104 protein-coding genes, 1 other RNA gene, 1 pseudogene and 1 riboswitch (1 of these 107 cut by a window edge) are annotated in these 113,914 nt (G+C 57.4%); of the genes and pseudogenes, 59 read left to right on the plus strand and 47 right to left on the minus strand.

The window, feature by feature from the left end:
* Positions 1-95: 95 nt before the first annotated feature.
* Positions 96-229, plus strand: a non-coding RNA gene (locus ACK13D_RS09185) — RtT sRNA.
* 571 nt (positions 230-800) lie between these two features.
* On the opposite strand, the gene ACK13D_RS09190 is transcribed toward ACK13D_RS09185, so the two are convergent.
* Complete coding sequence (locus ACK13D_RS09190) at positions 801-2,276, minus strand: AlkA N-terminal domain-containing protein (RefSeq protein WP_418796220.1); 1,476 nt, start codon at positions 2,274-2,276, stop codon at positions 801-803.
* A gap of 158 nt (positions 2,277-2,434) precedes the next feature.
* Here ACK13D_RS09190 and ACK13D_RS09195 point away from each other — a divergent pair, with 158 nt between their 5' ends.
* From ACK13D_RS09195 to pnuC, 3 genes are all read left to right on the plus strand, one after another.
* On the plus strand, positions 2,435-2,977 hold the full coding sequence (locus ACK13D_RS09195) for a methylated-DNA--[protein]-cysteine S-methyltransferase (RefSeq protein WP_010260149.1): 543 nt from the start codon (positions 2,435-2,437) through the stop codon (positions 2,975-2,977).
* Between the two features lie 126 nt (positions 2,978-3,103).
* On the plus strand, positions 3,104-4,165 hold the full coding sequence (nadA, locus tag ACK13D_RS09200) for a quinolinate synthase NadA (RefSeq protein WP_022626034.1): 1,062 nt from the start codon (positions 3,104-3,106) through the stop codon (positions 4,163-4,165).
* Positions 4,166-4,189: 24 nt separating this feature from the next.
* A complete protein-coding gene (pnuC, locus tag ACK13D_RS09205) occupies positions 4,190-4,912 on the plus strand; it encodes a nicotinamide riboside transporter PnuC (protein ID WP_033785474.1) in 723 nt (240 codons plus the stop codon).
* On the opposite strand, the gene zitB is transcribed toward pnuC, so the two are convergent.
* From zitB to ACK13D_RS09225, 4 genes are all read right to left on the minus strand, one after another.
* The gene (zitB, locus tag ACK13D_RS09210) at positions 4,906-5,889 is read right to left on the minus strand and encodes a CDF family zinc transporter ZitB (protein WP_418796224.1); all 984 of its coding nucleotides are present in this window, start codon (positions 5,887-5,889) and stop codon (positions 4,906-4,908) included. The genes pnuC and zitB overlap by 7 nt on opposite strands.
* Positions 5,867-8,911 carry a hybrid sensor histidine kinase/response regulator gene (locus tag ACK13D_RS09215; RefSeq protein ID WP_418796314.1) on the minus strand — a complete coding sequence of 1,015 codons (3,045 nt, stop codon included), beginning with the start codon at positions 8,909-8,911 and terminating at the stop codon, positions 5,867-5,869. The genes zitB and ACK13D_RS09215 overlap by 23 nt, the downstream gene beginning before the upstream one ends.
* Positions 8,912-8,925: 14 nt before the next feature.
* Positions 8,926-9,507, minus strand: coding sequence for a response regulator transcription factor (locus tag ACK13D_RS09220; protein WP_033756983.1), 582 nt, complete (start codon positions 9,505-9,507; stop codon positions 8,926-8,928).
* Between the two features lie 98 nt (positions 9,508-9,605).
* A complete protein-coding gene (locus ACK13D_RS09225) occupies positions 9,606-9,974 on the minus strand; it encodes a YbgS-like family protein (protein WP_022626030.1) in 369 nt (122 codons plus the stop codon).
* A 287-nt stretch (positions 9,975-10,261) separates the two neighbouring features.
* Here ACK13D_RS09225 and aroG point away from each other — a divergent pair, with 287 nt between their 5' ends.
* Positions 10,262-11,314 carry a 3-deoxy-7-phosphoheptulonate synthase AroG gene (aroG, locus tag ACK13D_RS09230; protein WP_033785477.1) on the plus strand — a complete coding sequence of 351 codons (1,053 nt, stop codon included), beginning with the start codon at positions 10,262-10,264 and terminating at the stop codon, positions 11,312-11,314.
* A 203-nt stretch (positions 11,315-11,517) separates the two neighbouring features.
* Here the strand turns inward: aroG and gpmA are convergent, their stop codons facing one another.
* The 6 genes from gpmA to modE form a co-directional block, all read right to left on the minus strand.
* The gene (gene gpmA, locus ACK13D_RS09235; RefSeq protein ID WP_033756988.1) at positions 11,518-12,270 is read right to left on the minus strand and encodes a 2,3-diphosphoglycerate-dependent phosphoglycerate mutase; all 753 of its coding nucleotides are present in this window, start codon (positions 12,268-12,270) and stop codon (positions 11,518-11,520) included.
* A 151-nt stretch (positions 12,271-12,421) separates the two neighbouring features.
* Positions 12,422-13,456 carry a galactose-1-epimerase gene (galM, locus tag ACK13D_RS09240; protein WP_010260170.1) on the minus strand — a complete coding sequence of 345 codons (1,035 nt, stop codon included), beginning with the start codon at positions 13,454-13,456 and terminating at the stop codon, positions 12,422-12,424.
* Positions 13,450-14,598, minus strand: coding sequence for a galactokinase (galK, locus tag ACK13D_RS09245; protein ID WP_010669660.1), 1,149 nt, complete (start codon positions 14,596-14,598; stop codon positions 13,450-13,452). The genes galM and galK overlap by 7 nt, the downstream gene beginning before the upstream one ends.
* Positions 14,595-15,641: a galactose-1-phosphate uridylyltransferase gene (gene galT / locus ACK13D_RS09250; protein WP_010669661.1), complete on the minus strand. Its 1,047-nt coding sequence runs from the start codon at positions 15,639-15,641 to the stop codon at positions 14,595-14,597. Before galT ends, galK begins: the two co-directional genes overlap by 4 nt.
* A gap of 237 nt (positions 15,642-15,878) precedes the next feature.
* Positions 15,879-17,351, minus strand: a complete 1,473-nt coding sequence (gene modF, locus ACK13D_RS09255; protein WP_163851245.1) for a molybdate ABC transporter ATP-binding protein ModF — start codon at positions 17,349-17,351, stop codon at positions 15,879-15,881.
* Positions 17,352-17,420: 69 nt separating this feature from the next.
* The gene (gene modE, locus ACK13D_RS09260; protein WP_346551194.1) at positions 17,421-18,203 is read right to left on the minus strand and encodes a molybdenum-dependent transcriptional regulator; all 783 of its coding nucleotides are present in this window, start codon (positions 18,201-18,203) and stop codon (positions 17,421-17,423) included.
* Positions 18,204-18,339: 136 nt separating this feature from the next.
* On the opposite strand from modE, the gene ACK13D_RS09265 reads away from it, so the two are divergent.
* From ACK13D_RS09265 to modC, 4 genes are all read left to right on the plus strand, one after another.
* The gene (locus tag ACK13D_RS09265) at positions 18,340-18,495 is read left to right on the plus strand and encodes an AcrZ family multidrug efflux pump-associated protein (protein WP_010260183.1); all 156 of its coding nucleotides are present in this window, start codon (positions 18,340-18,342) and stop codon (positions 18,493-18,495) included.
* A gap of 144 nt (positions 18,496-18,639) precedes the next feature.
* Positions 18,640-19,413: a molybdate ABC transporter substrate-binding protein gene (gene modA / locus ACK13D_RS09270; protein WP_031293050.1), complete on the plus strand. Its 774-nt coding sequence runs from the start codon at positions 18,640-18,642 to the stop codon at positions 19,411-19,413.
* A complete protein-coding gene (modB, locus tag ACK13D_RS09275; RefSeq protein WP_010669664.1) occupies positions 19,410-20,099 on the plus strand; it encodes a molybdate ABC transporter permease subunit in 690 nt (229 codons plus the stop codon). The genes modA and modB overlap by 4 nt, the downstream gene beginning before the upstream one ends.
* Positions 20,099-21,157, plus strand: coding sequence for a molybdenum ABC transporter ATP-binding protein ModC (gene modC, locus ACK13D_RS09280; protein WP_346551193.1), 1,059 nt, complete (start codon positions 20,099-20,101; stop codon positions 21,155-21,157). The genes modB and modC overlap by 1 nt, the downstream gene beginning before the upstream one ends.
* Here modC and ACK13D_RS09285 read toward each other — a convergent pair whose 3' ends face one another.
* Positions 21,158-21,976, minus strand: a complete 819-nt coding sequence (locus ACK13D_RS09285) for a pyridoxal phosphatase (protein ID WP_010669666.1) — start codon at positions 21,974-21,976, stop codon at positions 21,158-21,160.
* Positions 21,977-22,131: 155 nt separating this feature from the next.
* Here ACK13D_RS09285 and pgl point away from each other — a divergent pair, with 155 nt between their 5' ends.
* A complete protein-coding gene (gene pgl, locus ACK13D_RS09290; protein WP_010260201.1) occupies positions 22,132-23,133 on the plus strand; it encodes a 6-phosphogluconolactonase in 1,002 nt (333 codons plus the stop codon).
* 45 nt (positions 23,134-23,178) lie between these two features.
* On the opposite strand, the gene ACK13D_RS09295 is transcribed toward pgl, so the two are convergent.
* Positions 23,179-23,655: a kinase inhibitor gene (locus ACK13D_RS09295; RefSeq protein WP_013357177.1), complete on the minus strand. Its 477-nt coding sequence runs from the start codon at positions 23,653-23,655 to the stop codon at positions 23,179-23,181.
* 75 nt (positions 23,656-23,730) lie between these two features.
* Positions 23,731-25,035: an adenosylmethionine--8-amino-7-oxononanoate transaminase gene (gene bioA / locus ACK13D_RS09300; protein ID WP_346551191.1), complete on the minus strand. Its 1,305-nt coding sequence runs from the start codon at positions 25,033-25,035 to the stop codon at positions 23,731-23,733.
* 85 nt (positions 25,036-25,120) lie between these two features.
* Here bioA and bioB point away from each other — a divergent pair, with 85 nt between their 5' ends.
* Genes bioB through bioD form a run of 4 tightly spaced genes read left to right on the plus strand, consistent with a single transcriptional unit; the run spans position 25,121 to position 28,710 of the window.
* Positions 25,121-26,152: a biotin synthase BioB gene (gene bioB, locus ACK13D_RS09305; protein WP_022626019.1), complete on the plus strand. Its 1,032-nt coding sequence runs from the start codon at positions 25,121-25,123 to the stop codon at positions 26,150-26,152.
* Entirely contained in the window at positions 26,152-27,303 is a 1,152-nt protein-coding gene (gene bioF, locus ACK13D_RS09310) for an 8-amino-7-oxononanoate synthase (RefSeq protein ID WP_284672371.1), read from the plus strand. Before bioB ends, bioF begins: the two co-directional genes overlap by 1 nt.
* Positions 27,287-28,042, plus strand: coding sequence for a malonyl-ACP O-methyltransferase BioC (bioC, locus tag ACK13D_RS09315; RefSeq protein WP_418796232.1), 756 nt, complete (start codon positions 27,287-27,289; stop codon positions 28,040-28,042). Before bioF ends, bioC begins: the two co-directional genes overlap by 17 nt.
* Positions 28,039-28,710 (plus strand): dethiobiotin synthase, encoded by a 672-nt coding sequence (gene bioD / locus ACK13D_RS09320; RefSeq protein WP_033785485.1) that lies wholly within the window; start codon positions 28,039-28,041, stop codon positions 28,708-28,710. The genes bioC and bioD overlap by 4 nt, the downstream gene beginning before the upstream one ends.
* A gap of 146 nt (positions 28,711-28,856) precedes the next feature.
* Here the strand turns inward: bioD and ACK13D_RS09325 are convergent, their stop codons facing one another.
* The gene (locus ACK13D_RS09325) at positions 28,857-29,579 is read right to left on the minus strand and encodes an ABC transporter ATP-binding protein (RefSeq protein ID WP_010260222.1); all 723 of its coding nucleotides are present in this window, start codon (positions 29,577-29,579) and stop codon (positions 28,857-28,859) included.
* Positions 29,580-30,472: 893 nt separating this feature from the next.
* Here ACK13D_RS09325 and uvrB point away from each other — a divergent pair.
* A complete protein-coding gene (gene uvrB / locus ACK13D_RS09330; protein ID WP_010260230.1) occupies positions 30,473-32,494 on the plus strand; it encodes an excinuclease ABC subunit UvrB in 2,022 nt (673 codons plus the stop codon).
* Here the strand turns inward: uvrB and ACK13D_RS09335 are convergent.
* A complete protein-coding gene (locus ACK13D_RS09335) occupies positions 32,478-33,401 on the minus strand; it encodes a gluconeogenesis factor YvcK family protein (RefSeq protein WP_010260233.1) in 924 nt (307 codons plus the stop codon). The two genes, uvrB and ACK13D_RS09335, sit on opposite strands and share 17 nt — an antisense overlap.
* Before the next feature lie 204 nt (positions 33,402-33,605).
* Positions 33,606-33,739: riboswitch (molybdenum cofactor riboswitch) on the plus strand.
* On the opposite strand from ACK13D_RS09335, the gene moaA reads away from it, so the two are divergent.
* From moaA to moaE, 5 genes are all read left to right on the plus strand, one after another.
* Positions 33,729-34,715 carry a GTP 3',8-cyclase MoaA gene (gene moaA / locus ACK13D_RS09340; RefSeq protein ID WP_022626014.1) on the plus strand — a complete coding sequence of 329 codons (987 nt, stop codon included), beginning with the start codon at positions 33,729-33,731 and terminating at the stop codon, positions 34,713-34,715. (Overlaps the previous riboswitch by 11 nt.)
* Before the next feature lie 14 nt (positions 34,716-34,729).
* Complete coding sequence (moaB, locus tag ACK13D_RS09345; protein ID WP_045140618.1) at positions 34,730-35,245, plus strand: molybdenum cofactor biosynthesis protein B; 516 nt, start codon at positions 34,730-34,732, stop codon at positions 35,243-35,245.
* Positions 35,246-35,247: 2 nt separating this feature from the next.
* A complete protein-coding gene (gene moaC / locus ACK13D_RS09350; RefSeq protein ID WP_050680592.1) occupies positions 35,248-35,733 on the plus strand; it encodes a cyclic pyranopterin monophosphate synthase MoaC in 486 nt (161 codons plus the stop codon).
* Positions 35,726-35,971: a molybdopterin synthase sulfur carrier subunit gene (gene moaD / locus ACK13D_RS09355; RefSeq protein WP_033766727.1), complete on the plus strand. Its 246-nt coding sequence runs from the start codon at positions 35,726-35,728 to the stop codon at positions 35,969-35,971. The genes moaC and moaD overlap by 8 nt, the downstream gene beginning before the upstream one ends.
* Position 35,972: 1 nt before the next feature.
* The gene (gene moaE, locus ACK13D_RS09360) at positions 35,973-36,425 is read left to right on the plus strand and encodes a molybdopterin synthase catalytic subunit MoaE (RefSeq protein WP_010260246.1); all 453 of its coding nucleotides are present in this window, start codon (positions 35,973-35,975) and stop codon (positions 36,423-36,425) included.
* Positions 36,426-36,530: 105 nt separating this feature from the next.
* Here the strand turns inward: moaE and ACK13D_RS09365 are convergent, their stop codons facing one another.
* A complete protein-coding gene (locus ACK13D_RS09365) occupies positions 36,531-37,316 on the minus strand; it encodes an OBAP family protein (RefSeq protein WP_010260249.1) in 786 nt (261 codons plus the stop codon).
* A 106-nt stretch (positions 37,317-37,422) separates the two neighbouring features.
* On the opposite strand from ACK13D_RS09365, the gene ACK13D_RS09370 reads away from it, so the two are divergent.
* Together ACK13D_RS09370 and ACK13D_RS09375 are read left to right on the plus strand one after the other, a co-directional pair.
* Entirely contained in the window at positions 37,423-38,517 is a 1,095-nt protein-coding gene (locus ACK13D_RS09370) for a DUF1615 domain-containing protein (RefSeq protein WP_010669679.1), read from the plus strand.
* A gap of 246 nt (positions 38,518-38,763) precedes the next feature.
* The gene (locus ACK13D_RS09375; RefSeq protein WP_010260256.1) at positions 38,764-39,471 is read left to right on the plus strand and encodes a Bax inhibitor-1/YccA family protein; all 708 of its coding nucleotides are present in this window, start codon (positions 38,764-38,766) and stop codon (positions 39,469-39,471) included.
* Positions 39,472-39,521: 50 nt separating this feature from the next.
* Here the strand turns inward: ACK13D_RS09375 and ACK13D_RS09380 are convergent, their stop codons facing one another.
* Genes ACK13D_RS09380 through ACK13D_RS09390 form a run of 3 tightly spaced genes read right to left on the minus strand, consistent with a single transcriptional unit; the run spans position 39,522 to position 42,489 of the window.
* Positions 39,522-40,487, minus strand: a complete 966-nt coding sequence (locus tag ACK13D_RS09380; RefSeq protein ID WP_060679786.1) for a lysylphosphatidylglycerol synthase domain-containing protein — start codon at positions 40,485-40,487, stop codon at positions 39,522-39,524.
* Complete coding sequence (gene clsB, locus ACK13D_RS09385) at positions 40,487-41,731, minus strand: cardiolipin synthase ClsB (RefSeq protein ID WP_010260263.1); 1,245 nt, start codon at positions 41,729-41,731, stop codon at positions 40,487-40,489. Before clsB ends, ACK13D_RS09380 begins: the two co-directional genes overlap by 1 nt.
* The gene (locus ACK13D_RS09390) at positions 41,728-42,489 is read right to left on the minus strand and encodes an endonuclease/exonuclease/phosphatase family protein (RefSeq protein ID WP_061901646.1); all 762 of its coding nucleotides are present in this window, start codon (positions 42,487-42,489) and stop codon (positions 41,728-41,730) included. Before ACK13D_RS09390 ends, clsB begins: the two co-directional genes overlap by 4 nt.
* Before the next feature lie 179 nt (positions 42,490-42,668).
* On the opposite strand from ACK13D_RS09390, the gene ACK13D_RS09395 reads away from it, so the two are divergent.
* The 4 genes from ACK13D_RS09395 to ACK13D_RS09410 all read left to right on the plus strand — a co-directional run bounded on the left by ACK13D_RS09395 (position 42,669) and on the right by ACK13D_RS09410 (position 46,869).
* Complete coding sequence (locus ACK13D_RS09395) at positions 42,669-43,061, plus strand: YbhQ family protein (protein WP_031594396.1); 393 nt, start codon at positions 42,669-42,671, stop codon at positions 43,059-43,061.
* A 217-nt stretch (positions 43,062-43,278) separates the two neighbouring features.
* A complete protein-coding gene (rhlE, locus tag ACK13D_RS09400; RefSeq protein WP_022626008.1) occupies positions 43,279-44,658 on the plus strand; it encodes an ATP-dependent RNA helicase RhlE in 1,380 nt (459 codons plus the stop codon).
* A 2-nt stretch (positions 44,659-44,660) separates the two neighbouring features.
* Entirely contained in the window at positions 44,661-45,611 is a 951-nt protein-coding gene (gene dusC / locus ACK13D_RS09405) for a tRNA dihydrouridine(16) synthase DusC (protein WP_033771193.1), read from the plus strand.
* 70 nt (positions 45,612-45,681) lie between these two features.
* The gene (locus ACK13D_RS09410; protein ID WP_010260279.1) at positions 45,682-46,869 is read left to right on the plus strand and encodes an MFS transporter; all 1,188 of its coding nucleotides are present in this window, start codon (positions 45,682-45,684) and stop codon (positions 46,867-46,869) included.
* A 21-nt stretch (positions 46,870-46,890) separates the two neighbouring features.
* On the opposite strand, the gene ACK13D_RS09415 is transcribed toward ACK13D_RS09410, so the two are convergent.
* The 4 genes from ACK13D_RS09415 to ACK13D_RS09430 all read right to left on the minus strand — a co-directional run bounded on the left by ACK13D_RS09415 (position 46,891) and on the right by ACK13D_RS09430 (position 52,643).
* Positions 46,891-48,492 carry an inorganic phosphate transporter gene (locus ACK13D_RS09415; RefSeq protein WP_192072518.1) on the minus strand — a complete coding sequence of 534 codons (1,602 nt, stop codon included), beginning with the start codon at positions 48,490-48,492 and terminating at the stop codon, positions 46,891-46,893.
* Between the two features lie 187 nt (positions 48,493-48,679).
* Positions 48,680-49,801: a L,D-transpeptidase family protein gene (locus tag ACK13D_RS09420; RefSeq protein WP_010260287.1), complete on the minus strand. Its 1,122-nt coding sequence runs from the start codon at positions 49,799-49,801 to the stop codon at positions 48,680-48,682.
* Positions 49,802-50,015: 214 nt separating this feature from the next.
* Complete coding sequence (locus tag ACK13D_RS09425; protein WP_033779539.1) at positions 50,016-51,830, minus strand: glycoside hydrolase family 15 protein; 1,815 nt, start codon at positions 51,828-51,830, stop codon at positions 50,016-50,018.
* A gap of 231 nt (positions 51,831-52,061) precedes the next feature.
* Positions 52,062-52,643, minus strand: coding sequence for a DedA family protein (locus tag ACK13D_RS09430; protein ID WP_033771195.1), 582 nt, complete (start codon positions 52,641-52,643; stop codon positions 52,062-52,064).
* Positions 52,644-52,848: 205 nt separating this feature from the next.
* Between ACK13D_RS09430 and ACK13D_RS09435 the strand changes: the two genes are divergently transcribed.
* The 3 genes from ACK13D_RS09435 (at position 52,849) to ACK13D_RS09445 (ending at position 57,236) form a co-directional block, all read left to right on the plus strand.
* Positions 52,849-53,436 (plus strand): Yip1 family protein, encoded by a 588-nt coding sequence (locus ACK13D_RS09435; protein ID WP_010260296.1) that lies wholly within the window; start codon positions 52,849-52,851, stop codon positions 53,434-53,436.
* Between the two features lie 178 nt (positions 53,437-53,614).
* Positions 53,615-54,562 (plus strand): D-alanyl-D-alanine endopeptidase, encoded by a 948-nt coding sequence (gene pbpG / locus ACK13D_RS09440; protein WP_010669685.1) that lies wholly within the window; start codon positions 53,615-53,617, stop codon positions 54,560-54,562.
* Positions 54,563-54,788: 226 nt separating this feature from the next.
* Positions 54,789-57,236 carry a DUF3772 domain-containing protein gene (locus ACK13D_RS09445; protein WP_050680587.1) on the plus strand — a complete coding sequence of 816 codons (2,448 nt, stop codon included), beginning with the start codon at positions 54,789-54,791 and terminating at the stop codon, positions 57,234-57,236.
* A 454-nt stretch (positions 57,237-57,690) separates the two neighbouring features.
* Here ACK13D_RS09445 and ACK13D_RS09450 read toward each other — a convergent pair whose 3' ends face one another.
* The 3 genes from ACK13D_RS09450 to dld all read right to left on the minus strand — a co-directional run bounded on the left by ACK13D_RS09450 (position 57,691) and on the right by dld (position 63,781).
* A complete protein-coding gene (locus ACK13D_RS09450) occupies positions 57,691-60,342 on the minus strand; it encodes a beta-N-acetylhexosaminidase (RefSeq protein WP_418796236.1) in 2,652 nt (883 codons plus the stop codon).
* A 48-nt stretch (positions 60,343-60,390) separates the two neighbouring features.
* The gene (gene chiP, locus ACK13D_RS09455; RefSeq protein ID WP_192072520.1) at positions 60,391-61,788 is read right to left on the minus strand and encodes a chitoporin ChiP; all 1,398 of its coding nucleotides are present in this window, start codon (positions 61,786-61,788) and stop codon (positions 60,391-60,393) included.
* A 289-nt stretch (positions 61,789-62,077) separates the two neighbouring features.
* Positions 62,078-63,781 carry a D-lactate dehydrogenase gene (dld, locus tag ACK13D_RS09460; RefSeq protein WP_010260312.1) on the minus strand — a complete coding sequence of 568 codons (1,704 nt, stop codon included), beginning with the start codon at positions 63,779-63,781 and terminating at the stop codon, positions 62,078-62,080.
* Positions 63,782-63,936: 155 nt separating this feature from the next.
* Between dld and bglX the strand changes: the two genes are divergently transcribed.
* The 3 genes from bglX to ACK13D_RS09475 all read left to right on the plus strand — a co-directional run bounded on the left by bglX (position 63,937) and on the right by ACK13D_RS09475 (position 68,220).
* Positions 63,937-66,234 carry a beta-glucosidase BglX gene (gene bglX / locus ACK13D_RS09465; protein WP_418796237.1) on the plus strand — a complete coding sequence of 766 codons (2,298 nt, stop codon included), beginning with the start codon at positions 63,937-63,939 and terminating at the stop codon, positions 66,232-66,234.
* Between the two features lie 96 nt (positions 66,235-66,330).
* On the plus strand, positions 66,331-67,203 hold the full coding sequence (locus ACK13D_RS09470) for an oxygenase MpaB family protein (RefSeq protein WP_236351856.1): 873 nt from the start codon (positions 66,331-66,333) through the stop codon (positions 67,201-67,203).
* A gap of 276 nt (positions 67,204-67,479) precedes the next feature.
* Entirely contained in the window at positions 67,480-68,220 is a 741-nt protein-coding gene (locus tag ACK13D_RS09475) for an SDR family oxidoreductase (RefSeq protein WP_031292481.1), read from the plus strand.
* A gap of 133 nt (positions 68,221-68,353) precedes the next feature.
* Here ACK13D_RS09475 and ACK13D_RS09480 read toward each other — a convergent pair whose 3' ends face one another.
* Positions 68,354-68,758, minus strand: a complete 405-nt coding sequence (locus tag ACK13D_RS09480; RefSeq protein WP_010254222.1) for a tautomerase family protein — start codon at positions 68,756-68,758, stop codon at positions 68,354-68,356.
* A gap of 218 nt (positions 68,759-68,976) precedes the next feature.
* Positions 68,977-69,903 carry a hypothetical protein gene (locus ACK13D_RS09485; protein WP_010254226.1) on the minus strand — a complete coding sequence of 309 codons (927 nt, stop codon included), beginning with the start codon at positions 69,901-69,903 and terminating at the stop codon, positions 68,977-68,979.
* A gap of 349 nt (positions 69,904-70,252) precedes the next feature.
* On the opposite strand from ACK13D_RS09485, the gene ACK13D_RS09490 reads away from it, so the two are divergent.
* From ACK13D_RS09490 to idi, 7 genes and pseudogenes are all read left to right on the plus strand, one after another.
* Positions 70,253-70,987: an SDR family oxidoreductase gene (locus tag ACK13D_RS09490; RefSeq protein ID WP_033757286.1), complete on the plus strand. Its 735-nt coding sequence runs from the start codon at positions 70,253-70,255 to the stop codon at positions 70,985-70,987.
* Between the two features lie 119 nt (positions 70,988-71,106).
* The gene (locus tag ACK13D_RS09495) at positions 71,107-71,370 is read left to right on the plus strand and encodes an EexN family lipoprotein (RefSeq protein ID WP_418796240.1); all 264 of its coding nucleotides are present in this window, start codon (positions 71,107-71,109) and stop codon (positions 71,368-71,370) included.
* A 222-nt stretch (positions 71,371-71,592) separates the two neighbouring features.
* Positions 71,593-72,038, plus strand: a pseudogene (locus ACK13D_RS09500) (DUF2778 domain-containing protein).
* Positions 72,039-72,040: 2 nt separating this feature from the next.
* Positions 72,041-72,268, plus strand: a complete 228-nt coding sequence (locus ACK13D_RS09505) for a hypothetical protein (RefSeq protein ID WP_010254235.1) — start codon at positions 72,041-72,043, stop codon at positions 72,266-72,268.
* 330 nt (positions 72,269-72,598) lie between these two features.
* Complete coding sequence (locus ACK13D_RS09510) at positions 72,599-73,708, plus strand: suppressor of fused domain protein (RefSeq protein ID WP_022625997.1); 1,110 nt, start codon at positions 72,599-72,601, stop codon at positions 73,706-73,708.
* A 191-nt stretch (positions 73,709-73,899) separates the two neighbouring features.
* A complete protein-coding gene (locus ACK13D_RS09515) occupies positions 73,900-75,795 on the plus strand; it encodes a methyl-accepting chemotaxis protein (protein ID WP_022625996.1) in 1,896 nt (631 codons plus the stop codon).
* 146 nt (positions 75,796-75,941) lie between these two features.
* Complete coding sequence (idi, locus tag ACK13D_RS09520) at positions 75,942-76,475, plus strand: isopentenyl-diphosphate Delta-isomerase (RefSeq protein ID WP_263056135.1); 534 nt, start codon at positions 75,942-75,944, stop codon at positions 76,473-76,475.
* Positions 76,476-76,807: 332 nt separating this feature from the next.
* On the opposite strand, the gene yidD is transcribed toward idi, so the two are convergent.
* The 5 genes from yidD to ACK13D_RS09545 form a co-directional block, all read right to left on the minus strand.
* Positions 76,808-77,023, minus strand: a complete 216-nt coding sequence (yidD, locus tag ACK13D_RS09525; protein ID WP_198346841.1) for a membrane protein insertion efficiency factor YidD — start codon at positions 77,021-77,023, stop codon at positions 76,808-76,810.
* Complete coding sequence (locus ACK13D_RS09530; RefSeq protein WP_316552111.1) at positions 77,016-77,258, minus strand: DUF4177 domain-containing protein; 243 nt, start codon at positions 77,256-77,258, stop codon at positions 77,016-77,018. Before ACK13D_RS09530 ends, yidD begins: the two co-directional genes overlap by 8 nt.
* 821 nt (positions 77,259-78,079) lie before the next feature.
* Positions 78,080-78,373, minus strand: coding sequence for a NadS family protein (gene nadS, locus ACK13D_RS09535; RefSeq protein WP_010669711.1), 294 nt, complete (start codon positions 78,371-78,373; stop codon positions 78,080-78,082).
* A complete protein-coding gene (locus tag ACK13D_RS09540; protein ID WP_346461013.1) occupies positions 78,373-78,684 on the minus strand; it encodes a type II toxin-antitoxin system RelE/ParE family toxin in 312 nt (103 codons plus the stop codon). Before ACK13D_RS09540 ends, nadS begins: the two co-directional genes overlap by 1 nt.
* Positions 78,685-78,862: 178 nt before the next feature.
* Positions 78,863-80,338, minus strand: coding sequence for an MFS transporter (locus ACK13D_RS09545; protein WP_033785500.1), 1,476 nt, complete (start codon positions 80,336-80,338; stop codon positions 78,863-78,865).
* A 306-nt stretch (positions 80,339-80,644) separates the two neighbouring features.
* Between ACK13D_RS09545 and osmF the strand changes: the two genes are divergently transcribed.
* From osmF to ACK13D_RS09565, 4 genes are read left to right on the plus strand one after another with little or no spacing between them, the layout of a single operon-like run.
* Positions 80,645-81,556, plus strand: a complete 912-nt coding sequence (gene osmF / locus ACK13D_RS09550) for a glycine betaine ABC transporter substrate-binding protein OsmF (RefSeq protein WP_111533547.1) — start codon at positions 80,645-80,647, stop codon at positions 81,554-81,556.
* Positions 81,557-81,559: 3 nt separating this feature from the next.
* Entirely contained in the window at positions 81,560-82,735 is a 1,176-nt protein-coding gene (locus tag ACK13D_RS09555) for an ABC transporter permease (RefSeq protein WP_033771210.1), read from the plus strand.
* The gene (locus tag ACK13D_RS09560; protein WP_418796242.1) at positions 82,728-83,675 is read left to right on the plus strand and encodes an ABC transporter ATP-binding protein; all 948 of its coding nucleotides are present in this window, start codon (positions 82,728-82,730) and stop codon (positions 83,673-83,675) included. Before ACK13D_RS09555 ends, ACK13D_RS09560 begins: the two co-directional genes overlap by 8 nt.
* On the plus strand, positions 83,663-84,394 hold the full coding sequence (locus tag ACK13D_RS09565; RefSeq protein WP_010669716.1) for an ABC transporter permease: 732 nt from the start codon (positions 83,663-83,665) through the stop codon (positions 84,392-84,394). Before ACK13D_RS09560 ends, ACK13D_RS09565 begins: the two co-directional genes overlap by 13 nt.
* A 175-nt stretch (positions 84,395-84,569) precedes the next feature.
* On the opposite strand, the gene ACK13D_RS09570 is transcribed toward ACK13D_RS09565, so the two are convergent.
* Entirely contained in the window at positions 84,570-85,304 is a 735-nt protein-coding gene (locus tag ACK13D_RS09570; RefSeq protein WP_010254274.1) for a MerR family transcriptional regulator, read from the minus strand.
* Between the two features lie 149 nt (positions 85,305-85,453).
* Between ACK13D_RS09570 and ACK13D_RS09575 the strand changes: the two genes are divergently transcribed.
* The 4 genes from ACK13D_RS09575 to ybiB all read left to right on the plus strand — a co-directional run bounded on the left by ACK13D_RS09575 (position 85,454) and on the right by ybiB (position 89,887).
* Complete coding sequence (locus tag ACK13D_RS09575; RefSeq protein ID WP_033771214.1) at positions 85,454-86,017, plus strand: XRE family transcriptional regulator; 564 nt, start codon at positions 85,454-85,456, stop codon at positions 86,015-86,017.
* The gene (locus ACK13D_RS09580; RefSeq protein ID WP_052270844.1) at positions 86,014-86,532 is read left to right on the plus strand and encodes a GNAT family N-acetyltransferase; all 519 of its coding nucleotides are present in this window, start codon (positions 86,014-86,016) and stop codon (positions 86,530-86,532) included. Before ACK13D_RS09575 ends, ACK13D_RS09580 begins: the two co-directional genes overlap by 4 nt.
* A 191-nt stretch (positions 86,533-86,723) precedes the next feature.
* Entirely contained in the window at positions 86,724-88,892 is a 2,169-nt protein-coding gene (gene dinG, locus ACK13D_RS09585; RefSeq protein ID WP_033767358.1) for an ATP-dependent DNA helicase DinG, read from the plus strand.
* A 26-nt stretch (positions 88,893-88,918) separates the two neighbouring features.
* On the plus strand, positions 88,919-89,887 hold the full coding sequence (gene ybiB, locus ACK13D_RS09590) for a DNA-binding protein YbiB (RefSeq protein ID WP_010254284.1): 969 nt from the start codon (positions 88,919-88,921) through the stop codon (positions 89,885-89,887).
* Between the two features lies 1 nt (position 89,888).
* Here the strand turns inward: ybiB and ACK13D_RS09595 are convergent, their stop codons facing one another.
* The 3 genes from ACK13D_RS09595 to hutH all read right to left on the minus strand — a co-directional run bounded on the left by ACK13D_RS09595 (position 89,889) and on the right by hutH (position 94,498).
* The gene (locus ACK13D_RS09595; RefSeq protein ID WP_191921145.1) at positions 89,889-91,046 is read right to left on the minus strand and encodes a M20 aminoacylase family protein; all 1,158 of its coding nucleotides are present in this window, start codon (positions 91,044-91,046) and stop codon (positions 89,889-89,891) included.
* A 200-nt stretch (positions 91,047-91,246) separates the two neighbouring features.
* Positions 91,247-92,932, minus strand: a complete 1,686-nt coding sequence (gene hutU, locus ACK13D_RS09600) for a urocanate hydratase (RefSeq protein WP_033757077.1) — start codon at positions 92,930-92,932, stop codon at positions 91,247-91,249.
* A gap of 15 nt (positions 92,933-92,947) precedes the next feature.
* Positions 92,948-94,498: a histidine ammonia-lyase gene (gene hutH, locus ACK13D_RS09605; RefSeq protein WP_191921146.1), complete on the minus strand. Its 1,551-nt coding sequence runs from the start codon at positions 94,496-94,498 to the stop codon at positions 92,948-92,950.
* 326 nt (positions 94,499-94,824) lie between these two features.
* Here hutH and hutC point away from each other — a divergent pair, with 326 nt between their 5' ends.
* Positions 94,825-95,580, plus strand: coding sequence for a histidine utilization repressor (gene hutC, locus ACK13D_RS09610; protein ID WP_010254300.1), 756 nt, complete (start codon positions 94,825-94,827; stop codon positions 95,578-95,580).
* Here hutC and ACK13D_RS09615 read toward each other — a convergent pair.
* Together ACK13D_RS09615 and ACK13D_RS09620 are read right to left on the minus strand one after the other, a co-directional pair.
* A complete protein-coding gene (locus tag ACK13D_RS09615) occupies positions 95,564-96,106 on the minus strand; it encodes a HutD/Ves family protein (RefSeq protein WP_191913751.1) in 543 nt (180 codons plus the stop codon). The genes hutC and ACK13D_RS09615 overlap by 17 nt on opposite strands.
* Complete coding sequence (locus ACK13D_RS09620; RefSeq protein WP_418796244.1) at positions 96,103-97,458, minus strand: formimidoylglutamate deiminase; 1,356 nt, start codon at positions 97,456-97,458, stop codon at positions 96,103-96,105. Before ACK13D_RS09620 ends, ACK13D_RS09615 begins: the two co-directional genes overlap by 4 nt.
* Before the next feature lie 81 nt (positions 97,459-97,539).
* On the opposite strand from ACK13D_RS09620, the gene hutI reads away from it, so the two are divergent.
* The 7 genes from hutI (at position 97,540) to ACK13D_RS09655 (ending at position 104,493) form a co-directional block, all read left to right on the plus strand.
* Positions 97,540-98,757 carry an imidazolonepropionase gene (gene hutI, locus ACK13D_RS09625; protein WP_031293039.1) on the plus strand — a complete coding sequence of 406 codons (1,218 nt, stop codon included), beginning with the start codon at positions 97,540-97,542 and terminating at the stop codon, positions 98,755-98,757.
* Positions 98,754-99,545: an N-formylglutamate deformylase gene (gene hutG, locus ACK13D_RS09630; protein ID WP_346556292.1), complete on the plus strand. Its 792-nt coding sequence runs from the start codon at positions 98,754-98,756 to the stop codon at positions 99,543-99,545. The genes hutI and hutG overlap by 4 nt, the downstream gene beginning before the upstream one ends.
* A gap of 316 nt (positions 99,546-99,861) precedes the next feature.
* On the plus strand, positions 99,862-100,710 hold the full coding sequence (locus tag ACK13D_RS09635) for a transporter substrate-binding domain-containing protein (RefSeq protein ID WP_256844524.1): 849 nt from the start codon (positions 99,862-99,864) through the stop codon (positions 100,708-100,710).
* A gap of 12 nt (positions 100,711-100,722) precedes the next feature.
* Complete coding sequence (locus tag ACK13D_RS09640) at positions 100,723-101,442, plus strand: ABC transporter permease (protein WP_132498854.1); 720 nt, start codon at positions 100,723-100,725, stop codon at positions 101,440-101,442.
* Positions 101,443-101,450: 8 nt separating this feature from the next.
* Positions 101,451-102,182, plus strand: coding sequence for an ABC transporter permease (locus ACK13D_RS09645; protein WP_010254311.1), 732 nt, complete (start codon positions 101,451-101,453; stop codon positions 102,180-102,182).
* Positions 102,183-102,184: 2 nt separating this feature from the next.
* Entirely contained in the window at positions 102,185-102,979 is a 795-nt protein-coding gene (locus tag ACK13D_RS09650; protein ID WP_022625980.1) for an ABC transporter ATP-binding protein, read from the plus strand.
* On the plus strand, positions 102,976-104,493 hold the full coding sequence (locus tag ACK13D_RS09655) for an HAL/PAL/TAL family ammonia-lyase (RefSeq protein ID WP_418796247.1): 1,518 nt from the start codon (positions 102,976-102,978) through the stop codon (positions 104,491-104,493). The genes ACK13D_RS09650 and ACK13D_RS09655 overlap by 4 nt, the downstream gene beginning before the upstream one ends.
* A 3-nt stretch (positions 104,494-104,496) precedes the next feature.
* On the opposite strand, the gene ACK13D_RS09660 is transcribed toward ACK13D_RS09655, so the two are convergent.
* Positions 104,497-105,129, minus strand: coding sequence for a flavin reductase family protein (locus tag ACK13D_RS09660; RefSeq protein WP_022625978.1), 633 nt, complete (start codon positions 105,127-105,129; stop codon positions 104,497-104,499).
* A 141-nt stretch (positions 105,130-105,270) separates the two neighbouring features.
* Between ACK13D_RS09660 and rlmF the strand changes: the two genes are divergently transcribed.
* Positions 105,271-106,203 (plus strand): 23S rRNA (adenine(1618)-N(6))-methyltransferase RlmF, encoded by a 933-nt coding sequence (gene rlmF / locus ACK13D_RS09665; protein WP_397322365.1) that lies wholly within the window; start codon positions 105,271-105,273, stop codon positions 106,201-106,203.
* Positions 106,204-106,517: 314 nt separating this feature from the next.
* Here the strand turns inward: rlmF and glnQ are convergent, their stop codons facing one another.
* The 5 genes from glnQ to rhtA all read right to left on the minus strand — a co-directional run bounded on the left by glnQ (position 106,518) and on the right by rhtA (position 110,785).
* Positions 106,518-107,240: a glutamine ABC transporter ATP-binding protein GlnQ gene (gene glnQ / locus ACK13D_RS09670; RefSeq protein WP_010254327.1), complete on the minus strand. Its 723-nt coding sequence runs from the start codon at positions 107,238-107,240 to the stop codon at positions 106,518-106,520.
* Positions 107,237-107,896 (minus strand): glutamine ABC transporter permease GlnP, encoded by a 660-nt coding sequence (glnP, locus tag ACK13D_RS09675; RefSeq protein ID WP_022625976.1) that lies wholly within the window; start codon positions 107,894-107,896, stop codon positions 107,237-107,239. Before glnP ends, glnQ begins: the two co-directional genes overlap by 4 nt.
* A 78-nt stretch (positions 107,897-107,974) precedes the next feature.
* Positions 107,975-108,721 (minus strand): glutamine ABC transporter substrate-binding protein GlnH, encoded by a 747-nt coding sequence (gene glnH / locus ACK13D_RS09680; protein WP_010254333.1) that lies wholly within the window; start codon positions 108,719-108,721, stop codon positions 107,975-107,977.
* 319 nt (positions 108,722-109,040) lie between these two features.
* Positions 109,041-109,544, minus strand: a complete 504-nt coding sequence (dps, locus tag ACK13D_RS09685) for a DNA starvation/stationary phase protection protein Dps (protein WP_010254336.1) — start codon at positions 109,542-109,544, stop codon at positions 109,041-109,043.
* Between the two features lie 326 nt (positions 109,545-109,870).
* The gene (gene rhtA, locus ACK13D_RS09690; RefSeq protein ID WP_187505328.1) at positions 109,871-110,785 is read right to left on the minus strand and encodes a threonine/homoserine exporter RhtA; all 915 of its coding nucleotides are present in this window, start codon (positions 110,783-110,785) and stop codon (positions 109,871-109,873) included.
* Positions 110,786-111,153: 368 nt separating this feature from the next.
* Here rhtA and ompX point away from each other — a divergent pair, with 368 nt between their 5' ends.
* Positions 111,154-111,666 (plus strand): outer membrane protein OmpX, encoded by a 513-nt coding sequence (gene ompX / locus ACK13D_RS09695; RefSeq protein ID WP_010254344.1) that lies wholly within the window; start codon positions 111,154-111,156, stop codon positions 111,664-111,666.
* A 240-nt stretch (positions 111,667-111,906) separates the two neighbouring features.
* On the opposite strand, the gene ACK13D_RS09700 is transcribed toward ompX, so the two are convergent.
* Entirely contained in the window at positions 111,907-112,098 is a 192-nt protein-coding gene (locus ACK13D_RS09700) for a hypothetical protein (protein ID WP_418796248.1), read from the minus strand.
* A gap of 253 nt (positions 112,099-112,351) precedes the next feature.
* Here ACK13D_RS09700 and mntR point away from each other — a divergent pair, with 253 nt between their 5' ends.
* The gene (gene mntR, locus ACK13D_RS09705) at positions 112,352-112,810 is read left to right on the plus strand and encodes a manganese-binding transcriptional regulator MntR (protein ID WP_010254350.1); all 459 of its coding nucleotides are present in this window, start codon (positions 112,352-112,354) and stop codon (positions 112,808-112,810) included.
* A gap of 20 nt (positions 112,811-112,830) precedes the next feature.
* On the plus strand, positions 112,831-113,914 hold the 5' portion of the coding sequence (locus ACK13D_RS09710; RefSeq protein WP_022625975.1) for an SLC13 family permease. Its footprint extends 26 nt past the window's final position; only the first 1,084 of its 1,110 coding nucleotides appear in the window; the start codon lies at positions 112,831-112,833; its stop codon lies beyond the right edge, outside the window.

Raw genomic sequence — 113,914 nt, forward strand, 5'->3', positions numbered from 1 at the left:
CAGTTGACTTTTAATCAATTGGTCGCAGGTTCGAATCCTGCACGACCCACCAATTAAGAAAAAAGCGCCCTCAGGGCGCTTTTTTTGTTTCTGCGGCACGGCGTTCCCCGTGCAGGGTGAGAACCTGCAGCAGGTTCGACTGAATCGCCGGGCGATTCAGGCTGATGCGACAGCATCACCCGAAGGGCGAGGCCCCGGATGGGCCGAGGCAATCCTGCACGACCCACCAATTAAGAAAAAAGCGCCCTCAGGGCGCTTTTTTTGTTTCTGCGGTATCTGATTACTTTTTCAAAGCAAAACGTGATTGGTTTTTAAAGTTGTCGATGAAGTTTGCCGCAAGCCGCTTTGAGATTGAGCCTGCGCAGAGAACAGGGTCAGATCGGAAAGACGCTAAAGCCAATCCATGACCTGCTCGACCCGCGCGATTACGCACCTCATCCCTGAGGTGCGCCCGTAGCCGGGCCAACGCGTTGCGTTGTTCAAAAACGCTCCCGGCGTTTTTGTCCCAGGCGCGGGACGCTTTCCTCTTCTGACCCTGTTCCCTGCGCGTTGAGCTTTTTCGTTGCGGCCAAATCCAGTCGGGTGCGAGTTTGTAAGCAGTCTGGAAAAGCCTCTGGCGATGGCTGTCGGCCCGCGCCATTCTCTTCTGACCCTGTTCCCTGCGCGTTGAGCTTTTTCGTTGCGGTCAGATTCAGTCGGGTGCGAGTTTGTAAGCAGTCTGGAAGAGGCTCTGCATTTTTAGTTTCTGCGATACCGACTATGCAGATCAGGGCAGACTATCTGCATCCTTACATCAACCGTCACGGCTTTTTCTTTGCCTTTGCTACTGCCAGGCTCTCCCAGATATGCATCACTGCATAGCTGCGCCAGGGACGCCACGACTGCGATCGCGCCTCCGCTTCTTTCGATGACATGCCGCCCAGGTTATTCCGGATGGCAATATCCTCTTTGGGAAAGGCATCCGGCCAGCGCAAAGCGCGCATCGCGATATAGTGCGCGGTCCAGGGACCAATACCCGGCAGGCTGATCAGTTTTTTGATGACCTCGTCTGGCGCCTGAGCGGCACTGAGACGAAGATCTCCGCTGGCGCAGGCATTTGCAAAGGCGATGATGGCGCGGGAGCGGGCGGCACTGACAATCCCCATCGGCGCGACATCGTCTACCGTCAGTCCGGCGATGCGTTCAGGATGGGCGGTGTAGCGGGTCAGATCGGCGAACGGCGTCTCACAGGGTTCGCCAAAGGCGGCGGCAAAACGGCTGCTGACCGTGGTGGCCGCTTTGACCGTCACCTGCTGGCCGATAATGGCGCGCACGCCCAGCTCAAAGGCGTCGAATGCGCCAGGCACACGCAGACCCGGATGCGAGATCAGGCTGGGTGCCAGCAGTGGGTCCTGCGCCAGACAGGCGGCGATACGCTGCGGCTGTGCGTCGAGATCGAACAGATCACGCAGACGGCGCAGCAGCAGAGGCAGAACCGGCGTCAGCGAGGTTGAGAGCGTCACCTGCAGCGCATTCTTTTGCGGCAGATGCGAAACAGAGACCCAGCCCCGGCAGCGGCCGAGCACCACGGTGCGTCGCCAGCAGCCATCTTCCACCGCCTCGACCTCTTTCATCAGATGCGTCTGCAAGAACCAGAGCATCGCCGCCCAGTCGTAGGGAGGGCGATAGGCCAGCCGCAGCGTCACACGGTCGCCGGGCTGCGCACACTGAGAGCCCGTATCGTCCCTGCGCAGCGCGCCTGGCGTCATGCGGTAACGCGCCTGGAAGACATCATTAAAGCGCCGCAGGCTGCCAAAGCCGCTGGCATAGGCAACGTCAATAATCGGCAGCCGGGTTTCGGTCAGCAGCTGTTTAGCCAGCAGCATGCGCCGCGTCTGCTTCAGTTCCAGCGGCGAGACACCCAGCTCCTGCTGCACGATACGGCGCAGCTGACGCAGGCTGATACCGAATTCAGCGGCAATTGCCTCCAGTCCTTCACGTTCCTCCAGCATGCCTTCCTCGATACGCTGAACCAGCCGCTCTGCCACACGGTGCGGCTGATCAACCGGCGCATTACCGGGTGCCAGTTCGGGCCGACAGCGCAGGCAGGGGCGAAAGCGGGCTTTCTCCGCCGCTTCGGCGCTGCTGAAGAAAAGGCAGTTCTTCTGCATCGGCGCTTTGACCGGGCAGACCGGACGACAATAGATACCGGTTGAGGTCACGCCAACAAAGAAAACGCCGTCAAAGCGGGTATCACGAGAGGTCAGCGCCTGATAGGCAATGTCGGGATCGAGCATGGCAGTTCTCCGGTAAATAAGCGCAGCCTACACCGGTGAATCCCGGCAGACTGGCTGTTTTCGGACAGCACAACAGTTTATCGCCATGACCGAAAACAGCCAGTCAGGCTGATGAAAAGTGCGATAATAGGCGACAGAACCGTGACGGGAGAATCACCATGTACTACTTCAAACCGATAGTCACCCCGGTGGGTGAACTGAAACTGGTCGCAAGCGATAGCGGCCTGGCGGGTATTTTGTGGGAAAACGACGATCCAAAACGCACCCGGTTTTTGCCGCAAACGCGCGATGACGATCATCCCATTCTGATCGAAACTGAGCGTCAGCTCAGCGAATACTTCACCGGTGCTCGTCGCTGCTTTGAGCTGCCGCTCGATTTTGTCGGCACTGAGTTTCAGAAAAAAGTCTGGCAGGCGCTGGTGGCGATCCCGTTTGGTGAGACGCGCAGCTACAGCCAGATTGCGCGGGAGATCGGCCATCCGCTGGCGGTGCGTGCCGTCGGGGCGGCCAATGGGCGTAATCCGCTCTCGATTGTCGCACCGTGCCACCGCGTGATTGGAGCCAACGGCAAGCTGACCGGCTTTGCGGGCGGACTGGATATCAAAGCCTTTCTGCTGGCACTGGAAGCGCCGCAAAAACCGCTGGTACTGGCAGATGAAACGCAGCCCGGCAGGGTCGGCGCTGTGATGCAGACAGAATAAATATCGCACGACACAGCCAGGCTTTTCCGCTATCGTGTTTAGCATATAAAACACGATGGCGGATTAGACGCCATAAGTCGCCGAAACAGGCGATTTTCGTTAATTAGACAAAACGAGAGCTGTGTCATGAGTGTGATGTTCGATCCAGAAAGCGCCGTTTACCCCTTTCCGCCCAAACCCGCCCGTCTGAGTGACGACGAGAAGGCGTTCTACCGTGAGAAAATTAAAGCGCTGCTGAAGGCGCGAAACGCAGTGATGGTGGCGCACTACTACACCGATCCGGAAATTCAGGCGCTGGCAGAAGAGACGGGCGGCTGCGTTTCCGACTCGCTGGAGATGGCACGCTTTGGCAGCAACCATTCGGCGACGACACTGCTGGTGGCGGGCGTGCGCTTTATGGGGGAAACCGCCAAAATCCTCAGCCCGGAGAAAACCGTACTGATGCCGACGCTGCAGGCGGAGTGCTCACTGGATCTCGGCTGCCCGATTGAAGAGTTTAATGCCTTTTGCGACGCCCATCCCGATCGCACTGTGGTGGTCTACGCCAATACCTCGGCGGCGGTAAAAGCGCGGGCCGACTGGGTGGTGACCTCAAGCATTGCGGTCGAGTTGATTGAGCACCTCGACAGTCTGGGCGAAAAAATTATCTGGGCGCCGGATCGCCATCTTGGCCGCTACGTTACCCAAAAATCGGGCGCGGACGTGCTCTGCTGGCAGGGCGCGTGCATTGTGCACGACGAGTTCAAAACCCAGGCGCTGCAGCGTATGAAAGCGCTCTATCCCGACGCGGCAGTGCTGGTGCATCCTGAGTCACCGCAGGCGATTGTCGATCTGGCCGATGCGGTCGGCTCGACCAGCCAGCTGATTCAGGCCGCCAAATCCCTGCCACATCCGCAGATGATTGTGGCGACCGATCGCGGCATCTTCTACAAAATGCAGCAGGCGGTGCCGGATAAAGAGCTGCTTGAAGCGCCGACCGCCGGTGAAGGTGCCACCTGCCGCAGCTGTGCTCACTGTCCCTGGATGGCGATGAACGGCCTTAAAGCCATCGCAGAGGCGCTGGAGTCGGGTGGGGTGGAACATGAGATTCAGGTGGATGAGACGCTGCGTGAGGCGGCGTTACTGCCGCTTAATCGCATGCTATCCTTTGCAGCGGAACTTAAACTCAACGTGAAGGGAAACGCGTAAGCGTTTTCCGGACAGGTGCTCAGCATGGACTTCTTCAGCACACACAATATTCTGGTTCACATTCCTCTGGGTGCCGGAGGCTACGATCTCTCATGGATTGAGGCTATCGGCACGCTGGCGGGCTTACTCTGCATCTGGTTTGCCAGCCTGGAAAAAATCATCAACTATCCCTTTGGCCTGATTAACGTCACGCTGTTTGCGGTGATTTTCTTTCAGATCCAGCTCTACGCCAGCCTGCTGCTGCAGCTCTTCTTTTTTGCCGCCAATATCTACGGCTGGTACGCCTGGAGTCGGCAAACCTCCGATCATCAGGCGGCGCTGAAAATCCGCTGGCTGCCGCTGCCTAAGGCGCTGGCCTGGACGGCGGGCTGTGTGATTGCGATTGCGCTGATGACCCTCTATATCGATCCGGTGTTTGCGCTGTTAACCCGTGCGGCCGTCACGCTGATGAACGGCGTTGGCCTGTCGGTGGCGATGCCCGCGCTGCAGCCGGATGCGTTCCCGTTCTGGGACTCCTGCATGATGGTGTTGTCGATTGCGGCGATGGTGCTGATGACGCGCAAATATGTTGAGAACTGGCTGCTGTGGGTCATCATCAACGTGATTAGCGTGATGATTTTTGCCCGTCAGGGCGTCTATGCGATGTCGCTGGAGTATGTGATTCTGACGCTGATTGCGCTGAACGGCTCGCGCATGTGGATCCGCAGCGCGCGGCAACAGGGTTCCCGCGCGCTGTCGGCTCAGTGAGTGTGCGCTTCGCCTTTAGCGTGAGCATGCTCATGGTCGTGTGAATGGCTGTGATCATGGCCGGTGGCGGCAGCGCCGCTTAAGCCGAGTTCACACTCGGCACCGGCACAGGGCTGATACTCCATCTGCACGGTCGCATGCGCAATCTGATAGTGCTGGCGCAGATAGTCGTGGATACGATGCAGCAGCGCATCGTGATCGTAAGGCGGGATCACCTGCGCATGCAGCGTCAGCATCGGCTTTTCGCCCACCTGCCACAGATGCACATGGTGAACATTGCGCACCTCTGCGATGTTCAGGGTGAGATCACGTATCAGCCGGTTCACATCCAGCGAACGCGGCGCCCCTTCCAGTAACTCCTGCAGACTCTCACGCAGCAGCGCCCAGGCGCTGCGCAGCACCAGCAGTGACACCAGCAACGACAGAATCGGATCGATTGGGGTCCAGCCGGTCAGCATAATAATCACCGCCGCGACAATCGCACCCACCGAGCCAAGCAGGTCGCCCATCACATGCAGCGCCGCGGCCCGCACGTTGAGATTCTTCTCTTCGCTGCCGTGATGCAGCAGCCAGAACGACAGAATATTGGCCAGCAGGCCGCCAATAGCAATCCCCAGCATCAGGCCGCCGGTCACCGGTTGCGGGTCGGCAAAGCGGCGCACCGCCTCCCAGACGATCAGTGCGGTAATGCCCAGCAGCGCAATGGCGTTAATAAATGCGGCCAGCGTGGTCAGACGCAGCAGGCCAAAGGTGTGGCGTGCATTGGGTTTACGGCGCGAGAACTGCACCGCCAGCAGCGCCATCATCAGCGCGGCGGCATCGGTCAGCATATGCCCGGCGTCGGCCAGCAACGCCAGTGAACCCGAGAGCCAGCCGCCAATCACTTCAGCCACCATAAAGACAACGGTCACCCCGAAGGCGGCCGCCAGACGCGTGCGATTACTATCCTGCCCGCTATGAGTGTGGGTATGTGCCATAAGATTCCAGTTTTTTCAGTAACCTGTTTGCTAATAATATCAGTAATTGCCACGTCTCAGACGTGTCCTGATGCTGTTTTGCCTGCTCCGCCAGTTGCTGGCTGAGCTGTGCGCCCTGCTCCAGTCCCACCAGTAACCAGCTTCCTTTCATCCGGTGCGCCGCTTCGGCGAACGGCATCCACTCCTCGCGCTCGCGTGCTTCGCGCATCACGGCCAGATCCTGCGTCACCGTGTTGTGCAGCGTCTGGCTCAGACGGCGGAGGAATTTCTCATTCTGCTGCGCCAGTTGCCACAGATTATCATCCAGCGCCGCCAGCGGATCTTCCTGCCACTCTGCCAGCAGCGCGCTGAGATCGGCTAACTGCACCGGTTTTATCATTACCCGCTCCCGCGCCTCCAGCGGTCGTGACAGCAGCTGGGCATCCGCGGAGCAGAGCACCCGCATCGCCTGACGCTTCCGCTGACGGTCACGCCGCCGCAGTATCCGCAAAAGCAGCGTGCCGTCAGGCCGCGGCATCATCTGGTCGATAAACAGCAGGTCATAAGGCTGCTGCGCATCGGCCTGCAGCAGCGCGCGTCCCTGCTCAAAGATGTCAGCCTGAATCGCAAAACGCGACAGCTGCTGCTGCATCACCAGCAGATTGGTCGGATGGTCATCGACAATCGCCACCCGCAGTTGTGGAAGGTCGGGCAGGGCGGTTTCATCCACGTGGTTTGCTGGTGCGCAGACCGCCAGTGGCAGCGTCACGGTGACCTGGGTGCCGTGACCGGGTTCAGAGGCAAGCCGGATGACGCCGCCCATCCGCTGCACCATTTCCCGGCAGATAAACAGCCCCAGGCCGCTGCCCTGCACCGAAACCGATTTACCGGACGGCGCCTGATACCAGGGATCGAACAGCTTCTGCTGCTCCTCTGGCGGAATGCCGCTGCCGCTGTCGCTCACCGTCAGAATCAGCTGTTGTTGCTGTGCGGCCAGCGTCAGGCGAATCGCGCCGTGGCGGGTAAATTTCAGCGCATTGGTCATCAGGTTGTTGACCACCTGCTGCAGGCGATCGGCATCGATCATCACGGCATCAGGCAGCGGCGTCAGCGCCTCGACGATCAGATGCGGGCCGTCTTCGCGCATTAACGGATGATAAAAGTGCTGCTGCTGATTGAGCCACTGCGCCAGCGCCAGCGGACGGGGCGCCAGGGTAAAACTGTTGCTCTCGATGCGCGCATGATCCTGCAGATCATTCAGCAACGTCAGCAGCGATTGCGCACTGCTGTGCAGCAGCGTCAGGTTCTGGCTGCTGTGCTGCTGCTTCTCCAGCTCCAGCAGTCCGAGGATCGCCTGCATCGGCGTGCGCAGCTCATGGCTGACGGTCGCCAGGAACTGGCTCTTCATCGCATTGGCGTGCTCAGCCTGTTCACGCTGCTGACGCTCCCGGCGCTGTTGCCAGTAGCGGCGCGCCAGCAGCAGCAGCAGTAGCGCAATGGCCGCACCTGCCACCGCCAGCACCATCATCGGCAGCGAACGCATCACCATCACGCTGCCGGGCTGTGGCGGGGTTGACCAGCTGTCGCGCATCTGACTCTGTGTGTCAGCCGGGATCTGCTGCAGCGCGCGATCCAGCAGGGTGCGCAGCACCGGCTGGTCAGCCGTCACGCCCAGCGCGATCGGCCAGGCGATGTCGCTGGCGGCAAAGGCGAGGTGGATGCGCGCATCATCGCGGCTGGCGATACGCCAGCGGGCGGAGAGCACGTTATCGACCAGCGCATCGATCTGCCCTTTTGCCAGCGCGTCATAGAGGCTATTACGATCGGCAAACTGCAGCGGCTGCAGATCCGCAGGCAGCAGACGCAGCGCCAGGTCATCCTGTAACACGCCGACCCGCTTGCCGCGCAGGTCGCGCCAGTGCGCCAGCGTATCGGGCTGGAGGGTGTAGATGCCCCACAGCGCGCGCCACACCGGCAGCGAGGTGCTCTGCATCGCATCGCCGTTCAGCGGCTGCATCAGCTGCAGCATCGCCTGCTGCTGACCGATCAGCGTGTTCGCCTGACGCGGATTGCTGACCCACACCGGTTCAAACTGCAGGCCGGTGCTCTGAGCTATCGCTTTCAGCAAATCCACGCCATAGCCTCTGGCGGTCCCGCTGGCATCGCGATAACTCCAGGGATAGTTGTCCGGTTCGGCGGTGTAAGTAATACGCGGATGATCGGCAATCCAGGCGCGTTCAGTGGGGCTGAGCATCAGGGTCTGCGTATCCTGGTAGCGCGGCAGGGTACTGCTCCAGCGCGCCTGCAGCGTGTTCATCAGTTCTGCTGGCAACTGACGCAGGCTCTGATTAATCCAGCTGATAAGCTCTGGATCGCGGGAGACCGCGCGCAGGTTGAGCTGTCCGGCCTCGATGTGTGAGGCGATCTGATAAATCTGGCCCTGTTGCAGCTGGCTCAGCAGAAATCCGGCGCTGGTCTCATCCGCCACCACATAATCATTCTGCTGATTCAGCAGGGTATAGAGCGCCTGCAGATCACTGCTGTAGCGTCGCCAGCTGTGGCGGGCCGCCAGCGCAGGCGGCAGTTGTGCCAGCGTGCTTTCGCTGATCGCCAGTTGGGCATTCTGGCTGTTAAACATCACGGCACGCTGGTTTTGCTGATTGCGGTAGACCCGAAGCGGGCTGCTGTACCAGTTATCGCTGCTCAGCGCGCCGGCTGGCAGGGGAGAAATCCACATGCCAAGCGCAAAATCGATCTGGCCGCTGTTCAGCGCCTGCATCAGATGCGGCTGATCGCTGTAGAGGTTGAGGCTGAACTGCGCGCCAGTCAGCTGGCGCAGTGCGGAAAGATAGTCAGCATTGATGCCATACAGGTCGTTGCCGATGCGCATCGCCCAGGGGGCGTAGTTCTCTTCCAGCAGGCCAACTCGCAGGATTTTGCCCTGCATGGTTTCCGCGTGTGTCACCGGCAGCATCATCGGCAGATTGATGCTGCTCACCGGACGCACCTCAGCCACAACGGAGCCGCACAGCAACAGCAGCATCAGCAGGAGAGTTCTCACTGCTGCGCCTTCCACAGGTCAGCCAGTTCCACCACCGAACGAGCGCCGGTTTTTTCCAGAATGTTCTTTTTATGGGTGCTGACCGTTTTGTTACTGATGTGCAACTGGGCGGCGATTTGCAGATTGGACAGGCCGCTGGCCAGCAGCGCCAGAATCTGACGCTCTTTCTGGGTCAGCGGGAGTTCCGGCTCATCATCCATCACCGGAAACGCCGTCTGACCGCCCAGCACCGCCAGGATAGCGCTAAGCAGCTGCGCCATGCGCTGGCTCTTCACCACATAACCGGCGGCACCCAGCGCCTGGGCGCGACGCACATAGTGGCGGGTCTGCTGAGCAGAGTAGATCAATACCGGACAGTCGGGCCGATGGATCTTCAGGCGACGCAGGAACTCCAGCCCATCGCTGTCCGGCAGGCCAATATCCAGCACGATGATGTCCAGTGGCTGCTGAAGCAGGGGACGGGCGGCTTTTTCACTGCTGGCAGAGAGGAGCTGAACCGGAATGGGTGACTGGCTCAGAGCGGCTTCAAGTGCCACTTCAACCAGCGGATGATCGTCAATCAGAAGCAAAACGGCCATGAAGGATTTCCTGTAAAATTCACAGGATTAGCATAGCGGAAGAGTGGGACAGAGGGGAGAAAAACCAGGAGAGCGTCAGCTCTCCTGGCTAAACAGAATTACTGGGTGGTGCCGTCGGTTTTGGTATCTACGTCACCGCCGCCCACTTTAGTCTGAACTTTTTTATTGATGTTCGGACATTTACCATCTTTACACTGGGCGTTCTGGTCCATTTCGTTAGCAGACATATTACCATGGCTGGTGGTGCTGCCGGACGTTGCAGGATTGGTATCGTTGCCAGTGTTATTAATTTTGCTGTTATCGACATTATTTGGCGGCAGATTCTCTTTCGCTCCGCCCGCTGCTGCACCTGCACTGGCTGCCTGATTCGATGTACCGTTATTGCTGCTGCTGTCTGCAGCCAGTACCGCACCGCTGCTCAGTGTCATTGCTGCTGTCAAAAAGAGTAAGGCAAACTTTTTCATCATTATGCTCCCGTTAATAAATGAAGGTGCTTTAAGCCCAGAGGTGCAATTTCGGGTAATAAAATCCCTGACGAAATATAATTCGCCGGTTGGCTTAAACAGGGTGATTTAATTTGGTAAGCGGGACGTTCCTCAGTGCTTACCATTAAAAAGTCTAGTCGCTAACCTGATTAATGCAAATATCACCCGCACATTTAACCCGCAGCGGGAATTTACACCCCAGGCGCTTCGGGCTACATTGGGCAGGTTGTGTCCGGCGGGCGCCGGGCCAGAAATAATATGGAATCAGTATGAATTACCAGAACGATGACTTACGCATCAAAGAGATTAAAGAGCTGTTACCTCCGGTTGCGCTGCTCGAAAAATTCCCGGCGACCGATCGTGCTGCACAGACCGTTTCACAGGCCCGTCAGGCGATTCATCAGATCCTGCAGGGCAAGGACGATCGCCTGCTGGTGGTGATCGGCCCCTGCTCGATTCATGACACTGAAGCGGCAAAAGAGTATGCCGACCGCCTGCTGGCGCTGCGTGATGAGCTGAAAGGCGAGCTGGAAGTGGTGATGCGGGTCTATTTTGAAAAGCCGCGCACCACGGTGGGCTGGAAAGGGCTGATCAACGATCCCTACATGGACAACAGCTACCAGCTCAATGACGGTCTGCGTCTGGCGCGTAAACTGCTGCTGGATATTAACGACAGCGGCTTACCGGCGGCGGGCGAGTTTCTGGATATGATTACCCCGCAATATGTGGCTGACCTGATGAGCTGGGGCGCGATTGGCGCGCGCACCACGGAATCCCAGGTACACCGTGAGCTGGCGTCCGGTCTCTCCTGTCCGGTCGGCTTCAAAAACGGCACCGATGGCACCATTAAGGTGGCGATCGATGCCATTAACGCGGCGGGATCGCCGCACTGTTTCCTGTCTGTGACGAAGTATGGTCACTCCGCCATTGTGGAAACCAGCGGCAACGGTGACTGCCATATCATTCTGCGCGGCGGCAAAGAGCCGAACTACAGTGCGCAGCATGTTGCAGAGGTCAAAGAGGGCCTGGCAAAAGCGGGTCTGCCACAGCAGGTGATGATCGATTTCAGCCACGCCAACAGCAGCAAGCAGTTCCAGCGTCAGATGATCGTGGCAGACGATGTCTCACAGCAACTGATTAACGGTGAGCAGGCAATTGTCGGTGTGATGATTGAGAGTCATCTGGTGGAGGGCAACCAGAGCCTGGAGAGCGGCGAGCCGCTGGTCTATGGCAAAAGCGTCACCGACGCCTGTATCGGCTGGGAAGATACCGACAAGGTGCTGCGTCAGCTGGCGGCAGCGGTTAAACAGCGCCGCGGCTGAGTGGGATAACTGACAAGGTCTGACCCGGTTCGTGTTGAGGATTGTGCCTCTGACCGTATTCCCTGCGCTTTGAGCCAATCAGTTGTTGCCTGGCTCATTGATCTCTTTATTCTGACAACGAACACAGTGCGCAGCGTTCGTGCGCGCAGCCCAATAAAAAAAGGCCAGACTTTCGTCTGGCCTTTTTGCATTTCAGCGAGAAATTACTTCGCTTTACCCTGATTCGCAACGGCTGCGGCTTTCGCGGCAATCTCGTCCTGGTCGCCCAGGTAGTAGCGTTTCAGCGGTTTGAAGTTTTCATCGAACTCATAAACCAGCGGTACGCCGGTAGGGATGTTCAGTTCGAGGATTTCATCTTCGCTCAGGTTATCCAGATATTTCACCAGCGCACGCAGTGAGTTGCCGTGTGCGGCAATGATCACTTTCTCACCGCTTTTGATGCGCGGCAGAATGGTTTCGTTCCAGTAAGGGATAACGCGGTCAATAGTCAGCGCCAGGCTTTCGGTGGTTGGCAGCTGCTCTGGGGTCAGTTTCGCGTAACGCGGATCATGGCCCGGGAAGCGCTCATCTGAACGATCCAGCTCTGGCGGAGTAACGGCAAAGCCGCGACGCCACTGCTTAACCTGCTCATCACCATATTTGGCAGCGGTTTCCGCTTTATCCAGACCCTGCAGCGCACCGTAGTGACGCTCGTTCAGACGCCAGGTTTTCTCAACCGGCAGCCAGGCCTGATCCAGCTCATCCAGCACATTCCACAGCGTGTGAATGGCACGCTTCAGTACTGAGGTGTAAGCGAAATCGAAAACAAAGCCCTCTTTTTTCAGCAGCTGACCTGCTGATTTGGCTTCGCCACGACCTTTCTCAGAAAGGTCAACATCATACCAACCGGTAAAGCGGTTTTCGTTGTTCCACTGGCTTTCGCCGTGTCGCACCAGAACCAGCTTAGTTACAGCCATAGCTTAACTCCTTAATACTGTGATGTTTCTGTGAGATTGGAAACCTGCTGCTGCCCGCCTGACACGCGAGCTGATTGCGCCATACCATAACGGAAAAGCGGGCAGCGCGTAAGCCTGTGTGTGACGCACTGCGCGTTTTTCAGCCGGAGGCTCAGCGTGGCGTGAAGCGATAACGCGTCACGGATTCCCAGCGATCTCCCGGCTGCAGCCAGCAATCAGGCTGAGGCCATTCATCATGATTAGGCGAATCCGGTAAAAATTCGCTCTCCAGCGCAATACCCTGAAATGCAGTATAGCTCGCCTGCTCACGGGCACGGGTGCCCGCCAGGTAGTTGCCGGAGTAGAACTGCAACGCCGGTGCCGAAGTGGTCACGCTGAGCTGCAGTCTGCCATCTTCCGACCAGAGTTCTGCCGCAGGCTGAGTGTCGTCGCCTGCGCTGTTGAGCAGAAACGCATGGTCATAGCCCTTCACCGCTCGCTGGTCGTCGTCTGCCAGAAACTCCTGTGCCACGACTTTGGCCTCGCGGAAATCAAAACTGGTTCCGACAACCTCTTTCAGCGGCGCATTCGGGATGCCTTCGCTGTCGACCGGCAGATAATGGTCGGCGTGCAGTTGTAAGCGATGCTGGCGGGCGTCGCCATGATGCGCATCAAGGTTAAAGTAGGCGTGGTTAGTCAGATTGACCGGGCAGGGCTGATCGCAGCGCGCTTCATAGCTAATGCTCAGGCAGTTCTGGTCATCCAGCTGATAGCGCAGATCGGCAATCAGATTGCCGGGATAGCCCTGATCGCCATCAGGCGAATCAATGCGGTAGTGCACCTCGCTGTCAGACTGGCTGACAATCTGCCAGCGGCGCTTATCAAAGCCTTCCGGTCCGCCATGCAGCTGATGTGCGCCCTGGTTCGGCACCAGCTGGCGGTTCAGTTTATTCAGTTTTGCCCCGGCGATGCGGTTAGCGTAGCGGCCGACCGTCGCGCCCAGATAGGCATCCTGATGGAGATAGTCAGAGGGCGTGGCGCAGCCGAGTAGCGCTTCACGCACCGTGCCATCCTGCATCGGCACGCGGGCGGAGAGCCAGGTTGCGCCCCAGTCCATAAAGGTTGCCAGCATGCCGTTGGCATTGCGCAGCACCGTTATGCGCCACGGCTGACCGTCGGGCGCATGGGAGTTGACGTCGTTCAGCATTGGCCGGCTCCTTCAGAGGCTTTGCAGACGTAGAAGGTCTCTTTGATGCCGGTCGCTGCTTCATACTGCTCCGCTACGGCGGCTTTAACCTGATCGACCAGATCCAGTGGCATCAGCGCGACGATACAGCCACCAAAGCCGCCGCCGGTCATACGTACGCCGCCGCGCTCACCGATCTGCGCTTTCACGATCTCTACCAGGGTATCGATCGGTGGCACGGTGATCTCGAAGTCGTCACGCATCGAGGCGTGAGATTCGGCCATCAGCTGGCCCATACGGGTCAGGTCGCCCTGCGTCAGCGCATCGGCTGCTTCCAGGGTGCGGGCGTTCTCGGTCAGAACGTGACGCACGCGTTTTGCCACCTGCGGGTCGAGCTGCGCCTGTGCCGCTTCAAACTCGGCCAGTTCAACGTCACGCAGCGCCTTCTTATTGAAGAAACGCGCGCCCGCTTCACACTGCTCACGACGCGTGTTGTATTCGCTGCCAACCAGGGTACGACGGAAGTTGGAGTTGATGATCACCACCGCGATATCTTCCGGCATCGACACCGGACGCGTGCCCAGCGTGCGGCAGTCGAGCAGCATGGCGTGATCTTTCCGGCCCAGCGCGGAGATCAGCTGGTCCATGATGCCGCAGTTACAGCCGACGAACTGGTTTTCCGCTTCCTGACCATTCACGGCAATGGCGGCGCCATCCAGCGGCAGATTATAGAGCTGTTGCACCACGGTGCCGACCGCCACTTCCAGCGAGGCAGAGGAGCTGAGGCCCGCGCCCTGAGGCACGTTGCCGCTGATCACCATATCGATGCCGCCGAAATCGGCATGACGCTGCTGCAGATGTTTCACCACGCCGCGCACATAGTTGGCCCACATCGGTTCCTGCAGGCTGACGATCTCTTCATCCAGCGAGAATGTGTCCTGCGCATTCTCATAATCCGCCGCGACCACCCGAATCTGGCGATCGTCACGGCGGGCACAGGCAATCACCGTCTGGTAATCGATGGCGCACGGCAGCACGAAGCCGTCGTTATAGTCAGTGTGCTCGCCAATCAGGTTAACGCGGCCCGGTGCCTGAATGGTATGCGTAGCGGCGTAACCGAAGGTGTCAGAGAAAAGCTGCTGCGTGATGGTTTTTAAGCTCATTGTTGTGCCTCACGGAAGTGAACGTCGCTGACAGAACGCAGACGTTCCGCCGCCTGTTCCGCCGTTAAATCGCGTTGGGTTTCGGCCAGCATCTCATAGCCAACCATAAATTTACGCACCGTTGCTGAGCGCAGCAGCGGCGGATAGAAGTGAGCATGCAACTGCCAGTGATCGTTGGCTTCGCCGTTAAACGGCGCGCCGTGCCAGCCCATGGAGTAGGGGAATGAGCACTGGAACAGGTTGTCGTAGCGGCTGGTCAGCAGCTTAAGCGCCAGCGCCAGGTCGGTACGCTGCGCCTCATTGAGGTCGGTAATTCGTTTGACGTGCGCTTTCGGCAGCAGCAGGGTTTCAAACGGCCAGGCGGCCCACCACGGCACCACCGCCAGCCAGTGATCGGTTTCCACCACGGTGCGGCTGCCATCCTGCTGTTCGCGAGCCAGATAATCGACCAGCATCGGCGAGCCATGTTTAGCGAAATAGTCGCGCTGATGATCATCTTCACGCTGCGCTTCATTCGGCAGGAAGCTGTTGGCCCAGATCTGACCATGCGGATGCGGGTTGGAGCAGCCCATCGCCGCGCCTTTGTTCTCAAACACCTGCACCCACGGATAGTGCTGACCCAGATCGGCGGTCTCTGCCTGCCAGGTACGCACCACCTCTTCCAGCGCGTTCAGCGACATCTCCGGCAGGGTTTTGCTGTGATCGGGCGAGAAGCAGATGACCCGACTGGTGCCGCGAGCGCTTTCACAACGCATCAGGATATCGTCGCTCTCAGGCGCGTCTGGCGTGTCGGTCATCAGCGCAGCAAAGTCATTGGTAAAGACGTAGGTGCCCGCATAGTCCGGGTTTTTGTCGCCGGTGATGCGGGTGTTTCCGGCACACAGGAAGCAGTCCGGATCGTGCGCCGGTAACGTATTGACCGCCGGGGTTTCCTGCGCGCCTTGCCACGGACGTTTGGCCCGATGAGGTGAAACTAAAATCCATTGATCAATCAGTGGATTGTAACGGCGATGCGGGTGATCGACCGGGTTGAATTTTTCCATGTTAGATCCTGGTAAGCGTCAAAAGCCAAAGAGGCATCGGTAAAAAGTAGCACATCAGCGCGCCCGAAAGCGTGATCAAGTCTGGATAAATGGTATCGTTTACACAAGCTGAATATTCTTATTTCGTGGCATTGTGTGCGGATATATGGCGTGAAAGGTGATGTGGAATGGTAGCGCTTACACAAGGGTGCTTTAAAACGCCGCAGCAGCGGCGTGGGGTGACGCGTTACAAGAGCCTTAGTGCAGGGTTTCCTGCTGATAGTGATAGCCGCCGTCATGGGCGATAAAGCTCAGGCGATGTGTGATGCAGGCGGGCGCATCTTCCGCGTGATGCGAAACAAACAGCAGCTGAGTCCGTCCCTCGCCAATCAGCACATCGACAAAGCGCCGCACCAGCTGGCGGTTAATCGGGTCGAGCCCCTGTAGTGGCTCATCCAGAATCAGCAGCGTCGGATGCTTAACCAGCGCGCGGGCAATCAGCACCAGCCGCTGCTGTCCCCATGAGAGCGAGTGGAACGGCGCATCGGCCTGTCCGTTATCCATCCCCAGCAGTGCCAGCCACTGCTGCGCCAGCGCTTTTTGCCGGTCAGAAGCCGCCTGATAGAGACCAATAGAGTCGAAGAAGCCCGACAGGATCACCGTGCGCACATTGGTGCTGACGCGGTAATCGAGATGCAGGCTGCTGCTGACATAGCCAATATGCTGCTTGATATCCCAGATGGTTTCACCACTGCCGCGACGGCGGCCAAACAGGGTTAAATCATTGCTGTAGCCCTGAGGATGATCGCCGGTCACCAGGCTGAGCAGGGTCGATTTTCCGGCGCCGTTCGGGCCGGTAATCTGCCAGTGCTCGCCGGCGTTGACCTGCCAGTTCAGCCCCTGAATTACTGGCTTATCGTTATACGAGACGGTGCCGTTGCGCAGGATAACGCGCGGCGCATCATCCGCCAGCGATGGCAGCTGATCCGGCGCATCCGCCTCAGGTAACGCCATTCCCATCAGCTGTTCACTGTGTGCCAGCTGCGCCACCAGCGCTTCCGTTAAAATGGCCTGGCGTGGCCCGCTGTGGGTGAGTGTGCACTCCGCCAGCACGCCAACCTGCTGAATGAAGTCGGGAATATCGTCAAAGCGATTGAGCACCAGCACCAGGGTAAATGTCGATTGCTGCAGGCCGCGCAGCGTGTCGGTCAGGCTGGCGCGCGACGCCACATCCAGCCCGTCAAACGGCTCATCCAGAATCAGCAAATCTGGCTGGTTCATCAATGCCTGACAGAGCAGGGTTTTGCGGGTTTCGCCGGTAGAGAGATATTTGAAGCGGCGTGAAAGCAGCGCTTCGATGCCGAACTGCTGTGCCAGCTGCTCGCAGCGCTCGGGCTGCTGCACCTCCGCCTGAATCACCTCTGCCACGGTCAGCCCGGTATCCTCTTCACCTTCGCTGAGCATATCGGTGTTGTTGCGCTGCCACTCCTGCGCCACCAGGGTTTGTAGCTGCTCCAGCGACAGCCGGACCGGCCGTCTGAAATCGCTGCTGACTGAACCGGCCAGCGGCGGAAGTTCACCAGAGAGTGCGCGCGCCAGTGATGATTTGCCGCTGCCGTTGGCTCCGACAAACGCCCAGCTTTCGCCGCGCTGCAGTTCCACCTGATTCAGACTCAGTATCCGGGTATCGCTAAGACGAAACGTGCCTTGCGAAATGTGCAATGAAGCCATGATCTGTTCCATTTTTTGCATCGTGTCACTGAGTTGTAACCATTGCCCTTAATGAAGTCAAATCAACCGCTAGAGCAGGGTGGCGACGATGGCGTGTTCGGCATTGAAACTGGCGATCACTGCGTCGCCGGGCTGCAGCGTCAGTTGCTGCAGCTGATCGTTGCTCAGGGTCGCGCACAGGGTTTCGCCGCTGGAGAGCTTCATCAGCACTTCACTCATCTGCTCGCCGGGTTCGATGGCACTGACCGTCGCTGCCAGCTGATTGTCATCCTGTGCGGCGTCACGACTGATGCGGATCCACGGCGCCTTGATCAGCACCAGCACCTCTTTACCGGCGGCCAGTTGCAGGCGATCGGCGCTGCGCTGGGTCAGCGCCACATTAAGCTGCGTGACGCCATCGGCCAGTTGAATCAGCAGATGCTGGACCACCTGCTGCGCATCGTTACTGACGACAGTGCCAAACAGCTGGTTACGGGCGCTGGTCTGCAGAGAGAAACGGGCGATGGCCGCCAGCAGACTGTCGAGCGGTAACGTATCCTGCTGCAGCGCATCAAAGGCTTTCTGCTGGATCTGCTCCATCAGCTGGAACAGCTGAATCAGGCGTTCACCGTAGCGGGTCAGCGTTGCACCGCCGCCGCCTTTGCCACCGGTGGCCCGCTCCACCAGCGTTTCATCCGCCATCTGGTTCATCTCATTAATCGCATCCCAGGCACTTTTGTAGCTGATACCGGCCAGCTTCGCCCCCTGACTGATCGACCCGGTCTGCTGTACGCGTTTCAGCAGCTCAATACGTCGCGGATCGGCAAACAGTTTCTGTTGTAAACGGATATGAAGGGACAGTTCGGCTTCCATGACAGCTCCGGCAAAGGGTTAAGGCGAAGGCCGATGATAGCGGCGTTTTGTGACCAAAGTAAAAGCACGAAAAGGGCTGCGCAAAATTTTGCTGACCCGTTACAATCTCTTTTTTGTTAGCAGAGTGAGACTCTCCATGCTGGAATTACTTAAAAGCCTCGCCGTTGCCATACTGATGGTGCCTGTCGTGATGGCGCTGATGCTGGGCATGATTTATGGCCTGGGTGAAGTGTTTAACGTCATCTCTAAAATTGGTCATCGCGAAAAATCCTCAGCCCGTTCGCACAATTAATTGCTGCCACGCCCGCCATCTGCGCGGGCGTGGTCGTTTTTATCTCTCCTGATTTAACCTTTTGTTCCCCCTGCCGATAATTTACTGAACCTCACTGACATTGCGCTATATTATCCGCTACACAACGAATAGCCGGAGAAAATCATGTCATTTAAACACTATCGCTGGGGCGTCGCGGCCCTGATCACCGTTTCGCTGGCCGGGCAGGCTGTGGCCGCCGACAACATCACTGTGTTTGCCGCGGCTTCTCTGACCAACGCGATGCAGGATATTGCCAGCCGTTACAAGCAGGAAAAGGGGGTGACGGTGGTCTCTTCATTTGCCTCCTCTTCAACGCTGGCGCGCCAGATTGAACAGGGTGCTCCTGCCGATCTCTTTATCTCTGCCGATCAGCAGTGGATGGATGATGCGGTGGCGAAAAAAAGTGTGATTACCAGCAGCCGCTATACCCTGCTGGGCAACGATCTGGTATTGATTGCGCCACGCAGTGCCGCCGCGAAAGCGGTGACGCTGGACCCGCAGACTGACTGGAAAACCTTGCTGCACGGTGAGCGTCTGGCAGTCGGCGATCCGGACCACGTTCCTGCGGGCATCTACGCCAAAGAGGCGCTGCAAAAGCTGGGTGCCTGGGAAGGCGTTGCGCCTTCGTTAGCGCCAGCCAATAATGTGCGGGCAGCACTGGCGCTGGTCGAGCGTAATGAAACGCCCTATGGCATTGTCTACGGGTCCGACGCGGTCGCCAGCGACAAAGTGCAGGTCGTCGGGCATTTTCCGGCAACCAGCCATAAACCCGTAGAATATCCGATGGCGATCGTGAACGATCACGACAACGCTGCCGTTAAAGCGTTTTATGATTATCTGAAAGGGCCTCAGGCCGCGGCTATCTTTAAACATTACGGATTCACACCGACGAAATGATACTCAGCGATCCCGAATGGCAGGCGGTACTGCTTAGCCTTAAAGTCTCTGGCATAGCCGTGATTGGCAGTCTGCCGTTTGGCATCCTGATGGCCTGGATTCTGGTGCGCTGCCGTTTTCCTGGTAAAGCGCTGCTCGACAGCCTGATCCACCTGCCGCTGGTGCTGCCGCCGGTGGTGGTGGGTTATCTGCTGCTGATTAGCCTTGGGCGGCGCGGCATCATAGGCGAAAAGCTTTATGACTGGTTTGGCTTCAGCTTTGCTTTCAGCTGGCGCGGTGCCGCACTGGCCTCTGCCGTGATCGCCTTTCCGTTGATGGTGCGCGCCATCCGGCTGGCGCTGGAGGCGGTGGATTGCCGGCTGGAGCAGGCGGCGCGCACGCTGGGCGCCGGACGCTGGCGGGTCTTTTTCACCATTACGCTCCCGCTGACCTTGCCAGGCGTCATCGTTGGCACGGTGCTGGCGTTTGCCCGATCGCTGGGCGAGTTCGGCGCCACCATCACCTTTGTTTCCAATATTCCCGGCGAGACGCGCACGCTGCCGCTGGCGATGTTTACCCTGATAGAGACGCCCGGTGCGGAAGGGGCGGCGGCACGGCTCTGCGTCATCGCGATCGTGCTGGCGCTGGCGTCACTGCTGGCGTCGGAATGGCTGGCACGTGCAGGCCGTAAGCGGATGGGAAACTGATGCTATCACTCAACATTATGCAGCAGCAGGGCGATCACGTGCTGGAGGTCGACCTGCAGATCCCGGCCAAAGGGATCACCGCTATTTTCGGCGTGTCAGGCGCCGGAAAAACCTCCCTGATCAACGCGATCAGCGGGCTGACCCAGCCGCAGAGAGGACAGATCCAGCTGCACAATCGTCTGCTGTTTGATGCGGAGCAGAAGATTGCGCTGCCGCCGGAAAAACGGCGTATCGGTTATGTGTTCCAGGATGCGCGGCTGTTCCCGCACTATCGGGTCCGAGGCAACCTGCAATATGGTATGGCACCTAAGATGAAAGCGCAGTTCGACAGTCTGGTCTCTCTGCTGGGTCTGGAGGCGCTGCTGCCGCGCTTTCCGCTGTCGCTGTCGGGCGGGGAAAAGCAGCGGGTCGCGATTGGCCGTGCGCTGCTGACCGCACCGGATATGCTGCTGCTGGATGAGCCGCTGGCGTCACTGGATCTGCCACGTAAACGTGAACTGATGCCCTATCTGCAAAAGCTGGCGAAGCAGGTTGATATTCCGATGCTCTACGTTTCGCACAGTCTGGAGGAGATCCTGCAGCTGGCTGATAACGTGCTGGTGCTGGATGCGGGCAAGGTCAAAGCTTTTGGTCCGCTGGAGCGGGTCTGGAGCAGCAGCGCGATGCGGCCCTGGCTGCCGGTGAGTGAACTGACCAGCGTGCTGCGGGTGCAGGTGCTGGAACAGCATCCCGACTATCCGATGACCGCGCTGTCGCTGGGCGATCAGCACATCTGGGTCAGCCGGGTGAATCAGCCGGTTAAAACCCCGCTGCGTATTCGCATTGCCTCGGCCGATGTCTCGCTGGCGCTGCAGCCGCCGCACAATACTTCCATCCGCAATATCCTGCCGGCTCAGGTGGTGGAATTGCTGGAGGTCGGGGACCAGGTTGAGGTGAAACTGCGCATCGGCATCAGCGAACTCTGGGCGCGCATCACGCCGTGGGCGCGGGATGAGCTGGGCATCCGGCCGGATCAGTGGCTTTATGCCCAGATCAAAAGCGTCTCGGTGACGCCCTGATTACAACACGTACTGATAGAGGGTATCGGCAATACCGGTTTCAAGGTTGGTGCCGATCACCATTTTCGCCCGCGCTTTGATCGCCTCATCGGCATTACCCATCGCCACGCCCAGTCCGGCCGTTTCCAGCATGCTGAGATCGTTATAGTTATCACCGAACGCGATCACATCGGACATACTCAGCCCCAGTGATTCAACCCACTGCGCCAGTCGTTTGCCTTTGCTGTTGCCGCCTTTGGCGATATCCACCTGATCGTGCCACGACCATTCGCAGGCCAGTCCCAGTTCCGCTTCCACCCTGGTGGCGAACTGCTGCAGTTCCGGGATGTTGTTGTGCGACAGGGCAAACTTCCAGATCGAACCGGCGTCGCGTGCCGCCTGGGCTAAGTCGGGCACCTGGCGGAACAGTGGACGCTGGTGGGCGGGCAGCGATTCAGCCCACTTCAGGGTGCGCATCACGTGGCCGGTCGGGGTCTGATAGAGCATCGCATCATCCACGTAGAGCAACCCGTGAATCTGTTGCTGATTCAGCATCTCAATCACCTGCAACGCCAGCTGCGGGTCGAGGGGATCGGACGCCAGCACCTTTTTCGCCTGGTAATCATACAAATAGGTGCCATTACAGCAGATTGCGGGTGTATCCAGCTGTAACGCCTGATAAAAAGGGTGGATAGCGCAGTGATGGCGTCCGGTCACGATAGCGACATGAACGCCCGCCTGGCGTGCCTGATTTAGCGCTTCGATTGACTGCGGCAGAATCGTTTTGGCTGGGGTCAGCAGCGTGCCGTCGAGGTCGAGGGCAATTACACGGTAGCTCATTAATCCTCTCGTTTTTCCTGGTTTGCAGGGGCTGAAGTCTACACCTCACCACGGCCCGGAGACAAAAAACAGGGCACAAATGATCCCAGCGTAGGGCAATAAAACAGGCTACAGTGATTCACAGATCATGATCAGGCAGCAAAAAAGGAGAATGCATGAAACAAGTTGTCTACACCGCCAGTCCCGAGAGCCAGCAGATCCACGTCTGGCAGATGAATGATGAGGGCGGGCTGACGTTGCTTCAGGTGACCGATGTCGCCGGCCAGGTTCAGCCGATGGTGGTGAGTCCGAACCGCGATTTTCTCTATGTCGGTGTGCGTCCCAATTTCCGCGTGCTGGCGTTTCGCATTGCCGCCGATGGCACGCTGACCGAAGCGGGTCAGGCGCCGTTGCCCGGCAGCCCGACTCACATTTCCACCGATCGCCAGGGCAGGTTCCTGTTCTGCGGCTCCTACAATGATGCCTGCGTCAGCGTCAGCCCGATTGGCGATGACGGCATTCCGCAGGCCCCGCTGCAGGTGATCAGCGGTCTGGATGGTTGTCACTCGGCCAACATCGATAATGACAACAAGACGCTCTACGTGCCGGCTCTGAAGCAGGACCGTATCTGTCTGTTTAAGCTGGGCGAAGATGGTCAGCTGACGCCGCGTAAACAGACGCAGGTCACGACGGTAGAAGGCGCTGGCCCGCGTCATATGCAGTTCCATCCGGGCGGTCAGTACGCTTACTGCGTGAACGAGCTCGACAGCACGGTTGAGGTGTGGGCATTAAATACGGGCGAAGGCGAAGCAGAAAGCGTGCAGACGCTGGATATGATGCCGCCTGACTTCAGCGGTACGCGCTGGGCTGCCGATATTCATCTGACGCCGGATGGCCGTTTCCTCTATGCCTGCGATCGCACCAGCAGCACGCTGGCAGTCTTCAGCGTCAGCGACCTGGGCGATGAGCTGACCCTGGAAGGGTTCCAGCCGACGGAAACGCAGCCGCGCGGATTTAATATCGATCACAGCGGACGCTATCTGGTGGCGGCGGGACAGAAATCTCATCACATCGAAGTTTATGCGATTACCGAACCGAAAGGGCTGTTAAAGCCGCTGGGACGTTATGCGGTGGGGCAGGGCCCGATGTGGGTTGTGATTCATCAGTTACAGGCGTAACCCGCTACGAAAAACGCCTCTCCTGCTCAGGAGAGGCGTGATGAATTACTGATAATTCACGGTCAGCGAGGCGCTCGCCAGTGCGTGGAAATGCACATTAAAGCCGACCATTGCGCCACTGGCGCCTTCATCTACTTCAATCGTCTCCACATCCAGCGCATGCACGGTGAAAATGTAGCGATGGGTTTCGCCCTGTGGCGGCGCCGCGCCACCGTAGCCCGCCTGACCGAAATCGGTACGGGTCTGGATTGCGCCTGCTGGCAGTGATGCTTTGCCGGAACCGGCACCCTGCGGCAGTGACGTCGTGCTGGCCGGAATATTCGCCACCACCCAGTGCCACCAGCCGGAACCGGTCGGGGCATCAGGATCGTAGCAGGTCACCACAAAACTTTTGGTACCCTCTGGTGCCGCTTCCCAGGCAAGATGGGGAGAGATGTTCTCGCCCTGATAACCCATGCCGTTGAAAACATGCTTTTCAGGCATCTTCTCGCCGTCATTAAAATCCTGACTAAAAACGCGCATCACATCTCCTTAATTGTCGATGAATAGCCTGTCATCATAACTAAAAGTGTCGCCAGTGCCAGCGGTCAGCCCGCTTCAGGCGGCAAAATGTTGAGAATGCTCCAGCGCGCCGCCAATCGCCTGCACCAGCCTGCTCAGCGCCTGCGGCGTGATGATGTAGGGTGGCATCAGGTAGATCAGCCGGCCAAAAGGCCGGATCCAGACGCCCTGTTCAACAAAGAACTGCTGCAGCGCCGCCATATTAACCGCCTGATGGGTTTCCACTACGCCAATCGCGCCCAGCACGCGCACATCGGCCACCTGCGGTGAACTGCGCAGCGGCAGCAGCTCAGCCCGTAACTGCTGTTCGATCGCCGCTACCTGGCGCTGCCAGTGACCTTCCGCCAGCATGGTCAGGCTCTCCGCCGCGACCGCACAGGCCAGCGGATTGCCCATAAAGGTCGGGCCATGCATAAAGCAGCCCGCCGCGCTGCGACTGATGGTGTCCGCGACCTCGCGGGTAGTCAGGGTCGCCGCCAGCGTCATCATGCCACCGGTCAGCGCTTTGCCGACGCAGAGAATATCCGGGGTAATGCCCGCATGCTCGCAGGCAAAAAGTTTGCCGGTACGGCCAAAGCCGGTGGCGATCTCATCCGCAATCAACAGCACGCCATAGCGATCACAGGCTTCCCGTACCTGCTGCAGATAGCGCGGATGGTAGAAACGCATGCCGCCCGCACCCTGCACAATCGGCTCCAGAATGACGGCTGCCAGTTGCCGGTGATGCTGTTCTATCAGCCTGGCGAAATCATCGAAATCAGGCTTGTGCCATTTATCATCAAAGCCGCAGGCCGGGGCCGCCGCAAAGTGATGCTCGGGCAGATAGCCGCGCCACAGGCTGTGCATCGAGTTCTCGGGGTCGCACACCGACATCGCTGCAAAGGTATCGCCGTGATAGCCGCGTTTCAGCGTCAGGAACTGCTGACGCGTCTCGCCACGCCCCAGCCAGTACTGCAGCGCCATCTTCATCGACACTTCCACCGCCACCGAGCCTGAATCGGCCAGGAAGACGCACTCCAGCGCCTCAGGCGTCATCGCCACCAGCTGACGGCAGAGCGCCACCGCCGCCGGATGGGTAATGCCGCCAAACATCACGTGCGACATCTGGGTGACCTGCTCTGTGAGTGCCCGGTTCAGGCGCGGATGGTTGTAACCGTGGATCGCCGCCCACCACGAGGACATCCCATCCACCAGCTCACGGCCATCGGCCAGTTGCAGCTGAAAACCCTGTGCGGCGACCACCGGGTAGCAGGGCAGCGGATCCTGCATCGAGGTGTAGGGATGCCAGATATGCTGGCGGTCAAAGCGGGCATCGTCTGAGGAGAAAACGGGGATAGTCATCGGAGTTGTAAACCAAAATAAAAAAATATAGTTTACAAGTATAACCCTGCTTTTCGTCGGGATGACACCCTTTTTGGAGTAAGTAATGGCTCAACGCTGGACAATTGCACAGGCGCAAGCGCTGTTTGATCAACCCTTTCTTGAACTGATGTTTAAAGCGCAGCAGGTGCATCGGCAGCACTTCGATCCGCGCCAGGTGCAGGTCAGTACCCTGCTGTCGATTAAAACCGGTGCCTGTCCGGAAGATTGTAAATACTGCCCGCAGAGCGCGCGCTACAAGACCGGCCTGGAGTCGGAGCGTCTGATGGAAGTGGAAGAGGTACTGACCTCAGCGCGTCAGGCCAAAGCCGCCGGTTCAACCCGTTTCTGCATGGGTGCCGCGTGGAAAAACCCGCACGAGCGCGATATGCCCTATCTGGAGAAGATGGTTGAAGGCGTGAAGGCGATGGGAATGGAAACCTGCATGACGCTGGGCACGCTCAGCGACCACCAGGCGCAGCGACTGGCGGGCGCGGGTCTCGATTTCTACAACCATAACCTCGACACCTCACCGGAATTCTACGGCTCCATCATCACCACCCGCAGCTATCAGGAACGTCTGGATACGCTGGGCAAAGTGCGCGACGCCGGCATCAAAGTCTGTTCGGGTGGCATTGTCGGCCTGGGCGAAACCGTTAACGACCGCGCCGGTCTGCTGGTGCAGTTAGCCAACCTGCCAACGCCGCCGGAGAGTGTACCGATCAATATGCTGGTGAAGGTAAAAGGCACGCCGCTGGCAGATAACGATGACGTGGAACCGTTCGATTTTATCCGCACCATCGCGGTGGCGCGCATCATGATGCCGACCTCGCATGTGCGCCTCTCTGCGGGCCGTGAGCAGATGAGTGAGCAGACCCAGGCGATGTGCTTTATGGCCGGGGCGAACTCGATTTTCTACGGTTGCAAACTGCTGACCACGCCGAATCCGGAAGAGGATAAAGACCGCGTGCTGTTCCGCAAGCTGGGTCTTAACCCGGAGCATACTCACACGCAGCACGGCGATCAGCAGCAGGAGCAGCAACTCAGCGAGCAGCTATTCCATGCCGACACTGAACAGTTCTACAACGCGGCGCTGTAATGGGCTGGCAGCAACGTATCCGTCAGGCGCTGACGCAGCGCCGGGCGGCCGATGGCTGGCGGCAGCGACGGGTGATCGATCAGCAATCGACCCGCACGCTGCGCAGCGGCGGCCGCAGCTATCTCCACTTCTCCAGCAATGATTATCTCGGCTTAACCCAGCATCCGGCGGTGATTGCGGGCTGGCAACAGGGCGCTGCGCGGGCGGGTGCAGGTGCGGGTGCCTCAGGGCATGTCACGGGTTATCACCGTCAGCACGCCGATCTTGAGGCGCAGCTGGCCGACTGGCTCGGCTACGACCGTGCGCTGCTGTTTATCTCTGGCTTTGCGGCCAATCAGGCGGTCATTCATCTGCTGGGCGAGAAAAACGATCGCATCCTGGCCGATAAACTCAGCCACGCCTCGCTGCTCGACGCCGCCAGCCATAGTCCGGCACAGCTGCGACGTTTCCATCACAACGCGCCGGAGAGCCTGGCAGCCCGGCTCGCCTCTCCCTGCGAGGGCGAAACGCTGGTGGTGACGGAAGGTATTTTCAGCATGGATGGCGACAGTGCGCCGCTGGCCGCCCTGGCGCAACAGACGCGACAGGCAGAGGGCTGGCTGCTGGTGGATGATGCACACGGCATTGGCGTGGTGGGTGAGCAGGGGCGCGGCAGCTGCTGGCAGCAGGGCGTTAAACCGGAACTGCTGGTGGTCACCTTTGGCAAAGCCTTTGGCGTCAGCGGTGCCGCGCTGCTGTGCGACGCAGCCACCGCCGACTATTTCCTGCAGTTCAGCCGACATCTGATCTACTCCACCGCGATGCCCGCGGCGCAGGCGAGCGCGCTGCAGGCGTCGCTGCGTGAAGTTCAGCAGGGCGATGCCCTGCGCCAGCAACTGCAACAGAACATCGGGCATTTCCGTCGCGGTGCGGTCTCGCTGCCGTGGCAACTGATGGACTCCGGCAGCGCGATTCAGCCGCTGCTGGTGGGCGAAAATGGTGATGCGATGGCGCTCTCCCAGCGGCTGGCTGAGGCGGGCTGCTGGGTCAGCGCAATCCGGCCACCGACCGTGCCGCCGGGGACGGCCCGGCTGCGCATCACCCTGACCGCGGCTCATCATCCTGAGGATATTGACCGGTTACTGGAGGCGCTGCATGACGCTGCGGGTTAACAAGCAGGCGGTGGCACGCGCCTTTGGCCGGGCGGCCAGCCATTACGATGCCCATGCGGCGCTGCAACGCCTCAGCGGCGATGCACTGCTGGCACAGGCGCCCGCACAGAGCGGTCTGCAGCTGCTGGATGCCGGTTGTGGCACCGGCTGGTACAGCAGGCTGTGGCGCGAACGTGGCAAACAGGTAACGGCTCTGGATCTCTCTCCACAGATGCTGCAACAGGCGCGGGACAATGACGCGGCGCAGCACTATCTGGCCGGTGATATCGACGCGCTGCCGCTGGCGGATAACACGATTGATCTGGTGTGGAGCAACCTGGCGGTGCAGTGGAGCGAGGATCTGCCCGGCGCGCTGAGCCAGTTCCGGCGGGTGCTGAGGCCCGATGGCACGCTGCTATTTTCCACTCTGGGCGACGGGTCTCTGCAGGAGGTTCATGAAGCCTGGTCCCATCTGGATGCGCTGCCTCACGCCAACCGCTTTCTCAGCGAGCCACAGATTGCGGCGGCCTGCCACGCAGAGCACCTGCGCTGTACCTCAGAGGTGGTGACCCTGCATTTCCCCGATGCGCTCAGCGCCATGCGCTCCCTGAAGGGGGTTGGCGCGACCCATCTGCATCAGGGGCGTGACGGGCAGGTATTAACCCGACAACGGCTCAACCAGTTAGAGGCGCACTGGCCGCGCGATCGGCACGGCTATCGCCTGAGTTACCATTTAATCTATGGAGTAAGTGCATCATGAAACGCCTGTTTATCACTGGCACCGACACCGAGGTCGGTAAAACCGTGGCCAGCGGCGGGCTGCTACAGGCGGCAGCCGCAGCGGGCTATCGCTGTGCGGGCTATAAGCCGGTTGCCTCAGGCTGTGAGATGACGCCAGAGGGCATCCGTAACAGCGATGCGCTGGCGCTGCAGCGCTACAGCAGCGTGCCGTTAACCTATCAGCAGGTCAATCCACTGGCGTTTCTTGAGCCGACATCGCCGCACATCGTCAGCGCCGAAGAGGGCAGGCCGATTACCCATCTGGCGCTGTCGGCGGGTCTGGCGGCGCTGCAACCGCTGGCTGACTGGATTCTGGTAGAGGGCGCGGGCGGCTGGTACACCCCATTGTCGGAGACGCACACTTATGCGGACTGGGTGGTCAGCGAAAAGCTGCCCGTGATTCTGGTGGTGGGGATTAAGCTCGGCTGCATCAATCACGCCATGCTCACCGCTGACGCAGTGCGGGCAAGCGGCCTGCCGCTGGTGGGCTGGATCGCCAACACCGTCGAACCTCCGGGTAAACGCTATCAGGAGTATCTCACCAGCCTGAAAAACAGGTTACCTGCGCCCTGTCTGGGCACCATCCCGTTTCTCACCGATGCGGCGCAGCAGGCGTCCTGTGGTCAATACCTGACGCTGCCGGAGTAACCGCGTGGCCTGGCTATTTTATTTGTTGTGCTGAATCCGGGCAGTGCTCTCCATCCTTGCGTGCTGTGTACACGCTCCGGTGGTTCCGCGCGCTCCGTCTTCAGCCTGCCTGCAACACTTACGCCCGGTGGGGCAGGCGCTGAATGTCAGGCCACCGTCAGCCATTTATCGACGGTGTGGTCATCAAGCTGTTCCATGCTGCCCTGCGCCACATTGCGGCCGCGGTGCAGCAGCAGGAAATAGTCCGCCACGCGACGGATCAGCGACAGGCGCTGCTCCAGCAGCAGGATGGTCAGCCCGTAGTCGAGGTTAAGCCGACGAATCAGATTGCCCATCTCCTCTTCCAGCCACGGCGACATCCCGTCGGTCGGCTCATCCAGAATCAGCAGTTTGGGCTGCAGCACCAGCGCGCGCGCCAGGGCCAGCTGTTGCTGCTGATCGATCGGCAGATCGCCGCTGCGCTGCTGGCGCAGAGAGTAGAGCGCCGGGAAGAGGTCGAACACCATTTCGGGAATGGCGCGATGGCGGTCGCGCTGGCTGGCACCCGCCAGCAGGGCAATCAGCAGATTATCTTCCACGCTCATCTGGGTAAAAATATGGCGGCCCTGCGGCACATAGCCAATCCCCATCTGCGCCCGCTGTTCAGCCGGTTGCAGCAGCAGATCTTCCGGCGGCGAGCCATCCTCTTTCCAGGAGATAGAGCCGCTGTTAATCGGCAATCTGCCCATGATGCAGTTCACCAGCGTGGTTTTACCCATGCCAGGTCGGCCCAGAATGCCGGTGCAGGTGCCAGGCGACAGATCCAGGTCCACATCCCACAGAATATGGTTTTGACCGTAAAATTGATTTACCGAACGTAAACTCAGCATCTGACACTCTCCTTCCCGATCGTTAGCCTGATTGCTTCCGCGCTCTGTCGTCTGGCAAACAAGTCATCAGCAACGGCAGCCTCGCCATTGCAGCACAGTGCGCGTTCCGCGCGGTGACGCTACTGACTCCTGCAATTCCCAGGCCAGATCTAAAAACGGCCCTGTTTCCTGCTGCAGCGCCACGTATCAGGGATGAAAGGTGAGAAAAACTTATCAATTCCCCACGGTGACCACGCATCTGCACTTTTGCAGTGCCCTGGAGCGCTGTTTCTGGTGCAGACGTACTGTAACGTGGCAGGAAGTCCGATTAAGAATCTTAGTATGAGGCGTGCAAATTTGCGTACGACACCCGGTGACAGATTAAAATTGCAGAATAATCCGTCACCAGGCGACGCGAAATTTAACGCAAAAAAAATTATTTTCACGGTAGTGAGAAGGCAGGGAAAAATTATACACAGCAGATGGCGTCGGGGCTGCCATCACTTATCCACCATTCCTGTGGATAACCTTGTGCATTAGGTAATGAAAACCAGTTGGAAGCGAGGAAATACGCGGCCTGGTAACATAATGACGAGAATCTGGCCTCATAGCCTTATGTCAGTAAAATCAGTTGTTTATCAAAAAACAAGCCTGAGAATTATCTGTCAGGTAACCGTACTGTAATTTTGTGACACTCTATTGACAAATGTTAAATCAGATCCCTGCCTGGGGATAACATTGCGCAACATGCTGAGCGATAACGCTGCCAGCCTGCAGGGACATCAGGTGCCATCCTGCTGGCGTTAACATTGCACCAATACTGTTTTTATATCCAGTATTATTTTCTGGCAAAATCACCATAGCAGAGTAAAATAAGTGCCTGCCCGCCGACTTCTCCAGCAGGAACTGCATTCATGAGCAAAGCCTTTAAATTGAACTCCGCCTTTAAACCTTCGGGCGACCAGCCTGAGGCGATACGTCGCCTGGAAGAGGGGCTGGAGGATGGACTGGCCCATCAGACCTTATTAGGCGTAACCGGCTCCGGTAAAACGTTTACCGTCGCCAACGTGATTGCCGACCTCAACCGTCCGACCATGGTGCTGGCACCCAACAAGACGCTGGCCGCCCAGCTCTATGGCGAGATGAAAGAGTTTTTCCCGGATAACGCCGTCGAGTTTTTCGTCTCTTACTACGACTACTACCAGCCTGAAGCCTATGTGCCGAGCTCCGACACCTTTATCGAAAAGGATGCGTCGGTGAACGAACATATCGAACAGATGCGTCTGTCGGCCACCAAGGCGCTGCTGGAACGGCGCGATGTCATTGTGGTGGCATCGGTTTCGGCTATCTACGGTCTGGGCGATCCCGATCTCTATCTGAAAATGATGCTGCACCTGACCCGCGGCATGATTATCGATCAGCGCAGTATTCTGCGCCGTCTGTCAGAGCTGCAGTACACCCGCAACGACCAGGCGTTCCAGCGCGGCACCTTCCGGGTGCGCGGCGAAGTGATCGATATCTTCCCGGCGGAGTCGGACGATATTGCGCTGCGCGTCGAGCTGTTTGACGAAGAGGTTGAGCGTCTGTCGCTGTTTGACCCGCTGACCGGCCAGATCGATTCGGTCGTGCCGCGCTTTACCATCTACCCCAAGACGCACTACGTCACGCCGCGTGAGCGTATTCTGCAGGCGATGGAAGATATCAAAGTCGAGCTGGCGGACCGCCGCCGGGTGCTGCTGGAGAACAATAAGCTGCTGGAAGAGCAGCGCATTACTCAGCGTACCCAGTTTGACCTGGAGATGATGAGCGAGCTGGGCTACTGCTCCGGCATTGAGAACTACTCACGCTACCTCTCCGCACGCGGACCGGGCGAAGCGCCGCCGACGCTGTTTGACTATCTGCCCGCCGACGGCCTGCTGGTGGTGGATGAGTCGCACGTGACCATTCCGCAGATTGGCGGCATGTACAAAGGCGACCGGGCGCGTAAAGAGACGCTGGTGGAGTATGGCTTCCGCCTGCCGTCGGCGCTGGATAACCGTCCGATGAAGTTTGAAGAGTTTGAGGCGCTGGCCCCGCAGACCATCTATGTTTCGGCGACGCCGGGCAAATATGAGCTGGAAAAGTCGGGCGACGAAGTGATCGATCAGGTGGTGCGTCCTACCGGTCTGCTGGATCCGATCATCGAAGTGCGTCCGGTCGGTACCCAGGTCGACGATCTGCTGTCAGAAATCCGTCAGCGCGTGGCGATCAACGAACGTGTACTGGTGACGGTGCTGACCAAACGCATGGCGGAAGACCTCACCGAATATTTGTCTGAGCATGGTGAGAAGGTGCGTTATCTGCACTCCGATATCGACACGGTAGAGCGTATGGAGATTATCCGCGACTTACGTCTGGGCGAGTTTGATGTGCTGGTGGGCATTAACTTACTGCGTGAGGGGCTGGATATGCCGGAAGTGTCGCTGGTGGCGATTCTCGATGCGGATAAAGAGGGCTTCCTGCGCTCCGAACGCTCGCTGATTCAGACCATTGGCCGTGCGGCGCGTAACATCAACGGTAAGGCGATTCTCTACGGGGATAAAATCACGCCGTCGATGGCGCGCGCCATTGAAGAGACCGAGCGCCGCCGTGAGAAACAGCAGTTGCACAACGAAGAGAATGGCATCGTGCCGCAGGGCCTGAATAAGAAGATCACCGATATTCTGGAACTGGGCAAAAACGTGGTGAAAACCCGCGGCAAAGCGAAACCCGCCCGTCCTGGCGAAGCCCAGGCGCTGGCCGATTTCCAGCTGTTAACGCCGCAGGCTCTGCAGAAGAAGATCCACGAGCTGGAAGGGCAGATGCAGCAGCATGCGCAGAACCTGGAGTTCGAACAGGCGGCCAACGTGCGCGATCAGCTGCATGAGCTGCGAACGCTGTTTATTGCGGCCTCGTAGCGCCGTTAAAGCCCTGAATGGCGTGTTCCAGCGCCACCCGTAACAGCTGGCGGTCGTGACGATATTGGATATCGGCGGCCTCCAGCGGTTCACGGACAATCAGCCGGTTTTCAATGCCACGGGTGTCCACTGCCGGGCTGACGACCAGCGCATCAATCACCCGCTTGCCGATATAACGCTCCATCATCTGCAGCTTGTCAGCCACTGAGAGACTGGCGGCGGCAGGACTCAGCTCGCGGCCCAGATTGCCGATAAACACCATAGTGGCAGGCGTGCGACGCAAGGCCTGCGCCATCTCTTCCATCAGCAGAATCGGCATCAGGCTGGTGTAAAAGCTGCCGGGTCCAATCAGGATCAGATCCGCTTCACCAACCGCCTGCAGCGCTTCCCGCGTTGGCTGGACGTTGGGATGCAGCATCAGCTCCTGCGGCGGCTGCTTCATCTCGTCAATTGCGGTTTCGCCATAAACCATGTTGCCTTCAACATCCATCGCCACCAGATCCACCGGCTGCTCCGACATCGGGATTAAAAAGGCGTCGACCTTCAGCAGGTTACGGATGATGTTGATCGCTTCCAGCGGACGAACGCTGAGATGATCCAGCGCCCGCAGCATCAGATTACCCAGGTTGTGTCCGGCCAGTTCGCCATTACCGGCAAAACGGTACTCAAACATCGCCGAAGCGACGCTGGGTTCTGCAATCAGCTGGTTAAGGCAGTTACGCATATCGCCCCAGGCGATACCACCTTCTGAGCGACGAATACGGCCGGTTGATCCGCCGTTGTCGGTGGTGGTGACGATGCCGGTGAGACGCGAGCCCAGCGGGGAAAGGGCAGACATGACGCGGCCTAAACCGTGTCCGCCTCCCAGTGCCACAACGCGATCAAGATCGGCCAGTGTGCGATTCATACTTCTCCTTAATATCCGTTCGCGTGGCGTGGCTCTAATCGCTAAGCCCGCGCGGATGACTTACGTCAAAATCTGGATCGCATTTTAACGTATCCTGTCGCGAAAATGCGGTGAAAATTCGATATGTATAAGAATATATAGCGAAAACAGCAAATGGAAGAGTGACGAAAATCACGCTACCATCATGCTTACCGCGCTGATCAACGGGTCAGCGTACACTCAAGCCTGAATGCCTACGTCTGCGGATAGGGGGTTCAGGCCGTAGCCATCGAGCTGCCAGGGTGCAGGAAGAAATGACTGCATCTCCCAATCTGGAAAGGTGTTCTGGTGTCACAATTTACTGATGCATACGCGCGTAAGTTCTATTACCTGCGCCTGTCGGTCACGGATGTCTGTAATTTCCGCTGTACCTACTGTCTTCCTGACGGCTACAAACCGCAGGGAATTCGTAACAAAAGCTTTCTCTCGCTGGATGAAATCCGCCGCGTCACGCGGGCCTTTGCCGCTGCCGGAACGGAAAAAGTGCGGCTGACCGGCGGTGAGCCGTCGCTGCGCCGTGATTTCACCGACATCATTGCGGCGGTGCGCGAAAACGCCTCCATTCGCCAGATCGCGGTAACCACCAATGGCTACCGGCTGGCGCGTGACGTGAAACAGTGGCGTGACGCGGGGTTAACCGCACTCAACGTCAGCGTCGACAGCCTGGATGCCCGTCAGTTTCACGCCATTACCGGCCAGGATAAATTCCATCAGGTCATGAGCGGTATTGATGCTGCCCTCGACGCCGGTTTTCGCCAGGTCAAAGTCAACAGCGTGCTGATGCGCGATCTCAACAGCCGTAATCTGGCCACGTTCCTCGACTGGATCCGTACCCGTCCGATTCAGCTGCGCTTTATCGAGCTGATGGAGACCGGCGACGGCGGCACGCTGTTCCGCGATCAGCATGTTTCCGGCATGGTCATCCGCGATCAGCTGATCGCCCAGGGCTGGCAGCGTCGGGAGAGCGGACGCAGCGACGGCCCGGCGCAGGTCTTTTACCATCCCGATTATGTCGGCGAGATTGGTCTGATCATGCCCTACGCCAAAGATTTCTGTGCCAGCTGCAACCGTCTGCGCGTTTCGGCGCACGGTAATCTGCACCTTTGCCTGTTTGGCGACGGCGGTGTGCCGCTGCGCGATCTGCTGGCGTCAGACGACCAGCAGGCCGAACTGCAGGCGCGCATTGCCAGCAGCCTGGGGCAGAAAAAGCAGACGCACTTTCTGCATCAGGGCAACACCGGCATCACACAGAATCTCTCTTACATTGGCGGCTAATTTCAGGAGGCAGTATGGGTAAACCAGCCAGCGAATTTCAGGCAGTGCAGATTGCGGTGATGACAGTGTCAGATCGTCGCGATGCCAGTGACGATACCTCCGGCGACTATCTGCGCGAAGCCGCAGCCGAAGCGGGGCATGACGTGGTCGATCACGCTATCGTGCCGGATAATCTCTATCGTATTCGCGCCACCGTGTCGCGCTGGATCGCCAGTGAAGATGTTCAGGTCGTGATTATTAATGGCGGAACCGGCTTTAACCTGAAAAACAGCACGCCGGAAGCGCTGCTGCCGCTGTTCGACCGCGAGATTAGTGGATTTGGCGAACTGTTCCGGATGATCTCCTATGAAGAGATTGGCGGTTCGACATTGCAGTCGCGCGCGATTGCGGGTCTGGCTAATCAGACGCTGATCCTGGCCGTGCCGGGTTCCACCAGCGCCTGCCGCACCGCCTGGGAACGCATTATCGCTGACCAGCTTGATGCGCGAACCGCGCCCTGTAATTTTGTCTCACATCTCAAGAAACGGTAAGTATGTCTCAACTCACACACATTAACGCCGCGGGCGAAGCGCACATGGTGGATGTCTCCGCCAAGGCGGAAACCGTGCGCGAAGCGCGGGCAGAAGTGCTGGTGCTGATGCAGCCGGAAACGCTGCAGATGATTATCGAAGGCAGCCACCACAAAGGGGATGTCTTTGCCACCGCGCGCATCGCCGGCATTCAGGCGGCGAAACGCACCTGGGAACTGATTCCGCTCTGTCATCCGCTGATGCTGAGTAAAGTGGAAGTGAACCTGGAGGCGGAACCGGACCATAACCGGGTCCGCATCACCACGCTCTGTCGCCTGACCGGCAAAACCGGCGTGGAGATGGAAGCGCTGACGGCCGCATCGGTTGCCGCGCTCACCATCTACGACATGTGCAAAGCGGTGCAGAAAGATATCGTCATCGATCAGCTGCGGTTAATCAGCAAGAGCGGTGGCAAAAGCGGCGATTTCCAGGCGGTCGCGCATGATTAAGGTGCTGTTTTTCGCCCAGGTCCGTGAGCTGACCGGCACCTCATCGCTTGAGGTCGGTGCTGATTATCCGGATGTGGCCGCGCTGCGCAGTGCGCTGGCAGATCGCGATGACCGCTGGGCGCTGGCGCTCGAGTCGGGCAAGCTGCTGGCGGCGGTGAATCAGACGCTGGTGCCGATGAGTCATCCGCTGCACGCCGGTGATGAAGTGGCCTTTTTCCCGCCCGTGACCGGAGGCTAAGATGGAAACGCAGATTCGCGTCGGTCCCGCGCCCTTTGATATGGCGGAAGCGTATCGCTGGCTGGCGGCCTGTGATGAAGATGGTGCGGTAGTGACCTTTACCGGCAAAGTCCGTAACCACAATCTGGGCAACGACGTCGCGGCACTGACGCTGGAGCACTATCCCGGCATGACCGAAAAAGCGCTACAGGAGATTGTTGATGCGGCGCGCGAACGCTGGCCGCTGCAGCGCGTCACGGTGATCCATCGCGTGGGCGAACTGTTTCCCGGCGATGAAATCGTGCTGGTGGGCGTGACCAGTGCCCATCGTGGCAGCGCCTTTTCCGCTGCAGAGTTCATCATGGATTACCTGAAAACCCGCGCGCCGTTCTGGAAGCGCGAAGCGACAGAGCAGGGCGATCGCTGGGTGGATGCCCGCGACAGCGACCATCAGGCGGCTCAGCGCTGGGACTAAGCTGCATTAACGGCTTAGCGGGCAGAAGTGTCTGCGCCCGCTGAGCCGTTAACCGCAGACACGCCGCTGCCCGCATCCCCGGACATCACGACGCTTAGGGCGGGATTAAGGCTGCTTTAGCTGCTCAGCCGGACCAAAACCGGTCTGACCGTGGCTGTGTTCGCCGCCGCCGGCGGTGCGCTTCAGCTGAATGACCTGGCCCTGTTGCCAGGCATTGGCACCTGCCGCGGCAGGATGCGCCACAATATCCGCACGCTGGGCGCGGATTTTTTTGCTGTCGACGTCAAAACGACGATCGCGGTCCGCCAGCAGTCGCGAGTCCATCTGACCATCCTCCGTAAAGCCCATCATCAGCGCCGGAATGCCGATCGGCAGCGTTTTGTCGCGATCGGTGTGCCAGGTGTGCCAGGTTTTCCCGTAGGTGTTCACAATGCGCTTCATCAGGGCGTGGTCGGCGGCTTCCGGTAAGCCTGGCGCAATCAGCGTGCCCGATTTCACCTCATACTGATGGCTGTGCCAGAGCTTCTTCTCTTCGGGCGGCAGGGTGTTAAACAGTCGTTCGCTGATAATGTACTCCACGCCCATCAGCCGTGCATCGCGCGTGTTGCCGTCGTAAATCACCGCCTGCATCACATCGTCGTTCAGTACGGTGACATAGTGGTGCGCCTCCATCTGACCGTTCTTATCGCCGTTGTAAAAATGGAATCCGTCGAGATAGGTGTTGATGGCGTCGATGGGCGGACGTGACTGCATCACGCTGGCGCCGGTCTCCAGCACCTTAAGCGAGGAGGAGGTGGGGGCACCCGGAGATTTTACCTGGGCAGGCGTATTATTGGCGCCGCAGCCGGTTAATAACAGGCTGAACGCCGCAACAGGCCAGAGTTTAAACATCGTAAGTTCCTTTAACGGTAAAAAAGATAACCTTAGTTCAGTTCTCGCCTGCCTGTGAAACTCTGGCAATGGTAGAGTAGAGCTTTGGTTCATTCTGAGGACAGGCATGTCATCCACCCCGATTCTGCAACGTCTGACACTGGTCGCCGCCCTGGTGCTGGCAGGTTGTAGCAGCAAGAAAACCCCTGAGGCGCCGGTGCGGCAGCCTGAAGATGTCAAAGCGCAGATCCAGCGGCTGCTGCCGTCGCACGTCAGCAATAAAGCGGCGTGGAGCGACGATATCTACACTACCTTCCGCACTCAGCAGATCGATCCCAGCGCCAGCAACCTCTGCGCGGTGATCGCCGTGGCGGATCAGGAGAGCAACTTCAGCGCCGAGGCCGCCGTGCCGGGTCTGCCAAAAATCGCCTGGGGCGAGATCAACCGCCGTGCGGCGCAGGTGCACGTGCCGGCATTCCTGGTGCGTACCGCGCTGCAGATCAAATCGCCCACCGGTGAAAGCTACGCCGCCCGGCTGGACAAAGTGCGCAGTGAGAAAGAGCTGAGCGCTATTTTCGATGACCTGATCGATATGGTGCCGATGGGCCAGACGCTGTTCGGCAATCTCAACCCGATCCACACCGGCGGGCCGATGCAGGTCAGCATTGCGTTTGCCGAAGCGCATGCCAAAGGCTACCCGTGGCCGATCGATGGCACTATCCGGCGTGAAGTCTTTACCCGCCACGGCGGGATCTACTTCGGGACGATGCACCTGCTCGGCTATCCGGCTGACTATAGCCAGCCGCTCTACCGCTTTGCCGACTACAATGCGGGCTGGTATGCCAGCCGCAATGCGGCCTTCCAGGCGGCGGTGTCGCGCGCCACCGGCATGAAACTGGCGCTGGATGGCGATCTGATTCTTTATGGATCGGATGCGGCGGGCGGCACCGAACTGGCGGTGCGCACGCTGTCGAAGCAGATCGATATGAGCAACAGCGACATTCGCCGCGATCTGGAGAAAGGAGAGAAAGCGTCGTTCAGCGACAGCGAACTCTGGAAACAGGTCTTTACCCTGGCGGATAAAATGGCGGGTCGAAAATTACCGCGTGAAATGCTGCCGGGCATCAAGCTGGAAAGCCCGAAAATTACCCGTAATCTCACCACGGCGTGGTTTGCGCAGCGTGTCGACAGCCGTTATCAGCAGTGCCTGTCGCGACGTTAAGCGGCATGTTGTGGCGCAGTTGAGCTGAGCTGTGCCACACTTAGAGCCAGTTCCGGGCGACTTTTATTGTTATTCTGGCCCTGAACTGTGCGCATCCTCATAAGGCCGTATGGGCCCGTGGCGGTTGTGTCGCGCTGTCGCTGGCCACAGGTGCTGAAACAGAAACAACGTATGCCTGCCAGACCAGGTTATTCATCCGGTTCCCTGTGTGGGGCCGGTCCTAATCCGTTTAACAAGAGGTGCATCATGGACCGATATCCACGAAATGATTCCATCGTTCAATCCGCATCTCGCGGTTTACAAGCTTATATGGCGCAGGTTTATGGCTGGATGACCTGCGGTCTGTTACTGACGGCGTTTGTCTCCTGGTACGCTGCGCGCACGCCAGCGATCATGGAGCTGGTGTTTGCTAACCGCATCACCTTCTTCGGACTGATTATCGTGCAGCTGGGGCTGGTCTTCTTCCTGTCAGGCATGGTGCATCGCCTGAGCGGGGCCGTGGCAACCGGGCTGTTTATGCTCTATTCGGCGCTGACCGGCCTGACCATGGCGAGTATCTTCCTGGTTTACACCAACTCTTCGATCGCCAGCACCTTCTTTATCACGGCGGGGATGTTTGGCGCGATGAGCTTCTACGGCTATACCACCAAACGCGATCTCAGCCGTTTTGGCAGCCTGCTGTTTATGGCGCTGATTGGCATCGTGCTGGCGTCGCTGGTGAACTTCTGGCTGAAAAGCCCGGCGCTGATGTGGGCGATTACCTACATCGGGGTGGTGGTATTTGTGGGGTTAACGGCCTATGACACGCAGAAGCTGAAAAATATCGGTGAGCAGATCGATGCCCGCGATACGGAAAACCTGCGTCGCTACTCGATTATGGGCGCACTGACGCTGTATCTCGACTTTATCAACCTGTTCCTGATGCTGCTGCGGATTTTCGGCAACCGCCGTTAAGCCTGAGGGAGTAGCGGGGGAGGCGCACTGTCTGCGCCTCCCCTTTTTTATTACGACTTCTGCAACTTCTGCTCGTTCTTCTGACGCAGATGCTTCGCCCGACTCTCCAGCCCCAGATAGAGCACCAGCGCTAACAGCAGCGGCAGGATAAAGTAGAGCACGCGATAAGCCAGCAGCGCCGCAATGATAGTGCCATGCGAGGCGTGCTGACCGCTGAGTAACGCCAGGAAGACCGCTTCCAGTACGCCAATGCCCGCCGGAATATGAATGATTACCCCGGCAATACTGCTGATCAGCAGCACGCCCAGCACCATCGGATAACCGACGTCTCGTCCCAGCAGCAGCCAGATAATCGCCCCCATCACCATCCAGTTGGCACAGGAAACCGCAAACTGCAGCAGCGCCATGCGCAGCGAGGGCAGCTGCAGCGTCTGGCCTTTTACCGTCCAGCGACGCTGCTTTGAGAAGGCACAGGCCCAGAGGTAGGCCGCCACCAGCACCAGCAGAGCGCCACCAATCAGCCGCAGGGTGGTTTCACCAATAAACCAGCCGCTGGGAATCGACACCATGCCCGCACTGAATACCACGCCCGCCAGCAGGATATAGCCCAGCCAGTTAGTGGCGATGCTCAGAGAGAAGATGCGGGTGATGGTGCCGCTATCCAGCCCTAACCGTGAATAGAGCCGGTAGCGCATCGCGACGCCACCCACCCAGGTGCTCAGCGTCAGGTTGAAGGCGTAACAGATAAACGACACCAGCATCACCTGCCGCTTCGCCAGCTTATGGCCGCAGTAGGCGCGTCCAATCAGGTCATAGCAGCCATACACCAGGTAACTCAGCACCACCAGTCCGGCGGCGGTCAGTACCACAAAGCGGTTGTAGTTAACGATGACGTCATAAACATCTTCCCAGTTCACTTTGCGGGCATAGACCACCAGCAGAACCACCACCGCGATGAAAAAGAGCACGGTGAGGATTTTTTTCGCCAGTTGCCAGCGTGGATGTTTTTTTGCCATCAGGATTTTGCTCCCGGGTTATCAGTTTCAACGCGATCCTGCGTCTCCATTTCAGGCTGTACCGGCTCACCCACCTGGGCCAGCAGCGGCGTATGCGCCGGCAGCCAGCCAGCGATGGCCGGGAAATGGCGCAGGAAGTGGAATACCACCACGCTTTTACTCAGTTGCCACCAGTTGCGCGGCGGTAAGCGATCTTCCTGCACGCGCTGGCAATCGTTGGCCAGCAGCGCTTCCAGGTTATCGCGCAGCGTCTGGTTAAACGGCCTGTCGTGGATGATCAGATTGGCTTCAAGGTTAAGTGACAGGCTGAGCGGATCGAGATTGCTGGAGCCGACGGTGGCCCAGTAGTCGTCTTTTACCGCGATCTTGCCGTGCAGCGGGCGACGGATATATTCGTAGACTTCGACGCCGCCATCGACCAGATAGTTGTAGAGCAGCTCCGCGCCCACTTTCACAATCGGCATATCCGGTTCGCCCTGCACAATCAGTCGCACCCGGACGCCACGCTGCGCGGCGTTGCGCATCTCACGCAGCAGCCGGTAACCCGGGAAGAAGTAGGCATTGGCGATAATCACATCCCGCTTCGCCTCACGCAGCATCTCCAGGTAGTGGACTTCGATGTCGTCACGATGCTCGTCGTTATCGCGATAAACATAGAGCACCTGAGCATCGCCGGGCGTGGCGTTGACCGCCGGACGATGAGAGCGCGATCCCCACCAGCGGCGGGTATTCTGTTCGCTGCCAATCGCCTGTTGCAGATAGCGGGCGATGTCGCCCACCACCGGGCCTTTGACCTGCACCGCATAATCCTGTTTCGCTTCCGGGCCATAATCGGTGTTGTGCTCGGCCGAGAAGTTAATGCCGCCGACAAAGGCTACCACGTCATCCACCACCACGGTTTTGCGGTGCAGGCGGCGGAAAACGTTGGTGCGCATCCCCATCACCAGCGGACGCGGATCGTAATAGATGAAACGCACGCCAGCGCTGGTCAGGCTGTTAACAAATTTGTCGGAGAGTTCGGCAGAGCCATAACCATCGACCATCACTTCGACCCGCACGCCGCGCTGGGCTGCCGCCAGCAGTTCGCGGTGCAGGGCGTTGCCCACGTCATCCTCAAACAGAATAAAGGTTTCGATTAATACCGTACGTTCCGCCCGCTGGATCGCGCCAAAGACCCGCGGGAAAAACGCTTCGCCATTTTCCAGCAACAGCAGCCGGTTGCCTTCCTGCCAGCTAAAATTCATAGGTGAATCTCCACCGCCAGCGGCGCATGGTCGGAAAGATGGGACCAGGGCTTGCGCGGCAGCGCCCACGGATGACTGACGGTGGCGTTGCGGACATAGATGCGGTCAAGCCGCAGGATCGGGAAGCGCGCCGGGAAGGTGCGCGCCGGGCGTCCGGTTTTCATGCTGAATACCTCTTTCAGGCCTGCGCCATGTTTCAGAATGGAGTTAGCGCGTCGCTGCCAGTCGTTGAAATCGCCCGCCACCACCACCGGCGCGTCGGGCGGCAGTGAGTTAACCATTTCACATATTTTCTTCATCTGCGCGTGACGATGGGCCACTTTCAGACCCAGATGAACGCAGATGACATGCAGCGTGCCGTGCGGCTCGGGCAGGGCGATCTGGCAGTGCAGCATACCGCGGTTTTCACTGCCCGCCACCGAGATATCCCGGTTCTCATAGTCGGCGATCGGGAAGCGAGACAGCACCGCATTGCCGTGATGCCCCTCCGGATAGACCGCATTACGCCCATAGGCGAAATCGTTCCATATGGTGTCGGCCAGAAACTCATAATGAGGAGAGTCGGGCCACTCCTCATGGTTAATGGAGTGGATGGCATGCGTGCCCATCACCTCCTGCAGAAAGACCACATCCGCCTCCGTTGCGCGAACGGCGTCGCGTAATTCGGGCAGGATGAAGCGGCGATTGAAAGGGGCGAAACCCTTATGTGTATTGATCGTCAGGACTTTTATTGAAAATCCTTGCTTGTTTTGTGGCATACTCGCGACGCACTCCTTTTCATCATCAATAGAATCAAAGTGTAGTCTTTGTCACAAATGGGTGGTGAAAGAGGGCGAAAATTAGGGCGTTATCCGAAAATTGTTTTACATTGAGGAAATCGTTTCCGGCTTGTGCCGGTAGCACTTGGGCGACCTGTTGGGTCTGCCAGGAGAACTGAATGAAATGGTCTAATCGTATTCAAATTATCACGGGTCAAACGTTGTTGCATATTGCTATGCATCTGCTGGTGATCGCTGCACTGATCTGGGGCTGGAAGCACAAAGCGCTGGTTGATGTCTGCAGTACGCTGGTGGCGATGTACGCACTGGTTTTTGTTGCCATGCTGGTGACACAGCGCATTGCCCGTTTACGTACTCTCGGCGATTATCTTGAAGAAGCGACCACCACTTACTACTTTGGCGCCGCCATGATGACACTGTTCCTGGTGTCGCGGATTTACCACAACAACCTGCTGCTGGCGTGTCTCGGCGTAGTGATGTTGCTGGGTCCGGCGCTGGTCTCGCTGCTGGCGAAAGAGCCACCGCGACGAATCGAAAACAAACGTAGTTAAGTTGAAGGCCACCGGAAGGTGGCCTTCCTGTTTTCAGGCGGTTAAGTTGTGTCAGGAAATGTGAGCTATCTCGCACACTTCTCTTAAAGCTGTTACACTCGCCCGCTTACGCATCGTAGTTTGCGCCCTTTTCACGCGTCAGCCCTGGCTGGCGTCACTATCCCTCTGAAAACTACACCGTGAATCACGGTCAGAGCGGACCGGAGTAAATCACTTAATGTCTTTTGACTCTCTCGGCCTGAGTGCCGATATTTTGCGCGCGGTCGCCGAACAAGGCTACAGCGAACCCACACCTATCCAGCGCCAGGCGATTCCTGTTGTGCTGGCAGGCCGCGATCTGCTGGCGAGCGCCCAGACCGGCACCGGCAAAACAGCCGGCTTTACCTTACCGATGTTACAAAAACTCTCTGCCACTGCCACGCCCATCCGCGGTCGTCGCCCGGTGCGCGCCCTGATCCTGACCCCAACCCGTGAACTCGCGGCGCAGGTTGGCGAAAACGTCAGCGACTACAGCAAATATCTCTCGCTGCGTTCCATGGTGGTGTTTGGTGGCGTCAGCATCAATCCACAGATGGTCAAACTGCGTGGCGGCGTCGATATCCTGGTGGCAACGCCTGGACGCCTGCTGGATCTGGCACAACAGAATGCGGTTGACCTGTCACAGGTCGAAATTCTGGTGCTGGATGAAGCGGACCGTATGCTGGATATGGGCTTTATCCACGACATCCGTCGCGTACTGGCACGTCTGCCGGCCAAACGTCAGAACCTGCTGTTCTCTGCCACCTTCTCTGATGAGATCAAAGGCCTGGCTGAGAAACTGCTGACCAACCCGGAAATGATTGAAGTGGCTCGCCGCAACACCGCCTCCGAGCAGGTCGCGCAGCAGGTGGCTTTCGTTGATAAGAAGCGTAAGCGTGAATTGTTGTCTCAGCTGATTGGCGAAGGCAACTGGCAGCAGGTGCTGGTCTTTACCCGTACCAAACACGGCGCGAACCACCTTGCCGAGCAGCTGGGTAAAGATGGTATCTCCGCTGCCGCGATCCACGGCAACAAGAGCCAGGGTGCACGTACCCGCGCGCTGGCCGACTTTAAGTCAGGCGGAATTCGCGTCCTGGTTGCCACCGATATCGCGGCCCGTGGCCTGGATATCGAAGAGCTGCCACACGTCGTGAACTATGAGCTGCCTAACGTCGCCGAAGATTACGTTCACCGTATTGGCCGTACCGGCCGTGCGGCGGCGACCGGTGTCGCACTGTCACTGGTCTGCGTCGATGAGCATAAACTGCTGCGTGATATCGAACGTCTGCTGAAGCGTGAAATCCCGCGTCTGGCCGTTGAAGGTTATGAACCCGATCCGAGCATCAAAGCGGAGCCGATCATCAACGGTCGTCAGCAGCAGTCTCGCGGCGGTGCAGGTGGCGGCGGCGGCGGCCGTGGTCGCAGCCAGGGCGGACAGGGTGCAGGCGCATCGCGCTCATCTTCATCCGGCGAAAAGCGTCCTCAGGCGCGTCGTCAGAGCCAGGCCGCTCCTCAGGGCGATAGGCCCGCAGCCCGTCCGCGTCGTCCGGCAGCAGCGAAGCGTACCGGAAACGTCTGAGTATGAGGGTTTTACTGGCACCGATGGAGGGCGTGCTGGATTCACTGGTGCGCCAGCTGTTATCGGAAGTGAACGACTACGATCTCTGCATCACTGAGTTTTTGCGCGTGGTCGATCAACTGCTGCCGGTAAAATCTTTCTACCGTCTCTGCCCCGAACTGCATAACGCCAGCCGCACGCCTTCCGGCACGCGGGTGCGTATGCAGCTGCTGGGGCAGCATCCCGAATGGTTAGCCGAAAACGCCGCACGTGCGGTGGAACTGGGCTCATGGGGTGTGGATCTCAACTGTGGTTGTCCTTCTAAACTGGTCAACGGCAGCGGAGGCGGCGCAACTCTTCTTAAAGATCCCGATCTGATCTATCGCGGCGCGAAAGCGATGCGTGAAGCGGTGCCTGCAGATTTGCCGGTAACGGTGAAAGTGCGGCTCGGCTGGGACTCCAGCGCCCGCAGTCTGGAGATTGCCGATGCGGTGCAACAGGCCGGTGCCAGCGAGCTGGTGGTGCATGGGCGGACTAAAGAAGAGGGCTATCGCGCAGAGGCGATCAACTGGCAGGCGATTGGCGACATTCGTCAGCGGCTGCGCATTCCGGTGATTGCCAATGGCGAAATATGGGACTGGCAAAGCGCGCAACACTGTATGGCGGTAACCGGCTGCGATGCGGTGATGATTGGCCGTGGCGCACTGAACATCCCCAACCTGAGCCGGGTAGTGAAATATAACGAGCCGCCGATGGCCTGGCCTGATGTGGTGCGGTTATTACAGAAATACAGCCGGCTGGAAAAGCAGGGTGATACCGGCCTCTATCACGTGGCGCGTATCAAACAGTGGCTCGGTTATCTGCGCAAAGCCTATGGCGAAGCCGATGGCTTATTCAGCGAAATCCGTGCGTTAAAATCGTCGGGCGACATTGCACAGGCGATTGATCGTCACGCACATGTTCATGGTTTGTGATAAAAAATCAGGCGACCCCTTAGCGGCCTGACGGTATAGTGGGAAAAATTTCCTGGACCCCTTGCCTGCTATGTCTGACTCCGCTGTGTTGAGCAACAGCCAGCTCAACAAACGAATCCTCTCTGTTATTATCTTCACTTTCTTCTGCTATCTCTCTGTCGGACTGCCGCTGGCCGTGCTGCCAGGCTTCGTCAAAAATCATCTTGGCTTCAGCTCCTTTATCGCCGGACTGATTATCAGCATTCAATATTTTGCGACGCTGCTCAGCCGTCCGCAGTCGGGCCGTCTGGCCGATCGCCTTGGACCAAAGCGGGTGGTGATGCTGGGACTGCTCTGCTGCGGCATGAGCGGGGTGCTGACTATCGTGGCCGCACTGCTGAGCGGCTGGCCATGGCTGAGTCTGGCGCTGCTGGCCATCGGGCGGTTGTTTCTCGGCGTGGGTGAAAGCTTCAGCAGCACCGGCTCAACCCTGTGGGGCATGAACATCGTCGGGCCAATGCAGACCGCGCGCGTGATCTCCTGGAACGGTGTTGCGACCTATCTGGCAATGGCCGTCGGTGCACCGCTGGGCGTGCTGCTGAACAGTGAATTTGGTATGAGTGGATTTGCCGGGCTGATTGCGCTGATGGGCGTGGCGGGCTATCTGATGGCCAGCCGCAAACCGGCGGTGACGGTCAGTGTGGGCGAGCGCATTCCGTTTCACCGCGTCTTCTCCCGCGTCTGGCTTTATGGCCTGGCGCTGGGCTTCGGCACTATCGGTTTTGGCGTTATCGCCACCTTTATCACCCTCTATTTTGCCAGCCGTGACTGGCAGGGCGCGGCCTATGCGCTGACGCTGTTCAGCCTGGGGTTTGTGCTGGTGCGTCTGGGGTTTGGTCGCTTTATTACCCGTTTCGGCGGGCTGCGCGTGTCGCTCTTCTCATTCCTGCTGGAGTGCCTGGGACTGCTGATTATCTGGCAGGCGGACAGCGCCTGGCTGGTAGGGGCGGGCGCATTCCTCACCGGCAGCGGATTTTCGCTGGTCTTTCCGGCGCTGGGCGTTGAGGCGGTTAAACGGGTTGAGCGCCAGGATCAGGGCTCTGCGCTGGGCACCTATTCCGCTTTTCTCGATCTGGGCCTGGGTTTAACCGGCCCGGTGGCGGGATTGCTTATCGGACACTGGGGGATGCAGTCAGTCTATCTGGCGGCGGCGTTGATGGTGCTGGGGGCGCTGCTGATTACCCTGCGGCTTTACTGGCAGCAGCGGCTTATCGCCTGAATGACGATAAGCCGCAGACCGTTAAAAATGGCTGAACGCCCAGTAGAGCAGGGCAGAGAGCAGAATAGATACCGGCAGCGTTAAAATCCAGGCGACGGCCAGGTTACGCAGCGTTGAGAGCTGCAAGCCGGAACGGTTCGCCGCCATGGTGCCCGCCACGCCGGATGAGAGCACGTGGGTGGTAGAAACCGGTAAACCGAAACCGTCTGCCGCGCCGATGGTCATCATCGCCACCAGTTCGGCGCTGGCGCCCTGGGCATAGCTCAGATGGGTTTTACCGATCCGTTCTCCCACTGTGACTACAATCCGGCGCCAGCCGACCATGGTGCCCAGTCCCAGCGCAATCGCCACCACCACTTTCACCCACATCGGAATAAAGCGGGTGGCGCTGTCGAGTTCCGTTTTCACTGCCTTGAGATTGCGTTCCGTCTCCTGCGGCAGTCTGACCTCGGCGCTCTGCAGATGCTTGATCGATTCTGACGCCAGATACATCTGGTTGCGGGTATTGGTCACCGCCTGAGCTGGAATGTTTTCCATTGAACCGTAACGACGAATCTCATCGCCGACTTCGCGCAGCGTCATCGCCAGCGCGGGCAGCACGTCGGGATTCATGCTGTTGCTGCCAACAAAGCCGGTCAGTACCTCACGGGCCGGTGGAGGATTGGCTGAGGCGGGTTGCAGTTGCAGCAGCTGATGGGCGGTCACTTCGTTCAGCGCCGCGACGCGCGGGATCTGATCGGGTGGCAGCGATCGGTTCAGGGCGTAGGCGATCGGCATGGTGCCCACCAGGATCAGCATAATCAGCCCCATTCCTTTCTGACCATCGTTGGAGCCGTGCGCAAACGACACGCCGGTACAGGTCAGGATCAGCAGGCCGCGGATCCAGACCGGTGGCGGCTGATTGCTTTCCGGCGCCTGATAAAGCTGGCGATTGCGGATAAACAGTTTCATCACCCACAGCAGCAGCCCGGCGCAGACAAAGCCGACCACCGGTGACAGCAGCAGTGCATAGCCGACCTTCAAGGCCTGATCCCAGTCAACTCCGCTCAGACCGCTGCGTCCGTGCAGCATCGCATTGGCAACGCCGACGCCGATGATCGAGCCGATCAGCGTATGGGACGACGACGACGGCAGCCCTAAATACCAGGTGCCCAGGTTCCAGATAATCGCTGACAAGAGCAGCGCATAGACCATGGCAAACCCGCTGCCGCTGCTGGCCTGCAGGATCAACTCCACCGGCAGCAGTGAGATAATGCCAAACGCCACCACGCCGCTGGAGAGCAGCACACCCAGAAAGTTACAGAAACCGGACCAGACCACCGCGACGCCGGGCGTCAGCGAATGGGTGTAGATCACGGTCGCTACGGCATTGGCGGTATCGTGAAAGCCATTCACGAACTCAAAGCCGAGCGCAATCAGCAGTGCCAGCCCCAGCAGAAAGAACGGCAGATAGCTGGTGACCAGCATATTGGTCTCTTCAACATCGCTGACCAGATTGAGGCCAGCGAACGCCAGTCCGGCAACCAGCAGAATAAAGAACAGCGGTTTACTGAAACGGCTATTTTTGCCGTTGAAATCGGGGCGACCTCGGGCTGATGAGGAGGAGAGACTGTTTTCGCTCATGGTGTACCTCTGGTGGCTGATGCCGGATGCTGATTTGCACCGGGTCAACGCAGTGTGATACGCGCTTTATATGACAGATTAATGATCGTCGGACGGGGCATTCTGAGCGGAGTGCGGGGAAAAACGCGGAAACGCAGGCAATAAAAAAGCCAGCGACAGGCGCTGGCTTCTGCAAGCAGGGCGGCAATTACGAGCTGGTATTGGCCGCGGCTGCAGGTGCTGCTGGTGTTACCGGAGCGGCCGGTGCGGCTGGCTCAGTGGCCGGCTGCTGTGGCTGCGCGGCATCACTGTTTGCACCCTGAGAGGTGACTGGCGTCATTGGCTCTTCCTGTGGCACAGCCTGCGGGTTTTCCGGCATCGGAACTGGCGCAGTCTGGATGTTGTTCTCCACGCCGTTCACTTTTACTGGCATACCGGTACGGCCCTGAATCGCGCCATTAACCTGATCCTGATTGACGCTGGCATCAACCAGAACTTTGCTCACCGCCTGATTCAGCGTAATCGGCACCAGCTCACGCGAGTTGAACTGCTCTTCGGTGGTCGACAGCGGGTTATGCACTTCTACATACCGTGAACCGTCTGGCTCCACGGTCGCTTTTACCGGCTGATCAACGAACTGTACGCGCGTACCGACCGGCACGTTCTGATACAGCCATTTGATATCGTCAGCGCGCAGACGCACACAACCATGGCTCACGCGCAGGCCGATACCGAAGTTGGCGTTGGTACCGTGAATCGCATAGAGACGACCGATATAGAGCGCATACAGGCCCATCGGGTTATCCGGGCCTGGCGGGAAGACCGCTGGCAGGGTTTCACCGCGCGCCGCGTAATCCGCATGCATGCCTTTGGTTGGCGTCCAGGTCGGGCCATCTTTTTTACGTTCTACCGCTGTGGTCCAGTTAATCGGGGTATCTTTACCCAGTTCACCGATACCAATAGGCAACACCACCACGGTTTTGCTGCCTTTCGGATAGTAGTAAAGACGCATCTCCGCGCTGTTAATCACAATGCCTTCACGCGGTGCGTCCGGCAGGATCAGCTGCTGTGGGATGATCATTTTGCTGCCAGCTTTAGGCAGATAAACGTCAACGCCCGGATTGGCTTCCAGCATATTGCTGAGGCCCATCTGGTACTGTGCCGCAAAAGCTTCCAGCGGCAGTTTGCTGTCTTCAGGGACAGTAATTTCGATATTTTCGCCGATCAGACGGCTATTGGCCGGCGGTAACGGGTAAACCACAGCAAAGGCTGACTGGCTGAAGGCCGCCAGAGCCAGTGCGATTGAAGCGAAAGCGCGAATGATTTTCATATTTTACAATTCTTTATCGCCATATTTCAGGCTGTTCAGTGTGTCGAATTCATGCTGGCCAATGTGACCTGCTGCGCATTATATGTTCATTAATCTGACGTTGTGAATCGGGATTTTAACCTGCCTGCAATACTTTACGTAAATTCACCGCGGATGTTAGCGCATTTCCGTAAAGCAGGGCGCTAAAAATGGGGCTTTCCGGGGTTATCCCTGACTAAGGTTGCCACTGAGTTTGTTCGCCGCTGAGTTTGCGGTTCAGGAAAAAGGCGGCACTGATTAACGCCAGATGGGTCAGCGCCTGCGGCGTGTTGCCCAGCGCATGGCCGTGGCTGTCAAACTCCTCCGCGTAGAGGCCCAGTGGATTGGCGTAGCTCAGCAACTTTTCAAATTCAAAATGCGCTTCCTGAATCCGGCCCGCGCGCGCCAGACACTCGACATACCAGAAGGAGCAGGCTCCGAACGACCCTTCTGAACCTTTCAGGCCATCGGCGGGCGTCTCATGCGTATTGTAACGGCGCACCATACCGTCGCTGACCAGATTGGTTTTGATCGCATCCAGCGTGGCAATCCAGTCCGGGTCGGTGGCTCCCACAAAACGCACCAGCGGCATCAGCAGCATTGAGGCGTCGAGATATTCGCCATGACGGGTCGAAGAGAAGTGACCCTTCTCACTGTTCCAGAAGTTAGCCCAGATATCTTCGCGGATCTCCCGGCGCGCCCGATCCCAGCGTTCATAAGGCATTGGCAGCGATCGCTTCATGCCCAGACGCAGCGCGCGATCCATCGCCACCCAGCACATCAGACGCGAGTGCAGGAAATGTTCCGGTTCACCGCGCATCTCCCAGATACCGGCATCGGGCTGATCCCAGTTCTCACACAGCCAGTCGATCATTTTGACAACATGTTCCCAGCCGCGCTGGGAGATCGCCTCACCATATTTATTGGCCAGATAGACCGCATCCATCAGCTCGCCATAGATGTCGAGCTGGGTCTGCTGCCAGGCGTCATTGCCGATGCGCACCGGACGGGAGTCGGCATAGCCGGAGAGATTCAGCAGCTCCATCTCGTGCAGTTCGGTGCCGCTGTCCAGCCGGTACATGACCTGCAGGCGCATCTCATCGTGATGGCTGTTTTCAACGCAGCGACCAACCCAGTGGGTAAAGTGTTTGGCTTCATCGATATAGCCCAGCCGCATCAGGGCATACATGCTGAACGAGGCGTCACGGATCCAGGAGGCGCGATAGTCCCAGTTGCGTTCACCGCCCAGCTCTTCGGGCAGGCCAAAGGTCGCTGCCGCCGCAATAGAGCCGTGCTGATGTGAGGTCAGCAGTTTGAGGACCAGCGCCGAACGCTGCACCATTTCGCGCCAGCGTCCCTGATAGTTACTGTGGGCGCTCCAGCGTCGCCAGTAGTTCAGCGTCTCTTCAAAGCAATGTTCGGTGGTCAGGGCTTCGATATGCGCATCATCCACGCTGCCAAATTCAAACTGCGCATGTTCACCGGGTTGTAACGTGAAGAGGGCGGTCGCGCTCTCATCCTCCAGCGTCATCGCCACGCTGGCGGCGAGGCGCAGCGACGGCTGGCCCTCGGCATGAAAATCGATACAGCCGTTGTGCGCCTCTGCACGGGTCTGCGCCCGGGCATAGTCGTGACGCGGTGAACAGCGCAGGCTAAAGGTCGCGCTGCCGCGAACCATTTTGACCCGCCGGATCAGACGCGGCAGCTTGTCCTTGTCATCACAAATCGGCATGTAGTCGGTGATCTCCGCCACGCCTTCATCATCCAGCCAGCGGGTCTGCAGGATGTTGGTATCGGGCAGGTAGAGCTGCTGACGTCGCGCATTGGGCCAGTCAGGGGCCAGGGAGAAAAGCCCGGCATCATCGCTGTCGAGCAGGGCGGCAAAGACCGACGGGCTGTCGAGTTCCGGCCAGCAGAGATAATCAATGGTGCCATCATTCGCGACCAGTGCGCAGGTGCGCAAATCTCCGATCACGCCATGGTCTTCAATCTTACGTTTTACCTTACTCATCCTCATCTCCCTGTCAGTGTCCATCCTAACTATAGCTGAGCCATCTGATGCGGCTTCGTTTGGGCACAGATGGTTAACGTACGGTTGAATGAGGCAGGGAAGGGGTGAGGGCGGGTGAGACATGGAAAATCGCCAGCAGGGTCGCCTGGCGCTGCTCAGCGTCGGCGACCCTTACCACCGGTCAGCTCACTCTCATAGACGATGGCGTCTGCTGGCGAATCCGTGGTTCATTTATTCCTGGTCGGCACGACGGTTGTGCCAGCGGCGGATCACCCAGCGCAGCGCAAAGGCGAATACCACTGCGCCGACCAGCCATAGCAGATGCTTCAGATGCTGGTCGAGTTTATGCAGCCACGGCGCGATGATGCCGCCCGCGAAATAGCCCAGGGTGACGAAGATCAGCGCCCAGATGACCGCCCCGATGACGTTAAGAATAAAAAATTTCATCGGATTGAGGCGGCTGGCCCCGATGATGATTGGGCCAATCAGTCGAAAGCCATACATAAAGCGCACGCCAATCACAAACAGGCTGGGACGGCGTTTAATCAGGCGGTTCGCCTTGACCACTTTATCCTGATGCTTTTTAAAGCGGCGCAGGATCTGTGTGCCCCAGCGGCGACCGACCCAGTAGAGCAGTTGATCGCCGACAATACCGCCACCCATTGCGGCCAGCACCACTCCCACGTAATGCAGCAGCCCCTCATGCGCGGCGACGCCGCCCAGCAACGTAAATGTTTCCCCCTCGGCGATACAGCCAATAAAAAGTGCCAGATAACCGTACTGCGTAATTAATGCGTTGATATCCAGATGCAAAATGACCCTCCCTGTTCAGTGACTGTTTCTTCCAGTCTATACGCGATTTGGCTTCGCTTCCGCCCGTGCCTCATGGGTCCGTTTATTTATGCTGTTTTTTTGTCCGATCACCACGAAAGTTTCGCTGCCGTTTATACTTGAGAGGACGCTGCCCCCAAAGACGGATGCATCATCGGGCGGCCCACTGCATCAGAGGAGTGAATCTATGAATCATGTCTGGGGTCTGCTGGCGCATCCGAATCAGGAAATGCGTCATATCAAGCAAGAGAATGAGAGCGTATCGCACCATTACACCCACCATGTTCTGCTGATGGCGGCGATTCCGGTGATCTGCGCCTTTATCGGTACAACTCAGCTGGGCTGGAATCTGGGCGAGGGGCAATATGTGCAACTCAACCTGTTGACCGGGATTGGGCTTGGCATTCTGTTCTATCTGATTATTCTGGGTGGCGTCGCGGTAATGGGACGCGTAATTCACTGGATGGCACGTGATTATCCGCAGCGCCCCGGCGTACAGCGCTGTACGGTGTTTGCGGGCTATGTGGCCACACCGCTGTTTCTCAGCGGGCTGGTGGCACTCTATCCGCTGGTCTGGCTCTGCGTGCTGGCGGGCGCCCTGGCGCTGCTCTACACCGGCTATCTGCTCTATATCGGTATTCCACTGTTTCTTAATATCGACCGCGAAGAGAGTCTGCGTTTTTCCGGTTCAACGCTGGCCATCGGCGTGCTGGTATTTGAAGTATTACTGGCATTAACCGTGGTGCTGTGGGGATATGGACCGCATCTGTTCTGACCGACCGCTGCCGCCGCTCTGGCGGCAGTTCTCTTTTTACGCCCGGAAACACTCTCACCAGGAAATTTCTTAACCTTACGGGTATGATATCGCCGCCAGCCCGCGCTCCGACCTCACTGAAGCGGGCGGCCTGTGTCGGTCTGACACAGTACATATTCATAACCGGGTTTTTTCTACGATGCCTGCAAAAATTCGTTCTACCCTGCTTTCGCTGGCGCTGCTCGTTTCAGGGCAGATTGTTTCACTTCCGGCGCAGGCGACGACGTCGCTGTCGCAACTGGCGCCGATTGCTCAGCCGCAGATCGCCTCTGGCAGTGCGATGATTGTCGATCTCACGACCAATAAAGTGCTGTTTTCAAGCCACCCTGATCGGGTCAGGCCCATTGCCTCCATCACCAAGCTGATGACTGCTATGGTGGTGCTGGATGCGCATCTGCCGATGAACGAGATGATAACCGTCGATGTCAGCCAGACGCCGGAAATGCGGGGTGTATTCTCACGCGTTAAGCTCAACAGCCAGATCAGCCGCCGGAATATGCTGCTGCTGGCGCTGATGTCCTCAGAAAACCGCGCCGCCGCCAGCCTGGCTCATGCTTATCCGGGCGGCTATAACGCCTTTATCCGGGCGATGAACGCGAAAGCGCGGTCACTGGGCATGAAACAGACCCGCTACGTGGAGCCAACCGGCCTGTCGACGCAAAACGTCTCCAGCGCGCAGGATCTGGTTAAACTACTCAAAGCGACGCGGGAATATCCGCTGCTTGGTGCGCTCAGCACCACTAAAGAGGAGACGGCGGTGTTTGCCCATCCGAGCTATGCGCTGCCGTTCCGCAACACCAACCATCTGGTCTATAAAGATGACTGGCATATTCAGCTAACCAAAACCGGTTACACCGATGAGGCGGGCCACTGCCTGGTGATGCGCACCATGATTAATAATCGTCCGGTGGCGCTGGTGGTGCTGGATGCCTTTGGCAAATATACCCACTTCGCCGACGCTAACCGTCTGCGCAGCTGGATTGAGACCGGTAAAGCGGCGCCGGTGCCGGCTGCCGCACTGGCCTATAAAAAACAGAAGTCGGGCCAGGTTGCCAGTAATGGGGCCAGCAGCGCCGACGTTGAGTAGAAAACAGCCGGTGTTGCGCGCTGCGGACACTGGCATTACCTGCAGGCTGAGCGGGTATCCGGGATGATGCAGGCAGAGGCGTACAGCGATTTTCACGCTTCTGTCTGCACCGAATTAGCCCGAAAAATGCCCGTTATTCCTATATTGCCATCCCTTGCAAAGCCCTACACTACGCGCGACTGGCGAGGGACGATCGCCTGATTTAAGCTGCCGGAATCTTACTCATATGTTTAAGCTACGATCCTTTTTTGCATTGTTAATGCTGGCGCTGGTGGCGTTTGCCCCGGCGCTGACGCTGGCCGCGGATGATAAGGCCACTGCTGCTCAGGAACAGGATGCTCCGCCGAAGCTGAATGCTGCGGTTGAACTGCCGAAAATGCAGAAGATCCTCGATAAAATCAAAAGTCAGGTCTCCGTTGATGCTGGCGAAAACAAGCTGACTCAGCTGAATGAAATGGCGCTTGAGCTCTCAGGCAGTGCCGACACGCTGGGCCAGGCGCTGCTCCCCGATCGCCAGCAACTGGAAGCCCAGTTGCAGGTTCTGGGGCCGGCACCTAAAGCCGACAGCGGCGTAAAAGAGACGTCGGAAGTCACGCGCAAGCGTAACGCGCTGGAGAGTCAGAAAAGCAAACTCGACGACCAGATCAAACAGGCCGAAGGCATTAAAAATGGCGCGCTGATGCTCTCCTCGCAGATTGTTAACCTGCGCCGCGATCAGCTGAAAAGCCAGCTGGCGCTGAACTCCGGCACCATTCTGGGGCCGCGCTTCTGGTCACCGCTGCTCAATAGTCAGGATCTGGATGGCGAAAAAATCGGTGAATTCCTGCAGGAGTTGCAGGACACCGCGGCACTCTCATGGGAGCCAGGCTGGCGCGTGGGCAGTGTCTTCTGGCTGCTGGCTGCGATGCTGGTGATGACGGCTGGCCGTCGTTACAGCGAAGAGTTTCTGGCCTGGATTAGCATTCACAAACTGCCGGAAGGGAAGCTGCGCCGCAGTTTTCTGGCGGCAGCGATAGCCCTGACCACCCTGGTGGCTGTCGTCCTCACCTTTAACTTTATCGCCCTGGCCTTTACCCGCCGTGATGAGGTTTCTGAAAACGTTCAGGACTTTGTGGATCAACTGGTTCGGCTCAGTGTCTTTTGTGGCCTGATTGCCGGACTGGGACGCGCTTTCCTCTCTACCCGTCGACCCAGCTGGCGTTTACCGACCATCTCCAATGAAGTGGCGATGGCGTTAAAACCGTTTCCACCGATTACCGCCGTGCTGGTCTTTATCTTCCAGACGGTCGAAGCGTTTAACTACAGCGTCGGCACCAGCCTGAATACCACCATTTTTGCCAACGGGCTGACGGCACTGCTGATTGGTACTACCGCGCTGGCGATCAGCATGCGCACCAACCGGGTTCGTCGCCGTATGACCCAGGCGGGCACACCACCAGAGGCTCGCTCTACGCTGGTCGGACTGATCCAGATGGGCCTGACGCTGACCGGCATCGCCATTCTGGTGTCGCTGCTCATCGGTTACGTCACGCTGGCGCGCTTCCTGAGTTATGAAGTGATCTGGTGCGGCCTGCTGTTTGGTTCGTTCTACTTCCTCAGTCATCTGCTTAACGATGGCTGTGAGAGCCTGTTCTCGACCAGTAACGCAACCGGTCGCCGCATTCAGAGTTCGCTTAACATCAATGAGCGTCATCTGCAGCAAACGGCTACGTTGCTGACGGCTATCGGTAAAACCTTCCTGGTGCTGGTTGTGGCGCTGGCGCTGGTCAACGGGACCTTTGCCTCTTCAACGCCGATTGAACTGCTGCAAAAAGTGATTGAGTTCTGGGGCGGTAAAGGACTTGAATCCCTGAATATCGTCCCGGCGCACATGGTGAATGCGATTATCTGCCTGATCGTCGGCATCTATGTACTGCGAACGGTGCGCCGCTGGCTCGACACCGATTTTCTGCCGAAAACCACCATGGATGTGGGTATGCGGGTGTCGCTGGTGACGCTGTTCAGCAACATCGGTTATGTGCTGATTATCCTGCTGACGTTGTCGATCATGGGCCTGCAGTGGAATAAGCTGGCCTGGATCGTCAGTGCCTTGTCGGTAGGTATCGGTTTTGGCTTACAGGAGATTGTGAAGAACTTTATTTCGGGGCTGATTCTGTTGACCGAGCGGCCAGTGAAGGTTGGCGATCTGGTGAGCATCAGCGGTATCGAAGGGGATATCCGCCGGATTAACGTGCGCGCTACCGAGATCCAGCTGGGCGATAAATCCACGGTGATTGTGCCGAACTCGCAGTTTATCTCGCAGAACGTGCGAAATGCCACCATGGGTAATGCGCAGGGGGTGGTCACGATTACGCTGACGTTCCCGCTCGACATCGATCCGGCGAAAGTGCGCGATATCCTGCTGGAGGTCTACAACGAAAATGAACGCATTCTGGAGACGCCAGAGCCATCCGTTTCGTTTAAAGATCTGACTCAGCAGGGAATTATACTGAGCGTCACCGGTAACGTGGCGGGTCAGCGCCAGATCGCAGGGGCGAAGAGCGATCTGCTGTTCGATATTCTGACGCGTCTGCGTAAAGAGGGTATTCTGCTCTCCACACCGCAAACCATGATTATCGAGCGCCGTCAGCAGATGGCGGGAGCGGAGCCGGTACCCGAAGAGAAGCTGGTTTAGGTGTGAAAGGGCCGACTTCTGTCTAATGCTGATCAGTTAAGATCAGATTTGTAAAGGCTGCCACGGTCAAACGTGGCAGCCTTTTTTCTGGGCGAGCGAGCAGCAGCGGCGCTCAGGCCTTCACTATCGTGCCCTTTTTAACAATACACACTGAAGTTTCAGAGCAGGCTGGGGCCGGGCAGGGGCAGGTAATCCGCAGCGCTGAACAGAATGAGTCTGCCAGGAGAGCCCGCAGGACGCGGGCGAAAGGCGGGGCGGCACAGGATGTGCCATCCCCGGCGGTCCGTCAGGCAGGCGAATGAAGTGAAGGAACCGCGCAGCGGCGCGAGGACCGCCAGCCCCTGCCCGGCACCAGACTGCGTTATCCCCTGTCGCTTAACTGACTGCCATTAGACTTCTGTCGGCCTTTTTCATATTCAAACGCTGGCTTATCAGCCCATTCACACTTCGCTTTCTACAGGGATTCAACGCGGCTGGTGCGCTGCCCGTCGCGGCTCACCGAGCGAATTGCCACCGTACCGCTGACCTGCGGTGGTCTGGTGGCATCGTAGCGCTGCCAGTTTGTGCCCTTGTCCAGGCTGTACTCCAGCGTAACGCCCGGTAAGGCCACATTCATCGACAGGATGCCATCAACGATTCTGGCTCCCGGCACCGGCAGGCGATAATCGATGCCCGCCTTATCCAGCTTCGCCAGTTCCCGCTGTCCCAGCAGATTGGCAAATCGCTGCCAGTCATTAAGGCGTGCCTGCTGATCGACGAGATGGGTTTTGCCCCCCGCATACTCCTGACCCGCCTTGTAATCCTGCTCCCAGCTGGCGCGGTGCCAGCTTCGTTCCGCTACTGCAAACAGGCGAGGGTAGATCATGTGCTCCATTTGAGCATCAGTGCGCACCGTTTCGCTCCACAGCTGGGCCGAAATGCCGTAAGCACCGCTCCAGGGCTTCTCTGATTTGGCGCTGAAAAAGTTGCCATCGCGATCCACCGAGGTTTCAGCATTCTGCGGCAGGTTATCCGGCGCGAAGCCAAAGATTTTCCGCTCGTCGTTGAAGCGCGTGCCCCAGTAATAGCCGCGTTCCAGCGGGTTAACTTCATACGGAAAATCCAGATAGAGATAGTCGGGGCTGGAGATCACCACGTCGTAACCTTTCTGTGACCAGTCGCTGGCTGTGTCAAAACCGCCCCAGTAGAGGGTGTCCCAGAAGTTGACCGCGACGCGCGGTGTGGCAAAGGATGCTGAATCTTTGGCATGTTTTAAACCATCCTGCCAGGCCTGCATTTTGCCAATACCGTGTCGGTTAACGATGTCACTGACGGTCAGGGCAAAGTAGCTCGGCAGGTGCGCCAGATCGTCCACTTTGCCGCTCTTCACCAGCGCCTGACAAACCTGCGATTTCGCCCACGGCAGATCTTCTTTACTCCAGTCGCGCAGACCGGTGCCCGGTTTAGGGTCGCGTTTATCCGAGTAGCCAGCACCCAGCCGGATATTCTTCGCTTCGTCACCGCCAAAATGCCAGACGCCGAGCGGCTGTCCCGCTTCCCGGTGCATCGCCTGAACTTCACCGATCACTTTATCGACAAACCGCTGTGAACCCGCAATGCAGGGATTGAGATAGCTGGTGCGATCATAGAGCTGCACCGAGGTGGTATTGGAGTCGTCGGTGGGATCGATCAGGCGATACGCACTGGCCTGTTCAGACTGTCCCTCCTTCATCAGCCGCTGATAGCGCGCTTCCATGGCGATGACGGCGGCACGGGCATGGGCGGGCATATCAATTTCCGGGATCACCTGGATGTGACGGGCCTGGGCATACTTCACAATCTCGATGTAGTCGGCACGACTGAAATAGCCGCTGCCGTTGTTATCGCTGAACGGACCGGAACCGAGCTGCGGCAGCAGGCAGCGCTGTTCGCTCAGGTCATGGCAGCGTTTAGCCCCCACGTCAGTCAATTCCGGTAAGCCGGGAATCTCAATCCGCCAGCCCTCATCGTCACTAAGGTGAAAGTGGAAGCGGTTCATCTTCCATGCTGCCATCTGATCAAGCAGCCGCATGACCGCCTGTTTACTGTGAAAGTTACGGGCAACGTCAAGAAACGCGCCGCGATAGGCAAAGCGTGGCGCATCATGGGCTTCCAGCGTGGCAATACGCGGCGCGCCTTCGGTGGGTATCAGCGAGAGAATCGACATCAGACCGTAGAACGCACCGGCAGCATCGTAGCCCACCACAATGGCGCGGCGGGGAGTGATATCCAGATCGTATGCGCCTGGTTTAGCCTGTTTGCCGCTGAAGTGATCCGGTTTGATCTGCGTCCTGATGGCAAATCCATCAGCCGCTTCTTTCAGGCCGAGCAGGGTCAGACGCTGCTTCACCGCCTCACCGGTTTCACGGGTCAACCCGGTCAGAGACAGCCTGACGCCATGGCTGAGATCGGCATCCTGCGGGCGGAGTTTCACCGCAAGCGGCGTGGGTGTGATTTGACCGCGCAGCGCGGAGGCGGGCAGGGTGGCAACGTCGCTGTTTTTATCAAACCGGCTGGCGGGTTGCATCAGGATATTCCGGTCATCGGCACTGCGTCGCCAGTTATCCCCCAACGGCAACACAAACTGGCTGGGATCTTCATGATCGGTGCTGGCAATAATTTTGGGGGTGGCCTGCCCGGACGTCACATACCAGCGCGGCATCACATCCGTGGCAAACAGCTGCCAGTATTCGTTAACGATCGGAATCTGCACCGATTCGCCCGCGCCAATGCCGGTGAACCTCTCAGTCGGCTCCAGTCGGGTCAGGTCGCCGACCAGATGGGTCATTTTGAACTGTTCGTTATCGACCCGCAGCGTCTGGTGGACGTTGCTCATGTAGATTGCCCAGTGTTTATCGGTCAGGGCAGGGCCGTTATTGGTCAGGGTAATGGTGGCGCGATTGCAGGCGGCATAGTCGGCACCCAGCGCAGCGCAGTCGGTGCCATGCAGGGCGGCCTGATTATCGTTCACCTGATAAGTGACGCCAAACTGGCTGATCTGATTCACTACCTGCTGCGCTGACGAGCTGGCGTGGCCTGTGGCTGCAGCGCCCAGCAGAGTGAGCGCGATAAGGCTTAACTTAAACATATTGATTCATCCTTGCTGCTGAAGAGATATCCGGGAGTCTGCAGGGCGTCAGAACAGCGTAAACGGCACGATAACCATAAATTTGATGTCCTTCTCGTCCTGAAAAATGTTGCCGTAACCGCCGCTGTAACTGGGCAGATTGCTGTGATTGTCGTAGCGGGTGTAATGCAGTTTAAACAGGGTATCTTTGGCGCGGCCCTGCTGGATTTGATAGATCAGATCAAGGTTCCAGGCGGACTCTTTCAGCCGCTGGCTCTGGTCAACGGTGAGCAGCGTGGCGGGTCTGGCATCCCAGCCCCAGACGTACGATGCGCCCACTTTCCATCCCGCCAGTTGCCACGGCGTTAAGTCGAGCATCGCCCCGGCAAAGATCGCTTTTTCGCCATTGGCGTTCCAGTCGGAACGGGCATCCCACCAGATATCCAGTCGTCCATTGGAACTGGCGTAGCCTGGCGTCATGCGCTGCAGGAAGAAGCCCTGATTCCCCTCTGCTTTGACCCAGCTGCCTTCGAGTCGCAGATCAACCGGGCCGACGGTATAGCCGACCGTGATCGCCTGTAACCAGGCCAGGCCGTCATAGACATCACGCGGATTAGCGGCACCACCCGCTACTTTGTCGTGTGCGCCGTAAAACTGATAGCTGGTGTAGAGTGCATTGCCGCCAGGCGTGGCTGACCACGAGGCTTTGGCAAAATATTGATCCATATAATCCGCCGCCTGGCCAAATGCACCCTCAAGCACCAGGTTATTTTTGAAGTCATATTTCATGCCGAACGAATGCAGGTAGCTGACAGATGTTTTGCCATCAGACTGGCGAAAATTATATAAATCACGATACCAGGGCGCTTTATATTTGTCGCTCCACATCCAGGAGAGTGATAATGCACCGGCCTGCTGGAAATCATACAGCGCACCGACTTCGACGCCGCGATAGGTTCCGGGTAAGAAACTCCAGTGTGGCGCAATGATTGTCTGGCCGGTTGGCTGAATATAACCGGCACGCAACCAGTAATCGTTATATTTTAATTTCAGTGCGGCTTTATAAACAGAAGCACCGCCGCTGTCGCCATTCCACTTTTCATCCCAGCGAGTACGTGCCTTACTGAAGCCAATTTCATTGGGTGCGGCGGGGCCGCTGTTGGAAAGCTCAGCAGCACCGAAAATGGCGAGGTCCAGACCAATCCACTCCCCGGCATAGCCTGACTGATAGTCGAGATTACTGTTGAGTGAGGCATGATGTAAATTAGCCCGATACTGCCCCTGATATTCACTGGTGGGATCGGTGTCTCTGCGATCTCGCTGACGCTGCCAGTAGAAAACATTGCCTTTCAGCGATGAGTCCTCAATAAATCCGCTGGCGTAAGCCGGTGATGAACTTATTGCTGTTGACGCTATTAACACGGTGGCTATTTCAATTAACGTTAACGCGTAATTAATTTTCCGCATGACCATTCTTCCCTGAATGCAATTAAGATGCTTGCTATGAATTTTTTATGGCGACAATCTATTTTTCGCGACGCGAAATATCAATTGATGGCAGGGTGTTTTGTGAACTATTGCGCAGAACCCGATGAGATAAAATAAAGCAGGTGTAATATGGGAGGGGAGATTAATATTTTGATGAAGATGTTAGCTATTGGCAGGGCTGCTGCAACGGGAGGCTGGCGGTGCGAACGGGCTTCCCGGTTGTATGACAATCAGCCTGCTCAGATAAGCAGGCTGACCGATAAGGCGATTAAACCTGCTTCACCGCCCATCCTTTTTGCTTGCTGGTTTTGCCAATCCCAGGATTGAAGCTGTTGGTGGGATCGAGCTGGCGATAGAACGCCGCCAGCTGCGGTTTGGCCTGATAGAGATGTCCGACATTATGTTCAGCGGGATATTCAGCACCCCGCGCCTGAAGAATCTCCAGCATCTGCGCTTTGAGCGCATGCACATCGACCCCTTTTCTGACGATGTAATCCTGATGAAACACATGACAGAAGAAGTGGCCATAGTAGAGACGATGGCTCAGCGAGGCGCGGATCTCATCGGGCAGGGTTTCGAACCAGTCCGCATCGTTACGACGCAGGGCGATATCCAGCGCCAGAATGTCCTCGACCTCATCAGAATGCACCGCGTGGTAGCGCACTGCCGCACCCGCCGCTGCGAAGCGATGCAGAAAGGCGTGCGCACCTTCTTTGCCTTCACACTCGAAGAATTCGCCACCGCCTTCACGGAAGTAGTCGCGCAGATAGTTACGCGCTTCCGCCACGCCGTCGCCAGACATCTTCAGCATCAGATGGTGTTCATATTTGTCGCGATACTGCTTCATGCGTTTAGGCAGATGCGCCGGAAACAGTTTACTCAGGCGCTGCAACAGGCGATCGCTGAAGTGCGGTTTAACGAAGGAGAGTTTGCTCAGCCAGGCATCAACCCGCCCCTTCAGCGTGAAAAACAGCGGCATCTTGTCGGTGCCCAGCTTGTCGATCATCAGGAAGGTATCTTTGCCGTAGACTTCCGCAATGTCATAGATGTCGCGGTGCATATATTCGCCCGCCACCGGCAGATGGGTGAAATGCGCCAGCATGTGACGGCGGATATCGCTGAGAACGCCGGGCTCGTTGGTGCCGATGTAAAACACCTGCTGCTGCGGTTCGCTGGCGAAGGTATCGAGTCGCACCGCGAAGACCGCCAGTTTTCCGGCACAACCGGATGCTTCAAACAGGCGACGCGCATCCGCGTTATAGCGGGCGGGCGTATCCGCATCGACTTCACGAACCCGGTCGGCATATTCATGATCGGAGGCGTGACGTCCATCGTGCTGCACATCTTTGGGCTGCCAGCGGTCATCATCCAGCCGCCCCAGAATCTCCTCCGGTGACGTCCCAAGATCGATACCGAGATGGTTCACCAGCTTCAGTTTTCCCTGCGCATCAATCTGAGCAAACAGCGCCATTTCACTGTAGGCCGGTCCGCGTTTGATCAGCGATCCGCCGGAGTTATTACAGATACCGCCCAGCACCGAGGCACCAATACAGGAGGAGCCAATAACCGAGTGGGGTTCACGCCCCAGCGGCTTCAGCGCTTTTTCCAGCTGATAGAGTGTGCTGCCGGGGAACGCCAGCACCTGCTGGCCTTCGTCGATCAGCTGAAGCTTGTCCAGCCGCAGGGTGCTGACAATCACCAGCGGACGATCGTAATCGTCGCCATGCGGCGTCGAGCCTTCGGTCAGGCCGGTATTCGCCGCCTGCATCAGGATAATGACATCGGCATTCACCAGCGTTTGCAGTACCCGCCAGAGCTCCAGCAGCGTACCAGGAAACGCCACCGCCAGCGCCTCGCCTTCGCCGGAGCGAAAGCCTTTGCGATAGCGCGCGGTCTGTTCAGGTTCAGTCAGCAGATGGGTAGGGCCGACCAGGCGGCGCAGGTCAGAAAGCAGGGCAGAGGTTTGTATCATGAGCAATTCCCTTGTCTTATCAGTGCGTCCTAACTGTAGCACGTCAACTCACCTCAACGCAGTGTGACAGCGGCAGCTACCTGCTATTCTCATCTTGTGGCACACTGCCGCCTGTTAATTCGATATTGCGCAGTTACTTAAGAGAACCCAACCTGATGAAATGGATTTACTCTGTTAGTCTCGCTGTCTCCCTCGCGATGCAACCGGCATTGGCTGAGACAGTGCCAGGTAACCACCCGATGACCGAACAGGCGCGGGATGCCTTCGTCAACCAACTGCTTAAAAAAATGACGCTGGACGAGAAGATCGGCCAGCTGCGTTTAATCAGCGTCGGACCTGATAATCCGAAAGAAGTGATTCGCGACATGATTCAGAAGAGTCAGGTTGGCGCGATTTTTAATACCGTAACCCGTCAGGATATCCGCGCGATGCAGGATCAGGCGATGCAGCTCAGCCGCCTGAAGATCCCGCTGTTTTTTGCCTACGACGTTATTCATGGTCAGCGCACCATTTTCCCGATTCCTTTGGCCCTGGCGTCGAGCTGGGATCTGGATGCGGTGAAAGAGGTGGGGCGCGTCTCTGCCTATGAAGCGGCCGACGATGGTCTGAACATGACCTGGGCGCCGATGGTGGATGTCAGCCGTGAACCGCGCTGGGGCCGTGGCTCCGAAGGTTTCGGTGAGGATACGTATCTCACCAGCGAAATGGGTCGCAGCATGGTGCAGTCGATGCAGGGCAAAAGTGCTGCCGATCGCTACAGCGTGATGACCAGCGTGAAGCACTTCGCGCTCTATGGCGCAGTGGAAGGCGGACGCGATTACAACACCGTGGACATGAGCCCGCAGCGCATGTTTCAGGACTATCTGCCGCCATACAAAGCTTCACTGGATGCGGGTAGCGGCGGCGTGATGGTGGCGCTGAACTCGATCAATGGCGTGCCCGCCACGGCGGACAGCTGGTTGCTGAAAGATCTGCTGCGCGATAAGTGGAAGTTCAAAGGCATCACCATCAGCGACCACGGCGCAATCAAAGAGCTGATCAAACATGGCGTTGCCAGCGATCCGCAGGAAGCGGTACGCATCGCCCTGAAGTCGGGCGTCGATATGAGCATGAGCGACGAATATTACAGCAAGTATCTGCCCGCTCTGGTGAAGAGCGGCGACGTCACCATGGCGGAGATTGATGATGCGGCGCGCCATGTGCTCAACGTCAAATATGACATGGGCCTGTTTAACGATCCCTACAGCCATTTAGGTCCGAATGAGAGCGATCCGCAGGACACCAATGCGGAAAGCCGTCTGCACCGGGCTGAAGCGCGCGACGTCGCGCGTAAAAGCATCGTGTTGCTTAAAAACCGCCTGGAAACGCTGCCGCTGAAAAAATCGGGCGCCATTGCCCTGATTGGTCCGCTGGCAGACAGTCAGCGTGACATTATGGGCAGCTGGTCTGCCGCTGGCGTGGCGAAACAATCCGTTTCGCTGCTGCAGGGCATGCGCAATGCCACCGAAGGCAAGGCTACGCTGCTCTATGAGAAGGGCGCTAACGTCACCGACAACAAAGGGATTCAGGACTTCCTGAACCTCTATGAGCAGGCGGTTTCCGTGGATACGCGTTCACCGCAGCAGTTGATTGATGACGCGGTCGCCAAAGCGAAGCAGGCCGATGTGGTGGTTGCTGCCGTGGGCGAAGCGCAGGGTATGGCGCACGAAGCCTCCAGCCGCAGCGACCTGGTGATCCCGCCGAGCCAGCAGAAGCTGTTAGCAGCACTGAAAGCCACCGGTAAGCCGCTGGTGATTGTGCTGATGAACGGACGCCCGCTGTCAGTGGTGAATGAAGATCGGATGGCCGATGCGATGCTGGAAACCTGGTTCAGCGGCACCGAAGGCGGCAACGCCATCGCCGATGTGCTGTTCGGCGACTACAACCCGTCGGGCAAACTGCCGGTTTCCTTCCCGCGTTCAGTGGGTCAGATTCCGATCTATTACAACCATCTGCCAACCGGTCGTCCTTACAACTTTGCTAAGCCGAACAAGTACACGTCGCACTATTACGACGCGGCTAACGGTCCGCTCTATCCGTTTGGTTACGGCCTGAGCTATACCACTTTCACCGTGTCGCCGGTAAAAATGTCCTCACCGACCATGCCGCGTAACGGCAGCATTGAAGCCAGCGTGACCGTGACCAACAGCGGTAAACGCGATGGCGCGACGGTGGTGCAGATGTACCTCAACGATCCGGTCGCTTCCATCAGCCGTCCGGTGCAGGAGCTGCGTGGCTTTAAGCGCATCATGCTAAAAGCGGGCGAGTCGCAAACCGTGACCTTTAAAATCGACGTGGATGCGCTGAAGTTCTGGAACCAGCAGATGCAGCATGTTGCAGAGCCCGGCAAATTCAACGTCATGATTGGACTCGATTCCGTTCGTACCGAGGATGGGCAGTTCAACTATTTATAACCGTCAGCCTTTCCCCTGACGTCAGGGGAAGGTGACGCGGCGCGTCGTTAGCGTCCTGCTACGGCGCGCCGCGTCATATCCACTATCAGAGCCATCATGATTAATCTGCGTGACCGCATTCAGCAGCAGGTATTTCGCCTTAACGGCCTGTCGATGAATGAATTTGACCTCTCTCAACCGCCTGGCGATCCCGGCCTGTTTGGCCCGGACAGCGTGATCTGGCGCGTCCACGGTGACTTCACCTCCATGATGTGCGGTGGGATCAGCGCGCTGCTGTTGCAGATGCTGCATCCGGCGGCGCTGGCGGGCGTCTGGGATCACTCCAATTTCCGCGAAGATATGATGGGCCGCCTGCGGCGCACCAGTCAGTTTATCGCGGTGACCACCTACGGTAATTCGCAGGATGCACAGACGCTGATTGACCGGGTGAAACGCATTCACCTGAAAGTCAGCGGCGTTGACAGCGAAGGCAAACCCTATGCCGCCAGCGATCCGCATCTGCTGACCTGGGTGCATGTGGCGGAGACCAGCCGTTTTCTGGCCGCCCATCTGCGCTACAAAAATCCAAACCTCAGCCGCGCCGGGCAGGATCAGTACTATCAGGAAGCGGCGCAGATTGCCGAAGCGCTGGGGGCGGAGCAGGTACCGAAAAGCGTTGTTGATGTTGCGGATTATCTGCAACAGATGCGTTCAGAGCTGCGCTTTGATCATCGCACTGCCGAAGTGACGCGATTGCTGATGAATGCTCCCGCACCCAGCTGGCAGGCAAAACCGGTGATGAAAATCATGCTGAAGTCAGGGTTCGGGCTGATGCCAGCCTGGGCGCAGGCAATGTCCGGTACTGAGATCGGCCGCTTTCAGCAGGCGATCATTGACAGGAAGATTAATGCGATTGCGGTGGGATTAAGGTGGTCGATTCAGCGCGGTGCCTGGTATCGGGCAATGGTGAGGATGGGAAGGGTGGGGTGAGGGGTTCACTGGTAGAAATGTGAGTGGTTAGTGGTCATAAAGGGATGATGCAACTGGAGTGATTGATGCCTGCAACTGAATAGACGCTTTGTTCAGACAGACAGTCTGTTGGGATTAGTTACAACAGGCTGATTGGGGTTAATTTCAACGTCCGCTTTGTGCCAGAAGCGGACATTCAAGAAGCAATGCCATCGTTGCGTAATGAAACAGATGACGAATAGTGTTTTTTTTACGTAAGGTAAATGCTGATTCCAAAGCCAAATAAAGGGAGTAAGCATGGGCAGGTTTCAGGGTAAACGTATATTGATCACTGGTGGTACGAGTGGAATGGGGCTGGCAGGCGCTCAGCGTATTGTCACGGAAGGTGGTCATGTAGCTATTACGGGGCTAAATGAAGAAAGGCTGGAACGTGCACGCAGCATGCTTCCTGCGACATCGCTTGTTATGAAAAGCGATGCTGCAGGCGAAACTGACATAAATGCGCTGCAGGAAGCGATTAGTGGCTGGGGTACCCTTGATGGATTATGGCTTAATGCTGGCTTCGCAGAGGTAAGCTCTCCCGAATCTGTAACGGCAGATTCTTTTAATCGAATGATGAATGCTAATGTGCGCGGCCCGATGCTACAGCTGGCAGCCCTCTCCAAATCACTTAATTCAGGCGCATCCGTTCTGGTTACTTCATCTTCATCTGTATATGAAGGTGCGGCGATGACAAGCCTTTATGCAGCAACGAAAGGCGCGGTTATCGCTATGGTCAAAAGCTGGGCATCAGCGCTGGCTGAACGCGGTATCCGCGCCAACACTTTGGTGCCAGGTCCGATTGAAACCAACTTCAGGCACTTTATGCCAGAGGAGTCGCGTCAGCAGTTTGAAGATTTTGTGGTAAGCCAGGTTCCTTTGGGTCGCGCAGGAACAGCGGAAGAGGCCGCGGCAGTTGCACTATTTCTCCTGTCCGATGACGCATCCTATGTTACCGGCAGCCAGTATGCGGTAGATGGCGGTCTGGTACATTACTGACCGTTGACCAGGGATGCATGAAAATAACTGTAATTGAGCCAGTAACGTCCGCTTTGTGCCAACAACGGACGTTGGCGTCTTAAGTCCACAATCAAAATGCGCCACATTAACGGTTATAGGAAAGAAATTTTGGTTAGTAAAACTCATCTTTATGCTGATATCTGTATTCTTGCGTTATTCCTGTGTATCCATATGAAGCAGCTTTACAATCAATAAGATGCACATTTGACTGAGGATGTAGGTTACCAATAGCTTGTTCCATAGCGTTGTAAATTGCTTTCTGATACGCTCCTTTCTGATCTTTGCTACAAGTTTCATCCACGACAGTAACTTCAAGTCTAAACGAATTTTTCCCCCATTCAGCCAGACTCTTGCCATCAATAAACCAGTCATCATCGTCCACATGTCTTACTATGACCATGGTTTCGAAGCTGTTTTTCTTCAATATCTCGCATGTGATTTGAGTAGCTAAAAGTACACACTCTTTGGTTAATTTTTGATCCTTGCAACCAGACAATGTGAGCGTTATTCCAGGCATAATGATTCCTTAAGTGTGTCATTACTTAGCTTGATTATTAAAAGTGTTGCCGCATTTTTTGAACGATACGAGATGACTAAGATGGCATAATCGAAAACGTGAAGGCAACTTTCGTCCCCTTCTCGCTCAAAGCAGAATAAAGATTGCTTATCTCCCTTAATAAAAGTGACCGGCTCACTCTGCCATGAAGGGAGCGTGAATAACCATATGATAATTATCTACGCTTCTATCCGCCGTTCCGCGAGTGCATGCCTTGCTGCGTTTGATGCCCATCCATCGGACTGGTCATGATTTTCAATCTCTGCCTCTGCTATCGGCGTTACACGGATCAGCGGAACTGAACCGAAAGGCAAACCCTCAATTTGACGAGCATCACGGCTGAGAATGATGCGGGTCATTGGTTTATAGTCGTCGGTAAGAGAACAAAACAGTATGGCTCTATATTTTTCAACATCGGCAGCGACCTGATAGCCGTCGGCAACGAGATCCCCCAAGCTAATTAACAAATGAGCCCAGTCATCAATCTGCTGGCTGGTATTATCTGAAGCATCCAGCTCCATGAAAAGTTCGCATTCTACGCCGTTTTCCGGGTCTGCAACGCCGGCCCAGGGCGTCGAGAGACCATCGGTAGCCAGCGTTAATTTGGTGCTGCTTTTGGTACTGAGTACCCGGCGATGGGGCCCGAACCACTTCGTCTGGTTGTGTACGTTTGCGTCATCTCGTTCAGCAATAAAGCTATCTGACACGTCGCCATACCTTTTCCAGAATGCTCGCCTTGCGACAGCGGCAGCCTCATACATCGGACTCTGAGGACCGCGCGGCACTATTGTCTCATCGAAAATTGTGTCAACCGTAACGCGCCCGCGCATGAACGGTATTTTAGACTTAGTCCAGCGAACAATAACCTTATTAAAGGACTGTATCTGTGATGCTTCGAGTTTATCGACAACGTTGCAGACCCTCTGAAAAACATGGTCACCAGCAGTAACGTGACTCCCATCAGCATACATGTAACCTCCATATTGGGAGGAAACACCAGCCTGTTCCGTAATAAAGAACCATTCACCGTTCACAGCGCCAATGGGTGCCTTGTCTAAAACCGGGCGTAAGTCCCTTGCCGCATCAGAGTTTGAATATGCAGTCATGCCTGTCCCTTATCTTCATTCCTTATGTATTTTGCTTGTTTTACGCTTTTCCACACCTGAGCGTTGCTAAACTTACGGCCCGATAAGTTTAAAGATGATAAAGCGATTGTAGGGCGTTAGTCTAAAAAAGTTGAGAAGGCTCTTAGATAATTACCCCTTCAGTCAAGAAGGCAAAACCGGCTGCTTTGTGCCAGAAGCGGACATTGCTAATCCCCTGGCACACGCTAAACAGTTTGCGGTGCAGCTTATTTCTGTTCCCATGTAAAAAGGCATTAACTGAAAGATGTCACTTAACTTCCTCATGTATATCTACATCCACATATAGTCATCAGGAAAAGGATGAATGAAGATGCTGAGAGGTAAAAGAGCTGTTATTACCGGTGGCGGCGGGGGATTTGGCCAGGCGCTGTGCGTGTGGCTGGCACGAGAGGGCGTCGAGGTGGATTTTTGCGCACGGCGGGCTGAAGATATTCAAAAAACCTGCAGCATCATCACTGCTGAAAGCGGCATTGCAAAAGGGTATATCTGTGATTTAACACGCCCTGAATCCCTTTCTCAGTTTTCCTCACAGCTGTTAATTTCAGACAAGCCTATAGACATTTTAATCCTGAATGCTGCTCAGTGGTTATCAGGGAGATTAGACGATCAGCCTGACACAGAAATTATCAATACCGTCAGTTCAGGTCTGACAGGTTCGATTCTGCTGACTCAGGCTCTGCTGCCCGGGTTAAGACGTTCAGACAATGCTGATATCGTCTCAATTATATCTTCATGTGGGATCCCGAATTTTACGGATTCAATTGCGCATCCTGCTTTTTTCGCCAGTAAACATGGGCTTAGCGGGTTTATCACCAAACTGTCACAGCAGTTGTCCGAAGAAAATATACGTGTGACCGGGTTGTATCCACCGGATTTCGAACTTACAGGGTTAGATACGCTTGTCGACAGTGAATCCAGAATGGGGGAACGTCTGATGAATGGGCGCTCAGTCTGGGAAACAATTCGTTTTGTGCTGACTCAGCCACGTAGTTGCCATATAAGCAGTATCTACTTTCAAGGTCCAACTCGCGAAGACCTGGGATAAGAGTGGCTAAAAGCCAATAGAGTTAAACAAACATTCATACTTCCGCTTCTCGCTCATAGCGGCCATGGTTTTTTACAGTGCCTGCTTCATCCGCTCGAGCGCACTACTGCTCTATAACTGTGGTCGCAATTAATTCTCTAAAGGGAGATCTGACGAAAGCAGAACTACTTTCACTGGTTTTGCTGGCCATTACGATGCTTACCGGTTGCGATGCTGGCGCGAAGAGTATTGATTGGTATAAAGCGCATGACGCGGAGCGCAAAGCTAAATATGAGGAATGCACGAAAGCCTCTGATCCACGCGGTACCGAAGACTGCCGCAATGCCATTGATGCCACTGTCTACGGCGGCTCTTTTACAAAGAGTCCCAATAAAAGTTGGTAAATTCAGGCGAGCCGCCGCCTGGCGGTTTTTTTTGCCCTTCTGCGGGAACAGGTATAACGTTCCTTCTGTCAGCCACTCAAAGGCAGATGCCGGGCACAATTGACATTACACTACCAAAAGGCAATAGTTAATTTTTAGAATCAAGTGGATCTACTATATTCGCACATAAGGAATGGATTTCTCATGTCATATAGCTGCTATTTACTTCTCAACCGGCGTGAAATGACCAGCCTGAGCTGCCCTGGTATTGGTACATTTCCTGCTTTTCCTGGTCAAAAAGAAAGCTGCAATAATCCAGAAAAAACAAACGTACCCGATATAGGCCCAATAGTTCGTGGCCGTTACTTTATTGTAGAACGACCTTCAGGCGGAAGATTGGGACCGTTTAGAGAACGCTTGTTGAAAGACATATACGGTACGGATCGCTCAACATGGTTTGGACTATTTCGTGACGATGAAAAATTGATGACTACACGTTTGTACAAGGCATCAGGCGGGGTAATTTCCGTCTGCACCCTATTAGGCCATTAGGGCTGAGTGAAGGCTGCATCACACTTCAACATCCTCTTCAGTTCAATTACATGCGCGACATGTTCCTTAAATCTGGCCCAACGCTTAACATCCCGGGCAGCCAGCTCAAAGCCTATGGAACGGTAAAGGTATACTAACGATGCGCTTTATTTTAACTATTTTTCTGTTTGTTTTTTGTGCGATTGCTATTTCAAAAGCTATTGCTGTCATAGTGCCGGTAACATTCTTTTATGCCATCGCAGGTTTTTTCAATATTAATGGCGATGAGGCAACCATCGACTTTGTAATGTCAGCCAATATCCTTATTTCTATTATTATGTCTGTTGCGCTTTTATGGGTGCTGAAAGCTGTTTTCAAAAAGCATTAAACAGGACTGTATGAGTACCATTGATTAGAAAAGTCAGTCTTCTGGCTTTAGTGAACGCTACAATCAACACCGTATCCGGTTAACTTTATGGGGCAGTGCCTCGCGCTCCTTCGCTGCATCCACCCGTTACTGTAAGAGCATTATCAGACCGTGATGGTATGAGTATGCTGCCGGATGGGCCTCTGCTCCCGCCAATTGCGCCTGCTGTACTCTTCACCACCCCTCCAACTCCCACACTTTGAGACTATTACCCTTGTCTCAGATAGCCGCAGCCAGGATCCTGCTCTATTCTCGGGGAAAATGGATTCCTCCAGGCTTTGTCGAGGCACTATGACGTACAAATCCCTGATTGCTGAAGTCCACAATCAGCAGCGCACCCTGACCGCTATTGTCGAACAGGATGAGCGCACTGCCTATTTTTACATCTGGCCAACCGACCTGTTCCGCAGCCAGTATGCGGTACGCGGCTGCTGGCTACGAAACCTGCTGCCGGCACCGGCGCAGGAAGATCGCGAGGCGATGGAGCAGGGCATAGCGCCGCTGCTCAGCGCCGAGTATTGCCGTAATCTGGAAGCGGAACCCGCGCTGGATCCAGCCGGTCTGCAGGTGCTGTGGGAGCCGAGCGATGATGGCGCGGCGCTGTGGTATTACGGCCAGCTGCTGGCGGTGATCCCCGGCTGGAGCCTCTATCAGGAGAAGCAGGTGAGCTTCTCTGCAGGCTGCATCAAAAAGAACCGGCTGACGGCACCGCTGGGGTCGGCATCAACCAATGACTACTACGCCCGTGCAGAGCATCAGCGTCAGTTCTGGCGCGAATGGCACGACGGCAGCGAGTGGGATAAGGTGCAGAACGATCTGATGGCCTGCTATCAGGCGCGCTTTGGCGAGTCAGTGAAGTATTACGCTATCGATCAGGGCAGCTGGCCGCCGATGGCAATCTCCCAGCACTGGCATCAGGGCGTCTGGTATTTCCTGACCATCGGCATGAGCATCCGGCCGATGCCGCAGGTCGATTATCTGTTTGATGAGCTGGCGCCGCAGTATCGCCGCATTGAACTGGGCATGGCGGTTGACGGTGAAGTCATGACTGAAGGCAATGCGGTGCAGATGGCCAGCGCGCTGGCGGAGTTCGTGCATCTGCCGTGGGCGCGGCTGACCTGGCTGGGCGAGGGCCATACGCTGGCGTCGGAAGTGGCACCGGTTGGCTTTGAAAGCTTCCTGCTGGCTAATGAGCTGGCAACCGAACAGGCGCAGTTCTCGCTGCCAAAACGCGACGGCGATCGCCCGACTCTGCTCTGGACCACGCCGATTACAGAAGCGGAACGGCAGTTCGCGCAGGCGGATGAACATGGTGGTCAGAAGTTACGGGAATTGTTAACGGCGGATGGCAATAATCACATCTTCCGTCCGCGCCAGCAGGTCGTGAGTTCAGAAGAGTAGGCCAGCAATACTGCGCCTGTTCGCCCATTCCCCGGCGCCCGCCGGGGATGTGATAGTTCCGCTCTGAAATTAAATTTTTACAAAAATCAAACATTTCTCAAATATGTGATCCTGCTCATCTCAAGTTCCCGCTTGCCGCGCCGTTAAACCCGATCAGGCAATCGCGCCGCACCAGGTTCAGGGGAACGAAGATGTTTAAAACAACACAATCCCGCTTCACCGCAACAATGATCGCGTTCTTTGTTGCGCTTTTACTCGTTACAGTCTGGGTTATTAATCAGTTTGTCGCGCCACAGCTGGTCGATAGCGAAAGCCGTCTGGTTCGCTATCAGGTGGATTCACTGGCTTCCGGTATCGTTGAACAGATGAACCGCGTTCAGGCCCAGCAGCGCGCCATTACCGAAGCCGCATCTGTCATGGACAGCGCCACCATCGACACCCTGTTACCGACGCTGGTTAACCAGTATCAGGACAGCAATGTGTTTGGTGGCGGGATCTGGCCACTGCCAAATCGTCGTGACCCGGCGAAAGAGAAGGACAGCAGCTTCTTTGCCCGTAATGCCAGCAATGAACTGCAGGTGAACACCTACTGGAACTCCGACGCGGCTGACAAATACTGGGAGCAACCCTGGTACAAAGATGGCATGGCCGCTCCGAAAGGCCAGTGTGCCTGGGCAAAAGCCTATCAGGATGCCGCCAGCCCGCAGCCGCGCACCAACTGTGCTATGGCTATCTACAAAAACGGCACGGCCTGGGGTGTCGCCACCATCGATGTGACGCTGGGGTTCTTTAACCAGCTGGCGAAGCAGATGGGTGAAACCATTCAGGGCAACGTCCTGATCGTTGAAGCCGACGGTAAAGTCGTGGGCAATGGCGCACTGGTGAATGCCGCACCGAAGCTCGAAAACCTGGCTGACGTGCAGATGCCGATGGCAGCACCGCTGAAAACGCTGCTTAACGGTGTTGGCAATCAGCCGCTGGAAACCACCTATGACAGCAGTGAAGGCGAGCAGACGCTGTTCGTGCAGGCCATTCCAGGCAGCCCGTGGTATCTCGCCAGCAGCCTGCCAACCAGCCTGCTGAAAGCGCAGTCTCACAACATGCTGACCCGCCTGGGTCTGGTGCAGATCCCTCTGGCGGTAATCCTGCTGCTGGTGTCGCTGGGCTTTGTCCGCGCCATGATGAAACGTCTTAACGTGCTGAACAGCAACATCGAAGCGCTGTCGACCGGTGGTGCGGATCTGACTCAGCGTCTGCCAGCCAGCAACAGCCCGGAGTTCAACGCCGTCGCGCAGAGCTTTAACCAGTTCATCAGCTATCTGCAGGGGCTGCTCCAGCAGGTGGGCGACAGCGCGCTGGCGATCACCGCCGCGTCGCGTGAAATTGCCAGCGGCAACGCCAATCTCTCCTCCCGTACCGAAGATCAGGCCAGCTCGATTGTGGAAACGGCCGCGTCGATGGAGCAACTGACCGGCACCGTGCGTCAGAACGCCGACAACGCCACCCACGCTAACCAGCTGGCGGGTGATGCCTCGCAGGTGGCCGCACGTGGCACCGAAGTGGTCCGTCAGGTGGTGACCACCATGGGCGAGATTCATCACTCATCCCGTAAAGTGGTCGATATCATCAGCGTGATCGACAGCATCGCATTCCAGACCAATATCCTGGCGCTGAACGCCGCGGTAGAAGCTGCACGCGCCGGTGAACAGGGTCGCGGTTTTGCGGTGGTGGCATCGGAAGTGCGTAATCTGGCACAGCGTTCAGCCAACTCGGCGCGTGAGATTAAAAAGTTAATCGAAGAGTCGGTGGCGAACATCGATACCGGCAGCGCGCTGGTCGAGCAGGCGGGTCAGACCATGGATGAGCTGATGAAGGGCGTGAGCAGTGTGACCACGCTGATGAGTGAAATCATGTCAGCCAGCCGCGAACAGAGCCTGGGCATCGAACAGGTTAACGTTGCGATTACCCAACTGGATGGCACCACACAGCAGAACGCCGTGCTGGTGGAGCAGGTTTCTGCTGCCGCGCAGGCGATGGAATCGCAAAGCACCCAGCTTGAGCGGGTGGTTCAGAGCTTCCGACTGTAATCCCTCTCCAGGCCAGCCCTGCTGGCCTGATTTTCTCTCTGCTTCATCCGCTTATCTCCGCCTGACCCGGGTAAAAAATCCTCGATGATCCGCCCAAACCGATAATTCTGTGCCAGAATAGTTGGGAATAATCTCAAGGAAACGCCATGTCTGCTATTGAAGTTATCCTCGTTGACCACCTCGATCGTCCCACCGGCAAGATGGAAAAGCTGGAAGTGCATGAAAAAGGATTACTGCACCGCGCGGTGACGGTCTACGTCTTCAATTCCCGGCAGGAGCTGTTGCTACAACGGCGTGCCAGCGATAAATATCATTGTGGTGGCTTGTGGAGTAATACCTGCTGTGGTCATCCTTATCCCCATGAATCAACCCGCGACGCCGCCGAGCGCCGCTTGCGTGAAGAGATGGGGATGGTGGTGACGCTGACGCCGGTGTTTGAGCTGAGCTACAACCTGAAACTGAGCAATGGCCTGACTGAACATGAGTATGGTCACGTCTTCTTTGCCGTCTGCGACAGCCTGCCGCAGCTGAATCCGCAGGAAGCGGATGCCTGGGATTATCGCCCGATGGCGCTGATTGAGCAGCAGATGCAGCAGCAGCCACAGCAGTTCACACCGTGGTTTTTGCACACTTTCCCGCGCATCCCGGACTATCTGGAGCAGTTTCCTTTCCCGGCATAAAAATGCTTTGAGGTGAGTAGTATATCCCGCTGCTCTCGGAATAGCAGGTTCGGAGTTTCGGGCGGAAATCGGCTTGTGCGTGATTGTCTGGTCAGACAATCAGTAAATATTGATGACCAGAACTATTAGGTCTCATACGGACGGTGGGAAAAAGCCCCTGACAGTAATACCGCGCTCATTTAAAAGATGCGTATGGATGAAAGGATTTACGTGACTTATTATTATCGCTCTGAAGGTGCTTGCTGAGCAGCTTCAGATTTGCTTACCCCATTCGAATTGCACATGTGAATAAGGTCACCAGCATACTCTCGGTGACCTTTATGATTTTTGGCTTACCTGTGCGGAGGGTAATCAATCCCGCAATTAGGTGGCCGACAGCGGTAGATTCTCTGTAACCCCAGTTTCCATCCCGTAATAAAGCCAAAGCGTTTTAACGCTATCAGGGTGTACTTAGAGCAAGAAGGAGTATGACGACAGCGATTTCGGATATTCATCGGTGCATATGTCCGATACAACATGACGAATCGAATACTGAGCCACTTAAGCACTTGCAACTTCTTTTCTAAAGGTAATGACGTAATAGTGAGTCAATGTGGATTTATTTCCACCAAAGCAACCCGGCTGTTCATCTATACCGATGGTGTCAACACGGTGGAACTCCCAGCCTTCAGCAGCCCATGAGTTAACCTCTTGCTCCAGGTATGCTGCGGCAATTCCATTCTTGTTGTCTTTTGCCTTGACTGAAATGTTGGGTGGAATCTGAACCATCTTATATGTGTACATTTAAACTCCTTTTCGTTGTGGTGAATTCTGATGGTAAAGCCAAACGCAATCACACTCAAACAGATTATAACACCTGTAGGCGAGTATAATTGACAGTGAAATATATCAAAGTCTGAAATATGTTGATTCAGAATGCTAATTTTGAAGTTTAAATCTTAAGCGACCCAACGGACGCTTTAACACCCGTCGCCAGTTTTAGAATACTATCTAAAATGTCAGGTTATTGTGAAAGTCGCACATGTGATCTTACCAGAAAAATCTTTTTTTTCAGTTTTTTATCCTTAATTTTCTCCAACCGGATTCCATAAATTTATGGATTTATTGTATATGCAGATTTGCCACGCCTCATGTTGTCTCTGATGGGGATATTTTCAATTGCAATAATTCAGGTGAGTTATTTTTTTTGATGCAACAGTTTTATAGGCAGCTCAAAAAAGAATAATAAAATGATTTTTGGAAAAATGACCGGTATCATAAAATCTTAAATTTCGGAGATCATAATAAGGAAGCTGGCGGGTCAGGTGAATAAACTAGCCGCAATGACGAGCATTGCGAGAGAAGATCGGTGTGGTATGTCCTCAATCATAGCAACAGCCTCTACTTCTTTCTCATGCAGATCGGACGAATTGCTGAGAAATAAACAGCTACAGATAGCTTAGCTAAATCTGTTCGTACATATCGCATGTTTTATCATCTGCAATATTGAGCGATTTGAGAATTTCTTTTGCCTTTGGCTCTGATGCCTGCTTCGTGCTCTAAAAGCCCATTTGCTCCCGCTCTTTATCCCTGCTAACCGGCACAAAGGCCGGTTTCTTCAATGATTATTTATCAGCAAGCGCTGGGATCACATGCTGCGGATCGCGTTCTATGGCCCGGAGTAAAGCTTTAGCCGGGCCGGTTGGCTCACGTCGTCCCTGCTCCCAGTTTTTTAGCGTGTCTACATTCACGGAAATCAGCTTAGCGAACCCGCTTTGCGAAAGACCAGTAGCGTTTCTGATAGCTTTGACTTTAACCGCAGTGACTGTGCTTTCGCGGGCAGGTGCTCGGGAGCCTTCGACGATCTCATTCATCTGAGTCATGCTTTCTTTCAAACGCTCAAACAGTTTTTTGTCCATTACCAGCCCTCGTTCAACGCCCTTAACAGATGTTTTTCATCCTCGGATAAATCATCCTGGACGCCTTTTTTATAAATCAGCAACAGCCTGATTTGTGATTCAGAGACTTTGTAATAGTAAATCACCCGAACGCCGCCACGCTTACCTTTGCCTTTGGCCGCCCAGCGAACTTTACGCAGGCCACCCGTATTCTGGATAACATCACCCCAGCTTGGATTGTCAGCCATGAATTGTTGAAACTCGCGATATTCATCATCGCTGAGTAGTTCCTTTACATCTTCCGTGAATACAGGAGTCTCAATGAATAACATGTCTGTACGTCATTGGCGTAGGGTAGAATCATATTATCATGCAAGGAGGGTAAGTCAATGGCGTACAGTGAGGTGTGTAATCGCCCGCGCTGAGCATTGCCTTAGAGGGCATTTTATGCGTCTTTGCGGAGGACTTTTGCTCCCTGAGCCGGTGCGCTATCCACGTCCTGACCATTGATTATCGCTGCAGCTCGAAATCTTCCGCATCCACATCATAACCCGACGGTTCCCAGCGGATCGCCAGCAGCGCCAGCAGGCCCGCCAGTGGTGCCAGGAAGATCACCCAGAACACGCCGGTGCCCAGCGCCGCGACCAGCACCGGAAACAGAAACAGCGAAACGGTAGAGCTGCCGCGCATCAGCGTCTGATTAAAGCCGACACCCACGCCGCGCAGCGACGTCGGGTAGCTCAGCGACGCAAAAGTCATGGTATGCGAACCTGGCCCGAATCCCTGTCCAAACAGGAACAGCGCCAGCATGCCGATCGCCAGCGCGGCTTCCTGACCGCCTTCCGGACGACCAATCAGCGCCAGCCCGAGCAGCGCCACGCACTGACAGGCATAACCCGCCACCGACATCTTCCACGCCCCGAGGCGCGGCACCAGCCGCACCGCCAGTATCCCGCCGACAAAGGCGAACAGCAGATTCAACGCCAGCGACACCAGAATGGTGGTAAGCATTGACTGGGCAAAGAAGCTGGAGATGATCACCGGCAAGCCAAACGCCACCGCGTTATAAGCAAAAGATGAGGCAATGGAAGTGATGGTCGCCAGCAGGGTACGGCGGCGATAAACGCCCTGTAACAGCGCGCCATAGTTACGCCAGCTCGCCTTGCGCACCGGCGTGGCAGGCGTCAGCGCGGCGTCGGGTGCCACCTGGGCATTAATACTCCACGCACTGCGTAAAATCGCCGCGGCACCTTTCAGGTCGCCCTGATTCGCCGCCCATACCGGGGATTCGCTCATGTAACGGCTACGGATGGCGATGATGATAATCGCCGGAACGGCACCAAAACCAAGGATTAGACGCCAGAGCCAGTCGGTGTGGCTTTCGGGTAACACGGCATAGAGCAAGAGCACCAGCAGATAAGAGATGCTGATTGCCGCATACCAGGTTGGGCACCACATCGCCACGCTGGCCGCTTTATTCCCCTTGCCACGCAGTCGGGAAAACTCCGCCAGAAACGCCATCGCCACCGGCAGATCGATTCCGACTCCCAGACCCATCACAAAACGCGCGCCGGCCAGCACGTACTCATTGGGGGCAAACGCACAGGCGATAGCCGCCACCACGAAAAAGAACATATCGGCCATAAACACCCGATAACGGCCAATTTTATCCGTGAGATAGCCGCCGATCAGTGCGCCGATAATGGCCCCGAAGGTGATTGCCGAGGCGACCATGCCGGTGCCGGTCGGGGTGAGATTGAATTCGCGCGTGATGTCTTTGATGCCAAAGGCCAGCGCACCCAGGTCGTAGGCGTCAAGGAAGACGCCCCCCAGCGCAATCGCCACCACAATGCGGGCATTATTACGGGCGCTGTCGCCACTGTTCACTAATCGGGAGACGTCAGCTGCGCTGCGGATCCACTGTGTTTCGCCACCGGGCGAACTCCCTGCTGTTGCCACATGGGCGGAAGAGGTCAGGTCGGACATGATGTTGTGCGTCTTTTATTATAAAAACAGATTTCCGAGAATAGCCGTTTAGACGCCCAGACGTAAATTCATTTCGGTTATATGAGATGAATTTATAATCTCAAATCGTTATCAATTTGCGATAAAGTCAGCTGCATCGCCGCTGCGCCAGGCTACGCTTTTAAGGCAGATAATTTCCGCTGCACGCCTTGCCAGCCTCCCGCAGAGTGGCAGGAGGGCAGCCTGAACGCGCAGGCGCACAACGCCTTGTTAATCATCACGCACGAACAAAACGTAAAAACAACACACTGCGATAAGGAAAAAGCCATGGTCAGAATTCGGGGTTGGATGGGCGTCAGCGCTTTGCTGCTCAGCATGGGGATAGCACAGGCGGCAGACCCGGTGCGGGTCGGCTCGAAAATTGATACCGAAGGTTCACTGCTGGGCAATGTGATTCTTCAGGTGCTGGAAAAGCACGGGGTAAAAACCGTCAATAAAATTCAGCTCGGCACCACGCAGGTGGTGCGCGGTGCCATCACGGCGGGCGAACTTGATATCTATCCGGAATATACCGGCAACGGTGCATTTTTCTTCAATGATGAGAAAGACAGCGCCTGGAAAAATGCCACCAAAGGCTACGAGAAAGTGAAGAAGCTGGATGCGGAGAAAAATCATCTGGTCTGGCTGACACCCGCTCCGGCTAATAACACCTGGACCATCGCTGTGCGAAAAGATCTGGCTGAAAAAAATCAGCTCAACTCTCTGGCGGACCTCAGCGCCTGGCTGAAAAAAGGCGGCACCTTCAAACTGGCGGCCTCTGCAGAATTTATTGAACGCAGCGATGCCTTACCCGCCTTTGAAAAAGCCTATGGCTTTGACCTCAAGCAGGATCAGCTGCTGTCGCTGGCTGGCGGCGATACCGCTGTCACCATCAGCGCAGCGGCACAGCAGACTTCCGGCGTAAACGCGGCGATGGCGTACGGCACCGACGGTCCGGTGGCGGCATTAGGTCTGCAGACGCTCAGCGATCCTAAAGGGGTTCAGCCGATTTATGCGCCGACGCCGGTGATCCGTGAATCGGTACTCAAAGCCTATCCAGAGATTGCAGAGTGGCTGAAGCCGGTGTTCAGCGCGCTTGATGAGAAGACACTGCAACAGCTCAACGCCAGAATCGCGGTCGACGGTCAGGATGCCAGCAGCGTAGCGACCGAATGGCTGCAGCAGAAAAAGCTGCTGTAACCGATGCAGATATCGCGGGAAGCGATACGCCGTCCGGTTGAGCAGCCGGTGGCACTGCTGCTGCTGACGCTGCTGACTCTGGCGCTGGTGGCATTGCCGTTTCTGAACTTCGCCCCAAACCGTCTGGTGGCGGGTGAACCGCTGATGGGCTGGCAGATTAGCCGCTTCGGGCTGTTGCTGCTGCCGCTGTTGACGCTGTGGCTGCTGCTGTGGCGGCATCCGACCCGCATCACGCTGATGCTGGCGCTGCTGGCGGCAGAACTGATGCTGGCGGCGATCATCTGGCTCAGCGGTCATCAGGCCACTTTACTCAGCCAGCAGGGCAGCCGTCTGGCGCGCACCAGCTTTGCCAGCGGATTGTGGTGCAGCGGCGCGCTGATCCTGCTGCTGATCACCGATCAGGTGCGGCAACTGACCCGCCATCGGCTGGCACAGCTGCTGCTCAATCTGCAGGTCTGGCTGTTGCCGCTGCTGCTGCTGTTCAGTGGCCAGCTCAGCGATCTCTCCCTGCTGAAAGAGTATGCCAACCGCCACGCGGTGTTTGATGCCGCGCTGAGCCGTCATCTCACCCTGCTGGCGGGCACGGTGGTGCCTGCGCTGATGATTGCGCTGCCGCTGGGCGTCACGCTGTTCCGGCGGCCTGGCTGGCAGGGCGGGGTGTTCGGTGTGCTGAATGTGATTCAGACTGTGCCCTCGGTGGCGCTGTTTGGTCTGCTGATTGCGCCGCTGGCCGGACTGGCTCAGCAGTTTCCGTGGCTCGGCGACTGGGGCATCAGCGGCATTGGGATGGCTCCGGCGCTGATCGCGCTGGTGCTTTACGCCCTGCTGCCGCTGGTGCGCAGCGTGGTGGTGGGGCTGCAACAGGTGCCGCACGAGGTACGTGAGAGTGCACGTGGCGTCGGCATGAGTGGCTGGCAGCAGTTTATTGCGGTGGATGTGCCGCTGGCGCTGCCGGTCTGGCTGGCGGGCCTGCGGGTAGTGGTGGTGCAGACGCTGGGCATGGCGGTGGTTGCGGCGCTGATTGGCGCGGGCGGCTTTGGCGCGATTATTTTCCAGGGACTGCTAAGCAGTGCGCTTGATTTGGTGTTGCTGGGTGTGATCCCAGTGATTGCGCTGGCGGTGGTCATCGATGCGCTGTTCCGCCTGCTGATCTCACTGCTGGAGAGAAAAGATGATTGAGTTTGACGGCGTTTCCCGCGCGTTTAACGGTAAAGCGGCGGTGAAAGATCTGTCGTTACAGGTGGCGAAAGGGGAATTTTGCGTGCTGCTTGGCACCTCCGGTTCGGGCAAATCGACCACCCTGAAGATGATCAACCGGCTGGTGGAGTTTGACAGTGGTGAAATCCGCTTTGCCGGAGAGTCGATTCGCCAGCTCGATGCCCGCACGCTGCGGCGTCGCATGGGCTACGCGATCCAGTCGATTGGTCTGTTTCCGCACTGGACGGTGCGGAAGAATATCGCCACGGTGCCAGTGCTGCTGGGCTGGCCCCGGGCACAGGTCAATGAACGTATCACGGCGCTGCTGGCGCTGCTGAATCTCGATGCTCAGCTGCTGGACCGCTATCCGCATCAGCTCTCGGGTGGGCAGCAGCAGCGCATCGGCGTGGCGCGGGCGCTGGCGGCGGATCCGGAAGTGTTACTGATGGATGAGCCGTTTGGTGCACTCGATCCGGTGACGCGTGGGGTGCTGCAACAGGAGATGTTGCGCATTCATCAACTGTCGGGCCGCACCATCGTGCTGGTGACGCATGACATCGACGAAGCGCTGACGCTGGCAGACCGTATTGTGCTGATGGATAACGGCGAGATTGTTCAGCAGGGCAGGCCAGTCGAGCTGCTGACCCAGCCGAAAAATGATTTTGTGCGCGACTTCTTTGGCCGCAGCGAAATGGGAGTACGGCTGCTGTCGCTGGAGCAGGTCGGTAATGCCGTGCGGCGCGGCGAGTGGCTGCCGGGCGAACCGATCGTTGCGGCGCTGACGCTGCGCGATGCCCTGTCGCAGTTTATCGCCCGGCGTACCGATAAACTGCCGGTCATTGACGATCAGCAGCGGCCGCTGGGCGTGCTCCACTTTGGCGATCTGCTGCAACTGCGCGAGGATTTAACATGCGCAGGCTAAGGGATCCGCTGCTGTGGCTGGTGCTGTTCTACGGCGCGCTGCTGACCCTGATGCCTTACAGCGGGCCGCTGTTTCACCGCTGGTTTCCCGAACTGGCGCGGCCACTCTATCAGCAGGAGAGTTTCTGGCAGCTGACGCTGGCGCATCTGTTTCTGGTGATCACCGCCAGCCTGCTGGCGATTGTGATTGGCATCGGCAGTGGTGTGCTGGTGACGCGGCGGGCGGGGCGGGCGTTCCGGCCGCTGATGGAAACCATTGTGGCGGCAGGGCAGACGATTCCGCCGGTGGCGGTGCTGGCAATTGCGGTGCCGGTAATGGGATTTGGGGCCTGGCCCGCAGTTGTGGCGCTGCTGCTCTATGGATTGCTGCCGATTTTACAGGGGACGCTGGCGGGTATTGATAGCGTACCGGCCAGCAGTCGGGAGATCGCCATCGGGGTCGGCATGAGTAGCTGGCAACGGCTGTGGCAGATTGAGCTGGCGCTGGCTGCGCCGGTCATCATCGCCGGGATACGCACCTCGGTGATCATCAACATCGGCACCGCTGCCATCGCCTCGACGGTCGGCGCGAAAAGTCTGGGATCGCCGGTGATTATCGGCTTAAGCGGCTTTAATACAGCCTATGTCATTCAGGGGGCATTACTGGTGGCGCTGCTGGCGATAGTCAGCGATCGCCTGTTTGAACGCCTGCAGCGCTGGCTTAGCGTGAGTGAACGATGAGAGAGTATCCCACCAGCATCAGACCGCCGGTGCCGCCTGCCGCCATAATAAAAAACAGCGTAGCGAAGAAAGCTTTTTTACAGTTCATGGGTAAAACCTGAGCTCGTTAACAGTGAGGCGGGGATAATAGCGCGCGCAAGGCAGCAGGCAAAGTGCCCGGCGTGCGTTTTTGTTATCAGGCGGGATCGTGCAACCGCACGGCATAGCCCTGTTCCTGCCAGTGTGACAGCTGTTCCTGCTGGCGGCGGGTCAGTTTTTTACCGGTAAAGACAAACATATTCATGCCGGGAAAGAGTTCAGGACGCGGTAAATCCAGCGGTTCTGCCAGCACATCAATCCGCCAGCCATGCTGCGACAGACGCCAGCCTTCCAGCCAGATTCGGGTACGATCGTCGATACCCCAGCCAATAATCAGCGCATCTTTACCCGATTTTTTGCGGCTGCCGGTCAGGCAGAACGCGACATAATCGATCAGCAAACCATCCAGAAGACTGCACATGGTGCGGGCGGTGTTCTGGTCCAGACTCAGCTTCTGGCGCACTGGCATAAAAACATGGTCGATCAGCGCATCAATCGGATGTTCGCGACCAATCGCGGCAATTTTATTACGAAGTTTAGCGGGTCTGACGTGACGCAGGACGCTGATCAGCTCATCCTGGAGTGTGGTCCAGCCGTCATGGGCATCAACATCGCCACCTTCCAGCAGTGCCTTAACTTTACCGACCGGCACGCCGCTTTCAATCCAGCGCATAATCTCTTCGATGCGATGAACATCTTCTTCGTCAAACTGACGATGTCCGCCTTCGGTACGTTGCGGCTTCAGTAAGCCATAACGACGCTGCCAGGCGCGCAGGGTGACTGGGTTTATGCCACAGCGCTCGGCGACGTCACCGATACTGTATAAGGTCATAAATTCCTCTTTCGATTGGTCTGAGTGCAATTACCATAACGAAGCCGACTAAGTTGTACAATACATTTCTCGATGTACAACTTGACTGATACGCCGTTTCTCCGTTATATCTCATATAAGATAATTATTCCCAAATATGAGAAAACACCATGTCAGAGCTGAATACGGAGCAACGACTGGCGGTGAGGCTGGCAGAATTACGCCTGCAACGCGGCTGGTCGCTGGATGAACTTGCTGTCGCAACGGGCATCAGTCGTGCGTCATTATCGCGCATTGAGCGAAGCGAGACCAGCCCTACTGCTGCGCTGCTTAACCGTCTGTGTGTTGCCTACGGATTAACGATGTCGCGCCTGCTCAGTGAAGTGGAGGAGGAGTCCAGTTTGCTGATCAGAGATGACCAGCAGCCCGTGTGGCAGGATGAATCCAGCGGATTTATTCGCCGGAATGTTTCACCTCCTGCGCTTCATTTCCGATGCGAACTGGTTGAGGGCAAATTACGGCCTGGTGCACGTATAGATTACGATGCGCCACCCATTCAGGGCCTGGAGCAGCATATCTGGCTACGCGAGGGCGGCCTCACCGTCACGATGGGAGCACAGCAGTGGGCGCTGAAGCCCGGTGACTGCTTACGTTTTCATCTGGTCGGGAAATCGGCTTTTGAGGCGCACCTGACTGACGGCGCGCGCTATTTACTGGTGGTGGCGAAACCATGATCGATTACACAATACTTCGCGCCGACGAAGCGCAACCACAATTGGATGAACTCACAGCGGTGCTGCAGGCCTGTGTGGCAGACGGCGCCAGCGTCGGCTTTATTGATGCTGAAGACGAAGAGGTGATAACGCGATTCTGGCAGCAGCGGATCGCCGCTCTGGCAGACGGCGACAGCGAACTATTCGTTGCGCGGCAGCACGGTCGCATCGTGGGCACAGTCATTCTCAGTGGCAGCGCGATGCCTAATGGCCGCCACCGGGCGGAGATCAGCAAACTGCTGGTGCATCCGCAGGCGCGCCGTCAGGGCATCGCGCGTGAGCTGATGCAGCGCGCTGAGCAGCAGGCCCGTGCGCAGGGCAAAACGCTGCTGGTGCTGGATACGCGCAGCGGCGATGTCGCCAGCGATCTCTATCGCTCGCTGGGCTGGCAGGTGGCGGGGTCGATCCCGTTTTATGCCGAATCCACCGCGGGCGTGCTGGATGCCACCACCTATATGTACAAAGTGCTGGCGTAGCCAGCCGCTAGCTCATGCGGCTGGCCTTTCTTCGTGCCGGACCGGCCCGGGTTGACGGGCTGCCCGCACGACCCTGAAACGGGCAACTGCTGAAATTTACGACGTCGCACGAAAAATTCGGCGCGAAAGCTGACGCCAACAGGATACTGTGTAAAAATACAGGCCATATTTTCGGTGTGGTAACGCAAATCATGGCCCTGACAGCCGCAGTAAAAAGCCAGATAGCGCAGTGGTATAAAGCGCTTCAGGAGCAGGTGCCTGACTTCATCCCACGTGCGCCGCAGCGCCAGATGATCGCCGAAGTGGCGAAATGTCTGGCGGGCGACGATTCGCGCCATCTGGCGGTTGAAGCGCCAACCGGCGTGGGCAAAACCCTCTCTTATCTGATCCCGGGCATCGCGGCCAGCCGCGCCCAGGAGAAGCGGCTGGTGATCAGCACCGCCAACGTGGCGCTGCAGGATCAAATCTTCACCAAAGATCTGCCGCTGCTGAAAAAAATCATTCCCGATCTCACCTTTACTGCCGCCTTTGGCCGCGGGCGCTATGTCTGTCCGCGTAATCTGGCGGCGATGGCGGCCGATGACGATGAGCAGGGCGATCTGCTGCTTTATCTGGACGATGACGCCGTCAGCAGCACTAAAGAGGAGCAGACGCAGTGTGGCCGGTTGCAGAAATCGCTGGATCGCTATCAGTGGGACGGCCTGCGCGATCACAGCGACGAGAACGTCAGCGACAGCCTGTGGCAGCGGCTTTCCACCGACAAAGCGAGCTGCCTTGGCGCACACTGTCGCTGGTATCGTGAATGCCCGTTCTTTGTGGCGCGGCGTGAAATCGAGCAGGTGGATGTAGTGGTGGCGAACCATGCGCTGGTCATGGCAGCAATGGAGAATGAGTCGGTGCTGCCACCGGCAAAAAACCTGATGCTGGTGCTGGATGAAGGGCATCACCTGCCGGAAGTGGCCCGCGATGCGCTGGAGATGAGCGCCGACATCACGCCGGGCTGGAGCAGCCTGCAGCTCGACCTCTTTATCAAGCTGGTAGAGAGCATTATGACGCAGATGCGGCCAAAATCGCCGCCGCCGCTGGCTAACCCGGAGCGGCTGAAAGCGCACTGCGATGAGCTGCGTGAACTGCTGACGATTACCGCTCAGGCGCTGAATCCGCTGCTGCCACCGCATAATCAGCCGGGCGAATTCCGCTTTGTGCTGGGGGCGTTGCCCCAGGAGTTGCTGGATCTCTGCGCCCGGCTCTTTAAGCTCAGCGATGCGCTGCGCGGCCTGAGTGAAGGTTTGATTAATGCGCTGAGCGAGCAGACCGGCAAGGTGGATGTGGTGCGACTGCATCGCAATCTGCTGCAGCTCAATCGCCAGTTTGGCTGGTTTGAATCGGTCAGCAAACTGTGGCGGCTGGCGGCGATGGAAAAAGCCTCTGGCGCGCCGGTGTCGAAGTGGATCACCCGCGAGCTGCGCGAAGGTCAGGCGCACCTGCTGTTTCACTGCGCTGGCATCCGCGTCAGCGACCAGCTGGAGAAGATGCTGTGGCGTAAAATTCCGCACGTGGTCGTGACCTCCGCCACGCTACGATCGCTTAACAGTTTCAACCGCCTGCAGGAGATGTCGGGACTCAGCGAGAAAGCGGGCGACCGCTTTGTGGCGCTTGACTCCCCGTTTAACCACGTGGAGCAGGGCAAGCTGGTGATCCCGCAGATGCGCTATGAGCCGCTGATGACGCACGAAGCGGAGCATATCGCGGAGATGGCCGGTTTCTTCCGGCAGCAGATGGCGGAGAAAAAGCACAAAGGCGTGCTGGTGCTGTTTGCCAGCAACCGGGCGATGCAGCAGTTTGTCGCCTGTCTGCCCGACCTGCGCCTCTCAATGCTGGTTCAGGGCGATCAGCCGCGCAGCCGCCTGGTCGATCTGCATCGTCAGCGCGTCGCCAAAGGGGAAACCAGCATCCTGATTGGCCTGCAGTCGTTTGCCGAAGGGCTGGATCTCAAAGGCGATCTGCTGAGTCAGGTGCATATCCATAAAATCGCTTTTCCCCCGGTAGACAGTCCGGTAATTTTGACCGAAGGCGAGTGGCTGAAAAGCCTGAAACGCTATCCGTTTGAGGTGCAGAGCTTACCCAGCGCCTCTTTTACCCTGATTCAACAGGTCGGACGCCTGATACGCAGCCATCAATGTTATGGCGAAATCGTCATTTACGACCGCCGTCTGCTGAGCAAATCTTACGGCAGCCGGCTGTTAGCGGCGCTGCCGATCTTCCCGATTGAGCAGCCGGAAACGCCAGAGCCGGCAGCGATACCGGCCACCGTGGTGCCAAAAAATACGGTGCGTAAACGACGTCCCACGCGGCGCTGAGCCGCGCACTTAACCGGAAGCGAGTGATGGAACTGAATAAAATCATTAAAGAGATTGGTCGCGGTAAAAATCATGCCCGCGATATCGACTTTGATACTGCCGTGGCGCTTTATGGCGCGATGCTGGCGGGCGAAGTGCCGGACCTGGAGCTGGGCGGCATTCTGATTGCGCTGCGTATTAAAGGCGAAGGCGAAGCGGAAATGCGCGGCTTTTATCAGGCGATGCAGGCGCAGATGATGCAACTGCAGGCGCCGGAAAACCGCCCGATGCCGGTTGTGATCCCCAGCTACAACGGTGCACGCCGACAGGGCAATCTCACGCCGTTGCTGGCGCTGCTGCTGGTGAAACTTGGCTTCCCGGTGCTGGTGCATGGCGTCAGCGACGACGCGACGCGCATCACCAGTGAAGCGGTGTTTGCCGCGCTGGGTATTACCCCCGTCACCACCGCAGAGGCGGCGCAGGCAAAACTCGATCAGGGCGAACTCGCCTTTATCACCATCGATCATCTCTGCCCGCCAATGGCGAAACAGCTGTCGCTGCGCTGGCGAATGGGCGTGCGTAACAGCGCGCATACGCTGGCAAAACTGGCGACCCCGTTTGCCGAACGTGCGGCGCTGCGTCTGTCGAGCGTTTCGCACCCAGAGTATGTACCGCGTGTGGCGAAATTTTTCAGTGACATCGATGCGCCTGCGATACTGCTCAATGGCACCGAAGGGGAGGTCTATGCCAATCCACAGCGCTGCCCGGCGATCAGCATGATTCAGGGCGCAGGCGCGGAAGCGGAAGTGTGGGTTGAGCGTCAGCCCGAAGTGGCCGTTGAACTGCCGGCCGATAAGACGGCAGAGGTAACCGCGCGCTGGATTGAGCAGGTGCTGAATCAGCAGCGGCCGGTGCCCGCATCACTGCGACTTCAACTCGCCTGCTGCCTGCGCGCCAGCGGCCAGTGCGACTCGCTGGCGGCGGCAGAGCAGCAGATCCTCGCCGCCGGTTACTGACTCAGGCTGCTGGCAGCGCCTGTTCAACCAGGTTCTGCCAGAAAGTAATGCCAATTGGCAGCAGCGCGTCGTTGAAGTCATAGCGGGCGTTGTGCAGCGGGGCGGAAGGCGTGTCGCCATCCGCGCCCAGCCAGAAGTAAGCACCCGGACAGGCCTCCATCATGCAGGCAAAATCTTCAGACGCCATCGACGGATTAACCTGCCACTGAACCTGTTCGGCCCCCAGCGTCGCCAGCGCCACCTCGCGTACCTGCTCAGCCGGGGCCGCATGGTTGGCGGTCACCGGATAGCCCGGTAACCACTCAATCTCACCGCTGACGCCAAACGGACGTGGCAGGGTAGCGACAAACTCATCAATCAGCCCGCGTACTTTTTCGCGCACGCTGGTCTGCAGGCAGCGCACCGTGCCGCGCAGCACAATCTGTTCCGGGATCACGTTGATCGCTTCGCCACCGTGGATCTGCGTCACGCTGACCACCGCCGAGGCGAGCGGCGAGAGGCGACGTGACGGAATCGTCTGCAGCGCCAGAATCAGCTCGGCCGCCACCACCATCGGATCGGCACCGCTTTCCGGCATCGCCGCGTGGCAGCTTTTGCCGTGCAGGGTAATCTCAAACGAATCCAGCGACGCCATCATGGCGCCAGGGTTAACCGCCAGTGACCCCAGCGGCAGCCCCGGCCAGTTGTGCATCGCATAGATCGCATCCATCGGGAAGCGCTGGAACAGTCCCTCTTCCACCATTTTGCGCGCACCGCCCAGGTTCTCTTCGGCAGGCTGAAAAATGAAATGTACCGTGCCGCTGAACTGGCGTGTGGCGGCCAGCTGTCGGGCGGCGGCCAGCAGAATGGCGCTGTGACCGTCGTGCCCGCAGGCGTGCATCACGCCGGGAGTGACGGAGCGCCATTCAGTGTCGCCTTTTTCCGTAATCGGCAGCGCATCCATATCCGCACGCAGCCCGATAACCGGGCCGGGACCGTTTTCCAGCGTGCCGAGCACGCCGGTGCCCGCCAGACCACGAAACACCTGCAATCCCGCCCGCTCTAACTCATCAGCGATAAACTGGCTGGTTTGCTGTTCCTGGTAACCTAATTCGGGGTGGCGATGAAACTCACGGCGCCAGCGCAGGGCATCTTCAAGCAGGGCAGGGGAAAGGGTCATGCAGAGTCGCGCTCCATACAGAATGAGAAGATTTCACTTTAGAGGTCGGGTGGCGCTGCGTCTATCGCCGGCAGGACGAAATCTGGCTATAGGCTAAATCAAAATGGAATAAGTAATAAGGAAGTGATGTCCGGGCAGGGCTTCAGAAGGGAAAAACGCGAAGAAAACGGGGCAAGTCGCTGCCCGCCCCGTTCAGCGTATTACTTCTGCATCGGCAGGTTCAGTTCATGCTCTGCCGCGCAACTTTGTGCCAGCTCATAACCCGCGTCGGCATGACGCATCACGCCGGTGGCCGGGTCATTCCACAACACCCGACCCAGACGCGCATCCGCCTCTTTGCTGCCATCACAGACAATCACCATACCGGCGTGCTGCGAGAAGCCCATACCGACACCGCCGCCATGATGCAGGCTGACCCAGGTCGCGCCGCCTGCGGTATTCAGCAGCGCGTTGAGCAGCGGCCAGTCTGAGATCGCATCCGAGCCATCCTTCATCGCTTCGGTTTCACGGTTAGGTGAGGCAACCGAGCCGCAGTCGAGATGGTCGCGGCCAATCACCACCGGCGCTTTCAGCTCGCCGTTGCGCACCATTTCATTGAACGCCAGACCGGCAAGATGCCGTTCGCCCAGTCCCAGCCAGCAGATACGTGCTGGTAGTCCCTGGAAGGCGATGCGCTCCTGCGCCATATCCAGCCAGCGATGCAGCGTTTTGTGGTGCGGAAACAGTTCTTTGAGTTTTGCGTCGGTCTTGTAGATATCTTCCGGATCGCCGGACAGCGCCACCCAGCGGAACGGGCCTTTTCCTTCGCAGAACAGCGGACGGATGTAGGCCGGTACAAAGCCAGGGAAGTCGAAGGCGTTGCTGACACCCTCATCCAGCGCGACCTGACGGATATTGTTGCCGTAGTCCACGGTCGGGATGCCCATATGACAGAAGTCGAGCATTGCCTGCACGTGGACCGCCATTGAGGCACGCGCCGCTTTCTCCACTGCCTTCGGCTGTGAGACGCGCTCCTGCTGCCAGCGCGCCAGATCCCAGCCAGCCGGCAGATAGCCATTAATCGGATCGTGTGCCGAGGTCTGATCGGTCACGATATCCGGTTTTGGCCCGCCCGCCCGGGCGCGTTTCACCAGCTCCGGCAGGATCTCGGCGGCATTGCCCAGCAGCCCGACCGAAATCGCTTTTTTCGCCGCGGTCGCTTCGCTGATTAACGCCAGCGCTTCATCCAGCGTGGTGGCTTTGTAATCTACATAGCGGGTACGCAGGCGGAAATCGATGCGCGACTCCTGACACTCAATCGCCAGCACACAGGCCCCGGCCAGAACGCCCGCCAGCGGTTGCGCGCCGCCCATGCCGCCCAGCCCGGCGGTGAGGATCCAGCGTCCGCTGAGGTCGTTGTTGTAGTGCTGACGTCCCGCTTCCACGAAGGTTTCGTAGGTGCCCTGCACGATGCCCTGCGCGCCGATATAGATCCAGGAACCGGCGGTCATCTGGCCGTACATCATCAGGCCCGCTTTATCCAGCTCATGGAAGTGATCCCAGGTCGCCCAGTGCGGCACCAGATTGGAGTTTGCCAGCAGTACGCGGGGTGCATCCGCATGGGTGCGGAAGATGCCGACCGGCTTGCCGCTCTGGATCAGCAGGGTTTCATCCGGCTGCAGTGCCCGCAGCGAACGCAGGATCTGCTCGAAGCACTCCCAGTTACGCGCCGCCTTACCGATGCCGCCGTAAACCACCAGATCTTCCGGCCGCTCGGCAACATCGGGATCGAGGTTGTTCTGAATCATGCGGTAAGCGGCTTCAATCAGCCAGTTGGCGCAGTGCAGCGTGGTACCGTGAGGCGCGCGAATTTCACGTGCCACAGCCTGAGAAAGAGTTTCGCTCATGAAAGATTCCTTAATTCAAGAAGTTGGGCGCATGCTCGGCAGCAGCGCGGTCAATGCCTGAGGCCAGTCAGTGCGACTTGCCCACTGACGCATTGCCTCGATATCGGGAGCCAGCAGGCGATCCTCCTCAAGGAAGGCGACCTGCTCGCGAATGGTGTCGATGGCCTGCTCAATCAGCGCAGAGCTTTTCAGCGGCCGGTTGAATTCAATGCCCTGTGCGGCGGCCATCGCCTCAATGCCGACTACCGCGGCGCTGTTAAAGCACATGCTGCCGAGACGGCGGGCGGCGTAGGTTGCCATCGAGACGTGATCTTCCTGATTAGCGGAGGTCGGCAGGCTGTCGACGCTGCCCGGATGGGCCAGCGATTTGTTCTCAGAGGCCAGGGCTGCGGCGGTCACCTGGGCGATCATAAAGCCGGAGTTTACGCCGCCGTCGCGCACCAGGAAGGGCGGCAGGCCCGACAAGCCGCTGTCCAGCAGCAGCGCCAGCCGTCGCTCGGAGATGGCCCCGACTTCGGCAATCGCCAGCGCCAGGATGTCCGCAGCAAAGGCCACCGGTTCTGCGTGGAAGTTGCCGCCGGAGATCACATCGCCGCTGTCACTGAACACCAGCGGGTTGTCAGAGGCCGCGTTCGCTTCGATTTCCAGAATCCGCGCGGCGTGGCTGAAGTTGTCCAGGCAGGCACCCATCACCTGTGGCACGCAGCGGATGGAGTAGGGATCCTGAACGCGGCCGCAATGTGTATGCGACAGCACTATTTCACTGCCCTCAATCAGGGTGCTGACGGCAGCGGCGACCGCAATCTGACCACGCTGACCGCGCGCCTGATGGATACGGGCGTCGAACGGTTTTAGCGAGCCTTTAATCGCCTCCAGCGACAGCGCACCGGCCATCAGACCAGCGGCAAACAGGTTTTCACCCTCAAACAGGCCGCGCAGCGCCAGCGCAGTTGAGACCTGGGTGCCGTTAAGCAGCGCCAGTCCCTCTTTCGGGCCGAGTACAAACGGCGACAGGCCCACGCTTGCCAGGCCTTCGGTGGCCGGGATCAACTCACCCCTGAGCCGGACCTGACCTTCGCCCAGCAGCATCAGGGACATGTGCGCCAGCGGTGCCAGATCGCCGGAGGCACCGACCGAGCCTTTTTCCGGGATGCAGGGCATGACTCCCGCATTGAACAGCGCCAGCAGCGCCTCAACCAGTTCGATTCGCACGCCAGAGTGACCGCGTGCCAGGCTGATGATTTTGGTGGCGACCACCAGGCGGGTAACATTGTCGGGCAGCAGATCGCCCAGCCCGACGCTGTGTGACAGCACCAGATTACGCTGCAGATCCGCCAGCCGACTGGCCGGGATTTGCGTCTGCGCCAGCTTGCCGAAGCCGGTATTAATGCCATACACCACGTTGCCAGAGGCGACAATCGCATCCACGGTCTGCTGCGCCGCCGCAATCGCCTGGCGCGCGGGCTCATCAAGCGTCAGCGTGACGTTGCCCTGATAGATAGCGCGTAATGTGGCGAGGTCCACCTCGCCTGGCACCAGGCGCAAAACCTGAAACGAACCTGACATAGTCTACTCCTGTCTATACAAGTGTGCTGGTGTGGCTAAACTGCTCTCCTTGCCCTGATCCAGCGGAATAATACGAGTGAAACATAAGCGTTAATTCTTGTCTATGCTTGTCTATACAATCAAAGGGAGCAAGCAAGTGCCGTGCCAGGCCGATCACAAAAATCGATTGCCCGTCCGCTGCGGGTTGACTATTTAGCGCTACTCAGAGGCTGCACCATCAGGATGCGCAGGCTGCACCATTGGGGCACCGCGCAGCGTACTGGATGTATATACATTCACACGATGAGACAGTAAACTTAGGGGACTTTCAGCATAAGGAACAGCAAATGGTTGAGCATACGGCACTGGCACAACTGGCGGCGGCAATGAGCGATGAGCCTGCCCCGATTTATCAGCGGGTGAAGCAGGCCATCGTCAGCCAGATCCGTGAAGGGTTGTGGAAAGCGAATCAGCGTGTGCCATCAGAAAGTGAACTGGTGAATGAACTGGGCGTCAGCCGCATGACCATTAACCGGGCGCTGCGTGAACTCACCAGCGAAGGCTTTCTGGTGCGGATGCAGGGCGTTGGAACCTTTGTGGCGGAGATGAAAGGCTACACCGCCATGCTGGAGGTGCATAATATCGCCGATGAGATCGCTCAGCGCGGCCATCAGCACAGCTGCAAAATTCTCGCCATCGGCCAGGACAAAGCCGATCCTGAGCAGGCGGCGGTGCTGGGACTGACCACCGGGCAGACGCTTTATCATTCGCTGATTGTGCATTACGAAAATGATCTGCCGGTGCAGCTGGAGGACCGTCTGGTCAATCCGCTGGTCGCGCCCGATTACCTGACGCAGGATTATCAGCAGATGACGCCTTACACCTATCTGATGCGCGTCGCGCCGCTGACGGCGGGCGAGCACATTGTTGAAGCGGTGTTGCCCGATGCGCGTCAGCGTAAACATCTGTCGGTGGATGAGCACGAACCCTGCCTTCTGATTCGCCGTCAGACCTGGAGCGACACTAAAATCGTGACCTATGCGCGGCTGCTCTATCCCGGCTCACGTTACAAACTACTGGGCCGCTTCAGAGGACACGGTTAAGACGGGTAAACAGCAGCCGGGCATCGGTATCGCACGGGCTGAGTGCTGTTTCTTCATCGACCCACCACGCGCCCTGCTGCGCGGTCAGCCGTTCCCCGTCAGCCGTCTGCCAGGCGCCGGTCAGCACCCACGCGACGCCATGCAGAGTGCTGACCGGCGTGGTCACCACCTCCACCGCTGCATGCCATTCCCCGCGCCGCGTCATAATATTAAAATCTTCGCTGACGCTGCCCTGCAGCTTTGCCGTTAAGGCGAGTTCGCCGGCAAACGCCCAGGGCTGCTGAGGTGTCAGTAAGTGCTGCACGCCCGGCGCGGTGAGCAACACCGGATCGCCATGCAGCAGGGTAATCACCCGATCAATGTCAGGAAAGGCTGAGAAGGGACCATCCTGCGCCAGCGTCGCAATGCTGGCGCGCCAGCCGAAGCGCTCCTCGCCGGGTGGAAAGCTGATGATTTCGCGGGTTTCGCCGCCGCCGTTGCGCCAGCGGCTGACCGCCAGCTCCGCGTATGTGAACCTTGCGATCATCGCAGCGTCTCCATCGCCTGAGCAAAGCGGGCGGCACACGCCGTCTGGTGCGGATGCACCCCATCTTCTACCACGGCTTTACCCGCCACATAAACGTCCCGAATCTGATCGCGTTGCCCGGCAAAGAGCCAGCGGTTGAGGACGGCGTGCGACCCGACGCTGCCGAGCCACGCCTCATCCCGCAGCACCAGCCAGTCGGCACGTTGTCCCACCGCCAGCGTGCCCTGCTGAATGCCACACGCCTGCGCACCGCCTGCTGCTGCCTGTTGCCACAGCAGATCGCCTACCGACGGCTGGCCGGGCAGGGTAATCCGGTTGCGACGCTGGTCGCGCAGTCGCTGAGCATACTCCAGCCAGCGCAGCTCTTCCTGGGCGCTCAGCGAGACGTGACTGTCAGAGCCGATGCCCCAGCGTCCGCCCTGCGCGATGTACTCCACTGCCGGAAAGATGCCGTCACCGAGGTTGGCTTCGGTGGTCGGGCAGAGACCCGCCACTGCGCCGCTGCGGGCGAGACGCGCCAGCTCACTCTCATCCAGATGGGTGGCGTGGATCAGGCACCAGCGCGCATCCACCTCAAAGCGGTTCAGCAGCCAGGCCACCGGACGCTCGCCGCTCCACGCCAGCGAGTCATTCACCTCTTTCTGCTGTTCAGCCACATGGATATGTACCGGCAGTGTCAGATCACTGGCCGCCAGCACGTCCTGCATCTGGCTTTCACTCACCGCCCGCAGTGAATGGAAACAGAGGCCACGGTTCAGCAGTGGCCTTTGCTGCTGCCACGTATCAAGCCGCGCCTGCTGTTGCAGATAGCGGTCGGTCTGCTGGATAAAACGCTTCTGACCCGCCGACGCTGGCTGGCTGCCGAAGCCGCTGTAGCTGTAGAGCACCGGCAGCAGCGTCTGGCCGATACCGGCGATCTCCGCCGCTTCAATCAGCTGTTGCAGCATCGCATCATCACTGTAGGGCACACCCTGTGTGTCGTGGTGCAGGTAGTGAAACTCTGCCACCTGGGTGTAGCCGCCTTTCAGCATCTCGATGTAGAGCAGGGCGGCAATATCGCCCACCTGTTGCGGCGTCAGGCGCTGCACCATGCGGTACATCAGATCCCGCCACGTCCAGAAACTGTCCTGAGGATCGCCCGCTACTTCAGCCAGACCCGCCATGGCACGCTGGAAGGCGTGCGAGTGCAGGTTGGCGATTGCCGGGATCACCTCGCCGTTGAGCCGGATAGCCTGATCAGCGTGGCTATCCGGAGTAATAGAGTCGATAAAACCGGCCTGATTGACCGTGATACGCACCTGCTGCTGCCAGCCCTCCGCCAGCAGGGCACGCGAGGAAAAAAAAGTCGCCATGGTTGATCCTCATCGGATGTGGTTGTATATACATATACATACTTTGAGGCACAGTGTAAACGGCGGAGGCATGAGGCAGCGATGGCAGAAGAGATGCGCGTAGAGACGGTGTGGACCGGGGCTGACCTGGTCACCATGCGTGACGGAAAGTACCATCTTATCCCGCAGGGGGCGCTGGTGGTGCGGGCGGGCAGGCTGGTGTGGGTCGGGCCGCAGGCGGAGATGCCCGCGTTCGTCGCCGATCAGCATCATCATCTGCCGGGCGGCATCGTGACCCCGGGGCTGGTGGATTGTCATACCCATCTGGTGTTTGGCGGCGACCGCAGCCAGGAGTTTGAACAGCGCCTGAATGGCGTCAGCTATGCAGAGATTGCCGCGCAGGGCGGTGGCATCCTCTCAACCGTGCGCGCTACCCGTGCCGCCACTGAAGAGGAACTGGTGGCATCGGCTCGCTGGCGGCTAAACCGCCTGCTGGCCGAGGGCGTCACCACCGTGGAGATCAAGTCCGGCTATGGCCTGGATGAAGAGAGCGAACTGCGGATGCTGCGGGCGATTCGTCAGCTGGGAGAGAGCGTAGCCGCTGACGTCCGTGCCACCTGTCTGGCGGCACATGCTTTTCCGCCGGAGTTTAAGCACGACCCGGATGGCTGGGTTGATATCATCTGCGAACGGCTGCTGCCGCAGGTGCAGGCACTGGGACTGGCGGATGCGGTGGATGCGTTCTGCGAGCATCTCGCCTTTTCACCGCAGCAGGTAGCGCGGGTGTTTGACCGGGCAGTGGCGCTGGGCATGCCGGTGAAACTGCATGCGGAGCAGCTCTCGGCGTCAGGTGGCGCAGCACTGGCGGCCCGCTATGGGGCGCTCTCTGCGGACCACCTTGAATATGCCACCGAGGAGGATGCCAGAGCGATGGCACAGCATGGCACCGTGGCGGTACTGCTGCCTGGTGCATTTTATCTGCTGCGGGAGACGCAGCGTCCGCCGGTGGATCTCTTCCGGCGCTATGGCGTGCCGATGGCGCTGGCCAGCGATGCCAATCCCGGCACCTCGCCTGCGCTGTCGCTGCGTCTGATGCTTAATATGGGCTGTACCCTGTTTGGCATGACGCCGGAAGAGGCGCTGGCGGGCGTCACGCTGTGGGGGGCAAAAGCGCTGGGGCTGGCTGACAGTCACGGCTCGCTGGAGGCGGGAAAAGTGGCGAACTTCGTTCACTGGCCGCTGGCCCGTCCGGCAGAACTGGTTTACTGGCTGGGTGGTGAACTGCCCTGTACCGTTATCTATCGTGGAGAACCGCAATGAACCCTTTCCATTTTACCCAGGGCAGTCTGCCGCTGCTGGTCAGCATTCCCCACGCCGGTACCGAGCTGACGCCCGACGTGGAAGCCGGACTGAGTGAGGCAGCGCGCGGCTTACCCGACACCGACTGGCATATTCCCCTGCTGTATGATTTTGTGCGTGATCTCGGAGCCAGCGTGTTAATCGGCCGCTACTCCCGCTTTGTGGTCGATCTCAATCGCCCGCCCGATAACCAGCCGCTCTACACCAGCGCCACCACCGGCCTGTTCCCGGAAACACTGTTCGACGGTACACCGACCTTTGCACCAGGCAAAACACCCGACGACACGGCGCGTCAGGGCTACATCAATCAGATCTGGCAGCCCTATCATCAGCAGATTCAACAGGAGCTGGCGCGGCTCAAAGCGCAGCATGGCTATGCGCTGCTGTTTGACGCCCACTCTATCGCCAGTGAAATTCCCCGCCTGTTTGACGGCCGTCTGCCCGATATCAACATCGGCACCAACGACGGCGCAAGCTGCACGCCTGCAATGAGTGCGGCGCTGGAGGCCGTGTGCGCGGCGCAGAACGACTACAGCTGGGTGATTAACGGGCGCTTTAAAGGTGGTTACATCACCCGTGCCTACGGTCAGCCGCAGCAGCAGATTGAGGCGGTCCAGCTGGAGCTGGCGCAGCTCAACTACATGGATGAAACCCCACCTTACGCCTGGCAGCAGGCGCGTGCCGCCCGGTTGCAGAACGTGCTTAAGGCACTGATCCACGCCATGCTGGCGCAGGCTAAACCGCAATAAAACTCACCAGAGCGATGCGCCACTCCGGTGCATCGCTGCCCTGCTTAAGTGCAGCGGCGGGCAGGTCGCCTGCCCGCTCCCAGACTACCGCCGCTTTTTTTCCACTTCTGCAGAGCTGGCATAACCTTTGCTTGGTTGTATGTACAAGTGCAGCAGCACCGCCATCTGCGTAATAAATTCTGTCTGGCTCACAAAACGATAAAGCCGGCAATGAACTGCGCTGCGTTAACTTGTATATACATGACATATCATCCTGTGAAATTTATGTTAAATCTCGTCAGGGCGATCATCAGACCGCTACTTTCAGGAGAACCGTATGACGCACCCTCTGACTCTTCGTCGTTTATGTCTCACTACGCTGGTTTCCAGCCTGCTGCTCTGTGGCGTCAGCGCCCAGGCCAAAGAGTGGAAGTCGATCACCATTGCCACCGAAGGCAGTTATGAACCCTGGAACCTCACCCTGCCAGGCGGCAAACTGGGCGGTTTTGAACCGGAGCTGATGGCCGATCTCTGCCAGCGTATGGCAATACAGTGCAAGCTGGTGGTGCAGAACTGGGATGGAATGATCGCCGGTCTGAATGCCGGAAAATATGATGTGATCATGGATGCAATTGTGATCACCCCCGAGCGCAAGAAAGTGATCAATTTCACCGTGCCCTACGCCTCAACGCCCGCCACCTTCATCACGGTGAAAGGGTCGTTGCTGCCTGCCGACAGTAAGATCATCAAACTCACCGACGATGAGAAAACCGTGGAGCCTGCCATCGCACCCCTGAAAGCGGCGCTGAAGGGCAAAACCATCGGTATCGCCTCCGGCACCGTCTACACGCCGTTTATCGACAAGTACTTCAAAGAGGTGGCGGATGTCCGTGAATACACCAGCTCAGCCGATGCGATCCTCGATTTGCAGGCGGGGCGAATTGACGCAGTGTTTGACGATGTGACCTTTGCGCAGTCGATGCTGGCGCGACCGGATAACCGTAACCTCAGCTTTAGCGGTCCGCAGCTGGGCGGCTCAATCTGGGGTGAGGGCGAGGCGATGGGCGTGCGCATGGCAGACAACGATCTGAAAGCCCGGCTGGATCAGGCGATCAAAGCCGCGCTGGCCGATGGCACAGTGAAAAAGCTGAGCGAGAAGTGGTTCAAAACTGACGTCACACCCTGAGTGAGGTAACTGATGATAAGCCTGCTGAGTTTTGGCCCGGAGGGCTGGGGACGGTTGATTCTGAGTGCCACGCTGACGACGTTGCTGCTCTCATTTGCCGCGCTGCTGGTCGGTGCGGTAGTGGGATCGGGCGTCGCCGCTGCGAAGTTATCCACGCACCGCGCGGTGCGCTGGGCAGGGGAAGGCTACTCGGTGATCTTTCGTGGCATTCCTGAGCTGCTGGTGATCTACCTGTTCTACTTCGGCGGATCGGGATTGATCACGCAGATCGGACAACTGTTTGGCGCGGACGGGTTTATCGAAGCGCCGCCGTTCCTGATCGGGGCGCTGGCCATCGGGCTTATCTCCGGCTCTTACCAGGCGGAAGTCTATCGTGCCGCACGGCTGGCCCTGGCGAAAGGGGAGATCGAAGCCGCTGTCGCTATTGGTATGCCGCGCTGGCGTATCCGGCAACGCATCCTGCTGCCGCAGGTGGCGCGCTATGCGCTGCCTGGCCTGTCAAACGTCTGGCAGATGAGCCTGAAAGACTCGGCGCTGGTGTCAGTGACCGGCATTGTCGAGCTGATGCGGGCCAGCCAGATCGCGGCCGGCTCCACCCGTGATTACTTCTCCTTTTATCTGGTGGGCGGTGCCTGTTATCTGCTGCTGACGCTGCTGTCGAACCGCGCCTTTCTGCGGGCTGAATCCCGTCTTGGTCGCGCCTGGCAAAGCCGCACCGCTGCACAGCATTAAGGAGACTTATGATCGATTTCGCGTTCCTCACTGACACCTTCCTTAAACTCAGCGCCGCGTTGCCGGTTACGCTGGGCCTGTTTATCAGCGCCTTCCTGTGCGGTGGCGTGCTGGCGGTGGGTATTCTGGCGCTGCGCATGAGCCGCTGGCGTCTGCTGAGTGCTTTTGCCCGTGGCTACATTCTGGTGTTTCGCGGCTCGCCGCTGATGATCCAGCTGTTCCTGATCTACTACGGCCTCGGGCAGTTTGGTGTGATCCGGCACAGTCTCTTCTGGCCGTTTCTGCGTGAGCCCTTTACCTGTGCGGTGCTGGCGCTGTCGCTCTGCACCGCCGCCTACACCGCGGAGATCCTGCGCGGTGCGCTGCTGGCTGTGCCGCCTGGTCAGGTGGAGGCGGGGATGGCGTGCGGCATGTCGCGCGGGCTGCTGCTGCGGCGCATTATCGCGCCGGTGATGCTGCGTTATGCGCTGCCCGCTTACTCCACCGAGGCGATTCTGCTGGTGAAGTCGACCGCGCTGGCCAGTCTGGTCACGGTCTGGGATGTCACCGGGGTGGCGCAGCAGATTATCCAGCGTACTTACCGCACCATGGAGGTGTTTCTCTGTGCGGCGGCGATCTACCTGATCCTCAACTTCATCATTGTGCAACTGTATGCCCTGCTGGAGCGGCGTCTGACGCCGGTTCATAAACCGGAAAAAAAGCCGTTACCGGCCGCTAAGCCGATTCCTGGAGGAAAATAAACATGTCTGAACTGCCACCCGTCACGCTGTCGGCCAGCGATATCCATAAATCCTTTGGCGCCATGGAGGTGCTGAAAGGCATCTCGCTGCAGGCGCACCAGGGCGATGTTATCTCAATACTCGGTGCCAGCGGCTCGGGCAAAAGTACGCTGCTGCGCTGCATTAATCTGCTTGAGACGCCTGACGCGGGCGTGGTCAGCGTGGGCGGTGAAACCATTGAGATGAAGCGCCATGCCCGGGGACACCAGCTGGCGGCTAATCCGCGTCAGATTGAGCGGCTGCGCTCCCGGCTCGGCATGGTGTTTCAGAGCTTTAACCTCTGGTCGCACCTGACGGTGCTGCAAAATGTCATTGAAGGGCCGCACTACGTCCTCAAGCGCGATAAAAAAGCCTGTATTGCCCAGGCGGAACAGCTGCTTGATCGGGTCGGTCTGCTGAATCGCAAAGATTTCTATCCCGCCCAGCTTTCAGGCGGTCAGCAGCAGCGGGTGGCGATCGCCCGTGCGCTGGCAATGGACCCGGAGGTGATGCTGTTTGATGAGCCAACTTCGGCACTCGATCCGGAACTGGTGGGCGAGGTGCTGAAGGTCATGCGCAGCCTGGCGGAAGAGGGCCGCACCATGCTGGTGGTGACCCATGAGATGGGTTTTGCCCGCAACGTCTCTAACCGGGTGGTGTTTATGCATCAGGGCACTATTGATTGTCAGGGCACGCCAGAAGCGATGTTCGGCGAGGCGGGATCGGCGCGCTTTAAGCAGTTTATCTCCAGTCATCATCAGGTGGAGCCGGTGGTATGAGCGACGTAATACGTCAGACGCTGGTCTGGGGCGATGGCCCGCTGAAATGGCAGGCGCTGGTGCAGGTCGCCCGGCACGGCGCCAACCTGACGCTGAGCGACAGTGCCTGGCAGCGCATTGCGCAGAGCCGTGAAATCGTCGGGAATATCGTGGCGGCGGGGCAGGTGGCTTACGGCATCAATACCGGGCTGGGGGCGTTGTGCAACATCACCCTGTCTGAAGATGAGCTGAGCCAGCTGTCGCGCAATACCCTGCTGAGTCATGCCTGTGGCGTCGGGCCGGTGCTGGCAAAACCCGAGGTCCGCGCCATTCTGTGCGCTGCGATTGCGAACTACAGCCACGGAAAATCAGGTGTTTCAGTGGCGCTGGTGCAACATCTCCTGGCGCTGCTAAACCTGCAGATTACGCCACAGGTACCGTCGCAGGGATCGGTGGGATATCTGACCCACATGGCGCATATCGGCCTGGCGCTGATTGGCATCGGCGAGGTGGAGTGGCAGGGTGAAATCATGCCCGCGCAGCAGGCGCTGGCCCAGGCGGGATTAGCCCCTTACCGGCCTGGTGCCAAAGAGGGGCTGAGCCTGGTCAACGGCACGCCCTGCATGACCGGCTTAGCCTGTCTGGCGCTGGACGATGCCGAACGGCTGCTGGACTGGGCAGACGTTACCGGTGCGATGAGCTTTGAGGCGCTGCGCGGTCAGATGGTGGCGTTTGACCCTGAGGTGCTGGCGCTGAAGGCCAGCCCGGGGATTCAGCGCAGTGGCGAACGCCTGCGCCAGTTGCTGAGTGACAGCCCGCTGCTGAAAGCCAGCGTTGGCATCCGGACTCAGGATGCACTCAGTCTGCGCTCGATGCCGCAGGTGCACGGCGCCTGTCGCGATCAGTTTAGTCACGCTGTCCGTCAGGTGGAGACCGAACTCAACGCCTGTACCGACAATCCGCTGGTGCTGGGGACGCCGCAGGCCTGGCGCGTGGTGTCACAGTCCAATCCGCATGGCGAGTCGGTGGCAATGGCCTGCGACCTGCTGGCGATTGCGATGGCGGAGCTGGGCAGCATCGCCGAGCGACGGCTTGATCGGCTGGTGAATCCGCTGGTCAGCGGCCTGCCGCCATTTCTGGTGGCCGAGCCGGGCGTCAATTCCGGCATGATGATTGCGCAGTACGTGGCGGCGTCACTCTGCGCGGAGAACCGTCAGCTGGCGCAGCCTGCGGTGCTTGATAACTATGTCACTTCAGGATTACAGGAGGATCATCTGAGCCTCGGCACCGGCTCGGCGCTGAAGCTGCTGAAACTGGTCAGCAATGTTGATCACATTATCGCGATTGAGTATCTGCTGGCGGCGCAGGCGCTGGAGTTTCACGGTGAGTCACAACTGGCAGCAGGCACGCGGCGCGCCTGGCAGCATTTGCGGCAGGTTGTTGATCGCTGGCAGCAGGATCGCTGGCTGGCACCCGACATCGCCCGCGCGGTGGCTCAGATTAAAGCGCACCGGGCCGATGCGCTTGTGGGGTAAGGATTATCTGCGGCGCGCGTCCGGACGGACTAAATCAAAACGTTGCGCTTCGCTGATGCCGTAATAGGCGCTGGGGCCGCCCGCGCGCAGAATCGGCTCGGCTTTAGCGGTCTGATAAATGCCCTCTTCCAGCAGCGATTCATCGATGTGAATCGCCACCGCTTCACCCAGCACCAGCCAGCTGTCGATCAGATTGCCGCTGGCATCCTGCAGCTGAATCAGTTGCGTCAGGCGGCACTCGAAGTTGACCGGGCTCTCTGCCACCAGACTGGCGCTGACCTGTGAAGCCGCCAGCGGCGTTAAACCGGCAAAGGCGAACTCATCCTGATCGGCAGGCAGCGAGGCGGAACTTTCGTTCATCGCTTCCGCCAGCGGACGCGTCGCCAGGTTCCAGACAAACTCTTTGGTCTCAGCAATATTTCTCACGCTGTCTTTCCAGCCGCTGCTGGCGAAACCGATAATCGGTGGATGATAGTTGAAACAGTTAAAGAAGCTGTAAGGTGCCAGATTGTGCTGGCCGCTGCTGCTCACTGAGCTAATCCAGCCGATCGGGCGCGGCCCGATAATGGCGTTCAGCGGATCGTGCGGCAGACCGTGACCAGCACGGGGTTGATAGGAATAGCGTTTCCGGGTCATAACTTCTCCAGCAGGGAATTTTATTTATCTTAGCCCGACAGCATCTCCCGACGGAATCGGAAAGAGGTAAGCGGATGGTGCGGGTTTATTTTCCGCCGCCTACAGCGTATTGTACGCGCGCCTGAATAATTGAGAGAACGTATGAAAAAGTCAGCCAGCACGTCGCCCTTCCACGCCCGCAATCGCCATCAGGGCGAATACGATTTTGCCGCGTTAACCGCTGCCCATCCGCCGCTGAAAGCCAAAGTCCGGCCCAATGGGTATGGCGTGCAGTCCGTGGATTTCGCGGACCCGGAGGCGGTGATGCTGCTGAACCAGGCGCTGATCAAACTATTTTACGACATCGACTGGCAGCTGGCTCCCGGCTCACTCTGCCCGCCCGTGCCGGGACGCGCCGATTATCTGCACTACCTTGCCGATCTGCTGGCGCTGGATAACAACGGCGTGATCCCGACGGCGGACGTTCTGGATGTCGGCTGCGGTGCAAACTGCATCTATCCGCTGATTGGCGCGGCAGAATATGGCTGGCGCTTTACCGGCACCGAAGTCGATGAAGCCGCCATCAAAGCCGCTAACCGCATTGTTGCGGCCAATCTGCGCCTGACGCGCCAGATCCGTCTGCGTCGTCAGAAAAACAGCGATGCAGTGCTGGCTGGTGTGGTCAGTAAAACTGAATTTTTCAGTGCAGTGATGTGTAACCCGCCATTCCACGCCTCGGCGGAAGAGGCGGTATCGGGATCGCAGCGTAAGGTCCGCAATCTCGGACTGGATAAGAGTGCGCCGCTCAACTTTGGCGGCCAGCACAATGAGCTGTGGTATCCCGGGGGCGAAAAAGGTTTTATCGGCAAGATGATCGCCGAGAGCGTGGCGTTTGGTCGTCAGATCGGCTGGTTTACCTCGCTGGTGTCGCGCAAAGAGAACTTACCGGCGCTGGAAAAACAGCTGCAGGCGCTCGACGTGGCGGAGATGCGGGTGGTTAATATGGCGCAGGGTCAGAAGCAGAGTCGCTTCCTGGCGTGGAGTTTTATGCCTGCCGCCCAGCGCACTAAACTGCTGAGTCGCCTGGGGAACTGAGGTGTCGCTTTACATGGTAACAGGTGTATCTGTGGGCGAAGAGTAAAATAGAACGGGCCGCGATGCGGCCCGTTTTGATTGTTGACAACGCCCGACTCGGTGGAGGTAAGACCGAGCTGGCACAGGGAACCCGGTCAGATCGGAAAGACGCAAAGGCTGTCATCCATGACACGCTCGGCCCGCGCCGTCCCTGGCGCGGGACGCTTTCCTCTTCTGACCGGGTTCCCTGTGCTTCGGGTTTATTCGTTGCTGCCAGATTTACCCTGGTTTGGATTGTCATCAGTTTTAACGGGCCGCTTAGCGGCCCATTTTGATCAGGAGACGTGCTGCAGGAATTCGCGCAGACGCTCGCTCGGTGGGTTGCTGATCAGGCTGTCGGGATCGCCATCTTCCGCAATCCGGCCTTTATCGATAAAGATCAGCCGTGAGGCCACCTTCTGTGCGAAGCCTACTTCGTGCGTCACAATCACCATCGTCATGCCTTCTTCCGCCAGATCCTGCATCACCTTCAGCACTTCGTGACGCAGTTCCGGGTCGAGCGCTGAGGTTGGCTCATCAAACAGCATCATTTTCGGCTTAACTGCCAGCGCACGGGCAATCGCCACGCGCTGCTGCTGGCCGCCGGAAAGCTCAGACGGGAAGTGATGCGCGCGCTCGGCGAGGCCCACTTTGCCCAGCAGCTCACGCGCCAGCTGGCGTGCCGCCTCTTTGCTGGCACCGCGCACACGGATAGGACCAAAGGCGACGTTATCCAGCGCACTCATCTGTGGGAACAGATGAAACTGCTGAAACACCATGCCCGCTTCCTGACGAATCAGGCGGTCATCGACTTTTGGATCATTGACGCGCAGGCCATCGACAATCAGTTCGCCACTGGTGATCTCTTCCAGCTTGTTAATGCAGCGCAGCAGGGTTGATTTACCGGAACCGGATGGGCCGATAATCACCACCACTTCGCCCTGGTTAATCTTCAGGTCAATATTGTGCAGCACCTGGGTCTGGCCAAAATGCTTGGAGACATCTTTAAATTCAATCACAGGATTTTCACCCTTTTCTCAATGCGGCGCAGCACAAAGCTCAACACCAGCGTAATAACCAGATAGATAATCGCGACGGCGCTCCAGATTTCCAGCGCGCGGAAGTTACCGGCAATAATCTCCTGACCCTGACGAGTCAGTTCAGCCACGCCGATAACGATAAACAGCGAAGTATCTTTGATGCTGACAATCCACTGGTTGCCCAGCGGTGGCAGCATACGGCGCAGCGCCAGCGGCATAATCACGTAGCGCAGCGTCTCGCGGCTCGACAGGCCAAGCGCCAGTCCGGCTTCGCGGAAGCCCTTGTTGATCGACAGCACGGCACCACGAGTAATCTCGGCAATGTAAGCGCCGGAGTTAATCATGATGGTTACCACCGCCGCGCTGAAGGGATCAATGCGCAGGTCGGGGAACGCCATCGGTAAAGCAAAATAGATAAACATCACCTGCACCACGATAGGGGTGCCGCGAATGATTTCGATAAACACCAGTGCGATGTTATTGGTGATCCAGCCACCGTAAGCGCGGGCAAAGCCCGCTACCAGGCCGATGAAGAGGCCGCCAACCAGTCCAATAATTGAGATAATTAAGGTCAGTTTAGCGCCTTCAAGCAGCGCTGGCATGGCGGGCCAGATGACGCTCCAGTCAAACTCCATGGTGTCACTCCAGATATGTTGCGATGGAAAAAAGCAGGGAAAAAGTTTCCCTGCTGAAATCAGATAACGGGCAAATTATTATTTAGGTTCGGTGCCGAACCATTTTTTATAGAGCGTGTTGTAGGTGCCGTTCTCTTTCAGGGTTTTGAGTGCGCCGTTTACTTTTTCACGTAAATCGTCGCTGCCTTTCGGGAAGGCGATACCATACTGCTGCGCTTCAATTGAATCGCCTACCGCTTTAAAGCGGCCTTTACCGGCGGTATGGATGAAGTAAAGGATGTTAGGCGTGTCATGCAGCACGGCGTCCGCGCGGTTGGTGCCCAGTTCCATATAGGCGCTGTCGATATTCGGGAACTGACGCAGATCTTTGGATTTGATGTTGGCTTTCGCGTATTCCACGGAGCCGGTGCCGCTTTTCACTGCGACCACTTTACCGTTCAGATCGCTGATGCCTTTGATGTCGTTTTCATTGTTACGCACCATCACCTGCAGACCGCTTTTGTAATAGCCGTCAGAGAACTCAATCGCTTTTTTACGTTCCTCGGTAATGGTGATACCCGCCAGTGCCAGATCGACATTGCGCGTTTGCAGTGCAGGGATAATGCCGCTGAAGTCCATTGGCTTCAGGGTGTAATCGAGCTTCAGCTCTTTCGCAATGGCATCCCACAGATCCACATCGAAGCCGACATATTTATCACCCTGTTTAAATTCAAACGGAACAAAGGCGGTATCCGTGGCGACGACCAGCTTTTTGTCTGCTGCAGTGGAAGAGAGAGAGAAGGCCAGCGCCAGCGCGGCCACAGAAACTTTTAACAGTGACTTCATCATTTTTCCTTTTTTTACTACCAGGCGGCAGGGCCTGCGTTTGCGGCTTGTCATATGAAAGAATTATGCCAACTTTGCAAAATCCGCGAAATCAGAGAGTTAAATAACATAGCTGACACGATTTTGCAGTTAATTCTGCCATTGCACTATTTTGGTGCTCAGTTTTGGTGCAGGTGGCTGTTTTGGTGCAAGCGGTAGTGTGCCTCAGATGTTAAGGCTGTGAAGCGGAGGAGGGAAGAACTGTTAACAGGGTCATAAAAATGCGGTAACACAGACGTAAAAAAGGCGGGTTTCCCCGCCTGACAGACTGCATTGAGTCTTATTCGATGTTCGCTTCGATAAACCACAGGAATTTATCAAGGTCACGTGATGCCGCAGTAAAGATATCAGCGGTATCTTCGTCTTTTACTTCAGTGATCGCTTTACGGGTGTCATTCGCGACAACGCTGTAACGGTCTGCCAGCGCTTTCAGATGATCCTGAACGCTGTGAATATTCAGCGGATAGCTCTTCAGCGGAGTCGTATCGTTAACGACCTGCGTGGTGCCCAGCGCCACGCCACCCAGCTGAACCACACGCTCGGCAATAGTATCCTGATGATCGGTAATCGCGGTGCGGAAGCCGTCCAGCATCTCATGCACACCGATAAAATTAGCACCGCGCATGTTCCAGTGCGCCTGCTTAGTGATCAATGACAGGTCAATAAACTCGACTACCAGACGGTTTAACACCGCGATGGTGGCTTTTTTATCGTCTTCGGCCACATCATTGCGGGTATAAATCAGGTCAGAAGATTTAGTTTTAACCAATTTAGCGGTACTCATCGTTTCAGTCCTCTCTTTGATGGTTGTCCTAATCAAGTACCGGATAAGTATAGCAGCGCTTTTCAGCTTTGCAGAAACGACTTTGTCGATGGATGAAATAGCGTGCGTCTTTAGTCAGAGCAGGGCTGGGCTAAGAAGGTTAATGCCATGTTAAAATATAAAATTAAATAAATAGATAATTAAATCATTAGGTTATTCTATTATGTAAATAACTGGTAAGTGTCTGTTTCAAAATAGACAACGCAGGAAGGAGCGAAGATTAGGAATAATTCTCATGATGAGCATGATTATTATTTAGCCCCGCCAGCAGGCGGGGCGGATAGCGTTTATTTATGGATATCGTCTGATAATTCAACGCTGTTTAACTGACTCTTTTTCGGCCGCATGGTCAGCGTTGAACCTGCCGAGGCGATGATGATCGCCAGCAGCGCCAGCCACTGAAGCCCGGTCAGGGTTTCCCCCAGAAACAGCATGCCGGAAAAGGCAGCCATGGCGGGTTCCAGACTCATCAGCGTGCCGAAGATGCGCGCCGGTAAGCGGGTGAGGGCGATCATCTCCAGCGAATAGGGGATGGCGCTGGAGAGCAGGGCAACCAGCAACGCGATCGGCATAACGGCCCATGTCCAGATGCCACTTTCTGCGAACGTCAGCCCCAGCGGTACAAAAATCACTGAGGCAATCAGCGACCCGATAGCCACTGTCGCCGGGCCATGTTCTGCGCCTGCCCGCTGTCCCGCCAGGATATAGATCGCCCAGCAGGCGCCTGCACTCACCGCCAGCGCAGCGCCCAGCGGATCAATCGCAGTCATGCCTGTGCCAAAAGGCAGCAGGAACCACAGACCAATCACGGCCAGCAGCACCCAGACAAAATCCAGTGGCCGGCGCGATCCGAATAGCGCCAGCGCCAGTGGGCCGGTAAATTCCAGTCCCACCGCCACACCCAGCGGCACGGTACGAATCGCCAGATAAAACGTGAAATTCATTGTGCCCAGCGCCAGTCCATACATCAGGAGTGGCAGACGTTGCTCCCGGCTAAAGCGTAAACGCCAGGGTTTGAAGATAATACAGAGTATCAGGGTGCCAAAGCCCAGACGCAGCGCGGTGATGCCGGTAGCGCCAACGGCAGGAAACAGGCTTTTCGCCAGCGAAGCGCCGCCCTGAAGCGACAGCATCGCAATCAGCAGCACGGCAATCGGCATCACTATCGGGGCAAGGTTTTTAGAAGCGGGAGAGGCAGACATCCTGTGTACTTTTCCTGGTCATCAACGTAATTAGTCAGCCAGTGTAAAGGAAATAGCAGGCAAAAAATCACGGAATGGGGTTTTAAATTTCTCTCAACTGAGCGATTTTTGGCCAGAATCAGGGCCATTTAGGTAAAGAAATGTCAGGTTTTTTTAGGATTTAACTTAAAGAACGAAATGAGCACAAAATGATTATTGCAGAAAGATGACGGATTTTATAAGAAAAATGAATGACATAGGTTGTCGCATTAACTTCCTGTTACACCAAACATTCTGTTAGACAACAAAATCCGGGCAGAGTTTCTCGCTATTTTTTGTTATATTTTCAGCGTTGTCAGGAGAGAAGTATTTTCACATTTGAGGTGGTTATGAAAAAAATTGCATGTCTTTCAGCATTAGCCTGTGTACTGGCAGTATCTGCAGGTTCAGCAATGGCACAGAGCACCGTAACTGGTGGCTATGCTCAGAGCGACTATCAGGGCGTAGCTAACAAAGCTAACGGCTTCAACCTGAAATACCGCTACGAAGACGGTTCTAACCCACTGGGTTGGATCGGTTCATTCACCTACACAGAAAAAGATAACACCGATTCTGGCATTTATAACAAAGGCCAGTACTACGGTGTGACCGGTGGTCCTGCTTTCCGTCTGAACGACTGGGCAAGCATCTACGGTGTTGTGGGTATCGGCTACGGTAAATTCCAGCAGAACGATACTTCATCACGCGATAAAACTGATTCAAGCGACGTAGGTTTCTCTTACGGCGCAGGTCTGCAGTTTAACCCAGTTCAGGACTTCGCAGTTGACGTTGGTTACGAGCAGAGCCGTATCCGTAACGTTGACGTTGGCACCTGGATTGCTGGCGTAGGTTACAGCTTCTAAGTTTAGCTTAGCTGACCTGCAAAAAAGCGGCCCCTTGTGGGCCGTTTTTTATTGTGCTGATTTACTCACCCTTCTCTCGTATCTGCACGTTTCCCGACTTTTCCGGATCGCTGTAGCCGATCAGCAGCCATGCTGGTTGAAGCCGCAGGTCATATTGATTCGATGGGGAAACAGGAAAAAAAGAGAGCAGAAAGGGAGAGTGCGCCTCTCAGCCAGCGGCTGAAAGGCATAGAATCAGGATTAGCCGCGCCAGATGAGTTTCTGACAGCGACGATCGTCAGACTTATGGCCCAGCAGTTTTTCCAGCAACATCAGACGCAGTGTGAACGGTGAACGCGTCAGCAGGCACAGCCAGGATTTCATCTCCGTGGATGTTTTCTTCTCAGCCTGGAAGCATTTACTGCAATCTAAGCAACATTTCAGGGTGCTCATAGAATCACCTCCCAATCATTGTCGACGCGGTAGTCAGCAGCCTGCGGTGAGAGGCGTCATCATCACCGGAGCAACAGAGGATCACCAGGGATCGCTCTTTTGCTGCTTACATTATCGTCAAATATAGCACTGGCTATATCCTTTAGCCAAGGCTAATGACGAAAAATTTGAGCTTCTTTGCGGCTGGTTTACAATGAGCGCAGCTAAAGCCGTACAGCAGTGACAGTACGGGAAAAAATAATGAGGAAGCTGAATGAGTCGTCGTGCTAAAAGCGTGGTTTCTGCGCCAAAAGGACCACTGAAAGATATTGAAGAGCATGTCGAAGGTTTTCGGCAGGTGCGTGAAGCGCATCGTCGGGAATTAATTGATGACTACGTTGAGTTAATCTCTGATTTGATTGGTGAATTTGGCGAAGCGCGTCAGGTTGATATGGCGGCCCGCCTGGGCGTTTCGCAACCGACCGTAGCGAAAATGCTGAAGCGGCTTGGCAGTGCCGGGCTGGTTGAACAAGTGCCTTACCGCGGTGTCTTTCTGACTGGTGAAGGAGAGAAACTGGCAGAGGAGAGTCGCGCCCGTCATCACATTGTTGAAAGTTTTCTGCTGGCGTTAGGCATCAGTCCCGAAACTGCCCGACGTGATTCAGAAGGTATTGAGCATCACGTCAGTGATGAAACGCTGGCCGTATTTAAGAAATTCTCCGAAACCCGCTAACGCTAAGGCGTACCTTCATCATGCCTCAACTGCTTCGATCTTTTTTGCATGACTCTGTTTTGCATTTATTAATTGTGATTGGTGTAGTTCTGGCATTTCTGGCGGATTTTCGCTGGGCCGATCTGCCCGGTGCCGTAGACTGGCATACCATTATTACGCTCACCGGGTTGTTGATCCTGACCAAAGGGCTGGAAACCAGTGGCTACTTTGACGTGCTGGGGGGACGACTGATTGCGCGTTTCCGGCACGAACGTGCGCTGGCGCTGTTTATGGTGCTGGCTGCCGCGTTGCTCTCTACGTTTCTGACCAATGATGTAGCGCTGTTTATTCTGGTGCCGCTGACGCTGACGCTGCGAAAGTTCTCTCACTTACCCATCTCGCGACTGATCATCTTCGAAGCGCTGGCGGTCAACGCCGGATCCCTGCTGACGCCGGTCGGCAACCCGCAAAACATTCTGCTGTGGAGCCACGGCAAATTAAGCGTTGTCGCGTTTATTGTGCAGATGCTGCCGCTGGCCGCCTGGCTGCTGCTTAGCCTGATGGTATTAACCTGGTTCAGCTTCTCAAAGCGGTCGATTGATAAGCATGACAACCCTGAACAGCCGCAGTGGCAGAAGCCGCTGTTTATTGTCAGCGTGGTGCTATACCTGCTGTTTATCGCCGGACTGGAGCTGGAAATCACCGGTTGGGTCCTGCTGCTGATTCTTGCCACGTTCCTGGTGATGGCGCGTCCGGTGCTGCTGCGCATCGACTGGAGCCTGCTGGCGGTGTTTATCGCCATGTTTATTGACGTCTTCCTGATGACGCGTCTGCCGGTGATGCAGGCTCACTTTGATGCGGTTTCTCATTTCGGTCAGGGGCAGCTCTACCTGCTGGCGATTGGTCTGTCACAGGTGATCAGCAACGTTCCGGCGACGATTCTGCTGCTGCAAAAAGTCCCGCCTGGCGATGTGCTGGCCTGGGCGGTCAATATTGGCGGATTCGGCCTGCTGCCGGGTTCGCTCGCCAACCTTATTGCTCTGCGTATGGCGAAAGATCGGGCCGTCTGGTGGCATTTCCATCTCTTTTCTCTCCCTCTGCTTGCCTGGTCGATGGCCAGCGGCT

The organism is Pantoea sp. K16 (genome assembly GCF_048452805.1).
Taxonomy (GTDB): Bacteria; Pseudomonadota; Gammaproteobacteria; order Enterobacterales; family Enterobacteriaceae; genus Pantoea; species Pantoea agglomerans.

Bases quoted from the DNA above. Each gene is read 5' to 3' on its own strand.
- clsB (WP_010260263.1), bottom strand. From the start codon at position 41,731: ATGAATTTTAGCTGGCAGGAAGGCAACCGGCTGCTGTTGCTGGAAAAT.
- ACK13D_RS09620 (WP_418796244.1), bottom strand. From the start codon at position 97,458: ATGGCGACTTTTTTTTCCTCGCGTGCCCTGCTGGCGGAGGGCTGGCAG.
- ACK13D_RS09335 (WP_010260233.1), bottom strand. From the start codon at position 33,401: ATGAATCGCACACTGGCCGATCTTGATCGCGTTGTGGCACTGGGAGGC.
- ACK13D_RS09545 (WP_033785500.1), bottom strand. From the start codon at position 80,338: ATGTCCGACCTGACCTCTTCCGCCCATGTGGCAACAGCAGGGAGTTCG.
- ACK13D_RS09555 (WP_033771210.1), top strand. From the start codon at position 81,560: ATGCAGATATCGCGGGAAGCGATACGCCGTCCGGTTGAGCAGCCGGTG.
- ACK13D_RS09565 (WP_010669716.1), top strand. From the start codon at position 83,663: ATGCGCAGGCTAAGGGATCCGCTGCTGTGGCTGGTGCTGTTCTACGGC.
- ACK13D_RS09700 (WP_418796248.1), bottom strand. From the start codon at position 112,098: ATGAGCACCCTGAAATGTTGCTTAGATTGCAGTAAATGCTTCCAGGCT.
- rlmF (WP_397322365.1), top strand. From the start codon at position 105,271: ATGAAAAAGTCAGCCAGCACGTCGCCCTTCCACGCCCGCAATCGCCAT.
- ACK13D_RS09540 (WP_346461013.1), bottom strand. From the start codon at position 78,684: ATGTTATTCATTGAGACTCCTGTATTCACGGAAGATGTAAAGGAACTA.
- bioB (WP_022626019.1), top strand. From the start codon at position 25,121: ATGGCTCAACGCTGGACAATTGCACAGGCGCAAGCGCTGTTTGATCAA.
- ACK13D_RS09570 (WP_010254274.1), bottom strand. From the start codon at position 85,304: ATGACCTTATACAGTATCGGTGACGTCGCCGAGCGCTGTGGCATAAAC.
- ACK13D_RS09445 (WP_050680587.1), top strand. From the start codon at position 54,789: ATGTTTAAGCTACGATCCTTTTTTGCATTGTTAATGCTGGCGCTGGTG.
- bglX (WP_418796237.1), top strand. From the start codon at position 63,937: ATGAAATGGATTTACTCTGTTAGTCTCGCTGTCTCCCTCGCGATGCAA.
- bioD (WP_033785485.1), top strand. From the start codon at position 28,039: ATGAAACGCCTGTTTATCACTGGCACCGACACCGAGGTCGGTAAAACC.
- ACK13D_RS09560 (WP_418796242.1), top strand. From the start codon at position 82,728: ATGATTGAGTTTGACGGCGTTTCCCGCGCGTTTAACGGTAAAGCGGCG.
- modB (WP_010669664.1), top strand. From the start codon at position 19,410: ATGATACTCAGCGATCCCGAATGGCAGGCGGTACTGCTTAGCCTTAAA.
- ACK13D_RS09265 (WP_010260183.1), top strand. From the start codon at position 18,340: ATGCTGGAATTACTTAAAAGCCTCGCCGTTGCCATACTGATGGTGCCT.
- hutC (WP_010254300.1), top strand. From the start codon at position 94,825: ATGGTTGAGCATACGGCACTGGCACAACTGGCGGCGGCAATGAGCGAT.
- pnuC (WP_033785474.1), top strand. From the start codon at position 4,190: ATGGACTTCTTCAGCACACACAATATTCTGGTTCACATTCCTCTGGGT.
- dusC (WP_033771193.1), top strand. From the start codon at position 44,661: ATGAGGGTTTTACTGGCACCGATGGAGGGCGTGCTGGATTCACTGGTG.
- glnH (WP_010254333.1), bottom strand. From the start codon at position 108,721: ATGAAGTCACTGTTAAAAGTTTCTGTGGCCGCGCTGGCGCTGGCCTTC.
- ACK13D_RS09490 (WP_033757286.1), top strand. From the start codon at position 70,253: ATGCTGAGAGGTAAAAGAGCTGTTATTACCGGTGGCGGCGGGGGATTT.
- hutU (WP_033757077.1), bottom strand. From the start codon at position 92,932: ATGAGCGAAACTCTTTCTCAGGCTGTGGCACGTGAAATTCGCGCGCCT.
- ybiB (WP_010254284.1), top strand. From the start codon at position 88,919: ATGGAACTGAATAAAATCATTAAAGAGATTGGTCGCGGTAAAAATCAT.
- aroG (WP_033785477.1), top strand. From the start codon at position 10,262: ATGAATTACCAGAACGATGACTTACGCATCAAAGAGATTAAAGAGCTG.
- ACK13D_RS09410 (WP_010260279.1), top strand. From the start codon at position 45,682: ATGTCTGACTCCGCTGTGTTGAGCAACAGCCAGCTCAACAAACGAATC.
- hutH (WP_191921146.1), bottom strand. From the start codon at position 94,498: ATGTCAGGTTCGTTTCAGGTTTTGCGCCTGGTGCCAGGCGAGGTGGAC.
- dinG (WP_033767358.1), top strand. From the start codon at position 86,724: ATGGCCCTGACAGCCGCAGTAAAAAGCCAGATAGCGCAGTGGTATAAA.
- ACK13D_RS09215 (WP_418796314.1), bottom strand. From the start codon at position 8,911: ATGCTGCTGTTGCTGTGCGGCTCCGTTGTGGCTGAGGTGCGTCCGGTG.
- ACK13D_RS09225 (WP_022626030.1), bottom strand. From the start codon at position 9,974: ATGATGAAAAAGTTTGCCTTACTCTTTTTGACAGCAGCAATGACACTG.
- ACK13D_RS09580 (WP_052270844.1), top strand. From the start codon at position 86,014: ATGATCGATTACACAATACTTCGCGCCGACGAAGCGCAACCACAATTG.
- pgl (WP_010260201.1), top strand. From the start codon at position 22,132: ATGAAACAAGTTGTCTACACCGCCAGTCCCGAGAGCCAGCAGATCCAC.
- ACK13D_RS09190 (WP_418796220.1), bottom strand. From the start codon at position 2,276: ATGCTCGATCCCGACATTGCCTATCAGGCGCTGACCTCTCGTGATACC.
- glnP (WP_022625976.1), bottom strand. From the start codon at position 107,896: ATGGAGTTTGACTGGAGCGTCATCTGGCCCGCCATGCCAGCGCTGCTT.
- idi (WP_263056135.1), top strand. From the start codon at position 75,942: ATGTCTGCTATTGAAGTTATCCTCGTTGACCACCTCGATCGTCCCACC.
- hutI (WP_031293039.1), top strand. From the start codon at position 97,540: ATGGCAGAAGAGATGCGCGTAGAGACGGTGTGGACCGGGGCTGACCTG.
- nadA (WP_022626034.1), top strand. From the start codon at position 3,104: ATGAGTGTGATGTTCGATCCAGAAAGCGCCGTTTACCCCTTTCCGCCC.
- ACK13D_RS09295 (WP_013357177.1), bottom strand. From the start codon at position 23,655: ATGCGCGTTTTTAGTCAGGATTTTAATGACGGCGAGAAGATGCCTGAA.
- ACK13D_RS09515 (WP_022625996.1), top strand. From the start codon at position 73,900: ATGTTTAAAACAACACAATCCCGCTTCACCGCAACAATGATCGCGTTC.
- ACK13D_RS09195 (WP_010260149.1), top strand. From the start codon at position 2,435: ATGTACTACTTCAAACCGATAGTCACCCCGGTGGGTGAACTGAAACTG.
- ACK13D_RS09425 (WP_033779539.1), bottom strand. From the start codon at position 51,830: ATGAGTAAGGTAAAACGTAAGATTGAAGACCATGGCGTGATCGGAGAT.
- nadS (WP_010669711.1), bottom strand. From the start codon at position 78,373: ATGGACAAAAAACTGTTTGAGCGTTTGAAAGAAAGCATGACTCAGATG.
- ACK13D_RS09530 (WP_316552111.1), bottom strand. From the start codon at position 77,258: ATGTACACATATAAGATGGTTCAGATTCCACCCAACATTTCAGTCAAG.
- ACK13D_RS09420 (WP_010260287.1), bottom strand. From the start codon at position 49,801: ATGAAAATCATTCGCGCTTTCGCTTCAATCGCACTGGCTCTGGCGGCC.
- moaE (WP_010260246.1), top strand. From the start codon at position 35,973: ATGGAAACGCAGATTCGCGTCGGTCCCGCGCCCTTTGATATGGCGGAA.
- ACK13D_RS09375 (WP_010260256.1), top strand. From the start codon at position 38,764: ATGGACCGATATCCACGAAATGATTCCATCGTTCAATCCGCATCTCGC.
- bioA (WP_346551191.1), bottom strand. From the start codon at position 25,035: ATGACTATCCCCGTTTTCTCCTCAGACGATGCCCGCTTTGACCGCCAG.
- ACK13D_RS09650 (WP_022625980.1), top strand. From the start codon at position 102,185: ATGTCTGAACTGCCACCCGTCACGCTGTCGGCCAGCGATATCCATAAA.
- galT (WP_010669661.1), bottom strand. From the start codon at position 15,641: ATGGAAAAATTCAACCCGGTCGATCACCCGCATCGCCGTTACAATCCA.
- ACK13D_RS09575 (WP_033771214.1), top strand. From the start codon at position 85,454: ATGTCAGAGCTGAATACGGAGCAACGACTGGCGGTGAGGCTGGCAGAA.
- ACK13D_RS09390 (WP_061901646.1), bottom strand. From the start codon at position 42,489: ATGCCACAAAACAAGCAAGGATTTTCAATAAAAGTCCTGACGATCAAT.
- hutG (WP_346556292.1), top strand. From the start codon at position 98,754: ATGAACCCTTTCCATTTTACCCAGGGCAGTCTGCCGCTGCTGGTCAGC.
- uvrB (WP_010260230.1), top strand. From the start codon at position 30,473: ATGAGCAAAGCCTTTAAATTGAACTCCGCCTTTAAACCTTCGGGCGAC.
- ACK13D_RS09645 (WP_010254311.1), top strand. From the start codon at position 101,451: ATGATCGATTTCGCGTTCCTCACTGACACCTTCCTTAAACTCAGCGCC.
- ACK13D_RS09365 (WP_010260249.1), bottom strand. From the start codon at position 37,316: ATGTTTAAACTCTGGCCTGTTGCGGCGTTCAGCCTGTTATTAACCGGC.
- ACK13D_RS09380 (WP_060679786.1), bottom strand. From the start codon at position 40,487: ATGGCAAAAAAACATCCACGCTGGCAACTGGCGAAAAAAATCCTCACC.
- ACK13D_RS09660 (WP_022625978.1), bottom strand. From the start codon at position 105,129: ATGACCCGGAAACGCTATTCCTATCAACCCCGTGCTGGTCACGGTCTG.
- ACK13D_RS09415 (WP_192072518.1), bottom strand. From the start codon at position 48,492: ATGAGCGAAAACAGTCTCTCCTCCTCATCAGCCCGAGGTCGCCCCGAT.
- ACK13D_RS09325 (WP_010260222.1), bottom strand. From the start codon at position 29,579: ATGCTGAGTTTACGTTCGGTAAATCAATTTTACGGTCAAAACCATATT.
- modC (WP_346551193.1), top strand. From the start codon at position 20,099: ATGCTATCACTCAACATTATGCAGCAGCAGGGCGATCACGTGCTGGAG.
- dld (WP_010260312.1), bottom strand. From the start codon at position 63,781: ATGATACAAACCTCTGCCCTGCTTTCTGACCTGCGCCGCCTGGTCGGC.
- zitB (WP_418796224.1), bottom strand. From the start codon at position 5,889: ATGGCACATACCCACACTCATAGCGGGCAGGATAGTAATCGCACGCGT.
- ACK13D_RS09395 (WP_031594396.1), top strand. From the start codon at position 42,669: ATGAAATGGTCTAATCGTATTCAAATTATCACGGGTCAAACGTTGTTG.
- gpmA (WP_033756988.1), bottom strand. From the start codon at position 12,270: ATGGCTGTAACTAAGCTGGTTCTGGTGCGACACGGCGAAAGCCAGTGG.
- ACK13D_RS09655 (WP_418796247.1), top strand. From the start codon at position 102,976: ATGAGCGACGTAATACGTCAGACGCTGGTCTGGGGCGATGGCCCGCTG.
- galM (WP_010260170.1), bottom strand. From the start codon at position 13,456: ATGCTGAACGACGTCAACTCCCATGCGCCCGACGGTCAGCCGTGGCGC.
- ACK13D_RS09450 (WP_418796236.1), bottom strand. From the start codon at position 60,342: ATGTTTAAGTTAAGCCTTATCGCGCTCACTCTGCTGGGCGCTGCAGCC.
- ACK13D_RS09505 (WP_010254235.1), top strand. From the start codon at position 72,041: ATGCGCTTTATTTTAACTATTTTTCTGTTTGTTTTTTGTGCGATTGCT.
- ACK13D_RS09470 (WP_236351856.1), top strand. From the start codon at position 66,331: ATGATTAATCTGCGTGACCGCATTCAGCAGCAGGTATTTCGCCTTAAC.
- moaD (WP_033766727.1), top strand. From the start codon at position 35,726: ATGATTAAGGTGCTGTTTTTCGCCCAGGTCCGTGAGCTGACCGGCACC.
- ACK13D_RS09640 (WP_132498854.1), top strand. From the start codon at position 100,723: ATGATAAGCCTGCTGAGTTTTGGCCCGGAGGGCTGGGGACGGTTGATT.
- ACK13D_RS09435 (WP_010260296.1), top strand. From the start codon at position 52,849: ATGAATCATGTCTGGGGTCTGCTGGCGCATCCGAATCAGGAAATGCGT.
- moaC (WP_050680592.1), top strand. From the start codon at position 35,248: ATGTCTCAACTCACACACATTAACGCCGCGGGCGAAGCGCACATGGTG.
- bioF (WP_284672371.1), top strand. From the start codon at position 26,152: ATGGGCTGGCAGCAACGTATCCGTCAGGCGCTGACGCAGCGCCGGGCG.
- modE (WP_346551194.1), bottom strand. From the start codon at position 18,203: ATGGAAGCCGAACTGTCCCTTCATATCCGTTTACAACAGAAACTGTTT.
- chiP (WP_192072520.1), bottom strand. From the start codon at position 61,788: ATGCGGAAAATTAATTACGCGTTAACGTTAATTGAAATAGCCACCGTG.
- ompX (WP_010254344.1), top strand. From the start codon at position 111,154: ATGAAAAAAATTGCATGTCTTTCAGCATTAGCCTGTGTACTGGCAGTA.
- galK (WP_010669660.1), bottom strand. From the start codon at position 14,598: ATGAGCTTAAAAACCATCACGCAGCAGCTTTTCTCTGACACCTTCGGT.
- ACK13D_RS09370 (WP_010669679.1), top strand. From the start codon at position 37,423: ATGTCATCCACCCCGATTCTGCAACGTCTGACACTGGTCGCCGCCCTG.
- dps (WP_010254336.1), bottom strand. From the start codon at position 109,544: ATGAGTACCGCTAAATTGGTTAAAACTAAATCTTCTGACCTGATTTAT.
- moaB (WP_045140618.1), top strand. From the start codon at position 34,730: ATGGGTAAACCAGCCAGCGAATTTCAGGCAGTGCAGATTGCGGTGATG.
- ACK13D_RS09220 (WP_033756983.1), bottom strand. From the start codon at position 9,507: ATGGCCGTTTTGCTTCTGATTGACGATCATCCGCTGGTTGAAGTGGCA.
- ACK13D_RS09635 (WP_256844524.1), top strand. From the start codon at position 99,862: ATGACGCACCCTCTGACTCTTCGTCGTTTATGTCTCACTACGCTGGTT.
- ACK13D_RS09595 (WP_191921145.1), bottom strand. From the start codon at position 91,046: ATGACCCTTTCCCCTGCCCTGCTTGAAGATGCCCTGCGCTGGCGCCGT.
- osmF (WP_111533547.1), top strand. From the start codon at position 80,645: ATGGTCAGAATTCGGGGTTGGATGGGCGTCAGCGCTTTGCTGCTCAGC.
- rhtA (WP_187505328.1), bottom strand. From the start codon at position 110,785: ATGTCTGCCTCTCCCGCTTCTAAAAACCTTGCCCCGATAGTGATGCCG.
- ACK13D_RS09510 (WP_022625997.1), top strand. From the start codon at position 72,599: ATGACGTACAAATCCCTGATTGCTGAAGTCCACAATCAGCAGCGCACC.
- bioC (WP_418796232.1), top strand. From the start codon at position 27,287: ATGACGCTGCGGGTTAACAAGCAGGCGGTGGCACGCGCCTTTGGCCGG.
- mntR (WP_010254350.1), top strand. From the start codon at position 112,352: ATGAGTCGTCGTGCTAAAAGCGTGGTTTCTGCGCCAAAAGGACCACTG.
- ACK13D_RS09485 (WP_010254226.1), bottom strand. From the start codon at position 69,903: ATGACTGCATATTCAAACTCTGATGCGGCAAGGGACTTACGCCCGGTT.
- pbpG (WP_010669685.1), top strand. From the start codon at position 53,615: ATGCCTGCAAAAATTCGTTCTACCCTGCTTTCGCTGGCGCTGCTCGTT.
- rhlE (WP_022626008.1), top strand. From the start codon at position 43,279: ATGTCTTTTGACTCTCTCGGCCTGAGTGCCGATATTTTGCGCGCGGTC.
- ACK13D_RS09480 (WP_010254222.1), bottom strand. From the start codon at position 68,758: ATGCCTGGAATAACGCTCACATTGTCTGGTTGCAAGGATCAAAAATTA.
- ACK13D_RS09475 (WP_031292481.1), top strand. From the start codon at position 67,480: ATGGGCAGGTTTCAGGGTAAACGTATATTGATCACTGGTGGTACGAGT.
- ACK13D_RS09615 (WP_191913751.1), bottom strand. From the start codon at position 96,106: ATGATCGCAAGGTTCACATACGCGGAGCTGGCGGTCAGCCGCTGGCGC.
- modF (WP_163851245.1), bottom strand. From the start codon at position 17,351: ATGGCTTCATTGCACATTTCGCAAGGCACGTTTCGTCTTAGCGATACC.
- modA (WP_031293050.1), top strand. From the start codon at position 18,640: ATGTCATTTAAACACTATCGCTGGGGCGTCGCGGCCCTGATCACCGTT.
- ACK13D_RS09285 (WP_010669666.1), bottom strand. From the start codon at position 21,976: ATGAGCTACCGTGTAATTGCCCTCGACCTCGACGGCACGCTGCTGACC.